Source organism: Oribacterium sp. oral taxon 078 str. F0262 (assembly GCF_000160135.1).
Taxonomy (GTDB): Bacteria; Bacillota; Clostridia; order Lachnospirales; family Lachnospiraceae; genus Oribacterium.
On the sequence record NZ_GG729935.1, the window covers coordinates 476,829 to 564,392 of the forward strand.

An 87,564-nucleotide genomic window follows, 5' to 3' on the forward strand; every position below is an offset into this window, starting at 1 on the left:
CGACGAGAAAGGCCATGCTCGCCTGGAGAAGATTTCTTTCACCCCCTATCATGAAGGCTCCGTTCTGAAAGACGCCGTCGAGCGGTATCGGAAACGCACGGGACACTATCCGGAAAGGATTCTGGCGGACCGAATCTATCGCACGAGGGCGAATCTTCAGTATAGCAAGGAACACGGCATCCGAATGTCCGGGCCGAAGCTTGGGAGGCCGAAGCGAACAGACGCCCGAGCCACGAAAGAAGGATATCGGGACAATATTGACCGGATCGAGGTGGAGCGGTTTTTCAGCTTGGACAAGCGCTGCAATGGCGCGGGGCTTATCATGACCAGGCTGGAAGAGACGACCCTCTCCTCCATCGCACTATCCGTGTTTGTCACGAATCTTTTTGCGATCCCCATCCGTCCTTATTTTTTGCTTTATTTTGGGGAAAACGGAATCAACGCTGAAAGCTTCCACCTCCTCCTGTTTGAAGATGAGGAATGAATCGGGATTCGCGATTGATGGAACGGGGCTGAGGGATGGCCTTTCTATGGCCCCCTTTACTTAGCAGACACTAACTAAATTTCAACTATAATTGCTAGCAAATCCCGGATTTCGGACCTGTTCCTATAGTCCGGAATTTTGAGAAAGTATTATTCTATTGTCTATAAGTCCTCAAGTTTTGTGCCTACAGTGACGAGTTCTATTGCTATGACCACCCGGACATACTTTTCGAGGCGTTTACCGCGCATCGACCAGTCAGTCTCTCCGAAGGTGAAATGCTCGTAAAAGTGCTTAAAATCAAGGATTTCTACGAGTTCAACTTTTGTAGCAACACTATAGTTTCCACATGCTCTTCATTGTCCAAACCATTTCCCACTGGTAATTTCATATCATGATCAATAATTGGCAACCGAAAGGTAATGGACTTCAGCCACTGTCCATTGGGCTGACGATCCTCATAGATCTGCATCTCCTCGATCAGTGTTTCCATGGGCTTACGTTTTTCTTCTTCACCCATCAAAGCATACAGTTTATCAAAATACATCAGAATCTTATAGATATTGTCCCCGCTTACTTTCTAGGACTCGATTGCCTGCCGTTTTGCCTTTGCATCAATCAGGCTCTGTTCCTGCTCATCAATCTTATCATACATACGGTATAACCGATCGTCCAGGTCTGCCTCGCGGCGCTTATAATGCTTTTCGTCCGGGTACAGCATCTCGATCTCTTCCAAGGTTTTACGTTTCACAGCATAGGACTGTTTTAGCTGTTTCTCCAGAGCTTTTATCTCCTGATCAATGGCCTCGGTATCCACCTTCATATTTATCTTTTCCTGCATCAGTGAGGCAAATCTCGGATTAGCTACCAGCTTCGTGATCACCTCAACAACCGCCGCATCAAGCGTCTCTTCACGGATCTGCTTTTTATAATCACATTTGTGGCCCCTGGTCATCGATCTGTGCTTTGGTGCTGGGAACCAATCCTACTGGACAATTTTCTCTTCTTAGTATAATTGTCCAGTAGTATTGGACGGAATCAGCTTCATGCGCTAAAATGTCCAGTAGGTCCAGTAGGATCGAGGACAGCGGTATTCTGCCAAGTCCAAACGCGAACTGGAATACTATCTCAAAGTGTATGATGAAGATGTGGCCTTAAACTCCATCCGCATCATGAATAATCGTTACGATCTCACCCACAACTTCGAGAATGTCGTTTATAACGAACTCCTCTATATGGGCTATCATCTCCAGGTATATCACTGTGGTTCTCAGGAAATTGATTTCGTGGCGAATAAGGGTAATAAGCAATACTATATTCAGGTTGCCTATTCTGTGGCTGAAGAGAAAGCCTACGAAAGGGAATTTGGGGCTTTTGCAAAACTGGACAATTCTTGTCAGAAAATCGTGATCACAAATGATGATATTGATTTCATCACCAGTACTGTACGTCATATTCGCTTTCGGGATTTCGTGCAGATGGATGAAATATGATATGAGGCCATGATCGCCGGTGATCTTCTCCACGACAGGGAAGATACTGCCGCACATTTTCACTTGAGCAATAGCCGCGCAAAAGGTATCAAAAAAACCGCTTTCCACAGTGTCCGCAAGGAGCTTCATTGGTAAAAATCTCATTGTTTGATTTTTGTATACCTCTATCCTCAAGCAGCACGGAATCGGCGACGTGATCGTTGTCACTTCGCCGATTCCTTTCGTGCCGTTCAAACGTCTACTTCCACTAGGAAGCGACCTTTTCCCGTAACAATGCAAAACAGCAGCCTGTACATCTAAGGGGCACACGCTGCTGTTTTGCTGCCGACTTTCGGATAAAGGTATAACACATTAGACTTTCGGTGAAAGTCGTGTGTCAAAAGGAACGCTGTCCCCTTTGAAATCCTCTTCCACGAAACCTATGGTTTCTTTGGATTCTTCCTTTTCTTCTCCGGCAGTTCTTCCCACATGCTCTCTACCAGCTCACACAGGAATTCCCGGTTATCAACATCATCCACCAGGATCATCTCTTTCGCCCCATCATAAGGAAACTCCATTGATGCGTCCGGCATCAGCTTCACCGCCACCGGAACAGGCTTAACCAGAAGCCTGTCATCATAAATGCCGCCGAACACTCTGTCGCGATAATAAAGGATATATTCACCCATCATCGCCCGAAAGCTAACTTCATCAAGTTCTGACAGCTGCTCTAAGACGAAATCCAGATACTCTTTCGTTGATGCCATACCGTTTTCCTCCTATCCGTTGACAAGTTTCAGGAACTTCTTATCACTCATCTGCTCATTCGTAACATATTCCCCATCATGAAACAAAGCATAATTCGTAATCGGAGTCGGAGCATTTTGCGCCTCATCTCTGTTTTCTATATGAATCACCCGGAATAGGATACCATTCTCTTCAGCTGCCTGCTCCAAGATCGGAACATACTTTGCATTGAATGGACACTGGCTCGTGTAATATAGAACATATCCGCCTTCATCAATTTGCGGATGCTTTGCACACTCTCTGAATGACGGAATATCGGCACCATCCTCAAACGGCAGATACCAAAGCTGAATACCATTATCAGCTTCATCACCCACGATAAAACCCTTGTACTTAAGGAACTTCGGATCAGCCAAAAACGGCTTTTTCTTTGTAGCACATAGAATGCAAAGTCCCTTCTTCCCCTTTTCTTTACTATCCTCAATGCAGGCATTTAACAAATCTGTAGCGTATCCATGCCCCTTGAAAGAACCGGACACCCACAGACAGTCAATATACATATACCCATCCGCCTCTATCGGAATCCAAGCGTTTTCCGCCGGTATATATTCGATAAAGCACTTGCCGCGCTCCACACTCTTCAGAAAAACAAGTCCTTCATCAAACCGGTCAGCCAGCCAAGCCTTCTTTGAAGATACCTGCACATCCTTGTTGTTGGAAATCGCACAGCAAATGTGTTCCTTTTCCAAATTGTCCTTTGTTACCCTGATATACTCCATATAATCAGCCTCTCTCGCTTTATAGATCAAATATACTCATCTGCGGATACTTGTCAGGCAGTTCCTGCATAAATCTGAAACATTCATCCGGAGTTGACAGAATTCCATTATCCTTACAGATTCTCTGAAATATCCCTGTCAATTTTTTTTGCATTCGGGCTTGGCAGTTCATACGCATTCCCGTACCGTTTAATGTAGCATTCTTTCATTCCTGGAAAATACTTGTCAAGCGCTGCATAATAGTATTCCCTGTCTCCTTCCCGAAGTGTCAGCCCCATGCCGAAATCAATACTGCCCTTTACCCCGACTCTTACACACTCATTCAGAATTACTGTGATGTTATTCTCAGTATCATTGATAAAAGGCAGAATCGGCGTAAGCTAGACAATCGTTGGAATACCATTCTTACGCATTTCTTCAGCACTTCAATCCGTCGCTTTGTATTGCAGACATTCGGCTCCAATATTCGACACAGGCCATCATCGGAGGTTGTAAGCGTCATCTGCACCACGCATTTTGCAGACCTGTTAATCTCTGATAGCAAGTTGATATCCCGAAGTATACGGTCAAATTTTGTCTGAATTGCAACCCCAAAACCATTTTCCAGAATAATTTCCAGGCATCGCCTTGTCAGCCTTAAGTTCTCTTCACAGTGCATATACGGATCTGACATCGCGCCTGTTCCAATCATGCCCTTTTCCCTTTTCGACTTCAGCACCCTTTCCAGGAGCTCTGGTGCGTTCTGCTTCACCTCAATGTCTTCAAAAGGATGCATGAACTGATAACACCTGCTCCTACTGTCACAGTAAATACAACCGTGAGTACATCCGCGGTAAATATTCATTCCATAGTATCCGCCGCTGCCGGTCAAAATCCCTTTTGCATCAACGAAATGCATTTTATCAGCTCCTCTTTACCTTAATCGGATGCCTTATCACGGTCTTCAGCTTCTCGGGAGCAACCTTCCTTGCATCACTCAGATAAATTTCATGATGCAGCCGCTTGTCTGTGATATCCAGCTCATAACCTTGCTGTTCCATGAACTCATGCATCATGGCAACCGTAGCAGGCTCATCATCATAAGAACCAAAATGCATACACTGAACGCATAACCCTTCTTCTACCGTTAGGAACTCAACCTTAATGAAATCCTGCTTTTTCTTTTTCGTCGCTTCTTTCACAGCCCACCGAAAATCATCTTCTGTCACAAAGTCAGGAAGGCGGATCACAGAAATCCAATGGAAATCTTCCTTGTGTGCATAGTCAATTCCATCCACGCCATCCTGCCACCAGAATCCTTCCAGAGGTGGAACAACATAATCGAAGTATCCTTCAATCCGATGGTCGCCCTTCTTGCTCATCTTAATTGTAAAGGCAATTCCATATAACAATCCAATAGCCTGCTTATATTCACCATCCTCCTGATTCGGATCTCCGGTTCCGCGCACAGCGATATAATTTATACTTGATACAGTCACGATGCTAGGCTTATTCTTCGGCATGTAAAGTTCTTTATATTCCTTCTTGAAATCAAACGCCACCTTGTTCTACCTCCCTGCATCCTTCTCTTCAAAAAGCTTATTCCAGGAACCGATCTCGATAAGATTCCCTTCCGGATCAGCAATATAGCAGGTTCTCTGTCCCCATGGTTCCAATTCAGGTTCTAATACCGGTGTTGCCCCGTTCTCTACCGCATTTTTGAACGCAACATCCACTTCTTCAAAGGTATCTACATACAGAGCGATCTCGGAATGACCATTCAGCCCCTTGATATACTCATATCTTCGATTTGTCATTTTCTCAAAGTCCTTGCGTCCATACAGAAGGAACAAAGTCCCATCCTTCACAAGATACACATTGGAAGTATCCTCTGCTTCCTTGAATTCAAATCCAAGCACATCCCTATAGAAGCGAATCATCTTCGCCATATCCTCAACTAATAGTCCAAAACCGTCTAATCTCATAACGCCACGTCCTCCTTGTAGATTTTTGTCATTTTCTGCACCATACTTGCTATCTTTTCTCTTGCCTCCACCGGTTCAAGCAACTCAGCTTTATCTCCGAAAGTCATAATCCACGTAACCAAATTCTCGATGTCTGAATAATCCGCTATAAAGAGAAGCCTGCCATCATTGTTCTGTGTAAAGCTTGAAGGGCCAAACTCTTCTACCAGCCTCCATTTCTGATCTGCTTCAAACAATGCTTTAGCCTTTATCTCTCCCGGAAAGATTTTCTCGTTGGAAAGATCCGGTACCGATGCCTCTCTGCATTCAAACACCTTGTCTGTTCCGCGGACGTTATCCATGCGGTTCAGCTTGAATAGCCTGAAATCCTTCCTTTTCAGGCACCAGCCCCACAGATACCAACTCGACCATCGGAACACCAGATAATATGGTTCAAGCGTCCGCTCACTTTCACCTGAGGGGGCATAATACCGGAACTTGATCAAATGCCTGTCTCCGATCGCATCCTGTATGGCCTCTATCTTAGGAGCAAGCGAATCTCTGTACCACGATGACAGATCTATCAGAAGGGAATCCCTGCCGACGATAAACGCAGAGGATCTCGCCTGAATCTTTTCCATCAGCTGTCTGTAATAACTGCTTCCGCTTACGCTATCCAGACTACGTAGCCCGGCAAGAATCATCTGCATATCCTTTGATGTCAGGATTGTTCTGTCCATCCGGTATCCGTCCATAATGCTGATGCCACCACCGGTTCCTTGTGCTGTACGGATAGGAATGCCAGCCTTGCAAAGATCTTCGATATCACGATTTATTGTTCTCTTTGAAACCTCAAACCGTTCTGCCAGCTCCGGTGCCGTAGTTTTCTCTTCCTGTAACAGCACCGACAGTATTCCGATCAACCTGTCTATCTTCATTCTGCCCACGCTCCGTATATATCATATCGCGCCAAACATGACAACTGTATGTCATGTTAATTGTAATGCTTTCAAATAAATTCGCAACGAAAAAACAGCTGACAGAAACGAGAAATTCCATCAGCTGCAAAATTATCACTGTTTAAGTAATCGTCTTATTCAATCATCTGAAAATGCTTCAGAGCCTCTTCAATCGCCTTTTCTTTCTCTTCCGGGCATCTCGGATGCCTGCTGTCCTCGGACTTCGGCTTGTTGTGGTTCTCCCTCTCGATGATCCCATGCTTCCGCTTTACCTGTGCTATATTCAGGTTTGTTACACGGAATCCATAGTTTTCCTGCACCCAGTTCCGAATCTCTGCGTAGGTCGCTTTACTCTCCGCCGCCGTCAGATCCATTTCATCCATTTCGACCTTCACACTGATGTGAGACTTCGCTCCAGAAAATTTGGACAAAAGACACACCGTCTCTATGTGCACCGTCTCCGGGAAGTTGTCAAAGGGGCGGATGCGCCTCAGCTCATAGCCATGCTCCCGGAGATATTTTATATCCCGGGCGAGGGTCGCCGGATCGCAGCTGACATAAATGAGGCGCTCCGGAGACATAGAGATGATAGTTTCCAGGCATCTTTCGTCGCAGCCCTTTCTGGGAGGGTCCACGCAGACAAGGTCGATCCGCTCCCCCGGGTGCTCCGCATGCCAGCGCGGCAGGAGCTCTTCCGCTGCCCCGGTGAAAAAATATGCATTTTCAATGCCGTTCCGCTCTGCATTTTCCCTGGCATCCCGGACGGCATCCGGAATGATTTCAATCCCGTAGACCCTTCCCGCGGCGGCTGAGAGGAGGAGGGAGATCGTTCCGATCCCGCAATATAGGTCAAAGACATTCTCTGTCCCGCTGAGCGCGGAAAACTCCAGTACGGTTTCGTAGATCCGCTCCGTCTGTACCGGGTTCACCTGATAAAAGGAAAGGGGAGAGATGCGGAAACGGATCCCCTGAATCCGGTCCTCGATGAAGCCGGGCCCGTAGAGATTCACGATCTCCCGCCCCATGATGACATTGTCTCTTCCCGTGTGGATACTGAAGGAGAAGCTTCTCAGTCGGATCTTGCTCCGCGTTCTCTTTCCTCTATTCTCCCGGCCTTCCTCCTTACCTGCGGAAGGGAATTCCGCTCCGAAGCTTTCTCCCTCCGAGCCTTCCGGATCAGGAGCCTCCGCCCCTTTTAATTCTGAGAGAAGACTCTCCCAATGCGGGAGACTTCGTCCGTTTATGACAAGGCAGAGCATCCATTCTCCGCTGTAATAGCCCTTCCGGATCAGCGCGTGCCTTATAAGCCCCTTCCCGCTCCCTTCGTCATAGGGCGGGATATCAAAGCGCTCCATCCAGCGAAGGAGGATGGAGAGAATATCCCGGTTCTCCTCCGCCCCGATCAGGCAGTCCTCACAGGGAATGAGCCGGTGGCTCCTTCCCGCATAGAATCCGGCGGAAGGCCTTCCCATCCGATCCCGCGCGATCGGATACTGGGCTTTGTTTCGATAGCGGAGCGGATTCTCCATCCCGACGATCGGATCCGAAATTTCTCTCAGGAACGCCTCCTCCACGCCCCCGATCCGGCAAAGATCTGTGAAAAGCTTTCGCGTTTTGAACTTAAGCTGCGCGGAATATTTAAGGCTCTGAAGCTGGCAGCCGCCACACTGTCCCGCGATCCGGCAGGGGGCCTCCACCCGATCCGGGGAGGGGGTGAGGAGCTCTATAAGCCGCGCAAAGCCGTAGTGCTTCTTCAGCTTCAGAGCCTGGGCCAAAATCCTGTCTCCGATGAGAGCTCCCTTTACCAGCCAGACAAATCCGTCCTTTTTTCCGATCCCGAGCCCCTCCTCGGAAAGGTCCGTGATCGTGAGTTCCAATCGTTCATTCTTTTGCATCTTTACCCCATCGCTATACGGAAAGAATCTCCCTGCCCCTTCCTTCACGTCGTCTGTCGTCCGCTGTCCAAAGCCCAGAACCGCTCTCCCATGCTCTCTGAAACACAGTCTATCAGTCGCTTTGCTGCCGGGGAGGCATCCCGAAGGGAGGGGAGGGAGATCCCGAGCGTGACATACTGCGGGGGAGAGAAGGGGAGCTCCGCGACCTCTCCCTTCCATCTTTTCGAGATCAGACGCTGATTAAAGCTGATGCCAAGCCCCGCTTCGACCATATTGTAGGTTGCAAAGCCGTCCCTCGTCGAGAAGGGGCTGTGCGGCCGGATCCCATATCGACTGAGGAGGCGATCCTGATCGGTGTCCTGATCCGGTGCGGTATGAATGAAGTCCTCCTCCGCCAGTCTCTCCAGAGGAAAGGAGGCCTCTCCCGCAAGAGGATGCTTCTTCGGAAGCCATACGACAAGCTCATCCCGAAAAATCGGAAGCCAGTCACAGTCCCTTCTCCTCGGCTCTGCCCCGAGACAGCAGTCGACGGAGCGCTCTCCGAGCCAGTGCGACATCTCTTCGTTTCCTCCCTCCCTGAGACGAATGATGATCTTCGGATAGCGCTTCTTAAATCTCTTCAGGATCTCCGGCATCCACATCGCGGAAATACTGTAGTAGCAGCCGATCGTGAGGGAGCCGCTCACAATGCCTCGGATCTCGGCCGCGGATTGCTCTGCCCTCTGCTGCGCCCTCCGCAGCTCCCGGAACAAGGGCAGCATCTCCTTCCCGTTTTCCGTGAGACGGACACCGCGTCTGCTCCGGATAAAGAGGGGAAAGCCGAGCTCCTCCTCCAGCGAGCTTATCATCCTGGTGATCCCGGACTGCGTATAGTCCAGGCGCTCCGCGGCCGCGGTCAGGCTTCCCTGTTCCGCGGCAAGAAGGACGGCTTCGCATTGCAGGGCTTCCACGGCGTCTCTCCTTCCGCTTCATGACAGAATGTCATGACTTTCATGATACTTCTCCGTTTGCGTCATAGTTGCTTTTATTCTACAATTCAGTTAGGAAAAGAGCAAGGAAAAGCAGGCTCAGGCCGGGCACAGAGCTCAGGCGGAAAGGAAATTCTATGGACGGTCGCTTACCTTTTTCGTGTGATTATCTGCAGGGCGCTCATCCCAGGATCCTGAAGAGGCTTTCGGAGAGCAATTTCGAGAGCGAAGCGGGCTATGGGGAGGATTCCTTTTCCGAGACGGCGAGGGAGAGGATCCGCCTGGCCTGCGCCTCCCCGGACGCGGAGATCTATTTTCTCCTCGGCGGCACCCAGAGCAATGCGACGGTGATCGATGCTCTCCTTCGGATGTATCAGGGCGTGATCGCGGCGGACAGCGGCCATATCAATGTCCATGAAACCGGCGCGATCGAGGCGGACGGACACAAGGTTCTGACGCTGAAAAACCACGAGGGAAAGATCTCCGCATCGCAGATCGAGACCCTCCTCCTCGCCTATCAAAATGACGAAAACCAAAAGCATATGGTCATGCCCGGCATGGTCTATCTCTCCCATCCGACCGAATACGGAAGCCTCTACTCGAAGGCGGAGCTTCGCGAGATCAGTGAGCTCTGCCGCTCATATCACATCCCCCTCTATCTGGACGGCGCAAGGCTCGCCTATGCCCTGGCCTGCCCGGAAAATGATCTGAGTCTTTCGGATATCGCAAAGCTCTGCGATGTCTTCTATATCGGAGGGACAAAGTGCGGTGCTTTACTCGGAGAGGCCGTCGTCATACCAAAAAGGGGCCTGATCCCTCATATGACTTCTATCATAAAGCAGCACGGCGCCCTCCTCGAAAAGGGGCGAATCCTCGGAATCCAGTTTGACGAGCTCTTCCGGGATCGGCTCTATGAAAGGATCGGTGTCCCGGCCATACGGGAGGCCGGGAGAATCCGGAGCGCCCTGCTCGCGATGAACATTCCGCTCTGCTTTGATTCCCCGAGCAACCAGATTTTCTGTCTCCTGGAAAACCGCTTTCTGCGGACTCTCTCGGAGAAAGTGGACTTCAGCCTCTGGGAAAGATATGACGAAGCGCATTCCATCATCCGCCTCGCGACAAGCTGGGCAAGCCGCCCCGAGGACAGTGAGGCGCTCATCGCCTGCTTCGCGGAAAAGAGCGGGAGAAAGGCGGGCTGAAGCGGGAAGGAGGGGGGCGGCTGAGGCTTCAGAGCAGCTGTTCCTGCTCAAGCCGAAGTCCGCTCCGAAGCATCTCTTCGATCAAGCTGTGAAAAATCCGGTACTCCGGATCTCCGAGCAGAGCCTCCAGTTTCCTCCGATAGCTCTCCCCGCAAAGCGGAAGAGCTCTGTCCCTATAGCTTCTCAGGGTCTCGGTGTCCATTCGGTACGGTTTTAGCTCCGGGACGATATTTCGCTTAAGCCTTGCGAAGATCCGAAAGCCTCCGAGGTCGATATCACTCCAGTGGAAATAGGAAATGGCGCTCCCCGCCCTTTTTCCCGCCTCATAGATTTTCCGAAACCAGCGTCCCCTCAGAGGACTGTAGAAGCCTCCGTGCCAGATCACGAGCTCTGAGGGAGAGCGTTTTTTCAGATACCAGAGATAATTTGCGAGATTTTCGATAAAGAGCACCCGCTCCACCCCGGAAAGCTCCAGTCTTTTGATATGCCGAAATGTCTCGGAATTCAGGTAGGCTCCGTAACATTCTCCATGGAAGCGGATGGGCTCCTCTTCTTCCAGCCAGACGGAGATTCCGCCGCAAAATTGCAGTACCTCCGGCCAGCGGCAAAGACCATAATTCTCAAAAAGAGTCTCATCTCCCTGTCCTTCATACGGAGAATTCCGATCAATCTCTCGAAGAATCGAGAGAAGGGGAGCCTTCAGTATTTTCTCGAAATATTTGCTGTCCCCATAATTTCTTGCGCTGAATACCCGCTCTGTCTCCTCAGTTTTGTTTTTATAGAGAAAGAGAAGGGCCTGTAAAAGCTCTCCATTGATTCTCTCTCCTCTTCGGAAAAAGCGCGGAATCCTCTGCCTCTTTTCTATACTCTCCAGCATATCGAGGAGAAAACGACGGATTCTAAGCTGCTGCTCCGCCTCCCCCGTTCTCCCCTCCCGGGCGGAAGGGGCCCCGGACTCTTCCTGACTTTCGGAAGCCCTGTCCTCTACCTCTATCGCAGAGAGCGTCTCCTCGATATTGATTCGAAGCCTCGCAAGCTGGGAGGAAAGAGGCGTCCTGTCAAGAAGATAATAAGCCCTTTCTCTTGCCTTTTCCCCGGAGAGAAGCCAGACGGACTCTACGAGATTTCCCCTCTCATAGCGGAGCCAGCTGTAGTCGAGGATGCCCTCCTCCTTCAGCCGGTCCAGCTCTGAGAGAAAGCTTTTTTTCTCATCGATATTTTCCATTGCCTGCGAGAGCGCGGCCTCCTTCATGGGATGAAGCAGTCTGCGCCGCCCTCCCTCATCCCCCTTTCGAAAGCCCGCGCTCCTTTCATAGCGGTCCAAAAGTGTCCCGAGAAGATATTCTCTATAGTTCATCGCGACTCTCCGCCCGGCTCATAGCCCGACTCCGGCTCTGTCTCCTCCTCGATCTCTCTTGGGTCAAAATACCGGGTAAAGGAATGGTGATGCTCCCGATAAACCGCGATGTTTCGGTCTACAATGGGCGCAATGTCCGGTATCTTATCCGGCGGCGCGGAAAAAATCGCCTGCAGCCCGAATCTTCGGAGAAGGACAATGCTCTCCCGGATCCTCTCCCCGTCCATTTTACTGAAGGCCTCGTCCAGTATGATGAGCCGGATGGTATTGGCCGCCGCGCTTCCCTTCATCCGGATCCGGCAAACCTGAGAGAAGGACGCAAGGAGTGAGATATAAAAGGGGAGCTGGGTCTCTCCTCCTGATTTTTTAAGGAGCGTCTTTGAGAGGCGCTGCTCCTCCCCCTGCTCATTGCTCACAATAAGGTCAAAGCTCAGATAGGTCTTATAATCCGTAAATTTCGCAATATTCTTTTCGTACTCCCGCTGCCTCTCCGCGGAAGGCTGCTCCTCGCTGATGACGAGGAGCTGAAAGAGCTCATCGATCTGCTTTTGATATTTTTTGTTAAAGGATTCTGAGGCGATATTCCAGCCGCCCGTATCCATGAGGAGAGGGTCTGTGATCATATTGTAATAATCCCTGTACTCCGATCTCGGACTCAGCACAAAATGATAGCGGTCCGTTCCGAAAACGCTGCGGCGGAGGGATTCATTCAGCTCCTGGATCTGTTCCCGGACCGATTCCACATTGGACTTCAGCTTCGCGATGAAATCATCCCGGAACTGGGCATAGGCCTTCTCCTTCGCGTCTCGGATCTTCCCGATATATTCGGGGAGCAGAATCTCCTTCTTCTCCCGAAGCTCCCTGTCGTAATCCTCATTGGAGTCCCGGTTCACGTCAAAGGGCATCCTGTAGAGAGAATTATAGCGCATCCTGAGACGCCCTCTCTCATCGAATTTTTTCTTGATCTCATTTTCCGTCAGATTAGCCGCTCTCTGAAAGCTTTCCCGAAGGGAAAGGCTCGTCCTCGCGCCCTTCCGGGCCTGCTCTTTTAAAAAGCGCGCTTCCCCCGTATTCTCAATCCAGTCCGGGGAGAAGTTCTCGGAGATCGCCTCTTTTATCCTCTCGACTTCCTTCCGGAGTCTCGGAAGCTGTTCCTCCGACAGGAGCCTTCTCCTCTCCTGATAACTGCCAAGCTGCTTCTGGAGTCTCTCCCGTTCGTCCTCCCGTCTCTTCTGCTCCGCTCTCTTTTTCTGAATCTCCTCCCGGAGCCGATCGGCATAGCTTAGGTCCAGCTTCTCAAGCTCCGCGGAAAGAATCTTCACCCTCTCTTTGAGTTTGGGAAGCTCCCTGTAGGCACGGAGTGACTCCGCATGACTTTCCGCCTCATAGCTGGACAGAGCCTCCGCACGGCTCAGCTCCTCCATAAGCGCATGGTTTTTCGCCAAAATCCTCTCTTCTCTTTGGAGCTCCTCCTGCTCCTCCTTCAGCTTTTTTAGCAGGATCTTCGTGGATTTCCGCCCGATAAAGGGATCCTGATATCGCCTGGGATCGATTTTTCTCGCCACAAAATTCTTATAGAGCATAACGGAACGCGTAATGGAGGTCCGATGCTCCTTCAACTCCTCCACTCTCTCACACTTCATGACCTGTCCGAGGAGGTAGTCGATGAAAATGCGCGCGTCCTCATTTTCGGCCTCCAGCTCTTCCGCAAGGGAGCCGTCCCGCGCCTTAAAGCTCCCGCTCCGCTTAAGCTTTCCGATGTCGACAAGGCCCGCATCATAGAGTCCCCGCTCTCTCCGCACTTCATCGTAGATTTTCAGAGCCTCTTCGTAATACTCCTCCGGGAGAAGGAGATAGAATTTCTGCCGGTCCAGATAGGCCTCAACCGCATTTCTCCACTCCGGATTCCGGACCTCCAAAAGCTCTGCGAGGATGGATACCGTGACCGTGTGAGCAGTCCTCTCAAAAAGAGTCTTCTCAAGGACCGCCTTAAGGCCGGTGACATAGGAAGGATAGGGCTTAAATCCCTTCTCAAGATCCCGGATCTTTGCCTCAAGCTCCGAAAGACGGGAGGAGAGCTGCCTCCTCCTTGCGCGAAGCTCCTCCCGATAGAGAAGAAAATCCTCCTTGAGCGCTGTGAGCTTCTCCGCCGCCAAGCGGAAGGGGAAGTCCGAGCTCTCCTCCGGCTCCCCTCCCTCCTCTCCGGGAAGACGAAGGCGGGAGAGCCGATCGAGCAGGGGGCGCTGCTCCTCCCCTCCCCGAAAGCCGCATTCCTCCGCCCTTTTCAGCCGGAGGCTCCAGTTCTCCCCGAAGCTTCGAAGCTTTTTCAGAGCTTCCTCCGCGGAGCCATGAAGCGCCCGGATCTCCTCCTCCGCCTCAGATATCCTTCCCTCCAGCTCCCTCGCCTTCTTTACAAGGTCGGAGCCGTGATACTCCTCCTCCAGCTTTTCCAGCTCCAGGAAGAGCTCTTCCCCTTCTCTCCGCAGAGACTGAATCCTCTCTTCCGTCTCCCGAAAAAGTCGCTCTGTCTCCAGAAGCTGTGCCTTTAAGCCCTCTTCCTCCCGGAGATACCCCTCCTTTTCCGCACGGACCACGATATAGCGCTGCTGCTTCAGCTTCTCCTTTTCCGCCTCATATCTCTCACTGAGAACCTGAATCTCCGTCAGCGCCTCCACCTTTTCCGTCGTCCGCTTCGCCTCATCCTCCAGGCTCTTGTACTGGCGGATACCGCTCTGCATCTCCTCCACGCGGATCTCATGCTTCACATCGCAGATCGACTCCGTGATGAATTTTTCGATATCCGTGATCGGCGTAAAGGGCACCGCTTTTTTAAAAAGGAGCCGGTACTTCCTCTTGATCTGGCCGAACTTTCCCTCCGTGACCTCCTGATAGCGGCGATTCGTATCATAGAATTCAAAGCCCTTCTTCCCCGCATAGCGATTCAGAAAAAGCTTCAGCCCGTTCAGGTCATAGGGTATGTCCGTCCTCTCGTCGATGAAGCAGTTCTCCGGAATTCCCTTCTACGGGATGAGAAACCAGCGGTAATTCACCGAAAGCTCCCTCCCGCAGTCCGCGGCAAATCCCACCGTAAAGTATTTCCCCTTCTCCGTATCATAAAATTCCAGTGCGACATAGCTCGTGAACGGCCCCGTGCGAAGATACTCATAGCCCGCATCCCCATCATCCCCCGTCTCCCCGTAGAGATACCCCTTGAGAGAGCGGACGGATTTCTGATTGGCCGCTTTATTAAAATAGGACCCGCTGCTGTCTCCGAGAATTACCAGCTGCAGGGCGTCGATAATAGTGGACTTTCCGGCCGCCGTCTTCCCCGTCAGGAAATTGATCATATCAAAGTCGATCAGTTCCTTCTCATAGCTGTACCAGCGGATCATGAGCATTCTCGTCAGCTTCTTCATTTCCCTTCATCCTCCGCGGAAAGCTCTTCTCCCCCCTCCGAATAGGACTCTCCTTCCTCCCCCGCCAAATCCCCGTCCCCCTCCTCGAGAAGTCTGTGCATCCCCGTGATCTGCTCATTGGAGACCACAAAGAGGATCGTGGGCAGGATCAAAAGCCTCGTATCCGCGTCCTCCCACCTGCCTCCCGCCTTTTCCAGCAGGCGAAAATGCGAGAGTATGCGGAGAGAGGAGGAGAGCGCCAGGTTTGAGGGCTTCTTCCGGATCGCACCGACCGATATCATCTTGTGTACGAGGTCCGCGACACTGACGAAGATCTCCCGCGAGAGGGAGATCTTCTCTCTCTCCTCCTCGTAGATCAGGCGAAGCGTATAGAGGATCAGCGTGCTCTGCTTGTCGAGTCTCAGCCGGTTTTCATCATACTCGCTCTGAAGGCTGATCACGCCGTAATTATTGTCCCTCTCAAGATGAAAGGCGCTGTAGGAAAAATATTCCTGAAAAAGCTCGAAGTTCCGCTCCACAAAGAGATACTCCGGGTTTGTCCTTGCGATATGATCTGTGAAGTCATAGCTTCGGGAGAGAAGATAGCTGTGGGAAAGAAGTTTATTCACCATTCTCCGGAACTGCTCCTTCTCCGTCATATTCAGCTTTTCAAACTGCTCCTCCAGCATTCCCCTCTCCTTCTCCCTCTCCTTCCCCTCTGTCCGCTCTTTTCCTTCCCTTTTCCCGGAAGCAAAGCCGCGGCAGACTGCAGTCATTTCGCTCTACATTTCCCTGAAAGAACTCTACACTGAAGGGAGCCCTCCTTTCTCCCCCTCGAAGCGTGCCGAGGAGAAAGAGGATGAAGTCCTCCGGGGAACGGATCGAAGCCTCTTCGCTGTAAAGCTCTCCCCTCTCCCCCATAATCGAGAGGATGTAGCGATCGATCTTCGCATCGCTGTACTGTCGGCGAAGCTCCGTGAGAAAGCCATCCACCGCGGCGGGGCTCTCCACTCTCCTTTCGAGAGGCTTCGCCTTTTCCCCCTCCCTTCTCTCCCCTTTGATCCGGCGGTAGAGAGACTGGCTGTCCAGGAAGCTGTGCCGACTGAGGAGGAACTTCCCCCTCATCTCATTGAGAATATCCTCTCTCCCGGCGTTTTTCAGAAGATCCACCAGATTTCCTCTCGCGCTCCGGTCCGCATTTACGATATAGCGAATCCTGTCAATGGAGGCATTCACATACTCGTTGTGCTTCGCATCTACTCCGGCAATCAGTTCCTCGATGTTCTCGTAGGTATTGATGACGGCATTCAGCATGGCATAGCTCTCTTCTCTGCCCTGCTCCTCCGAGGAGAAGAGCCTTCTCCGGATCCCCTGTCCGACGATGCGGTCCATGACCTCCCGATCCATGCTCCAGGCATTCAGAATGCGGAGGATCTCCCCCTTAAAGCGCGGCACGGAATCGATCGTCTTGAGGGGATAGTAGATCTGATCAAAGAGCTTCTCCTTGTATTGATCCAAATGCTCTCTCAGAAGGATATTGATGTCCTGCTGCCCGGCGAGACGCTGATAATAGCGCTTGATGCCATTAAAAAGGCTCTTCAGCTCATCCACGAGCTTTTCCGTGTTCTGATGGGCGCTCAGAAGAGCCTGAAGCTGAAAGTCCGGATTCTCCCTTGCATTTTTGAGCGCCGCATAGCTCGCATATACGTAGCTGTTGTACTCCCGGATCCTCTCATGGGAAAATCATAGAGGAGATCCATGAAGGCCACCGCATAGTCCGGTACCGTCACGATCTCCTCAAAAGAGCCAGGCTCATACTCGATCTCAATCCAGCCGCAGTCCCGGAGCTTACGGAGCAGGAGGTGAACCTTGCCGGAGAGATCCTGGCTCTCCCCCTCCTCTCCGATCTCCATGGCCTCCTCGGAGAAATCCGCCGAGAGAAAGCTGTCCTCCAAAGAGTCCAGCATCATGGAGAAAAGCTCCGGACGGCGGATCAGAAGCTCCGTCTTAAAGGCGGTCCGGAGCACCATGAGCGCATCCACATAAAGCTCCTTTTTCTGCGCGCTGAGGATGCTGAAAAAGCGCTCCGGAATGATTTCAAAAATCCTCATAGAGGGAAGCTTCCTCCCCGGCGAAGCCCTGCATGCGGTTTTTCGGCATTCTATGCCGCCGCAGTAGTCTCTGCCTCACTGCTGCCTGCCGCTTCACTCTCTCCTCCCTCTCCGGACTCGGCTGCGGAAGTCGACTCCTGAGCGCTCTCACCGGAGCCTCCCTCGTTGATATGCTCCTCCACGGTATAGGAATCCACGCCCCGCGTGACCGCCTCCGTCTTTAATTCCTCCAGCGTCTGGAAGCCGTTGAAGTCGAGAATCCTCGAGATGCCCAGGAATTTGACGCCGGTATCAAACTGCACATAGTTTGTGGGGGTGCTGAAATAGCTGTCTATGCTGTAGCTTCCGTCCGGCTTCAAGAGGATCTGTGAAAAGCTCCCGTAATAGTAGTAGTTAAAATTCTGGTCGAAGCCGGCCTCCGGGAACTTCACATTTGCCGTCACCTTATAGACAAGCACCATGCGGTTTCCGCTTCTTCCCTCCTTTTTCGCATTGAGGAAATAGTTCCCGATATATTCCGCCCCGCTGTAGCTGACACCGGAATTGGACTGCCATGCGAGCTCCGCCTGGAGCTTATCCACCGTGTCCTTCTTCATCTTTTCGAGAAGCTCCTCAGGAACCTCACTGTCCTTTTCCGCGTAGGCCGCGAGATTCTCAATCTTATATTCCTTTTTGAGGGGGGAGGGGGCTATCCCATGCTTCTGAATGAAATAAGAGACTCTCTCCTCATCGATGCTGGCCGTGACGCTGTCCCCATTCTTCAGATCATCCCTCTTGTCCAGCTCGATCGTGAGCTCCCGGATAAAATTGCTGTCGTCCCGAATCTCAAGGCTCGCCCTTCCGTTCGGAGAGGTCCCATCCAGCCTCAGCTCAATCTGCGCAAACGGATCAAAGGTCCTGATCTCCTCCAGTCCCTCCACCGTAAAGCTCTGATCCTCATGCTTCAGCTTGACCCCGAAGGTTTTCTGGATATCGCGGTCATCGTCCTTGTCCAAAGACCAGTGGAGCTGCACGGCGTCTCCGTTTTTCAGATCCGCCCTCTCTTTCGTATCGAGATCAGCGCTCACTTCGAGAAAGCGCTCGTAGAGGAAATCCGCCGGATCGTCACCTCGGGCAGCTCTCTTATAGGATCTCGCAAGCCTTCCCCGGCCAAAGCGGATCTTTTTCCTCCAGTCAGAGAGGAAGCGCTCCCGATCAAATTGGAGTTCCGCCTTTCCATATCCGTTATAGCCCTCATAACTCACGCTGGTATAGGTACTCAGATCGATGGTCTTCGTTTTACCCGTGAGCATAAGGGCGATCCCGACGACAAGGACGAGAAGAAGCACCGCTCCGATTCCGATTCCGAGGAAAAGAGCGGTTCTTTTTTTCTTCCCGGGTTCTCCGCTCTCTCCGCTCTTTACCGTCTGGTAACTCGTTCCCCCTTCTTCCTGAGCGGCCTTCGCTGCATTCTCCTTCTGCTGCCTCTCCGGCTTTTCCGAATTCTCCTTCTGCTGCACCTCCGGCTTTTCCGCGTCCTTCCCTTCCCCTGCTTTCTGCCCCTCTGCCTCAGTATTCTCCGGCTCCTGCTTTTCCTCCGCCGCGCTGTCCTTCTCCACGCTCTCTCCGGAGCCCTGCCCCTCCTTCTTTTCCATCTCTTCCGGAGCCTGAGCCTCGCTGCGAAGAGCCGCATCTTCTTCCTTCCCCTCAGAGGGTTCCGGCGGCAGAGCTGCACCGCAATTTTGACAAAATCTCGCGTTTTCCTGTATCTCTTCCCCGCAATTCTTACATTTCATACGTACTCTTCTCCTTCCGCAGATGCCATTCTCCCATCGCTGTCTCACCGGATAAGCGTCTGTCCCTCCCGATCAGGGATCCTTCCGGACAAAATCAGCATAATTCAGGCGCCCGGCACTGTCAAGTAAATCTCCGCAGCGAAGTCAGAGGCAGGAGGCAAAAAGCCATGCCTCACTCCTTCACAGTCGAAAATTCGGAAGAACCATTCCTCCGGCGCAGTTTTCGGCTCCCTTCTTTTTCTTTCGATTCCGGAAGGTTTTTTGGAAGGGATTGCCAAATGGCCTCAAATTTTTCTGTCGTTAACGCGGATAGGCAAAGATGCCTTTTTTCTCTATACTTTTATCGAGAGGTCCGCTTCTTCTGCCGGCCCCCTGATTCGGCCATACCGCTTCTATTGGTCTTTCATTGGCCTTCTATGGTTTTTTTCTCTTCCCCGCCGGGGATTTCTCCCTTTCCGCTTTCTGAGCACGGATTTTCGTAAAATTCATTTCTTTTTCCCCTTCGGAGGTCTTCCATGGACAGAATTCTTGCGCTCTATGGGAAGGACCGCCTCTATATGGAGCGTCTTTTCCTCTATTTCTCCCACTGCGATTCCCCCTTTCGTCTCCAGCAGTTTCAAAGTGTCGAGGCCATCGAGGATTTCTCTGAGAAGAGAGAAATCCATGTCCTTCTCTCGACAGAGAGGCTTCTTCTGTCCGGGGTGAAGCATCCGGTCTATCTCTCGGAAACGCCTCCGGAGAAGGACTCCTCCGGGCCGCACGAGATCTATCGCTACCGCTCCGGCTCTGAAATACTCCGGGAGCTCTGCCGGCTCTACGGAGAGGAGCGTCGAGCCCCCATAGAAAAAGACGGGAGAGCGAAGCTCTATACGGTCTTTAGTCCGATCGGACGCTCCGGGAAGACCAGTCTTTCGCTGAGCCTCGCAAAGACGCTCTCCGCTTCCATGCATACGCTTCTTCTGAGCTTTGAGGAAACAGCGGGTCCCGCTTCCTTCTATCGCGGAAAAGAGGGGAGCCTCACAGAGGCGCTCTATTACTTTAAAGAGGGAAAGCTGAACGCGCTCAGGCTTAACTCTCTCTGCTATCCTCTGGAACACGCGGGCTTCTCTGTCCTCCCTCCGGTCCGAAATCCGGAGGATCTTTCGGCCCTTTCCGCTTCGGAGCTCGCCGATTTTACGGAGCTTCTGCTTTCCTCCTCCGGCTTTGATGCGGTCGTTCTCGACACGGACCCTCTGGTCTCCCGCATTGCCCCCATCTTTCCTCTCTCCGAACGGGTCCTGATCCCGGTCCGGGAGGATGCGTGCAGCAGAAGAAAGCTCTCGCAGTTCATTCATTATCTGGAATACTCCTCCCTCCTGGGCCGCCCGGAGCGCTTTGTGAAGCTCCTTCTCCCTCTCACGGAGGGAGAAGACCCGGCGTCCATCGCTGCTCTCCCGGAGAGCCTGCTCTCGGATTTTACCCTCTCCCTCGCAAAGCGCTGCCTGCTCTCCCCTGAGGAGGAGCTCCTGTTTCAGGAGGCGGAGGAAGAGGAGACAGAGGAATATGAAGCTTCGGAGAGAGAGGATGAGGAGATTTCCCTCCCTCTTTCAGAGAAGCTTTCCGAGAGCCCGGAGGAGGTCTCGGAGATCGACCTCTGCCGGGGACTTTAAAAGGATTTTCGCGCTTCCCCCGCTCTTCACAGGGGAAAAGCAGATGGAAGGAGAAAGAGATCCTTCGGATAAGAAGCGGACACGGGCAGAAGCGCGGAAGATAGCGGAGAAAGCAACGGAAAATTAACGGAGAGATCCGAAAGGAGTCCCTTATGGAGTCACTGGAAGCGCTACGCCTGGAGCTTAAGTCTGAGCTTCTCTCTCTTCTCTCCAAAAGCTCCTTTACGGACAGAGAGCTTTTGGATCAGATTGACGGCGCCCTCCTTCCTCTGGAGGAGCTTAAGCTAAGGGATAAGCTTTGGCTTCGGAACAGGCTTTTTAACAGTCTCCGAAAGCTGGATATCCTCTCGGAGCCCCTGGAGGATCCCTCCGTCACAGAGATCATGATCAACGGCTATCGAGAGATTTTCATCGAGCGAAACGGAGAATACGAGCGCTGGGATCAGTGCTTCGAGAGCCCGGAGCAGCTGGAGGAGCTCATCCAGCAGATCGTATCCCGCATTGACAGAAGCGTGAACACACTTCATCCCATCGCGGATGCCAGACTTCCGGACGGCTCCAGGGTGCACATCGTGCTTCCTCCGATCTCTCTTCGGGGGGCGATCGTCAATATCCGAAAATTCCCGGAGCCGATCACGATGGAGAAGCTGATCCGCTTTCGCTCCATCACGGAGGAGGCCGCGGATTTTTTAAAGCAACTCGTCATCAGCGCCTACAGCATCTTTATCTCCGGAGGCACCAGCAGCGGAAAAACCACCTTCCTGAACGCACTCTCCCAGTTCATCCCGGAGAGGGAGAGAGTGATCACGATCGAGGACTCCGCGGAGCTTCAGCTCAAGCATATTCCCAATCTCGTGAGTCTGGAGACCCGAAATAAAAATTCCGAGGGCGAGGGGGAGGTCACGATCGCAGAGCTCATCCGCTCAAGTCTTCGCATGAGTCCCAACCGGATCATCGTCGGGGAGGTGCGCGGCGCGGAATGTCTCGATATGCTGAATGCGATGAATACCGGGCACGATGGCAGTCTCTCCACGGGGCATGGAAACTCCGGCCGCGATATGCTGAGGCGCATGGAGACCATGGTGCTGCAGGGAGCGGAGCTTCCGCTTCCCGCGATCCGAAACATGATCGCCTCCGCAATACAGATCCTTGTGCATCTCGGACGGGGCGGAGATCAAAAGCGGCGCGTCCTCGAGATCTCGGAAATACTGGGGGTTGAGAATGGAGAAATCAAGACGAAAAAGCTTTTCGAATATGACGGAAAGACTCTCCGAAGGATTGCGGAGCTTACGGATCAGAAAAGACTCCGGGAACGACTACCGGCGCTATGAGCTCAGTCTTTCGGACTATCTCAGGCAGCTCTTCCGCGCTCTTCTCTTCTCCGGACTCCTGGCCTATTGCTTTTATCAAAGTCTCCTCTTCTTCTTTCTCAGTATCCCCCCGGCACTTCTCTACCCCTTCTATCTCAGAGCTTCTCTCAGAAAGCAAAGGCAGCGGAAGCTCCTCCTGGAATTTCGGGAGGCTCTCTCTGTGCTGAGTTCCTTCCTTGGCGCCGGCTATTCCCTGGAAAATGCCTTCCGCCTCTCCGGACGGGAGCTCAGCTCTCTTCTCGGAGAAAATGCGATGATTTCCCGGGAATTTCAAAAAATTTCGGAGGGACTTGAGCAAAAGCTCCCGATCGAGGATCTGCTTTTCGATTTCTCCACCCGTTCCGGCCTGGATGAAATCCGAAATTTTTCCGAGCTTTTCTCCGTGGCCAGAAAGTCCGGAGGAGAACTCGAGACGATCATCCGCCGTTCCAGTGAGCTCATCCACGATAAAATCGGAATCTCGGAGGAAATCCTGACGCTGAGTGCCGCAAGAAGATATGAGCAGAGGATCATGAATCTGATCCCCTTCCTGCTCCTCCTCTATATGAAGCTGAGCAGTCCCGATTTCCTCCGCATCCTCTATGAGACGGCGGCGGGAAGAATCCTGATGAGTTTCTGCCTTTTTCTCTATCTCCTCGCCGTCCGTCTCTCCGAACGCATCCTGGATATCGAGGTCTGAAGCTCCATGATCCGCAGCTTGCCCTCCGCTCTCCGCCTGGATGGAGGCGGGGAGGCCGACAGCTTTTGAGCGAGGCCAACTATGAATCTCCTTTCAAAAATCCCCCTTTCTTCGCTTCCGCGCCGTCTCCTTGCGCATACGCCCCGGAGAGTACTGAAACTCCAGGCCGCGGTACTCCTTCTCTCCCTCTTTCTCTCTCTCCTTCTCTTTCTGTCCGATGGGCTTCAGTCCTCCATCCTGCCCGGCGGCTTCCTTTCGAGGGGGAAGCACGGCTCGGGAGGGGAAGACTTCTCTCTGGAGGTGCTTGGCCTTTCCGGGAAGGGCCCCATCCCCGTCAAGGTCCATGTCTCTGCCTCCCGCTATACAAAGGAAGAGGCGGAACAGGTTTTCGCGGGAATCCTCTCTGAGATAGAGGGACAGCTCACAAAGACGACGGAAAGCCTCGATGCGGTAAAGACGGATCTCTTCCTTCCCCGGAACTTTCCAAAGCTCGGTGTAAAGGCAAACTGGAATTTTGTCCCTGTCTTAAATAGCCTGGGGGAAGAAAACGGGTATGAGGAAGGAGAAGGGGAGCGTGAGAGCCCCGGCAGAAGGAGTGCCGAAAAGCGGCTGGCGGAGCTTGAATATATCCGAAAGTACCGGGATCTCATAAGCTCCGACGGCCGGGTCCACAATGAGATCCTCTCGGAAGGAGAGGAGGTGCACGGCTATCTGGAGCTTCGGATGAGTACGGAAATCGCCGGAGAATCGGGGCAAAATTCCGCTGCTCCTCTTCGCTGGCACTCCGAGCCCGCAAGATTCTATGTCTGCATCCTTCCTCGGGAGAGAAGCGAGCTGGAAAAGCTGGAAAAGGCTCTGAGCGATCGGCTCTTAGAGGAGGATCGCTCCAGCCTCACAAAAGGCCGCTTCCGCCTCCCGGACTCCATCGAGGGACACAAGCTTCATTTTCGGGAGAAAAGGGATCAAAGCTATCTGCTCCTCCCCCTCCTCGGCCTTTTTTCCGCTGTGCTTCTCTATCTCAGGGAAAGCCTCCGCCTTAGAGAAAGGGCAAAAAAACGGGAACTCTCCCTCCTTCTCGACTACTCTGACCTGGTCTCCAAGCTTCTCCTCTATCTCGGGGCGGGACTTTCACTGCGAAACGCCTTTGAAAAAATCAGTGAGCACTACGAGGCGCTCCCCCGGGAAGGACCCGGAGAAGAGAGAGCTCTTAGCGGAGAGCTCCGCACCATGCTTTTACAGCTTAAGAGCAATGTATCCGAGTCCGAAGCCTATCGGAGCTTCGCCCGGAGAATCTCTCTGAAGCCCTATGCGAGGCTGATCGCTCTCATCGAGCAGAAGAGGCGAAACGGAAGCCGGAATCTCCGGGAGGCTCTGAAGCTGGAGATGGAGGACGCCTTTGAGTGCCGAAAAAATACCGCAAAAAGGCTCGGCGAGGAGGCCTCCACCAAGCTTCTCCTCCCCCTCCTGCTTCAGCTTGGAATCATTCTCCTTTTAATTCTCTTTCCGGCGATGAGCGCGCTCTCCGGGCTCTGATCTCCCCGAGGGAAAAGAGCTGAAATCATCCCCTTGATATCCTGGCACTCTGACTGGCACTCTGAAAGGAGGAAACTTATGAAGCTCTATAAAGAATATCTCCTGAAAAACGGAATTCTGCTTCTCCGCGCTCTCTCCCATAGACTGGGGGCATTCCGGGACAAAGAATCGGGCTTTGGGACGATTGAGCTTGTGCTGATCCTGGTCGTTCTGATCGCCCTCGTCATCATTTTCAGAGACCGGGTCCGCTCCCTCCTCATCACGATCATGGATCAGATCCAGGGCTCCGCCGGCTCCGTCTGGGAGTAGAAGGGAGTATCCATGCGGATAAAGACAGAAAAAAGGGGGACTTGGGAGAGCGCTTCCATCACCGTCTTTCTCTCGATCTGCTTTGTCCTCACAGCGGCTCTCCTCCTGACAGTGACGGAGGCCTCCCGCACTGCCGCGGAGCGCCTGTATCTACAGCTCGCTCTGGACAGTGCGATGGAATCTCTCTTTTCCCAGTACCACAGACCTCTTTGGGAAAACTATCGCCTTCTGGGACTCGAGTATCGGGACAAAGAGGGTCTGAAGGAGGAGCTATCGGACTTTCTCCGCCCTTATATGGAGTCGGAGAATCTCTTCCCTTTGGAGCTCTCCGAGGAGAAGCTCCGCCTTTCGGAAGAGCTTCTCCTCACAGAGGGAATCTCCTTTGAGGAAGAGGTCCTGGAATATATGAAAAGCTCCCTCCCCGGATCTCCCTTTTCTTATCTTGAAGAAAGCGCCGAAGAAGAGGAGGTCCTGGAATCACTGGAGGACTTCTCACGCCTCATAGAGGAGAGCATCCATCTCTCTCCGCTTCAGAGGGAGTATCAGCTCTGCGGCAGCGACTTCTTCGCACTGGAGACCGCATTCTCTGATTTCTCCCACCTCTGTGAAAACGCGGAGAAAAGGAAAAAGGCCGCGGACTCCGAACTGGACTCCGGCTATCTTCAGGGCTTTCTCTGGGAGGCCGCAGAGCTTCAGGACCTTCTCTCCGAACTCCCCGATGCAGCCGGACTCTGCCGGGAAAAGGCGGAGCTCCTTTCGGAAGCTCTCCAAAAGACAGAGGCCGATTTTGAAGCCGGGATGGCGGAACTTTCGGAAGAGGGGCAGGCGATCCTCCAAGAGGAGTTCCGCGCCTATGGGGGCTATCTGGAAGAAAGCGGAAGGATCCTTAGCGAAATAGAACGGCTCTCCGAGTTCTCCGCCTCCCTCTCGGAAAGCGTGCAGGAGATCATGGAGGAGGCAGAAAGCTTTCTAAATGAGCTGGAGGAAGAGGAAGAGGGAGAACATGAGGCGGAGGAAGCAAAGGAGCGCCGGATCTCCGCCTTCTGCCGGGAGAAGCTCGGGGAATGGCGCGCGCTTTCGGAGCTTTCCTTCCGGGAGGGCGGGAGGCGCATCCGAGCGGAAAACATGAAAAGGCTCGAGAAGATTCCGTCTCTCCCGGAGGAGAGACTTCTTTTCCTCTCACTCCCGGAGGGAGAGCTTCTTCCGGGGGAAGAAAAGCTTTATCCTAAGGACCCTCCCTTTCGGGCCGCTTCCTCTGATTCCCCCTGGGAGCTCCCTCTTCTCGGGGAATACTCCCTTTGCTATTTTCACTTCTGGCAAAGCGAGGCCTCGGATCAGCGCCCTCCGAGCGGAAGCCGGGAATGTGAGATCGAGTATCTTCTCAGCGGCGCTACGGACGGTAAAAGCGCTCTCTCCGAGAGCTTAAAAAAGCTCCTTGCGCTGCGGGAGAGCAGGAATCTCTTCTTCCTCTTTCAGAGCAGCAAAAAAAGAGAGGAGGCGAGAGACTTCGCAAGATCCTCTCTCTGCCTCGGGGAAGGCGGGGAAAATCCCGCCCTCCTCTCTCTTCTTACGATCCAGGTTCTCTCCCTCTGGGCTCTCACACAGGCATTTTCTGATCTTCAAACACTCCTCCTGGGCGGAAGAGTGGCTCTCCTTCCCGCGGAGGAGAGCTGGGGATCTTCCCCGGAGATCCTGCTCCGGGCCGGAAGCAGGGAAAGGAATCCGAATCCCCGCGAAGAGGCATCCGCCCCCTCCTACCGGGATTATCTCAGGGCCCTTCTCTTTCACGCCGGTCTTCGCGATCAATCCGGCATCAATACACGGATGCTGCTTTGCATCGAGAGGAATCTCCGGAGCGGAGTCTCTGAATCCGAGGAGGATTTCTGCATCACGGACTGCCTCTATGCCCTGCAGCTTGATGCGGACAGCCGGTCCCGGCATTTCTTCCTCGACCTAAGCTCCGTCCGGGCCGTGAGCGGGAGAGAGACGGAAACTCTGTTTCGTCCGCAGGCGAGGAGTTACTATAAATATAAAAACGACAGTCAGTAGCGATCCCCGCCAAAAGGCAGGGAAAACGCGGAAGCTATAAGAAAAGGCAGAGAAGAAAGGAGTGAAAGAAAGTGAAAACAATCCGGTCCTTCCTCCCTCCGGATCCGACGGACTTAGGGATATTAAAGTCAGAAAACGCCTCTCTCACCATGGAGGCCGCGCTTTCCATGACGCTCTTTCTCCTCTGCGGCTTTCTCCTCATGACACCTCTTCTGATCCTCTCCCGAAATCTGCGGGGCTCGGTTCTCATGGAGGAAAAGCTGCGAAAGCTCTCCATCCTGAAATACGGGGAGCGCTTCCCGTCACTCCTTCGCCCGGGCTCCCTCTCCCCCCTCCTTCTGGATCTTCCGGAGGATGAAGAGCTCCTCTCCTCCTTTTCCGACCGGGGAATGAAGGAGGCCGTCCTCCGCACAGAGAGCGAGGGGGATATGATCCGCTGCAGTCTCCGCTACGATGCCGCTCTCCCCTTCCCCTTTCTTCTTCAGCGTTCCATCCCCCAGGAGCTAATCGCAGGCCGCCGGGCCTTTGTCGGAGCGGATCCCGCGCGCTGGAAAAAGACAGCAGGAAACGAAGCTGAGGAAAGCCTCGTCTATATCAGCGTCCTCCGCCCCGACGTCTACCACCTCTCCCGGGACTGCAGCTACATCTCCAATGCCTTCCTCTCCTGCCCCGCAAGGCAGATCGACGGGCGTCCTGCCCGCTACGGCGGACGCTTCTCCCCCTGCAGGAGCTGCCGTCCATCCCCGGACAGCCCCCTGGTCTACTACACAGAGGCCGGAAGGCGCTATCACAGCAGTCCGGACTGCCCCGCCATGCAAAGCTATGTCAGCACAACCACTCTCGAACGGGCCATCGCCGCCGGGAGACACCCCTGCATCCGCTGCGGGAGATAAGGACTGAAAATGAAACTTTCAAATCTCTCCCCCTCCTTTTGCTGTTTTCTCCTCTTTTTCTCCATCTCCGCTCTCTCTGACCTTCTTAGAAAAAGGATTCCCCGATGGATCTTCTGGCTTTTTCTGCCGCCGGGGCTCATCTCCTTCCTGCTTCCCCTCCTCCCTCCGGAAAAGGGAGGAGCCCTCTCCCTCCTTCTTCTCCCGCTTTCCCTTCTGCCCGGATTTCTTTTACTCCTTCTGAGTCATTTCAGCTGCTCCGCACTGGGAAGAGGAGACGCTGTCTTCTTCCTGATCTCCGCTCTCTACCTCCCTCTCCGAAGCCTTCTCTTTCTTCTCTTTTCCGCAGTATTTGTAAGCGGTCTGGTCGGGGCTTTTCTCCTGATCCGGCTCCGCTTTCAAAGAAGAAGCGCCCGCTCCCTGCGCTTTCCCTTCCTTCCCTGTCTCCTCCCCGGTCTCCTTCTCCTCACCGCGATATCCCTCTTCCCCTCCGCTTTTTGAGAAAGGAATTCCATGTACACTATCGAAGCGAGCTATCTCACCGCGCTCACCTTCCTGATCATCCTCTCCCTGATCGGCGGAGCGCTCCGAATTCACCGTAAAATCTATCATTTTTCGAAGAAGAAATGGAGAACAGAGTATCGAAGCCATGAGATGGGAGGAGAAAAGGAGCTTTTCCGCCCGGAGCGCTTCCTCCGGGAGCATACATTGCGAGAGCGCAAAGAAAGCGAGGTTTTTGATGAACAAGAAGATCCCTGAGCTTAAGACCCGCACAGAGAAAAGTCCCTCCGGCAGCCGTCTTTTGATCGAGGGAGGCTCCTTCCGGGAGGATAACTACGAAAATAAGGTCCTTCAGAACGGCAGAATCCCGGGATCACTCCCCTTCCGCCCTCTGCTCCGGGATGAAGAGGTCCTCTTCTCCTACGATATCAGCTCCCTGGAAAGTCTGGACAGCCGCTGCCGAGAAAAAAAGCTGGATTATCGGGAGCTGTCTGTCCTCATGGAGAGCCTGAACGGACTCCTTCTCTCCCTGGAGGAATATCTGCTCCCGGAAAAGCTGATCCTCCTGGATCCCTCCCTGATCTATTACCATCCGGAGGAAAAGCGATATCTTTTCCCGCTGCTTCCGGAGAGGGAAAATCACTTCCCCCTCTCCCTCCGCGCCCTTCTCCGCCGGGTACTGGAGGAGATCGACTATCGCTCTGAGCGGAGCATCATCCTCGCCTATTCTCTCTTTCGCGAAAGCTGCAGGGAGGATTTTCGGATGGAGGAGCTCATGCGTATCGTTCGAAAGAACGGGAAGAAGGCCAGGGAAGAGAGACAGAAAGCGGAAGGCGGAGAGAGGGAGAAAAGGAGGAGGAAAGAGAAGGCAGAAGACTCCGATCTTCGGGCATCTCTCGAAAAGATTGCTGAAGAGGGGATCGAAACCGCCCGGCGGGAAGGTCCGGAGGAGGACAAGCTCATCCTGAAAAATGGAATACTCCGCCTCCGGGAGGAACGAGAGAGAGAAGAAGAGGAAAGCCCACTCCTTCTCCCGGCGGAAAGCAGCTCTCTTATGATAAAAGAGACAGAGCTGACTGAGATCGCAGAGGCTGAAAAAAAGAGACAGAAGCTTCGAAAAAAGCAGGTCTTCTGTCTCTTCCTCATGTTGCTTTTGCCGCTTTGCTTCTATCTCTTCCGGGGGCTCTCCTTCCTTCTCAGGATGCTCCCTCTCATCTTCCTCCTGGAATGCGCTCTCCTCTGCCTTCTTCTCTTCGACCTTCTTCTCGCAAAGCTTCCGGAGGAGAAAAGCAGGGAGGAGAGGAGCTTCCGTCCCGTCTCCTCTCAATCCCCAGAATATCCCGTATGACCTCTCCGCCGAGAATCATCCCCGCGACGGATGGGACAAAGGAGACAGAGCCGGGGAGCACTGCCGCATCCTCTCCCTCCTCCCTCTCCGGATCCACCGGCTTCTCCCTGGAATAAACCACCTTCAGGGAGGAGATCCCCCGCTTCCGAAGCTCCCGCCGCATCACCCTTGCGAGCGGGCAGACACTGGTCTCATAGATGTCCGCTACGGAAAAGGCCGTCGGATCCAGCTTATTGCCGGCGCCCATCGCACTGATAATCGAAACCCCCGCCCTTTTCGCCTCTTCGACGAGGGCGAGCTTCGCGCTCACCGTGTCCACGGCATCCACGATATAATCATAGTCCGAGAAGCGAAAGACCTTCTCTCCCTCTCCCGGAAGATAGAAGAGCTTATGGACCTTTAACTCACAGTCCGGATTGATATCCCGGACCCGCTCCGCCATGAGCTCCGCCTTCGCCCTTCCTATGGTGCTGTGCAAAGCGATCAGCTGCCGGTTCAGATTGCCAAGGCTCACCACGTCACTGTCCACGAGCTCCAGCCTGCCGATCCCGCCCCTTGCGAGAGCCTCCGCCGCGAAGCCTCCGACTCCTCCGATCCCGAACACAATGACCTTCGCCCTTCGGAGACGCTCCACCGCCTCGTCCCCGAGCAGGAGCCTCGTCCTCGAAAACTGATCCGACATCGCTCCTCCGCCTCACTTCAATTCCGCCACGTAGATCTTTCCCGTATACGGCTGCATATAGCTTCTAAGGCAGCCATTGCTCCCATAGCGCTTCGTTTCCCCCGCATTATAGTGAGCCTGGTCGGTCTTCAGAACCCTTCGGATCAGCATGGTATCGGTCAGCCCGGTCCTCCAGATCGGGATCTGGAGCGCATATTCCTCCGGACCCGAATTGATCGCGACGATCACAACCTGGTCTCCCAGAAGTCTCGCATAGACGATGTGCTCCTTTCCCGCCATGAGCGGCATCAGGGAGCCGCCCGAGAGCGCCTTATAATAGCGGTGCGTCCTGCTCAGGTACTGATGGTACTCCAAAAGCTCCAGATCCTCCTTCCCCCAGGGAAACGGTCTCCGGCTGTCCGGCTCTGTCCAGCCGCACATCCCGACCTCATCTCCGTAGTAAAGAGTCGGCGCACCGGGCCAGCTCATCTGTATCATCGCACCGAGGCGATAAATCTCCGGCCGTATGCCCTCGTCCGCGCTCCCCGGCTTCGATATCCCGATCCTCCCCGCCCGCTGATTCGTCCTCGTCATGAAGCGGGAATGGTCGTGATTTGAGAGCTGATTCATCGCAGAGAGCAAGGAATTCTCCGGAAGCTTTGCCATATTATAGCTCATCGTGAGGAAAAAGCTCTCCCCGTCTCCCCGAAGCTCGGGGTTTACCGTGTCGGAATGCTTCTCCACCCCCGTCAAAAACCAGCTGACCGGCTCCATAAAGGCGTCATAATTCATCACGGTGTCCCATTCCCTGCCGTTCAGCCAGTTCTGGGGATCCCCGTAATGTTCCGCCAGAATCACCGCCTCGGGATTTGCCTCCTTCACAACCCTTCGGAATTTCTGCCAGAAACGATGATTATAGTCCTCGGAATGCCCGAGATCCGCCGCAACATCCAGTCTCCAGCCATCGCAGGAGAAGGGGGGACTGACCCAGCGCTTTGCGATCTCTAAGATCCTGTTCTCCAGCGCCTCCGAATCCTCATAATTCAGCTTCGGGAGCGTGTCATTTCCCCACCACTTCTCATAGCTTTCATTGTTCGGCCAGGCCTCCGGGCGGTCGTCCGCGAAGGAAAAATAGCTGTGGTAGGGACTCTCCTTCGATTCGAAGGCGCCGGGCTCATAGCGGCCGCTCTCCTCAGAGCCCGCCTTTGTCGAGTAAAAGCCGCTCCGATTCATCCACTTGCTGAAAGAGCCGCAGTGATTAAAGACGCCGTCAATGATGACGCGGATCCCCCTCTCATGGCAGGCCGCGACAAAGGAGGCAAAGTACTCATCCGACGCCCGGAGATTCTCGGGATCCGTCGTCCGGATCCGATACTTTTCCGCAAGGTGGTTGTCGAGCTTTCCCTCCGGGAGCTCTGAGCCGCCGTCCCTCACAATGCAGGCGATGTGCGGATCGATATGCTCATAGTCCTGCGTGTCATACTTGTGATTAGAGGGAGAGACGAAGAGGGGGTTAAAATAGATCGCCCGGATCCCAAGAGCGCTGAGATAATCCAGCTTTTCTAAAACTCCCTGCAGATCTCCCCCGTAGAAACGATAGACATCGAGCTTCTCGATCGGGCTCTCCCAGCTCTTCGCCGCATGCGCGGGATGTCCGAGATAACTGTATTCCCGTTCCACCACATCGTTCTTCGGATCTCCATTTCGGAAGCGGTCGATGAAGATCTGGTACATGAGCGCGCCCTTCAGCCAGTCCGGGATATGAAAGTCGGGGATCAGGCGAAAGGCATAGCGGGGATCCCGGTCCTCCGTGACACCGAGACGATTATAGAGGAGGCGCTCCTCCCCTTTCTCGATGAGAAAGACATAGCGGCGCTCCTCCTCCCCCATCACGACCTCGGTCTCATAGTAGTCAAAATAATGATCGCTCACATGGGCCTCCATGGCGATCTTAGTTCCCTCCTCCGGAAAGGAAAGGTATACTCCGTCCACATCCTGCCGCCGCACCCGGAAACGAAGCCGCACGCGGTCTCCGGGCTTCGGCTCGTCGGGAGAACGATAGAAATCGATCCCTGCGGTGTAAAGCGCTTCCCTGTCGATAGGACTGTGATCCATGGCCTCTCCTCTCACGAATTTTCGGAGTCCGGGAACTCCACAACGCCGATATACGGCAGGTTCCGATAGCGCTGGTCATAGTCCAGCCCATACCCGACGACAAAGCGGTCCGGGATTGCAAAGCAGGAATAACGGACCGGGACATCCTGCAGCCGGCGGGAGGGCTTGTCGAGCAGCGTGCAGATCTCCAGGGAGCGGGGTCCCCTCTCAAGGAGAAGCTTCCTCAGGTGATTCAGCGTGGATCCCGTATCAATGATATCCTCCACGATCAATACCTCTCTCCCCATGAGAGGCTCATCCAGATCCTTCACGATCCGCACAATCCCCGAACTCTCCGTCCCGCTGCCATAGCTGGAAACCGACATGAAATCCATCGTGAGCCCTTCATTCTGAATTCGCTTTGCGAGCTCGCAGAGAAAGACCGCTCCCCCCTTTAAGATGCAGATCAAGTGAAGGGGTCTTCCCTTATAGTCACTGGAGATCTGAGCCGCCAGCTCCCGGATCCTTCTTTCGATGCTTTCCTCCGATATCAATTCCTTGATCCGCTCTCTCATCGCTTTTTTCTCCCTTTCATACTCAGAACCTCCGAATGCCGGAGAAGCCGAAGCTCCTTTCCCCGGATATCCGCCGTGATTTTCTCCGGAAGATCCAGATGCGCCCCGTTCCCGCTGAAAAGAAGGCGGTCCAGTGCGTCAAAATGTACCGCCCCCCAGTCCTTTCTTCCGGGAGAAAGACGCTCCGACATAAGAAGAAGAAGCGTCCTTCGGAGGATAGGCCGGAGCGGGCGGAGGGAAAGGACAGAGATCCGAAATCCCCAAAGCTCTCCGCCTTCAAGGAGCTCCTCCCCCTCTTTTCTGAAAATCTCCTCTGCCCTCTCCAAAAGAAGGTCCTCGGCCTCTCCGATGAGCTCCGCCGTCCGGAGTATATGAGGAAGCGCTCCGGCATTCAGCCTCTCCGCCTCCGGGAGGATCCGCTCCCGGATCCGGTTCCTGGCATAGGATAGATCCCGGTTCGTGGAATCCTCCCGGTGCGCGATGCCTTTCTCCGAAAGCTCCGATAGGATTTCCTCCTTCAGGATCGGGAGCAGGGGGCGGATGATGCCGTCCTTCTCCGCCTCCATGCCCCGGAGACCCCGGAGACCGCTCCCCCGGAAAAGATGATAGAGCACGGTCTCCGCCTGGTCATTTCCATGCTGCGCTACAGCGATCTTTCCCCTGCCGCCCGCTCTCTCGGGAGCCTTATCCATGATCTCACTGAGGCAGTCCCGAAGGCTTCGGTAGCGAAGCAGCCTCGCCCCCTCCTCAAGCCCCAGGTGATGCTTCCGGGAAAACTCCGGGACATTGACGAAAATCCCGTGAAAGGGGATCTTAAAGCGCTCTGCGATCTCCCGGCTGAATTCCAGATCCCGCTCCGCCTCCTTCCCCCGGATCCCGTGCTGCACATGGGCGGCATGGAGAGAGAAGGAAAGCTCTCCCCGCAGCTTTTCCAGGATAAGGAGAAGATAGACGGAGTCCGCACCGCCGGAGAGAGCGAGCAAAATCGTGTCTCCCGCTCCGATCAGTCTCCTCTCCCGGATAAAGCGCTCTACCTTCTCCCCTGTTTTCATCCGCTGTCCTTCACCGCATGGCCCGGATCTTCACCTAGAGCAGAGAAAGAGGAAGGTTAGATTCGCCTTCCTCTTTCTGTCCCGTCTATGCTTTTCTCAATTCTCAGGCTTGACGATAATTTCATCCGGCATCTTCAGGCCGAAGATTTCTCTCGCCTTCTCGATGATATATTCCCGGGTTTTCACATAATCCTTTTTTTTACTCAGCTCTGCGGCGCGAAGCTCCTCTTCCTTCAGTTCCGCATCGAGACTCTCTTCCAGCTGCTGATAATCCCTGCATTTTTCCCGGAGACCGGAGCTTCGGTAAGAGACGATCAGCGCCAGAGAAGCAACAACCGCAAGGATCCCGATCATAGCGATCCGACTCGCAGGTCTCTCTTCTCTTTTCGCAGACTTTCTCATAGATAGCGAAACAGCTCCGACGCCTCCTCCTTCCGAATACTATCCGCCACCGATAAAACCTCCGCGCGCACGGATTTTTCTCCGAAACGGATCTCCAGGATATCCCCGGCCTTGACCTCATAGGATGCTCTCTGGGCTTTTCCATTTACGGAAACCCTTCCCGCATCACAGGCCTCGTTCGCCACAGTGCGGCGCTTGATAAGCCTCGATACCTTCAGGTATTTATCCAATCTCATGAATCAGTTGATCCTATCCTTCAGCGCCTTTCCGGCCTTGAACCTCGGTGCCTTGGATTCCGCGATCTTCATGGTCTCACCGGTCCTCGGGTTCCTTCCCTCTCTTGCGGCCCTCTTGGAAACCTCAAAGGTTCCAAAGCCAATCAGCTGAACCTTCTCGTCCTTCTCCAGGGACTCGGAAATCGAATCGAAGACAGCCTTCACTGCAGCCTCCGCATCCTTCTTGGAAAGCTCGGCTTTCTTAGCGACTGCTGCTACCAAATCCATTCTATTCATTATCATTTCCTCCATGGGTACCGCGGAACTGCTGCTTCTTCTGAAATCTCCGTCGGCATTTTCTTTCCTTGGGGACAGAGCTTCCCCTCTCCCTGCACGTTTGCATTATAGCTTTGGAGAGGCGGTCTGTCAACAAAGACAGGGGCTTTTATTCCCCTCCATGGAGAAGCGGAGAGAGCTGCTTATAGATCAGGAAGGTGATGAGCACATCGACCATCCCCTTCGCAAAGGTAAAGGGCAGATTGAAGATAAGAAGAGATTGGAAGATGCTCTTTACGGACGGAAGAATCGCCTGATAGGCGGCCAGAATCGTCTCCTTCGGCATGAAGTTATAGTAGACCGGATAGACCACATAGAGATTCGACGGCAGAGAGAAGAGCGCCATCGCCGCGGCTCCGCTGACGGAAGCGAAAATCGCCCCCCGCTTCGTCTTATTCCGCTGATACAAAAATCCCGATACTCCCACAAAAACCGCCCCGAGCAAAAAGTTCGAGAGCTCTCCCACACCGAAGCTCCCGGAGCTTATGCCATGCAAAGCATTCTTGATGAACTCGATGAGGATCCCGTAGAGCGGCCCGAGGGCGAAAGCCCCGATGAGCGCCGGGAGATCCGAGAAGTCGAACTTGATAAAGCTTGGAATGAGAAGCGGGAGCGGAATTTCGATCAGCATGAGAAGATAGGCGATCGCGGACAAAATCCCCGCCGCTGTGACCCTCCTCGCGCTTTCCCTGCCTCTCATAAAATACTCGCTCTTTCGAATGCTGCTCTCTTCCTTCATAGGACCTTCTCCTTTCCGTTCCCGGCCGGAGGCCGGGAAATCCCCGCGCCCCGAGGCAGTCTCATCAGCGGACTGCCCTACAGGCGCATTTCACTTCGAGAAGCCTCTCCTTTCCGCAGAAAAGGTTCCGCAGAAAACGATACTCCGCTCCCCATTCTTCAGATCCTCGAAAAGGTCCTGTCCCAAAAAGGCAAACGCCCCGGGATTTCCCGGGGCGAAGACTTTAAAAAACATGAACTCTTCTTCCGTCCAGACTATACTGTTGGTACCGGAGTCGCACCGGTTCAGCTGCTCTCGCAGGTCGCGGACTTTACCGCCAGTGGGGAATCGCACCCCGCCCTGAAGATGATTTTATTGTAACGCAAAAGGCCGGAAAATGCAATTTGGCTTTTCTTTCTTTCCGACGGCATTGCTGAGAGAAGCGGCCGCGCGCAATGCCCCCGCCCTCCCGCCGGCTGAAGCCGAGACGTCTATAGCGCCATGTGATCGTCTCCCCGCCGGCTATATCCAAGGCGTCTTTGCCGCCGGGCGATTGTCCTCTCGCTGAGCGGAGCCGCATCATCCGCGCCGCCGGGCGATTGTCCTCCCGCTGAGCGGAGCCGCATCATCCGCGCCGCCGGGCGCTCGTTCTCCCGCCGCTTGAATCCAGGGCCGCTCAGTCCTCTTCTCCCAGCCCGCAGTCCAGGGAGAAGTACCAGGCGCCGTCCCAGTGAAAGCGAAGGTCCCGGAGAGAGAGCTTCTTCCCCTTCAGCATCCCTGACAGCTTCTCCATGAGGAGAGCCCGAAGCCTTTCCAGAAAATACTCTCTCGCCTCCGCCGCATTTTCCCCAAGATGATAGGGATCCACCCGCTCTCCCTCGCTCCGACACTTTTCCACGAAATCTCTCAGCACATTGGCCTGGCAGAGCCAGTCCGCCGTGAGGGCTCTCCCGAGAAAACAGTCCGACACCTCCTTTTGCCGTTTCATGCCGGAGAAGTCTCGATAATAGGCCGCGATGAGGAGCTGGGCGATCACCGTCCCATTGCTGTTCTCCGCCGTGTTCCAGCCCGCAAAGGCGCTGATCCTGTCCTGAAGTCCCATCTTCACCATGAGATCCATGAAAAGATTGTCGGCTCCGTTCGCCATCGCGACATCAGAAAGCCCCACGGCCCTTTGATATCTTTTCTTATAATATTCAATATAGCGGAGAAGCTCCAGCGGGTTCATGCTGTTTCGGAAGCGAAGATCCGCCTTCTCCTGCTCCATGGCCTCGAGCTGTCCCACCCCGGAGGCGTGAACGGCGAGCATACAGTCCGAATCCGAGGCCGCGTCGGCTGTAAGCGCTCCCGCAGACAGAAGCTGCCATCGGATGCTCTCCCCGAGAGCCCGGTCCTCATATTTCGGAATCATGGCCGCAGCGCTGAGGGAGGAGAAGCGCAGATAGACAGACGGCGTCCAGCCGACCTCCAGATTAAAGATCCTCGCAAAGAGAACAGAGCCCGCTTCATCCGCACCCGGATAGATATAGGCCCGGTCAAAAAGCCTCTCCTCCCGGAGCTTCTCCTGAATCAGCTTCTGGTCCGATGCCGCATAGCCGTACTCCGCCGTATCATCCTTCGGAATCGTGAGCGTATCGAAGACCCCGTCCCGGAGAAGGCATATGCTCCTCAGGTTCATCGAAAGATCCAGCTTCCTCCGGCGGAGGAAATCCTCCAGATATCGCTCCGGAATCTTCCCCTTCAGTAAGGGAAGCTCTGCCCTCTCCTCCTCCGCCGCCTCTCCTCTCTCCAGCTTATCCAGGAGATATCCATATCTCCAGATCAAATAGCCGTAGTCCGCCCAGTAATCCGGGTCCTCCTGGGCGCTGTTGTAGGCGGCGGCTCTTGCGACGAGATGAAGCGCATGGATCTTAAGACCCGGTGCCCTCCTTCTAAGCTCCGAAAAGCGCCGCATCCTCTCCTCACAGCTCTCCATCCCCTCCTCATGGATCCGGGAGCCGATCAGATTTCCGTAGAGGAGAGTGTCCACAGAGAGGATCGCATAGCTGCATTCCTCCGCGTGGAGGAAGATCCAGTCCCAGATCTTCTCCCGCTCCGCCGCCCTTTTCAAGCTGCCCATCAGAGCCCGCTCCGGGCGGAGGATGCTGAGACAGTCCGTCATCAGACTCAGCTGATAGGGAAAATCATAATTGCAGTCCCGATCGTCGAGGGGAACATATAATACTTTTTTCATCGCGCGCCTCTCCTTAGGCCCTGCTCCTTAAAGCTCCCTTTCCGAAATCCTCCTCAGCCCTTTAAACCGGAGGTGGAAATCCCATCCATCAGATATCTTTGGCAGAAAAGGAAGACCAGCAGAATCGGCAGCATAAAAAGCGCCGTCGCCGCCATCATTCCCGCCCAGTCCACTGTGTGCTCATTCATATAGGAATAAAGTCCCAGGGAAAGTGTGTAGTGATCGCTCCTGTTCGCATAGAGCAAGGGCCCCATAAAGTCGGAAAAGGTATACATGAAGCTGAAGATGGTGATGGTGGCAAGCCCCGGGCGGGAGAGCGGAAGGATCACGGAGCGAAAGATCCTGAGCCGCCCCGCGCCGTCGATCTCCGCGGCCTCCATCAGCTCATCGGGTATGGTCAGCATGAACTGGCGGAGGAGCACGATATAAAAGGGATAGCCGCAGAAGGCGGGGATGATGAGCGGCCAGAAGCTCCCGGTCAGATGCAGAAGCGTCCAGAGCCGATAGAGCGGGACCATCGTCACCGTATAGGGAATCATCATGCTGGAGAGAATGATGCCGAAGAAAAGCTCCCTTCCTCTCCAGCGGATCTTTGAGAGGGAAAAGGCGACCAGCGGTGTGCTGAATAAGGTCCCGAGCACATTCATTCCGCTGACCCAGATCGTATTCGCGAAATATCTCCAGTAGGGGATCTGCGCGAAGACCTTCCGGAAATTTTCAAATGCAAAGTGCTCCGGCCAGAGTCCGCGCGAGCTGTCAAAGATCCTCTCATTCGTCTGAAAAGCGGAGGAGAGCATGATGAGAAGCGGGAAAAGAAAAATCACGGCCGCAAGCAGCACAAGAATCGTCGGAAGCAGCCGGGAAAATCCCGCAGCAGACTTTTTAAGCATTCTGATCTCCTCCCCTATTTTTCGTCCACAAAGCGGCCGCCGATCCGGGTAAAGGCGACGCTGAACAAAAGCACAGCCAGAAAGAGAATCCAGGCCATCGCCGAGGCGGTCCCCATTTTCAGCCTGGAAAAGGCATTCTGAAAGAGATAGAGCGGATACATGAGAAGGCTGTTCCCTCTCCCGGCTTCCGCGCCGCTGCTCAGATTGCCGGACTGCGCACTGCACAGGATATAGACCTGGGTGAAATACTGCGTGGCATTGATGATCGAAAGCACGATCTGGTAGAGAAGGACATGCGCGATCCCGGGGATTGTGACATAGCAAAACTGCCTCCACATTCCCGCCCCGTCCAAAGAGGCCGCCTCGTAGAGCTCCGCCGGAATATCCCCCATCGCCGCAAGGAGGATGACGATGGTCGCGCCGATCCCCCAGCTGCTCATAAGGACAAGAGCCGGAATCGCGGCCTTCGGATCCCCGAGCCAGTTCACACCCGGAATCCCAAACAGCTTCAGAAAACGGTTCAGATAACCGCTCAGGGGATCCAGTATGATGATCCAGACCATGGTGGAGGCCACGGCCGGAAAGATCGAGGGGAGGAAAAATACAGAGCGGAAGAAGCCCTTTCCGATCCTGAGAGGCTTTAAAAGAAGAGCGAGAAGCAGAGAAAGCGAGATGGAGACCGGCACAAAAAGCGCGGTATAGTAGAGCGTATTCTGTATGCTCTTCCAAAAAAGCTTATCGTGGAAAAGGGAAGTATAATTCCTCATGCCGACAAATACCGGGGCCTTCACGGCGCTGAAATCCGTAAGGCTGTAGTAGGCCGACATCAGAATCGGATAGAGGCTGAAGCAGGCGAACCCGATCAGCCACGGAAGCAAAAAGAGGAGTCCCTCCCGCTCCGCTCTCTTCTCCCTTTTCCTCATAGCTCCCTCCTTCTCTCTTTCCTTTATCAAAGCAAAGACTCCCTCAAAGAAACAGCAGACAAATCCCCCGCATCCCTTCGCCGCACAATATCGGTATCCCCTGCCGCTGACAAAATCCACGGCGGGCTTTGCAAATCCTGCAAAGGTTTCGAAATGCGGCGAAAGAGGATGCATCAGATCCGGTCAGCGGGAGATCGCGTCCACGCTCTTCTTCATCTCCGAGAGAGCCTCCTCCGGGCTCCCTCCCAGGAGAACGGAGTCCACCGCGCTGTTGATCGCTGCACTGTACTCCTTTAAGAAGGGGGCGTTCGGCATCGTCACAAGCTCCGCATCGGAGAGAACCTCGCGGTAGACCTCATTCGTCCCCTCCATAAGATCCGGGTCCGTGAGAAGATCCCGCCTTGCGGGAAGCTGGACATTTTTTACGGCAAAGTCCTTCGCGCCCTCTCCAAGCGTCATGTATTTCAGGAAATCCCAGGCCCCGTCCTTGTTCTTCGCCGTGGACGGGATATAGAGATTCGAGGTCTCGAGATAGCTGTAATGCTTCTCCCCCTGGGAGGCATAGGACGGAATCATCGTGACTCCGAAGTCCAGTCCGGCGTCCTTTGCCATATCATAAAACCAGGGGCCGTCGATCCGAAGCGCCTGTTCTCCGGAGAGGAAAGGATCCTGCGCGGTGTTGAGCTTCGAATTTCCGGAGCTGATATAGCTGTTCACAGAGGATGCTCCGAATTCCTTCACATAATCCGAGAGGTAGTCCAGTGTCTTTCGGAAGCCTTCGTTATCCGGCGTGAGCTTCTCTGGGGTTCCGAAATTCGTCCCGGCCGCATAGCTGAGACAAGGCCAGGCATAGCCTCCGGGGACAAAGGGTGCGCCGAGCTCCTTCAGCGTTCCGTTCTCGACCTTCGTGAGCTTTTTACTCATCTCCCGGAGCTCCTCCATGGTCTTTGGCGGCTCGGTATAGCCTCCCTCCTGGAGCAGCTTCTTATTATAATAGAGCGCCATGACATTCGAGCTGATCGGAAGAGCGTAGAGCTTCCCGTCGACCTCCTGCTGCGCGATCGCGCTGTCCAGGAAGAGCTTCCGGTCAAGCTTCTCCTTCTCGATATACTCCTCCAGCGGGAGCGCGATATTCTGCGCGGCATAGTTTGAGATATTGCTTCCGAAATCATCGGTGATATCCGGCCCGCTGCCCCCGGAGATCCCGGCGATCACCTTCTGCTGATCCGGGGTACTGAGTCCGACAACCTTGTAGCGGTCCTGACTCTTATTATAGCTGTCGATGATTTCCTCTATGCGCTTCCCCTCTTCTCCGCCCCAGAGATACCAGAAGTTCACGACCTCCTGTCCGTCTCCCTTCCCGGCGTCCGCTGTCTTCTCCTCTCCGCTCTCCTTCTCGGAAAGCTCTGTCTCCGCGCTCTTCGAAGCGCCGCAGGCCGAAAGAAGCGCCGCCGCCATGATTGCCGTCACCGATAAAAACAAGCCTTTTTTCATAAATCCCTCCTTAATGCGAGCCTGAAGCTCTTTTCCCTAGGCCGCTCCGCATCATTCTTCTTTCCCCTGACTATAAAACGATGAGATTCTATTTTCAAGATTCCCCGCATTTTCTGAACTTTCTTTCTAAGCCTCCTCCTATTTTGCATAATTATATCCTGTTTACAGCTCGGATATTTGTATATTAGGCATGGATTTAGAAAATATTTTCCGAGCCATCCCCCACCGCTTTTGACACTTTCTCTCTCATGAAGTAAGATCCCGATGTCAGACCGTGCCCCGCAGCCGGGCCTTGGAAAGGAGTTCACATGCAAAAGAAGATCGCTGTAGTGACGGGAGCATCATCCGGAATCGGGGAGGCCGCGGCAGAGCGGATCTCAAGGCTTGGCTTTCGGGTAATCGGAATCGGGCGGAGCTTTTCGGAGAAGGAACGAGGCTTCGAAGCGCTGTCCATGGATTTACTGGATTTTGGCCCGCTTCGGGAATTTCTGCGCTCTCTCCGAAGAGAGGGGGAAATTTCTCTTCTTGTGAATAGCGCCGGAGTCGCGTATTATGGTCTTCAGGAGGAGCTTGGGGAGAAGGCGCTTCGGGAGCTCATCCGAACGGATCTCGAGCTTCCCATCCTGCTCACAGCGCTCTGCCTCCGCGAGCTCAAGAAAAATCGCGGGCAGCTCATCAATATCTCCTCCGTGACGGCGCGCTGCCCCGCTCCTCGGGCAGCGGCCTACGGAGCGGCGAAGGCCGGTCTCCTCCGCTTTGGAGAGAGCATCTTTGAGGAGGGAAGGAAGGCCGGACTCCGGGTGAGCACCATACTCCCGGACATGACGGAAAGCGGACTCTACCGAAATGCGGACTTTACGGTATCGGAAGAGCCTCTCGCCCGTTTGCTCCCGGAGGATGTCGCGGATGCCCTGGAATTCATCCTGACAAGGCGGGAGGGGGTCTGTATCTCAGAGCTTGTACTGAAGCCGCAGCTCAAGGGGATTCGAAAAAAGACAGGCTGATCTCCGCCGCACTGCCGCTTCACGGCTCCTGGCAGCTGCATTCCCCGGACAGCGGCGCTTCACAGTACTTGTTACTCACCTTCCCCGGGCAGCGACGCTTCACAGCACTTGTTGCTCGCCTTCCCCGGGCAGCGGCGCTTCACAGCACTTGTTGCTCGCCTTCCCCGGGCAGCCGCGTCCCACACGCTTAGGACGGCAGGCCCATCGGTGCGGGCTTTTCCCGGCCGCATCAGCATTTCCGCAACAATATCATTGACACCGTGACAGAATAGTGTTATCCTATCTGCGATGTTAGCACTCGATGGTGTATATTGCTAACAGATTGTGGGGAGGACGAAGGTGAAGGAAGGCAGCAGAGCTTCCGGCACTTACAGAGCCCGGCGGCAGTCGGGTGATAGAGGGGATTTTCATATGAATATAAAGGATGCCGTAGACTGGCTGCAAAAACAGATTCAGAGAGACAGAAAGCTCGCAGCAAAGGAAAAGGCGCGTGTGGAAAAAAAGCGCGCGGCCTCAGCGGAGCGGAGCGGGGCCGACGAGGCCCCTGTTTCATCCCCCCGGACCGATCCCACAGATCCTACGAGGTCTCTCCGCCCTGAGGGCGGGGCCCTCCCTTCCGCAGAAGCCGGAGAGGCTCTGCCGGAGGAGGAAAAGAAAGAAGGAGCAGGAGGATATCAAATGACAGCGATACCGATCTATAATGTAATGGTCCTGCCGCATTCCTATATCTATTTTCAGACCCAGAACTTCCGGAGTCTGGCGGGAAACGAGGTCCAGCAGGGGGACCATATTTTACTTTTAATTTTGAAGGAGGAGACCGGGAGGGATCAGATCCGTCCCGACAGCTTCTATCCGATCGCCGTGGAGGGAAGTGTCACGGAGATCAACGCGGAAGGCTATCTCGTCGTCCGCACCGGAAACCGGGCCAGGGTCGAGGAGGTTCATGTGGACGAGGAGGCCCGCATTACGGTTCGGACCTCCAGCCTATACGATGTCGACGATCTGGACAAGGAGGGCTCCCGCAAAAGGCTTCTGGAGATCAAGGCGGAGCTGAAGGAGCTCGCGTCCCGCTTCCGCGGCGGAAATGTGATGCAGACCATGATCGATCAGTATTCCACGATCCAGGAGGTGGCGGCGATCCTCTCCCCCTGGCTCAGCATCTCGAATGAGGAGCGCTATGCGGTGCTCCGGGAGGACCGACTCTCCGTCCGCTTCCAGATGCTGGAAAAGATCATCTACGAATACGCGGAGGTGACAAAGGTCACGACGGATGCCAGAGAGCAGCAGCAGGAGGACTACCAGAAGGTCTACCGCGAGCAGGCCCTTCAGAAGCAGATCGACTATCTTCAGAAGGAGCTGGATGAGATGCACCCGGAGAAGGTCTCCGATCTTAGGAAGCTGGAGCTGAAGATCGGAGAGTCGGGCATGAACGAGACCGCAAGGCGGGAGTGCGAGAAGGTCTTAAACCGCCTGAAGCAGGAGGGCATGAACGGACAGGAGGCCGGGATGCTCTATGACTATCTCGACTTCATGACAAGCCTCTCCTGGAAGAAGGAGGAGCCGAAGGAAATCGCCCTCGATCAGGCGGAAAAGGTCCTGGATGAGGACCACTTCGGCCTGAAAAAGGTCAAGGAGAGAATCATACAGCAGATCGCCGTGATGAATCTGAAGAAGCAGCAGTCCGGCTCCATCCTCCTCTTTGTGGGCGCACCCGGAACCGGGAAGACCAGCATCGGAAAGTCCATCGCGAAGGCTCTGGGGCGGAAGTATGCCCGCGTCAGCCTGGGCGGAGTGAGAGACGAGGCGGATATCCGGGGGCACCGCAGGACCTATATCGGTGCCATGGCGGGGAGGATCATGGACGGCATCCAGAAGGCGGCCGTCTCCAATCCCGTGATGGTTCTGGACGAGGTGGACAAGCTCTCCAGCTCCTACAACGGAGACCCCGCTTCCGCCCTTTTGGAGGTCCTGGACCCGGAGCAGAACAACAGCTTCACCGATCACTATATGAATGTCCCCTATGACCTCTCCGACGTGCTCTTCATCTGCACGGCGAACAGCGTGGACACCATCCCGTCTCCGCTCCTAAACCGCATGGAGCTGATCCAGTTCCAGGGCTATACGCCCACGGAGAAGTTTGAAATCGCAAAGCGGCACCTCCTGCCGAAGGCGCTCTCCTCGGTCGGTCTTACGGGGGAGAATGTGGAGCTCACGGAGGATGCCCTTCGGACCATCATATCCGACTACACCAGAGAGGGCGGTGTCCGAGGACTCAAAAAGAGGATGGACACACTCTGCCGCATCGCCGCGGTCCGCTCCGTGCGGGGACAGGGCGAAAAGATCCGGGTGGAGAAATCCGAGCTCCGGGACTTTCTGGACATGCATCCTCTGAACCACCGCGAGGTAAAGGACGAGGGAAAGCCCGGCGTCGTGACCGGACTCGCCTGGACCGCCGTCGGCGGAGAGATCCTCTACGTCGAAACGCTCCCCACAAAGGGAGACGGCAAGATCACCATCACCGGGCAGCTCGGCGATGTCATGAAGGAGTCCGCGCAGATCGCGGTGAGCCTCGTAAAATCCATGTTTCCGGACAGGATCTCCGTCTTTAAGGAGAATGATATCCATATCCATGTGCCGGACGGCTCCACGCCGAAGGACGGCCCTTCCGCCGGCATCACACTGACGACCGCGATTGCGAGCCTCGTGACCGGGCACGCCGTCACACCCAGAATCGCGATGACCGGAGAGGTCTCCCTCGAGGGGAATGTGAATCCGATCGGAGGACTGCCGGAGAAGCTCATGGCCGCCCAGCGCGCCGGTGTCCGGAAGGTCCTGCTCCCAAAGGATAATGTGGACGACCTCCGGGATGTTCCGGAGGAGGTAAGGGAGAAGCTCGAGATCGTCCCTGTCGAGACCGTAGAGGAGGTTTTAAAGCTCACGGGAATTAAGAGCGCGGCCGCGGTGCAGGTTTGATGAACGCGAAAAAGCCGGGCCGGAGATCTCTCCGGCCCGGCTTTTTCGGACTGCCGTTTGAAATTGCAGCTTAAGATCAGGATTCCGGAAAAGTTTTCACTTCATTTCCGAAAAAAAAACGTTTCCACTGTTCCCCCTTCCTCCTTCCTATGTTATACTTATAGTGTTTTGCTATAGATTGAACCGGCTCCCTCGTGCTCTCACAGCTTCTGTGCGGATACGATGCGCTGCCGGATCTTTAAACAGGAATCGCCGCAGGATTTACAGAGCTCAGTGCATCGGAAGACGGGACGTAAGAGAGAGGAGACGGAGAATCCCAAAGGAAGGCGGCGCGAGGGGAAGCGTTATGGAAAAAAAGGGAAACAGTCTTCTGGAGACCAGGCGAAAAAACCGTGTTCTGATTAAAAATTCCATCTTCAGAAACCGGAATATCACAAGGACAGAGATCGCGGAGAGGCTCTGCCTCACCAAGGCCACCATCACGACAAGCGTCAATGAGCTTCTGAGGGAGGGGATCCTGGAGGAGCTCCCCCTATCCCGGGAGGCCCTCGTCGGCTCCTATGGGAGAAAGCCCGTTTCCCTCGCCTTTCGCGCGGAAGCGGGGACTGCGGTCGGCATTGAGCTCGGGGCCTATCAATCCCGGGGTGTTCTCATGGATATGAAGGGCAGAGTCCTGAAGGAGCGCTCCGCGGGTCCCGCAAATCCCTCCTATGAGCACATGTTCCGCGAGCTGAGGGAAATGATCCAATACCTCCTCCCCGAGGAGAGGCAGCGTTTCCTGGGAATCGGCGTCGGCCTCCCCGGCTTTATCGACAATGAGAAGGGCGTGATTCTCCGCTCACCGAAGGCCCGCTGGAGCGGGCGGGCACTCGCGAGAGAGCTCTATAAGGTCTTCCGCGAGCCGGTCCATATCGATAACCACGTCCGGCTCCGCGCCATCGGGCAGGATATGATCATGCGGGACAGGGGCATCGCCTCCTTCGCCTACTTCTTTCTGTCCAGAGATGTCTCCTGTCCAATGATCGTACAGAATGAGAGTCTGTCCGGCTCCAGCTGCGGCGCCGGAGCGCTCGGAAAGGTCCTGCTCTCCGTCGACCATGAGAGCGGTGTCTGCCGCTCCGTCGATGAGCTTGCGAGCGAGCGGGCACTCTTCGAGCGCTGCCAAAAGCTCCTGCTGGAGGGAAGGGCGCCGGAGCTGCAAAAGGTTCTCGATCAGGAGGGAAAGCTCTCCATTGATCTCCTTCTCGCCATGGAGGAGGCGGGGGATGAAATCATCCGTGGCTGCTTCCGGGAGACTCTGAGATATGCCGGGGCCGCCCTCGCAAATGTAGTGAATCTCTTAAATCCCGAGCTCGTGGTCGTGGACGCGAGCATTCTGCAAAATGCGATGAACCGGGGAATCCTCCTGGAGGAGTCCAAAAAGTATTTCTACAGCCTGAACAAGGGAGTCCGCCTGCTCTTTGTCCCCTTCCATAAAAACCGCGGCGCGGTCGGCGCGGCCTACAGCGTGATCCAGAGAAACTTCCTGGACCGCTGAGGAGGAGCCCGCAAAGCTCTTTTCGTAATGTAATCTGCCGCCGGGCGCAGGCATTTCTCGAGGAAAAGAGCCTCCCGGCCCCGCCGAATGTATGATAATTTTATAAAAAAGGAGGGGAGAGACGCTTTCGCGCCTCTCCCCTCTTTTGAGGATAGTCCGGGACCGGCCGAGACCGGCCCCAGGAGCAGCCACAGAGCACGGCACTCAGCTCTTCAGCGGCCGTTTCCTGCTGTGCCTGTCGATAATCGCCTGCTGCTCCTTTGTGAGCTTAATTTCATGGTCCTCCCCGTCCAGCTCCTTGTGTCCGACGTGATCACAGTGCCCCGCATGGGCGTAGCTGCAATAGGCACAGGAGCCGTACTTCTTATGCTCCCGCCGAAGACTCAGAATGACATAAAGCACAATGAGCAGTATGATCGCTCCCACAATGAAATTTCCCATGAAATGCTCCTTTCTCTCCGGTCAGAGGCCGGAGTTTTTGCATCCTCCGCCTAGGCCCTGGCGGCGGTCGCTCTCTCTACCGCGGTCTCCGCCGAGCCGCTGAGCGCTGTCGCTTCCTTGTAGGGCCGGAAGAGCCCCCAGATGCCGAGCCCGATCAGTGCGAGCGCGACGATCGTGAAGACATTAAAGCTCACGACTCCTGCGATCAGGCCGCCGATCTGGTAGATGACAAGGGATACGCAATAGGCCAGACTGCATTCCCAGGCGATGGCAAAGAGCGTCCACTTTCCGTTGTTCATCTCTCTCCGAATCGCTCCGATCGCTGCAAAGCAGGGAGCGCAGAGAAGGTTAAAGGCAAGGAAGCTGTAGCCCGCGATGCCGTTTCCAAAGTACTCATGCACCTGCTGCCAGATCTGGTCTCCGTTTTCCGCAAGCTCCTCCGCGCCGCTGTAATGGAAGAGGGTGCCGAAGGTGCCGACGATATTCTCCTTCGCAATGAGGCCGGTGACAGCCGCGACGACGGCCTTCCACTTCCCCCAGCCAAGAGGAGCAAAGAGCCAGGCGATGCCGTTTCCGATCACAGCGAGGATGCTGTTGTCCATATCATCCTCTCCCAGAAGCTGAAGCTGGAAATTGAAGCGGGAGAGGAACCAGACGAGGATCGTCGCGAGCAGGATGACGGTACCCGCCTTCTTGACGAAGGACATGGCGCGCTCCCAGACGCTCTTTAAGACATCGATCACTCTCGGAAGATGATAGGCGGGGAGCTCCATGACAAAGGGGGCCGGCTCCCCGGCGAACATCTTCGTCTTCTTTAAGACGATCCCGGAAAAGACGATCGCGGCAATTCCGAGGAAGTAGGCCGACCAGCCGATCCAGGCGGAATTGTTGAAGATCGCTCCCGCTATGATGCCGATGATCGGGAGCTTCGCGGAGCAGGGGATGAAGGTCGTCGTCATGATCGTCATCCTCCGGTCTCTCTCATTTTCCACCGTGCGGGAGGCCATGACACCCGGGACGCCGCAGCCGGAGCCGATCAGCATCGGGATAAAGGACTTCCCGGAGAGACCGAACTTCCGAAAGATCCTGTCCATGATGAAGGCGATGCGGGCCATATAGCCGCAGCCCTCCAAAAAGGCGAGGAAGAGGAAGAAGGTGATCATCTGCGGCAGGAAGCCGATGACGGCGCCAAGACCCGCGACGATACCATCCAATACCAGACCCGAGAGGACCTCTCCCGTTCCGAGTGCCTCCAGTCCCGCGGAGACAAGCCCCGGGATGGAGGGAAGGTCTATGAGTCCGAAGAAGCTCCAGGGATCCGAGCCGAAGAGCACATCGTTCACCCAGTCCGTCATCGCCGTACCGACGGTCTGGATGGAGACATAGTAGACGACGAACATGATGAGCGCAAAGATCGGAATCGCGAGGAAACGGTTCGTGACGATCTCATCGATCTTGTCGGAGGTGCTCAGTCCGTTCCTTTTCTTCTTTTTATAGGCGGCGGAGATGATGCTCTGAATGTAGCTGTAGCGCTCATTCGTGATGATGGACTCCGCATCATCATCCTCCTTCTTCTCGACCTCTGCGATCAGGGACTCGATATTGACGCTCTTTCCGGGCTCCTTCATCTCGTTTCGGATCTTGTCATCCCGTTCAAAGAGCTTCACCGCGAAGAAGCGCTGCTGCTTCTCCGGAACGGAGGAGCTGATCTTGTCCTCGATCTCCTGGATCGCCTCCGCGACATCGGGCTTGAATTTGTGCACGACCTCGGTGCCCTCACCGCTCTTCGCCACCCGGACAGCGAGCTCCGCCGCCTCCTTCACGCCCTTTCCGCGGAGCGCGGAGATGCTCACGACCTTGCAGCCCATCGCCTTCTCGAGCTCCTTCAGGTTGATGACATCGCCGCTCTTTTCGACGACATCCATCATATTGATCGCCATGACGACGGGGATCCCGAGCTCCTTTAACTGCGTGGAAAGATAGAGATTTCTCTCGAGATTGGTTCCGTCAACGATATTCAGGATCGCATCCGGCCTTGTGTTGATGAGGTAGTTTCTCGCCACCACCTCCTCCAGTGTATAGGGAGAGAGGGAATAGATGCCGGGGAGATCCGCGATGGTCACGTCACTGTGCCCCTTGAGCTTCCCCTCCTTCTTCTCCACGGTGACGCCCGGCCAGTTTCCGACGTATTGATTGGATCCGGTCAGCTGATTGAAAAGTGTCGTCTTGCCGGCGTTGGGATTCCCCGCCAGCGCGATCGTGATTGCCATAACTATGCCTCCTTACTTCAACTCTATCTGTACCATCTCCGCGTCGGTCTTCCGGACGGAAAGCTCATAGCCTCTGACCGTGATCTCCACGGGGTCGCCGAGCGGCGCGACCTTCCGGACGTAGAGCTCCGCCCCCTTCGTGATCCCCATATCCATGATCCTTCTCTTCACGGCGCCCTCTCCCGTGATCTTCGTCACTACCGCCGTCTGCCCCGGGCGCATCTCCCTCAATGTCATATTCCCCTCCTTCACTCACCACTCCTAAACCATAATTCGGTTCGCCATTTCCTTGCTGATCGCAACACGCGCTTCCTTTACCTTGACGATCACATTGCCCGCCGAGGTGGAAATGACAGTCACCTCCCCGCCGACCACGAAGCCCAGATCGCTCAGATGCTGTCTCACCTCGCTGCTTCCGCCGATCTTCTGGATCGTCTGGGCCGTCCCTGTCCCTGCCAATGTCAATGGCACCATCTCCGCCTCCTTACCGCCAGCCGTCAATTCGACCAGCATAATTGTAGCCTTGCCTAACTGCCAGAATAAATTAGCATCGTCTAACCTAAAAGTCAATGATTTAATTGCATTTCTCCAAAAAAATAGTAAACTATCTTTAATCCCCGGAGAGGACAAGATCTGCCGCCCCGGTATTTATTGTGAGCATGGATCCTGCGCGCGGCCCGGAGTTTCGTCGAAGCGGAAAGAAAAGGATGAGGCGGCGGAGACAAAAGAGAAAAGCGGGGAAAAGGACAGCGGAGAGAAAAAGAGGATGGGAAATGAAAGCATACGAAACACATGAGTCGGAGGAAAATTATCTGGAGAGCATCCTGATGCTCTCCATCGATCATCGAAATGTGAGGGCGATCGATATCGCGAATATGCTGGGCTTTTCGAAGCCCAGCGTGAGCGTCGCCCTGAAGCGCCTCCGGGAGGAGGGAAAGGTGGAGGTCGATGAGAGAGGCTTCCTGAGCCTGACCGAGACGGGCCTTAAGATCGCGCAGTCTACCTATGAGAAGCATCTCGTTCTGACCGATGTTCTGGTGGCGCTCGGGGTCAATGCCTACACGGCCTCCCAGGACGCCTGCCGGATCGAACACGTGCTGAGCCCGGAATCCTTCTCAAAGATCAAGGAATACTATCACGCCCACTGCAAGGTGGAGCCGAAGGTCTGAGAAAATTTGTCCCCACCCGCATAGCGGGTGGTTTTTTGCTTCGCAATGCTTCCCTCGCTTTGCAAGCGAAGCAGGCTAAAACAAAATAAAGAAGCTCCTCCATCGGCCCGAAAGCGGGCGGATGGAGGAGCTCTTTCATTTCGCCGAAAGGTCCTGCTGACACAAAGTACTTTCTCGAAAATCTTAGCAGGACCTTCCGATATACCTTCTGTCCCGCAGCGCGCGAGACTTATCTTCCCAAACGCGTCGTAAGACGGGCTATGCACAAACAGACAAAGCGGCTCTCCGGAAGGGGAGCTCCGTCAGCGATACCGGAGTCAGGCGGCGGTTCCCGCTTTCAGCAGTCTCCCCTTCTCCTCTCTCTTCTCCCGCTCCAGCTCCTCCTCGGGGAGAAGCTTCGTCATGCTCTTCATCCCGATCGCTATCGTAGAGACATTGTGGAAGAGCGCGGAGCTTGCGGGCGGAAGGATGCTTGCTACGCCAAGTCCGATGAGGAGCGCGTTGAAGCCGATGATGAAGTGATAATTCTCCTGAATTCTCTCCATCAGGCGCATGCTCAGCTTCCGGAGAACGACGAGCTCATAGAGATCCCCCTCGGAGATCGTGATGTCCGCGACCTCCTTTGCGATGGCCGCCCCGGCGCTGATCGCGACCCCCGCGTCCGCCTCGGAGAGGGCCGGTGAATCATTGATTCCGTCTCCCGTCATGATGACCTTCCGTCCGGCCTCGTGCTCCCTCCGGATAAAGGCCGCCTTTTCCTCCGGAAGAACCTCCGCAAAATACTCGTCGACTCCGACCAGCTTCGCGACAGCCGCCGCGGTCCGCCGGCTGTCTCCGGTCATCATCACCACCTTGTCGATGCCGAGCTTCCTCAGCTCCCGTATCACCGCGGGACCCTCCTCGCGGAGCGGATCGGAGATCAGGATGACGGCGGCCAGCTTCCCCTCCACCGCGAGATAAAGATGGGAGAAGTGCTCCGGGAGATTCCGGAATTTCTCCTCCTCCCCCTCCGGGATCAGGCAATGCTCATCCTCGAAGATGAAGTGATAGCTTCCGATAAAGACGCGCTTTCCCTCATAGATACTGGAAATGCCGTGCGCGACCACATACTCCACCTTCGAGTGGCGCTCCTCGTGGCGGAGCTTCCGCTTCTTTGCCTCCTTCACGACGGCGTTCGCCATGGAGTGCGGGTAGTGCTCCTCCAGGCAGGCCGCCATCCGGAGCATCTCGTTCGGATCCTCTCCTCCGAAGGTGATGATATCTACCACCTGGGGGGAGGCGTGGGTCAGAGTCCCGGTCTTATCGAAGACGATGGTCTTCGCGTCGGAGACGGCCTCCATGAACTTCCCTCCCTTGATGGAGATCCGGTATTTCCCGGCCTCCCGCATTGCGGAGAGGACGGCGACCGGCATGGAAAGCTTCAGGGCGCAGGAGAAGTCCACCATCAAAAAGGCGAGGGCCTTTACCGGGTTCCGGGTGAGGAGATAGGTGAGCACCGCCCCTCCCAGGCTGTAGGGTACGAGCTTATCCGCAAGATGGGAGGCTCTGTCCTCCGTCTCCGACTTTAGCTTCTCGGACTCCTCAATCATGCGGACGATCCGGTCATAGCGCCCGGAGCCGGCCTCCTGCTCCACCAGAATCCGGCATTCCCCCTCTTCGACGACTGTGCCCGCGTAGACCATGCCGCCGACCGTCTTCCGGACCGGCATGGACTCCCCTGTCATGGAGGCCTGATTTACCATCGCCTCCCCCGCGGAGAGCTTCCCGTCGAGCGGGATCATATTTCCCGTGCGGACCACGATTTCCGATCCGGTCTTCACCTCGTTGATCGGAAGGAGGAGCTCCTGCCCGTTCACGACGACCCAGACCTTGTCCACATTTAAAGACATGGTGCGGGCCAGATCATCCACGGATTTTTTGTGCGTCCACTCCTCCAGCGTCTCTCCGATCGAGAGCAGGAACATGACGGAGGAGGCGGTGCCGAAATCCCCCCGGAGCATGGAGCTTGTGATCGCGACGGCATCCAGGAGCGGAACCTCGATCTTTCCCCGGAGAAGACAGCCTATGCCCCGGAGGAGGAAGGGGACGGACTTAATAAGTGAGAGCGCGATCTTAAGGGGCGCAGGATAAAAGAGGACATTGATGACCCGCTCCGCAATAGCCCGGGCAAGCCTGTCCTCATAGCCTCGATTTAAGGCCCGCCCCGTGCGCTCCGGGACGAGGGACTCATTCCCCTCATAGCGAAACCGTGCCAGAGCGCGGACGATCCCGCTCCGCTCTCCGCGGTACAAAATGACGGCATCCCCGGTCCTGTCATAGACCTTCACCTCTCTGACATCTTGAAGTCTACGGAGATAGTACTCCAAAATGTCGGCTTCCCGGAGGCTCATACGGGGGCGCATCACATGGATGCGGAGCCGCCCGGGGGATTCATGTAAAATCTGACATTTCATGCTCTTCCTTTTCTCTCCTTTTCTCTCTCGAAAGCCCTCTTCCTTCTAAGCGGCAGAGGGCGGACTCATCGGGCATTTCTCGGGACAAAGGAAGAGGGAGGCGAAATGCTCCGCCCCCCTGTCCCCTTGAAGTCCCGTCAGACTTCCTTCGCATCGTCCTCGATCGCCTTCTCATCCTCGATGACAGCGGCGGCCTTTTCCTCTGCGCGCTTCTCATTGATGCGCTTTGCATCTTCCAGGATATCGCTGGCATTTTCCCGGACGCAGCTATGGACCTTCATGACACAGTCCTGCGCCCTCAGAGCGGCGGCAGTCGCCTCTGTATAGACCTTCTTTGCGTCATCGCTGGAGAGAATCTTCAGCCCGGCGGTTCCAAAGAGGACACCGCCCGCGAACAGACCAAGCTTTTTCCAATCACAGAAAAACATATTTTGCCTCCCTTATTACTATCCTATCCTCTGCGTTTTCTCCGCAGTTGTCTCTTTCCTATCCTCAACGTAGGTCATTGTAAACGCTGTCAGCCCGCAAAGTCAATACTAACAGTCCGATAGAAGCTTCTAATCTTTTCTCCGCTCTCTCCTTCCGAGGAGGCGCATGGAGTTCAGGATGCAGATGACCGCGACCCCGACATCCGAGAAGACGGCGGCCCACATATTGGCGAAGCCCAGGGCACTGAGAAGCAGGATGCAGATCTTTACGATCAGGGCGAAGGCGATATTCTGCACGGCAATCCGAATGACGCGCCTTGCGATCCGGATGACCTCCGGGAGCCTCCCGATATCATCATCCATGATGACGACATCCGCGGCCTCGATCGCGGCGTCCGAGCCCATGGCCCCCATGGCGATCCCGACATCGGCACGGGAGAGTACCGGAGCATCGTTGATGCCGTCCCCGATGAAGGCGAGCACCCCCTTCCTGCCCTTTTCCCTCTCCTCCGAGAGCAAAAGCTCCAGCTTCTCGACCTTTCCCTCCGGGAGAAGCTCCGCGTAGACCTTGTCGGCCCCGAGCTCCCCCGCGACGGCCTCCCCGACGCTCTCTTTGTCCCCGGTGAGCAGGACAAAGCGCTCGACGCCCTCCTTCTTCAGCGCGGCAACGGCCTCCTTCGCCCCCTTCTTCAGCCTGTCCCTTATGAGGATCGCGCCGAGACAGCGCCCGTCCAGGGCGACATAGCTGATCGTAGCGGCCCGGTCCTCCGCCCTTTGATACGAAATCCCACAGCTCTCCATCAGCTTCTCATTTCCGAGCAGGATGACTCTCCCGTTCACCCGGCTTCGTATCCCAAGTCCGGACAGATTCTCTGTCTCCGAAATTCCGCCCTCCGAAGGATCCTGTCCCCCGAAGAGCCTTCGGTACTCCTCCCGGATGGACTTCGCGATCGGATGCGTGGAGAGCCCCTCGGCGAGGGCCGCCTGAAAAAGGAGCTCTCTTTCCTCTGTTCCGGGCGAGGGAAGCAGCTCCGAGACCTCGAAATTCCCCTCGGTGAGAGTCCCCGTCTTGTCTGAGACCACGACCTTCAGCTTCGCGAGAAGCTCCAGATAGTTCGATCCCTTGACGAGGACGCCGGAAGAGGAGGCAGCGCCGATCCCGCCGAAGAAGGCGAGGGGCACGGAGATCACAAGCGCACAGGGACAGGATACGACAAGGAAGGTACAGGCCCGATAGAGGAAGGAAAGCGGCGGGTGCAGGGCAAAGACCGTCGGTTCCGTAAGCCCCAGCCTTACGGCAAGAAGGAGGAAAAGCGGAGGGAGGACAGCGAGCATAAGTGCGAGGCAGACGACGATCGGCGTATAGACTCTCGCAAATCTCGTGATGAAATTCTCCGTCCGGGACTTCTTCTCCGAGGCCTCCTCCACGAGAGAGAGAATGCGGGAGACCGTCGAATCCTCAAAGACCTTCACCGCCTCGATGCGGAGCGATCCCTCCCCGTTGATGCAGCCGGAAATAATGGGATCTCCGCTTCGGACAGAGCGGGGCACGGATTCCCCGGTGAGCGCCGCCGTATTGATCCGGCTCTCCCCGGATATCACGAGGCCGTCGACCGGCACCTTCTCCCCGGGCCGGATCAGAAGGATATCTCCGATCGAGACCTCCTCGGGATCGACGGTCTCGACGCTTCCGTCGGGGCGCTCCACATTGGCGGATTCCGGGGCGATCTCCATGAGCGCGGAGATTGAGCGCCGGGTCCTCCCGAGCGCATAGCTCTGAAACCACTCTCCGACCTGGTAAAAGAGCATGACGGCGACTGCCTCGGCATTTTCTCCGGAGAGAAAGGCTCCGATCGTCGCGAGCGTCATCAGAAAGCACTCGTCAAAAGGGCGGCGGTTTCTGATGCCGGATACCGCGTCCCGCAGGACAGAAAATCCGCAGAAAAGATAGGGGATCAGGAAGCAGAGAAAGCTCAGAAGGCGATTCTCAAAGACCGCGGGAAGCGCCCCGCTTTTATCCAGCAGCAGCATAATGAAAAATACCGCGAGGGAGAACAAGATCCTCCTCCCCCTCTTCTTCAGCTTCTCATCCATCCGATCCTTACCTCCGCCCTGTTCCGATCTTCTGCCTGATTTTATAAAAGCACCGAAAAGCCCGCTTCGATCCTTCTTCCGGTCTCGATGGCCTTCCCGAGAAGCTCCTCAAAGCGCTCATCCTCCGTCTCCAAAGTGAACTTCTGCATCAGGAAATTGACCTTCACATCCTTCACTCCATCCAGCTTCCGGATCGCATCCTCGACTTTCCTTGCGCAGTTTGCGCAGTCGATCTCACAGCGAAATTTCTTTCTCATCTCTCCCTCCTCATTCCTCAATGTGCTCAATTCCCATGGCGATGATGGTCTTCACATGCTCATCCGCGAGGGAATAGATCATGGCCTTCCCGCTTCGCCTCGCATTGATAAGCTTCGAAACCCTAAGGATCTTCAGCTGGTGGGAGACCGCGGACTGGTTCATCTCAAGGTCCTCGCAGATCTCCGTCACATTTTTCTCTCCGTTGATAAGATCATAGAGAATCCGGACTCTCGTGGAATCCCCGAAGACCTTGAAAAGCTCCGCAAGATCAGAGAGCTCCTCCTCCGGAATGTCTCGGATAATATGCTCAATACTTCTTCCGCTTCTCATCAGCATCTCTCCTCCCCACTGTACCGGCCTCTCCTTATCGGAGTCCTCCTTGATCATCGTATCAACATATGATTATATTATCACATGTTTTAGAAAAGTCAAGCCGAACCGGAGCGAGAGCGTCCTGGGCCGGACGGAAAAAGGGTAGAAAAGGCGGCAGCTCCTCACCTCTGTCCATATTCTCTTCGAGAAGACTCAAGTGCGCTCCAAACTGCCGCCCTGCCATTTTGTCTGTCCGCGCACAGGCCGTCTGCCGCCCCGGAGACTCGGCTTCGCCCGGGAGGCTTCAGCCGATCTCCCTCCGGGAGACACTTCTCTTCGAGAAGTGGTCAAGGACGCTCCGAGTCTGCCTGATGGCAGACTTCTACGCTTATGCGCCGCTGGCCGCGCCAGCCGGAGCGAGAGCGTCCTGGGCCGGGCGGACAAAGGGCAGAAAAGGCGGAGAAAGCATTTTTTATGCTCTCTCCGCCCCTTCACAGTCTTCTCTCTTTTCTGTTTTCTCTTTCCCCGGTCCTCTCCCGCCCTACAGCAGGGACGCGATGCAGCTCTCAACATCCTTCATATCCGCGGTCGGCTCGAAGCGGGCGACGACATTTCCCTTCCTGTCCACGATAAACTTCGTGAAATTCCACTTGATCTCCGGATTATGCTCATAGTCCTTGTCGATCCCCGAGAGAATCTCCTTCAGCTTATCCGTGATGGGACCATCCTGAAAGCCCCGGAAGCCCTGCTGCGACTTCAGATAGCCATAGAGCGGAAGTGCATCTTTCCCGTTGACATCGGACTTCTTCATCTGCGGAAACTGCGTGTTGAAGTGAAGCGTGCAAAACTCGTGAATCTCCTCATCCGTTCCGGGCGCCTGGCCGTAGAACTGATTGCACGGAATATCGATGATCTCGAGTCCCCGCTCGTGATATTTCTCATAGAGCGCCTCGATATCCTTATACTGCGGCGTAAAGCCGCAGCCGGTCGCCGTATTCACGACCATGACGACCTTTCCCTCGTAATTCCTGAGCGGAAGCTCCTCATTCTTCGCATTCCTGATCGTATAGTCATAAAATCCCATCTTATCCTCGCTTTCCTTCGGAAACTGTCCCGGCCTCTCTCTGTCCGGATGCGGAGGGGAGAGGCCCCGTCAGTCAGATTATTTGATTGCTTGCAATTTTATTTTATCAAATATTTTTCCGCTGTCAAGCGCTTTCGAAGAAAGAGGGGAGAGAGCTAGAGCCCGAAATACTGCTTAAGCCCCAGTACCACGCCGTCCATGAGCTTTCCCTGCACCGCCGGAGAATGGTCCGATGCGCGGTCTCCGATCTCCAGATCAATGGAGGGGATCGTGGAATAGGAGGTCTGGGTCAGGTCCATATTCATATTGCCCGCTCCGAAGATCTTGCCCCCGGCCTGCCGGATCCCCCCGATGACGGCCTTTCCCAGGGCATTGTGCTCCTGCCAATGAGAGGCGACCGGTTCCATCCTCCGATAGGTCCCCACCTCCGGGACGCTCATAAAGAAGGCGCCCTTGTCGGAATCCGTGGAATCATAGTGGATCGCGATATGCACATTCGCATACTGGTTTGCGAGGCAGGTGCGGGCGATGTTGTCGAGCTGGATATCGTCACCCTCCCGGATCATGAGGACATTAAAGCCCGCGGCGAGGAGCTTATCCCGGAGGAGAAGGGCGGCCGTCAGATTCGCCTTGGCCTCCGTCGTGCCGTCCTTCAGCGTCGTCCCGTAGGAGACCGCCGTCGCAGTGGTGGATCCCGCCGAGGTCGAGCCCCCTGTCACCTTGGCCGTCCCGTCCGGATGGCAGAGTGTCCGCACATCGGAGCCGCCCTTTGTGCCGTGACCCGCGTTGACACAGATCGTCTTGCCGTTCGATACGGAGGCATCCGCCTTATAGAGAAGCGCGCTCCCGCTGTGGATCTTGGAGTTTGCGGCGAGAGGCCAGGACGGATCGAAGGAGAGGCTCTGCGCGGCCTGTCCCGCGCTTCCGGCCGCATCGGCCGCGGAAGCGGAGCTCTCCGACTGCTTTGCGCTAAGGTAACGGCTTGCGATATAGCTCTCCTTTCCATCTACGAGGATGCGGCTCCATTCCTTGCTGTAGCCGGTCCGCCGGAAGCTCTGCCCCTTTTGTGCAGTCCCCTGCAGTGCGCCCCCCTTTCCCGGACTCTTTCGGATATTGATATTGCTCCCCGTGACATAGACGGTTTCATCCACATTCTGAAACTCAATCTTCGAAGAGAGCGTCTCCGCGGCGGCCTGTGTCTCCCCGACCGTAATCAGCTTCGCGCCGTTTGAGAGGACGCCGCTCTCCGTCTCCTCCGATCCGACACTCCCCCCCGCGCTTTCAGAAGCCGCGCTCTCCGCCGAAGCGGCGTCCGAGCTGAGCTCCGCCCTCTCCTGGCCCCGGCACGCCGAAAGCGACAGCGCAAAAAGCAGGAGCAACATCCATTTCTTTCTCTTCATCTTCCCTTCTCTCCTCCCCGGTCAGCCGCCGTCTGTCAATCTTCCTCTCCCTGCTCCTTCCCGCAGAATCCGGAAAAGAGCCGTTTTTCTTTCCTTACTTACTTTGAGGACCGGCTCTCTCCCCTCTCTCAGCCTCCGAGCTGCTCCTCCCGTGCCTTGATGAGGTCCCGGTTTTTCTTCTCAAAGTCATTCAGCTGATCATCACTGAATCGGCCCGCTTCGATGCTGCCGTGATACCAGTCCTTCCCTTCAAAATAAGTCCGAAGTCCGCTGTCACTGAAGATCCGCCCTCTCCTGGCATAGATCTCGTTCCTCGCGATCCGAAGCTCTTCCTTCGTGAGCCCCGAAATCTCCTCCGCGCTGTAATAGCGGCTGTCGCTGTCCGGGAGGATAAAGCCCCCGCTGTCCGAAGGCGGCTCCGATTCCGTCAAGGCGGGAGAAGCCGACTCCGAATCGGACTCATTCTCCGGCTTCGGAGATTCTCCCTCTCCTCCGGAAGACTCCACGGTCGGAAGCATCCGCTCCCAGCCCTTCTTTCCCTCAGATGTCTTCCGCTCCGCTTTCCGCTTCTTTTCCCCGCTCTTTCTCTCCTTCCCGCCGCTGCTGTCTTCCTCTTCTTCGTCCCGCTCTGTTTTCCGCTTCCTTCTTTTGTCTCTTTCCTGATCCCCTTCTCTGTCCTTCTTTCCTTCCCCCTTTCCTCTCTCAGAGCTTTCCTCAGAGAGAAGGGAGTCCTCTGTGAAATAACGGAACATAAAGAAACTCCCCGCGCCAAGAAGTGCCGAAAGCAAGAGGGCGAGAGCCAGGATCAGGGCCCCTTTGCCATTGAATCCCCTTTTCGGAGGTCTCTGCTTTGGAGCCGGGTAGAAGGCGCTTCCCTGTCCCCCTGCCCGGCGGTCTCCGTTCCCCGCCTGCTCCGTTCCCTTGCCCTCAGATGGGGAAGCACTCCCCTCTCCCCTCGGACGCGGCGCTCCGCAGTGCGGGCAGAAGCTTGCTCTCTCCGAAATCTCGCCTCCGCATCTCTCACATTTCATACTCATCCCCCCGTTCACTTGCTCTGTGCCGATTGGACATTCTCCTGAATCAATGTCTCTCTCTTCTCCTCTACCTCGTAGAGATCAAAGCAGTCCTTCTTCTTTTTATAATTCTTTCCGAGTACGATCCTCCCCGCTCCGTAGACATTCCAGTCCACGACCTCCTCGGAAATCTCATGAATTCTCTCCCCCTCCAGGACAGAAAAGGTGCTGCTGCTCCGTGTGCCCTCCCTCTCAATCCCGCTGTTGATATAGGTTTTCCCCCTGTAAAACCCGATATTGTCGACATGCTCCGCGATCCGCTCTCCGTTTCGGCAGAGCGTCCCCATCCCCTTCTCATCCAGGTCCCGGATGTAGTAGAAATCCTTTCCGGAGAGGAAGACCCCCCGGATCTGCGATGCCCCTCTCTCGATTCGCTCCGCATCTCCGATATGTCCGCCCCGGATCTGAAAGAGGGAGAGGTTTGTCTTTCCCTCCGCGCTGCTCATCTCAAAGAGACGCTTATTGTCCGGGTCCAGAATGTACTCTGCCTTCGGGCGGTAGTCCAGGCTTCCGAGCGCCCTTCCGTCGTAGTAGAGCTGTGCCTTGATCGTGAGAGAGGCGTCCTCCTGAAAGCTGTCATTTAATGCCTTCCCCCAGTTAGTAGAGGAAGGGAGCTCCGCAAGGCGGATCTTCTGCATCTTGATCTCGCTGAGCGGAATGGCAAGGAGCGCCTTTCCCGTCTTTTCCGTCCCGCTCTCGAGCTCTGCCTCGTCCAATATGACGGAGGATGCGAGAAGGCTCTCTTTTCTTCCATCACTTCGGAAGAGATCTCCAAAGCCGTTCTCTCCCCCGCCCCCCTCCTTCATTTCTCTCCGAAGCTCCCGCTCCTGCTCCTCTGTGAGGCCGCTGAAATCAAAGAAACGGCTGTAGTCGAAATCGCCGGAGCGAAGAAAGAGAATCCCCTCTCCGCCGCTTTGGCCGCGGGCCTCCTTCGCATCCACCTCGATTTTCACCGTCCGCTCCCCCTCAAGGAAATAAAGGGCGCCCTTCCCGTCCGCATAGAAAAAGCGGTCCAGGCTTCCGTTATAGGACAGGGCCTCCGCGAAATTCTCTCCGACCTTTCTTCTCTCCGCCCCGCTCTCTGTGGAAAGGCGGTAGAGCTTTCCCTCCGAATCGGCATAGATCAGCTCGCTCCCATCCTCGGAAAAAAACTGCTCCGCCGCATCCTCGCAGAGCTTCTCCATCTCGCCCCGGTATGAACCGAAGAAGAGCTCCTTTCCGCTTCGATACCAAAGCTTCTCTCCCTTCAGTATCCCGAAGTCGCTGACGGAATCCGCGATGCGCCTCGTCTCCTCCTTCCCTTCCGAAGGAGAAAGACCCTTCACACAGAGCCTCCCGCCCTTTCCGTCGAATTCCTCATAGAAGAGGATCGCCTTTCCATCCTCTGTATATTCGGCCCTGTAGAGCGGTGTATAATACTCATTATAATCTGTAATCGTCCGATGATTAAGTGCTTTTTCCGTCAAAATCACGGGCTTTCCCCCGCTGTAATAATAAAGCCCTCCATCCGCGATATATAAAATTCCTCTTCTCTCTCTCTCTGCTCCCTCCTCCCGTTTTTCCGGGGAGAGGAGGCGGCTTAGGAAAAAGAGAGCGGCGAAAAGAAGGAAAAGCGCGAAGAGGGGAAGGAAAAGCTTTTTCCCCGAAAAAGGGCGGAGAAAAGCATTTTGCCGCTTCCCTTCTCCGCCCTGTTCCCGCTTCTCGGAGGGCGCAGGATCAGCTTTTTCTTCGGGCTTCCCCCCGCTTTTTTTCAAAAAACTCATCTTTTCCCCTCCGCCGCGGATCGCTCCCGCTTTCCCTCATTCCTCCGATGGATTCCTCGATCGGCTCCGCTGTCCCGGGGATCGGGGATTCTCGCTGCCTTCCGGAATGCGGCATGGATCTTTTCTTTATGGATGGAATCCGTCTCTTCGTCTCTTCCTAGCCCAGGAAATTCTGAACCCAGTAACTCTGCCCGCCCTGTACGCTGTAGCCGATGCCGATGGAGCTGTATTTCGGATCCAGGATATTCCGGCGGTGCCCCTCGCTGTGCATCCAGCTGTCCATGACCGATTCCGCACTTTTCTGTCCGCTCGCAATATTCTCCCCCACGGCATGGTACTCCGTGATGCCCATCGGGGCGTAGAGCGAAGACCATTCCTGTCCGTTGGGTCTTGTATGGCTGAAGAGAGTCCCCAGCTCCTGCGCCCTCTGCTCCGCGACCCGGTCAAGTGCGGAATTATCGGAGAGCGGCTGCAGTCCGGCCCTGCTCCTCTCCTGATTTACCAGGCGGAGAAGCTCCGCCCGCTCGCTCGCCGCGCTGAGCGCGCTCCCGTTCGACCCTCCTGAGACCGCTCTTCTCTGTACGACGCCGTTTACCGTCCACGCGCCGTTTCCGTCCACGGTAAAGCCGTCCGGAGTCGTCGTCCCCGTGAGAAGCCAGCCGTCCGGTTTAAAATAATAGCACTCTTCGATCCTGTCACCGTTTCCGTCGATCCAAAGCCAGCCGCCCGCCGGATAATTCCCTCCTCCAAGATCATACCACCAGCCCCCTCTGCTGCTCTGCCAGCCGCCCGCATAAACCGCATTCGAAGCGAGCAAAGCGAGAATTGCCGCCGCCGCTGTCAGCTTTCTGATTTTCATTCCATTCCTCCTGTAAAGTCTGTCATACTCTTCCCGCTTCTTTCCGACGGGAAATCCGCCGCGCTCTCCGCGCGCCGGTATTTCTATCCTAGGAAAAAGCTCCCCTAAAGTCAATCTCTGCTTCTTTTCCATTTTCTTTCAAATTCGGAATTCCGGGGGCCTTTCCGGAGCTTCCGGCCGGATTCCAGCGGAAAATCCGCTCCTCCGGAATCCACTTTCCGAGCTCTTTCAGCAGAAAGTCCTCCATCCGCTCTCCGAGTCCTCTCCCGTAATGACAGACTCCGCCGTCATTCTCATAGGGAAACTGCGCGATCACGGAGCGGGGAAGAGCGCGGCGAAGCTCCCGGAGATAGGCTCCGGAGATCCGGAAGCTCCCGACGCTCACATCCCGGATCTCCTCCGGGGAGAATGTCCGAAAGACCTGATGCAAAAGCTCCAGATAGGCCTGCTCCCAGTCCGCGCAGTAGATCATGGGATCAAAGCAAAGACGGATCGGGAAGCCGAGGGCATGCGCTTCCTCTGCGCTCTCAAGCCTCGCGCGAAGACTCCCCGTCCGCTTTTCAAAGGAGCGGATGATCCTCTCCGGAGAGAGCGTGAAGGCGAAAATCATCCGCTCCCTATCCTCCTTCGAAAGCCTCCCGGCGAAGTCCTTGAAAAAGTTTCGATTTCCCGACTTCGTCCGGACCTCGATCCGAAGCCCCGGCTCCTCCCTGAGAAAGTCCGTGAAGCGGAGAAGGAGGTGAAAGAGTCCCTCCAGCGCGAGGAGATCCGTATCATAGGAGACGCAAAGATACACCGTTCCCTTTCGCAAAAGCTCTCGAAGTTCGGAGAAAAGCTCCGGAAGATTCCAAAAGAGCAGCAGATTTCCCGAGGGATACATCCCCTTCAGATAACAGTATTCGCAGTCGTAAATGCAGTTCATCACGAGAGAGCTGTAGAAAAAGTTTTCCTCCCCAAAGCTCTGGCAGACCGGCGCGCCGGGATAGATCAGCCTCCCCCTCTTCCTGGCGAGGATCAGCTTCTGAGAGCGCTGCTGCATCTCCCGGTTCTGCCTCCTCCGATTAAATACATCCTTATAATGGGAGATCTCCACAAGCTTCGCGTCCGGAAAACGGCGGAGCAGCGGATCGAGCTCCGGATCCCCGATGAGCTCCTTCTCGATATAAATATGGGAAAATCCTCTCAAAGCTCCATGCCCTCCCGAAAATCCCGCGCAAAAGCCCCCGGCGAAAAGCCACCGCAGCCTTTAAAACGAAAGGGCGCGCTCCAGAATGCGCTTCCCCTCCTTTTTATCCCGGCACGGGAGCTCCCCCAGCCGATAGAGCGCGTTCCAATATTCCCTCCAGTCCTCCCCGGAAAGCTTTTGGTAGAGAAGAAGCTGCCGAAGCCTCCCGTCCATAGAGAGGGAGCAGTGGAGCGCCGCAGAAAGCTTCCCGATCTCGGCCTCCTCCTCTTCGGAGAAGAGCGCTGCACGGCTTCGAAGCTCCTCCGAAAGACCCTGCAGCTGTCCGATCAGGGAGGAGAGCGCCGGCTCCTGCTCCGTAAAAAGCGCATTCCGCTGCTCCTCCCCCGCATCCTCCTGCAAAAGTCTCAGAAAAAGCATCCGATCCGGCGACAGGTAGTAGGAACCCGCCTCATAGATCGCCGCGGATTCTCTGTCAAAAAGCGCATCCTCCGAAATTCCGCTCTCTTCCCCCGCATAGAACCTCTCTCCCGAAAATCCCGTGCACTCCGGAAAGGGAAGGTCATAGAGCATATCCGGATAGAAGCTTCTCCCGCTGTCCAGATTCACAAGCTTATTCAGGAGGAAAAAACCGCTCTCCCTTTTTCGCTCCGGGCTCCGAAAGCTCCCCCGCATCCCTTCTCCCCGAAAAGAGCCAAGGCGCCGCGCGCTCCCGAAGGAAAGCAAGAAGTCCCCGCAGGAGACTCCCTCCGAGGAGAGCACGGAGGAGACGGCGGAGGCCGCCGCGATCTGCCCGCTCCCACTCAGGCTCAGAAGCAGCTTTCCCTCCCTGTCCTGAAACTGCAAGAAGGCGCTCCTCCCGCTCCGTTTCCTCCATCCTCCCCTCCGGATCAGAGGAGCTGCCTCCGGATAGGAGGCTGCGAAAAGATAGAGCACTGTCAGTCCCCCCTCCCGGAGGAAGAATCGGAGTCCTGTTCCGTTTTTCCCCCTGACTTCGCTCCGCTCTCCCTCCCCGGAGGAAGCGTCGCCGGAAGCGGAAGAAGCTCTTCGAAGCGGCGCTTTTCGGGAAGCAGGAGGGGAGAGCTTCTCTCCCTCTCCTTTCCGCCTCCCGCCTCCCGGAGGGCTCCCCGGCCCCGGCCCGCATTCTCCGTCTCCCCCGCCGCGAGATAGGCCTCCCGATAGAAGAGCTCCTGAGAATTCAGCCTCTCCCCGAGCGGATGAAGCTCCCGGTCATGATACTTTCCGTCGGAGAGGAGCTCCTTTCCCTTCTCATCGTCCTGCATCCCCGTGTCAAAGATGTGGCGGATCCTCTCCTTCAGTGCCTCATCGTAAATCGGGGAGGCGACCTCGACTCTCCGAAGCGTATTCCTTGTCATAAAGTCCGCGGAGGAGAGATAGATTTTCTCCTCCTCTCCGAGACCGAAGCGATAGATCCTCGAGTGCTCAAGGAAGCGCCCCACGATGCTCACGATGCGGATATTCTCCGTCTCTCCCGATATCCCGGGGATGAGGCAGGAGATCCCTCGGATCAGCATCTCGATCCTGACTCCGGCCTTTGAGGCCTCCACCAGCTTTTCGATGATATCTTTGTCTGTGAGGGAATTGATCTTGATCCCGATATAGGCCGGTCTTCCCTCCGCGGCTTTTGCGATCTCCCGGTCCATATCGCAAAGGATCCGGTTTTGCAGGCAGTTCGGAGCGACCAGCAGCTTCCCGCTCTCCCGGACCGTCTCCCCCTGCAAAAGGCAGCGGAAGACCTCCAGGGCATTCCTTCCGATCTCGGGATCTGCGGTCATGAGGCAAAGATCCGTATAGAGCGCAGCAGTCTTCTCATTGTAATTCCCGGTCCCGATCTGCGTGATAAAGCTAAAGCCCGACTCCTCCTTCCTCGTGATGAGACAGAGCTTCGAATGAACCTTGTAGTTCCCAAGCCCGTAGATAATCTGGCAGCCCGCTTCCTCCAGCCTCCGGGACATCTCGATATTGTTCGCCTCGTCAAAGCGGGCGCGGAGCTCCACCAGAGCAAGGACCTCCTTCCCGTTCTCCGCCGCCTCGCACAGAGCGTCCACGATCTGGCTGTGATCCGCCACGCGGTAGAGCGTGATCCGGATGGAAACGACATTCTCGTCCCTGGAAGCGTCCTGCAGGATGCTGAGAAAGCCCTTCATGCTCTCATAGGGATAGGAGAGCAGAATGTCCTTCCGCGCAACCTGAGAGAGCACCGACTCCGCGCGGGAGATCGAGGCGGAGGGGCGGGGACTCAGCTTCTGGTAAAAGAGCGATGGGTTCTGCCGGAGCGCATTCTGAAGCTGGAAGACATAGGAGAGGTCGAGCGGCGTCGCGGAGCGGATGATATGGGACGCCGGTATCCTGAGATAATGCGCGATTTTCTTCTTCGCGCTGTGATTCAGATCCCTCGTGAGCTCCACCCGCACCGGATTCAGACGGCTCCGCTTCTTCAGAAGCTGCTCCATCATGCCGCGGTAATCCATGTCCTCGTCATAGACATCGTTGGCATCGATATCCGCGTTTCTCGTCACCCGGAGGATGGATTTCCCCTCCAGCTGATAATTCTGGTAAAGCTTCGAGACAAAGTGGAGGATCAGTTCCTCGGAGAGCATATGATAACCCTTCCGCCCGGGGATCTCGATGAGACGGCGAAATACAGGATTGGAGCAGGGGACGATGCCGATTCTCCTCCTCCCGTTCCGCGTGCTGAGAAGCACCACGGCGTAGAGCTCCCGGTTTTGGAGGAAGGGAAAGGGCTGCTGCTTCCCGACGATCATCGGGGAGAGGTAGGGCCGGATCGCCTGGTCAAAATACTTCTCGAGGCGCGTCTGTTCCTCATCGGAGAGCTTTTGAAAGTTGATGATGTGGATGCCCTCCGGCTCGAGCTCCCCCATGAGCTGTTCATAGATGAGCTGCTTTTTCCGCTCGAGGTGCTTCACCCGGCGGATGATCCTCCTCACCTGCTCCTTACAGCTTAAATTCGTCTTATTGTCCCGGACCTTCTTCCCGGACTGCATCTGCACCATGAGGGTGCCGACCCGGACCATGAAAAATTCATCCAGATTGGTCTGGTAGATCGAGGCAAAGCTCAGCCGCTCCGCAAGCGGAACCCGCGGATTTCCCGCTTCGTTCAGGACTCTCTCATTAAATTGCAGCCAGGACAGTTCCCTGTTCTGAAAATAGACCGCTGCCTTCTTCTTCATCTCTTCCTCCCTGCGATATCTCCGCCGCCCTTTCCATGGCCTCTGATATCCCCGTGGACCTGTTTTTCGCGGTTTTCCGCCGCTTCTTCTGCCGTAAGGCAGAGCTTTTCTTTATTGCCGTGCCCGCTTCGCCTTCTGAAATCCGGATATCTTTCCGCCTCGGAAGCGCCGTGAGAAGACGAAGCTCTGCCGCCAAAATGCGGCATTGCTCTATTGATTGTAGCAGAGTGAGAGAAGGGATTCAAGAATCCGGAAAAAGACAGCGGGATGCGGGGCCGGGACTTTGTTATAAGTCTTCCCATTTCGAGACTTTTTTGTTAAACTGAAAAAACAGCTGCTGTCCTACGACAGCTCTTCGCACGAAAACCGATCGCTCCCCGCTTCCCTTCGGGAGAGGCAGAGCACGCATCCGGATCCAAAGCGATCCGTTCCGGCATGCAGGCTCCCCTCCGGGAGGAGTGAAATCCGCATCCGAATCCCCCGCTCAGACCATGTCGGGCCGGGAAGCTGCGGCAGAGAGTGATCCACAGGATATTTAGGAGGAAGTAAGATGATCAGCGCAAGGAATAAAATCAAGGGAACGATCCGCGAGGTAAAGGAAGGCGCGGTGAACGGCATCGTAAAGCTGGAGACCCCGAAGGGGCATAAGGTTTCCGCGACGATCTCCATGGAGGCAATCCGGGAGCTCTCTCTCAAGGCAGGAAAGGAGGCGACCGCTGTCATCAAAGCGACCGAGGTCATGATGGCCAACGATTTCCTGAAAATTTCCGCGAGAAATCAGTTCCGGGGAAAGATCACCGAGATCCTTCCCGGTGCGGTGAACGCGATCGTAAAGCTCGATGTGGACGCCGAGTTCGGTCTAAGCTCCACCATCAGTCTCGAGGCCGTGAAGGAGCTCTCTCTTAAGGCGGGAGAGGAGGCTGTCGCCGTCATCAAGGCGACCTCCGTCATGATCAGTGTCGACTGAGCACTGCTTCCTAACGTAAAGTATCATCCCGGGATCCGTACCCTCCTTCCGCTTCTCCTTCGATCACTTTCGAGGATGGGATTGGGAAGGAGAGGATTACGCCCTCCGGGAAAGGGAAAGCCGGGGCTCAGCTCCCCGGCTTTTTTCGTGCCGCCCTCCAGTATCCGGGATCCCCATCCCGGCTCGGACAAAGATCCTTCAGATAGCAGCTTTCACATTTTGGCTTTAATGAGCTGCATCGTGTCCTCCCAAGCGCCATGACCCTGGTATTCCAGCGGGTCCAGAACTCCCTCGGGATAGAGTCCTGAAGCTGCAGCTCCGTCTTAAGGGGATCGGAGGATTTCGCGAGCCCGAGCCGATTCGACACTCTTCTCACATGGGTATCCACCACGATGGCGGCCTTCCCGTAGACCCGCCCCAGGATCAGATTGGCGGTCTTTCTCCCCACACCGGGAAGAGCCGTCAGCTCCTCCAGCTGATCCGGCACCCTCCCCCCGTACTTTTCGAGAAGCACCGCCGCGCAGGCCTTCAGATTTCTCGCCTTGCTGTGATAAAAGCCGATGGAATGGATGTCCCGCTCCAGCTCCCGGAGATCACAATCTGCAAAGTCCTGCACCGAACGATACTTCCGGTAGAGAAGGTCCGTCACCTTGTTGACTCTCGCATCGGTGCACTGCGCGCTGAGTATCGTCGCAAAGAGAAGCTGCCAGGGAGTGGACGCCTCGAGAAAGCTCATCGGGACCTCCCGGTAATGCTCCTCTAAGCGCTTCATGATCTCCCGGACCCTTTTTTCTCTCTCCTCTCTCTTCTCCGTCTCAAATTCCATCGCCGCTGTCCCCCAAACTCTAAAAAACAGTGCGGGAAAGCACTCTGCCGCCCGGTCTTCTCTCCGTAAAAGACCACTCCCTCCTCATAGCTCTCGGCGTCTTGGCCTCTGTCCGGCCCCTCTGCGCTCTCCTACAGCTTAAGATGAATTTCCCTCCCGGTCTCCTGATATTGATAATAGCGGACCCCCGCCGCGTCCAGCATCCTGCGGGAGGCCCGAAGCTCCGGAGTATCTGCATACTTATCCTCCCGGTAGACAAGCGTCTTGATCCCGGCCTGAATCAGGGCCTTTGCACACTCATTGCAGGGAAAAAGCGTGACATAGAGCTTCGCCCCCTCCAAAGAACCGCCGCGGTAATTCAGGATCGCATTGAGCTCCGCATGGGTCGAATAAAAATACTTCGCATTATAGGGATCATCGCTCACATGGATCTTCGTCCAGGGGAAAAGGTCGTCCGAGCAGCCCCTCGGAAAGCCGTTATAGCCCATGGACAGGATCTTATTGTCCCGGGAGACGATGCAGGCTCCCACCTGTGTGCTGGGGTCCTTGGAGCGCCGCGCAGACATCTCCGCGACCCCCATGAAATACTCCTCCCAGCTGATATAATCCTCTCTCTTCCCGCTCTCCGACATCACGGCTCTCCTCTCCGCATCCTGCGATGAAGCATCGATTCCTCGCTTCTTGAATAGCTATGGTCCCTCTCCCCGCCCCGAAGGGGGCAGAGCCTAGAGGATGATCTCCCGCATCCCGGCCGCCTTCCGCATTCTGTTCATAAGGGCGAAGCCGACGCCCCGGTCCGAGCAGCTCTCCGCGTAAATCCTGTCCTTTTTCTCCTCATCGAATTCCCGGAGGAGCCGAAAGAGCGATCTCGTCATCGTGAGCATCTCCTCCCTGCTCCCGAGAACCTTTACCGAGAGAGTCCCGTCCGGACTGTCCGGGGGATAGAAAGGCCTTGTCTCCTTTACGCAGAGGATCCCGACCCTCTTTCCCTCCGAAAGCTCTCTTTCCGCCCTCTCCCGGATCCAGCGGGCGGTCCTTCGGTCGGAGAGCTCCCTCTCCTCTCTTCCGATCGCCTCTCCCCTATCCCGAAAGAGCCTCGTCGTCACAAGATACATCTCGGCCTCCGGGGCATAATGCCGGTACTTCATGCCGGGCGCCCTGGGATGCATGGTCTCCGAGACAGTGCCGGACAGGATTGCGGGGTCGATCCCCACCTTCTGTCCGAGAAAGGCCGAGAGCTCCTCCGCCGTGACCGCCCCCGGGCGGAGCAGAATGGGTGTCCCCGTGCTCAGATCGAGAATGCTGGACTCCACGCCGATCCCGACCGGTCCCCCGTCCAGGATCATATCGATCCTTCCTCCGAGATCCTTCGCCACATGCCCGGCCTCTGTCGGCGAGGGCTTCCCGGAGAGATTTGCCGAGGGGGCCGCGATCGGGACGCCGCTCTCCGAAATCAGACGGAGTGCGCACGCATTTTCCGGGCAACGGAGCGCCACTGTGTCGAGTCCTCCGCTGGTCTCCCTCGGGATTCGCTCTGTCTTTCTCAAAATGAGGGTCAGAGGACCGGGCCAGAAGCGCGCCATGAGCCGTCTGGCATCCTCCGTGATTTCCGTGACCAGAGGCTCTGCATCCTTAATGCCGCTCACGTGGACGATCAGAGGATTGTCCGAGGGGCGCCCCTTCGCTGCATAGATTTTCCGGGCCGCCTCCGGACTCAGCGCATTTCCCCCAAGCCCGTAGACCGTCTCCGTCGGAAAGGCCACAAGGCCTCCCCTTCGGATAATTTCCGCCGCCTCTTCGATTCCCTCGATTCCCCGTATGATCGTCTCCATCTTTTATCTTTTTCCCCTGACTCTCCGACCCCTCCGCCGCGCCGGGCCTCTCACAGCGCTGAAAGGAGAAGCGCAAAGCAAGTCCTCTAGCCGTTCATGCGGAGATTTTCCCAAAAGCCGTCCGGCTCCTGCCCCAGCTTCCACGCAGCGACTCCCACGACGCCGGCCTCCCGGATATGCTTCATCTTAAGCTGCATGGACTTCTGATCCTCCATCCAGATCTCCTTTCGGCCGTCGCTGTCCTCTACCGAGCCGTAATTCTGCCCCAGCTCCTCGTCCCAGCTCAGATTGACGCCCTTTTGCTTGACCCATTCCTGGGCCCTCCGGATCCCCATCGCCTCCGAGCTCAGCTTCCCGTCGCTCTTTGTGATCCAGACCCTGGTATAGAAGGGAACGGCGATGATGACCTGCTCCTTCGGGATCTCCGCGATAGCCTCCTGGATCCCGCGGTCCACATAGGAGATCGAGGAGACAGAGCCGGCCTCCTTGGAGCCCGCGTAGTGCTCATCATAGCACATAATGATGACATAGTCGCAGTAGGCTCCGAGCTCCTCGATATCGTAGTAGCGGTTGTAGTCATAGGGCACATAGCAGTCCACGGAGAGGATGATCCCCTCATTTCGGCAGCGGACGGAGAGCTCCCGCATGAACTGAACATAATCCTTCCCCACCGACTCCGGAACCAGCTCAAAGTCGATGTTCAGCCCGTCGATGCCGCTGTCCTTCGCCGCCTGCACCAGGGCCTCGATCAGCTTCTCCCGGATCGACGTATCCCGAAAGAGCTTCTTCTCATCCACATCGCCCTGATCGAAGTTATTGACGGTCGCAAAGATCTGATAGCCCTTCGCGTGCGCCATCGCGACATAGTCCGCATCCGCATAGCTCACGAAATTCCCCTCGCTGTCGCTGAGAGAAAACCAGGTCGGTGCGATGACATTCATCCCCGAATTGCTCTGTGTGAGAGCATCCAGGCCCGCGTTGGCCTGAGGAGAGGTAATCTGGTGGAAGCCAAGCTCGATCTTGGATCCGTCCTCCCTCGTAATATGGGTGTAGTCCGGCGCCTGGAAGCCGCTTTTTGCGGTCTCCTTTCGGATATCCGTGAGCTTACTGTTTCTGAGAAAGCCGATAAAGCCGTCACCGGTCCTTACCTTGGACCACTTCTCCATGCTCTCCAAAACCGTGACCGTATCCCCCTTGGAGAGCATCGTCAAGACCTCGCTCTTCACGCCTCCCTTCAGGCGCACGGCCTCCCTCCCGGAAAGCGTCGCTTCGGTGTACTGCCCCCTGCTGTTATCGAGAAAGATCCTCTTTTGCTCCGTATCCACAAACTGCTGGCAGCGAAGATCCGTGTACTGCATGATCCAGTCCGTATTCAGATAAAGCTGCTTCCCATCCTGAAAGAAGGCCGGACTTCCGTCCGAAAGCGTCTCATCCGCATTGGTCTTCACGATCTCCTTCGGGAGGCAGTAGAGGAACTCCGAGACATCGGAGGCCCAGTAAAAGCGCTTATTCAAAGAGGCATAGACAAAATCATAGGGCAGATAGACATGGCCGTCCTTATAACGGCCGACCACGAGATAATCCTTCTCCGTCTTCTCCTTCTCATCGTTCAGATAGACCTGTACATTATCTCCCGCAACATCGAAATATTCGGAAAGATCCGCCCTTTTCGATGTCGGCATATACTTCTTCACATAAAGCATGGCAGCGCCGAGAAAGCCCAGAATGAAAAGGAAAAGGAATGCCGTCAGCACAGGGACGGGACTCCTCTTCCCGGCGCGGCGCTTCTCTCCTCCGTTCCGGCTCCGGGATCTCCCAAGCTCCCTCTTCTCCTCCTGCTCCATGAAATTCCCTCCCTCCGGCGCGATCCTTTAATAAAAGCGCTGCTCCCGTCTAAGCTCGCAGGCAAACTCCAAAGCGGAAAGCTTCCGCCGCCCTGCCGATCCGACCCGGGCCGTCCTCCGCCCGGATCTTTTGCGATTCCATCCTCTATCGCCAAAGCCCCGGTCGGATTGAACCGTCGGCTCCAAAGCTCCGCCTCTTTATCGCTCCCCCGCGCTTCTTCGAAGCTTAACGATACACCTATACAGTATAGCAAAGGAAAGAGAGCATAACAAATTAAGAAAAAATACCATCGCCCGGGCCGGACGACGGTAAAATGAAAGATTTCGATACCGGGATCAAGGCCTGAAGGCAGGGCGATCCGGGCGAAGGCAGACTCTTCTTTGGAAGAAAAGGAATCCAAGACGCTGTCCGGTCTCAGATCCTTTCCTCCATCCGGCTCAGCTTCTCCGCCTGCTCCGCCGTGATGAGCGGATCGATCAGCGGATCCAGATCGCCGCCGAGAATTTCCTCCAGGCAGTAGAGGCTCAGCTTAATGCGGTGATCCGTGACTCTGCCCTGCGGGAAATTGTAGGTCCGGATCTTCTCCGAGCGCTCCCCCGTCCCAAGCTGGGAGCGCTTCTCCGCCGCGCTCTCCTCATGGCGCTTCCTGGACTCAATCTCATAGAGCCTCGCACGGAGAAGCCGCATCGCCTTTTCCCGGTTCTGAAGCTGGGAGCGCTCCTCCTGGCACTCCGCCACCATCCCGCTCGGGATATGGATGAGGCGCACCGCGGAGGAGGTCTTGTTGATATGCTGTCCGCCGGCCCCGGAGGAGCGAAAGACCTCCATCCTGACATCGGACGGCTTGATCTCCACCTCCACCTCTCCGGCCTCCGGCATGACGGCGACCGTCGCCGTAGAGGTATGGATTCTGCCCCCGGATTCCGTCTCCGGCACCCTCTGCACGCGGTGGACTCCGGATTCATACTTCAGCCTGGAGTAGGCGCCCTGCCCGTCCACAATGAATATAACCTCCTTCAGGCCGCCGAGCCCGGTCTCATGGAAGGAGACGAGCTCCGTCCGAAAGCCTCTCCGCTCCGCGTAGCTCATATACATGCGGTAGAGCTCCGCCGCAAAAAGCGCGGCCTCCTCCCCTCCCGCGCCGCCGCGGATCTCCATCACGATATTCTTATCGTCATTTTCATCCTTTGGGAGGAGGAGAAGGCGAAGCTTCTCCCCGAGGAGGCTCTGCTCCTCCTTCGCATTCTGGAGCTCCTCCTTCGCCATCTCAAGAAGCTCGGGATCCTTCTCCTTCTGCAAAAGCTCCAGCGCGTCCCTCTCACTCTCCTCCGCCTTCCGAAAAGCGAGGTAGGTCTTATAGAGCGGCTCCAGCTCGCTCTGCTCCCGGATCAGCTTCCGATAGCGCGCGATGTCATTGCTCAGCTCCGGCCTCGTGAGAGAGAGCATCAGCTCCTCGTAATGGCGGCGGACCTCCTCCAGATTCTCAAACATTCTCATCCCCTCTTTTCTCTATTCTCACTCAATTCTCCGGCTTTCGGAAGCTCAGCCCCGGAAAATGCCGCTGAGCACGCGGTCCTTTCCGGAGAGATCCCTCCGCAGGGAAAGCTCCGAAAAGCCGGCGGAGAGGAGAAGCGCCGATACCTCCTCTGCTTCATCGAAGCCGATCTCCAGACAGATCCTCCCCCCGGGCCTCAGATGCTTCGGCGCCTCCCTCGCGATCTCCCGGTAGAAGAAAAGCCCGTCCTCGCCTCCGTCCAGCGCCATGCGGGGCTCATGCTCCGAGACCTCCGGCTCCAGACTTTCGATCTCCCCCCTCCGAATATAGGGCGGATTCGAGAGAATCAGGTCAAAACCCTGTATCCCCTTCTCCCTCTCATACTCTGAGATCCTCTGAAAAAGGTCCGATCGAAGCAGAAAGAGCCTCGCCCTTTTCTCCGGCGGAAGTAGTCTTTCCGCATTCTCCTCCGCTTTTCTCAGGGCAGGCGCGGAGAGGTCTGTGAGCAGCATGCTCTCAAACTCCCCGTAGTAGAGAAGGCTGATTCCCACACAGCCGCTCCCCGTACAAAGATCCAGTGCATGCTTTCCGGTGCTCTCCGCGAGCGCCTCCTCGACGAGGATCTCTGTATCCTGCCGCGGGGAGAGCACCGCTTCACTCACCCGGAAGCGAAGGCCGAAGAAATCCGTATAGCCGAGAAGCTGCTGCAGCGGGATGCGGGACGCTCTCTCCGAGAGAAGACGCCGGAAATCCGCTGTCCGCTCCTCCCTCTCTCTTTCGTCGGGAAAGAGCGAAGAGAGCTCCGCAGAGCTTTTCATGAGGTAGGCAGGGGCATCCAGAGAAAAGCTATGAAACAAAAGCTGCCTCGCGTCATAGTCCGGATCCGGAACGAGAGCCTCCCGGAGACGAAAAGCTCCCTCCCGAAGAAGCTCCCGGAGCGTCACAGCGCTCCCCCGCTCTCCTCCGGGAACTTCTCTCTCTCCCATTTCCGCCAGTCAAAGACCGCCTCCACAGCGGCTATCGCCACCTCGATCTCCGATCGGTCCGGCTCCTTCGTGGTGAGCCCCTGCATCCACATGCCGGGGACAAAGAGCAGCCTTGTCAGCGCGTTGTCCCAGAGTCCGACCAGGCGGAGAAGCTCATAGCTGATCCCGGCGATCAGCGGAATCAGGAGGATTCTGGACAAAAACTTTAAAAGGATGCTGTCGAAGCGGAGCAGCATGAAGAGCAGGATCGAGATCAGCATCACATAGACGAGGAAGCTCGTCCCGCAGCGCTTGTGCTCCTTCGAGGAGAGGGCCACATTGTCCACCGTGAGCGGAAGGCCGTGCTCGATGCAGTTGATGCATTTATGCTCCGCCCCGTGGTATTCGAAGGTCCTCCGGACATCCCGCGAGCGGGAGACCAGCTTTAAATAGGCGATGAAGATCAGGACCCGCAGCAGCCCCTCCAGGAAAGCGAGCAGGCTCTCCGAGGGGAGAAAGCGCTTCAGCTGTCCGATCAGAAGGGTCGGGAGGAGCACAAAGAGAAGGAGGGCCGCGAGAAAGGAGAAGGCGATGACGATCGAAGAGAGCACAGAGGCCGCGCGCTCCCCGAAGGTCCTGTCCATCCACTTCTCAAAGGCCGAGGCCTCTGTCCCCTCGTCGTCCTCAAAAAAGGAGGCGCTGAAGCTGAGGCAGCGCATCCCGAGACGGAGAGAGTCCCAGAAGGAGAAGACGCCTCGGATCAGCGGGAGCCTCAGGAAGCGATACCGATCCGTCAGGGAGACATAGCGCTCCTTTTTCACAGTGATCTCCCCGTCCGGCTTCCGCACGCCGACCGCGTAGTCCTCGCCGTTTTTCATCATGATCCCCTCGATCACCGCCTGCCCGCCGATCCCGCAATAGATCTGTGTCTTCTTCCCCTCCCGCATAGAACTCCTTTCTGCTTCCGGTGACTGCCGGGCCGTTTCTCCATGTCCCCCTTTTGTATGGAAACGGGGAGCAGAGCCGAACAGGCTCTGCTCCCCCGCGAGATATCCCCTGGCTACTGGATACCGAACTTCTTATTGAACTTGTCGATACGTCCCTTTGCCGCCGCGGTCTTCTGCGCTCCGGTGTAGAACGAATGGCATTTGGAGCAGACCTCGACATGGATCTCCGGCTTCGTAGAGCCGGTCACAAAGCTGTTTCCGCAGTTGCAGGTGACGGTCGCCTGATAATAGCTGGGGTGAATTCCTTCCTTCATCTTCTCCTCTTTCCGCATGGTTTCCGACCATGCTCTTTCTCTCTCGGGACTTTCCCCGATCCCTCTATCCTCTCGTCCAGCATAAAGCTGTAACCCGGATACCGTACCATAAATTCAGCGGAATGGCAAGTTTCTATTTGGGAGAAAAGCCGCCGAGTCCCGAGGGCATCAGAAAGCGGCACTCCCCCATGTACATCGGTGCGATCTCCCCCTCCGGAAAGCTCAGAATCAGCTCTCCCTTCTCATTCAGATAAAAGGCCTGATCCTCCCGGATTCCCCGGAAATTGTTCTCCTGCATCTCCGGATCGTCGAGCCAGTATTTCTTCCCGGGATCCCTCTCCATCTCCTCCTGCATCTGTCGCCGGAGCTCCGCGTTGATCTCCGACTCATAATCCGTGCCGGGGAGGAAGAGGTCCTTCAGGGACAGAAGCTTCCCGTCACTCTTTCGGATGGTATAGTACCTGTTCTCCTCATAGCTGTCCGCCGCCGTGCTGAGCGCCGTGAGGCGGAGACAGTAAAAGCTATCATCATCGAGAAGGAGCTTCGAGGAAATCTCCAGGCTGGAATAGCCCTCCTCCTTCGCCTCCTCCTTAAATTCCGAGATCAGCCTGTCGCTGATCTCCGTAATCTTACGGTTTACCTCCTCCGCCGCCTCAGAATTGACCGAGGACGACGCTTCGAGCTTCGGGATACTCACCTCGGCGCTGTGCCCCTTCCCCTGAAAAGAGTATTTCCGGAAGGTCACAAGCTGAAAATAAGAGCCGATGAGCGGTATATTCTGAAGTGCGTAGGCCTGCTCCCCCCCGCTGTTTGGCAGGACGATGCTGAAGAGCAGTACACAGGCCGCCGCCGTAAGGATCCCCCGAAGCAAAGCGGATCCTCCGAAAAGCGCTGCCGGCCTTCTCCTGTCCGCTTCTCCCAGAGGCTCTCCGTCTGAATCCGCGATCATCCTCTCGTCGAGATTTGCGATCGCCTCCATCAGATCTATCCCTTTCATAAAAAACCCTCTTTCTCGAGGACCTCCCGGAGCGCCTTCCTCGTCCGGTGAAGGCTCACCTTCACCGCGCTCTCCCCGGCGTGGAAGCGCTCTGCAATCTCGGCGATACTCTCTGTGTAGAAGTAGCGCCGGATGAAATAGCGCCTCGCACTCGCGGACTCGCCCCGCAGAAAGTTCTCGATACACTCTGTCAGCGCCTCACGGTTCAGCTGCTCCGAGACATTGTCCCGGGAGAGGGAGACCATATCCGTGAGCTCGTCCAGGGCCGCCGTGAACTCTCCCGTTCCCCGCTTCTCCGCGCGCTGCTTCTTAAAGAGATTGATCGCGAGATTTTTCGTCACGCGGGCGAGCCAGGCCCGGAGAACCCGCGGACGCTCCGGCGGAATCGCGTTCCAGGCACGGAGCCAGGTATCATTCAGGCACTCCTCGATATCCTCCGAAGAGGACAGGACATTGGCGGCGGTTTTTCTGCAATACGCTCCGTAGCGCTCCTGACTTGCGAGGATCGCGGCTTCATCCCGCGAAAAATACAGCCTGATGATTTCTTCGTCTGACATTCGTGCCCTTCCCGCCTGCCCCGGCGAATTCCGGGGACTTACTTCTTTACTGCACTGACGGAATAGACCTTCCCCGTGAAGCTGTCCACCTCGGAGAGCGTCCCGGAATAGCTGACCTCGACCTCATCTCCCACCTTGACCTTGTCAAGCCCCGCCGGCGCTTCCTTCTCATCGAAGCTGAGCGCGTAGCTCTTGCCGTCCGCGGTATCGATCGTGATCATAAAGTCCTTCTTGTCGGAGAGCTTTCCCTTGAGCGTCTCCTTCTTTTCCGCCTTCTCTTCTCCTCCGGCCTCATCCTTCTTGGTATCGGCCTTTTCGCTCTCCGCCCCCTCGGAGACGGTGATCTCCTTGCTTTCCTTCTTCTCTTCCGTTGCTGCCGTCTCCGTCTCCGCCTTCACAGACTGAGAGGCTGTCTGCTGCCCGCAGGCAGAGAAAGCCAGAGCAGAAAGCAGTGCCGCCATTAAAACGATGCCTTTTTTCATAAAAACCTCCATTTCCGGGGCATGTCCCCGATCCCGTCCTTTGCCGTCTCAGCGGGCAGTCCCCGAAAAAGCACGGAGAAGTGCCTGCACCTTATAAGGGACAGGAAGCGCGGGGCGGAGGTTACAGGACAGGCCTCAGCGCTGATTGATTTTTATGACCTTCCGGGAGAGGATGGGCTTATTCTCGACCAGAGCCCGGCAGAGCTCCTCATTATTCTCTGTCCGCTCGAAAAGGCTCAAAACCTCCTCGACGGAGCCCTTCTTTTCCTCACTGGTCTGCTGGTGGATGATGTCGAGCGCCTTTCTCTCCAGCTCCGTGAGCAAAAGATCGTCTCTTCTCGTCCCGGACTTCAGGATATCGATCGCGGGGAAGATCCTCCGCTCCTGGAGCTCGCGGTTCAGAACCAGCTCCATATTTCCGGTCCCCTTGAATTCCTCATAGACCACATCGTCCATGCGGGAGCCGGTGTCCACGAGCGCGGTGGCGAGAATCGTGAGGCTTCCCCCCTCCCTCATATTTCTGGCCGCGCCGAAAAAGCTCTTTGGCATATGAAGCGCCGCGGGATCCAGTCCGCCGGACAGCGTCCTCCCGGACGGCGGCTCCAAAAGATTATAGGCCCGGGCGAGTCTTGTGATGGAATCGAGGAGAATCGTGACATCCTTCCCGCTCTCCACGAGGCGCCTGGCCCGCTCGATCGTCATCTCCGCGACCCTCTTATGATGCTCCGGGAGCTCATCAAAGGTGGAGTAGAGAACCTGCGCGTTCTCCCCGACGACCTCCTCCCTCATATCCGTGACCTCCTCGGGCCGCTCATCAATGAGAAGGATCATAAGATGCATATCCGGTTCATTCCGGAGGATGGCCTTTGCGACCTGCTTTAAAAGCGTCGTCTTCCCCGCCTTCGGAGGGGATACGATCATGCCTCTCTGCCCCTTCCCTATGGGGGCGAGGAGATCCAGGACGCGGAGGGAAAGCGAGCTCGGAATGCCCGCTGTCTCGAGGCGGATCCTCTCATTGGGGAAGATCGGGGTCATCCGGTCGAAGCTCTGCCTCCTCGCGGGGAGCTCACTGACCCGGATCCCGTTGACCTTCTTCAGGAAAATGAGAGCCCGGTAGCGGTCCTGCGGGCTTCTGAGCCTGGAGTCTCCCATCAGGAGATCCCCGGTCCGAAGATTGTAGCGGTGAATCATCTGCCCGCTGACATAGACATCATTCTCCCCGGACAGAAAATTATTGGAGCGGATGAAGCCGTAATTATTGTCCGGGACCAGCTCCAGTATGCCCTCCGCCGGTCTGGATTCCGCCCCGCGGATCGGAGGAAGCTCCGGGCCCCTCAGCTCCAGGTCCGGACGCGTCTCCCGCTCCGCCCTTCCCTCTGCGGCGGGCTCCCTCGCGGCAGCGAGAAGCTCCGTCAGGGCTTCCACCGCGGATTTCGTGTCCGTTCTCTCTATTTTTTCCATGCTCTCTGCGGAGAAGGAGCGAGGCGGGCGTCCATTCTCTCCGCTTTCTCCTCTTCTTCTCGCCGGAGCTCTCTCCCCCGTCCTGATTCCCGCGGGAGAACGCGGAATCCTCGGCCTCGGGAGCTCCTCCATCGGCGCGGCCACAACCTCTATGGCGTCCACAATGTCCCGAGGAGAAGCATCCTTCTCCCCGGCGCTATGGGTTCTGCGGGAGGAGGGGCTGCTCCTCTCCTCCGAAAGCGCCTCCTCCTTCGCCGCTCTCTCCTCAGAAGGCTTTTCCTCTTTTTTCACCGGGGCCAAAGCTTCCTCCTCGGAGGAGGGCGGCTTCTTCTCCTGCGTCTTCTCCTCCGTCTCCGGGGCCTTCTTCCGCGGACGGCCGCGCTTTGCGGGCTTCTTCTCCGTCTCCGCCGTCTCTTCGGGAAGGGACTCGGCCTCCGTCTCCGCCTTCTTCTTCGGCGGACGGCCGCGGCGCTTCTTCGGAGCCTCCGCCGTGCTCTCCTTCGCTGTCTCCGAGACGCTCTTTCTTCTTCCTCTTCGCTTCGGGCTCTCCGCCTCTTTCTCTGTCTCCGCCTCTTCCTCCAGGCGCTTCTTCTCCTCTTCTTCTGTCATATCGCATTCCTCCTTGCGCTGAGGGTTTCCTCCCTCTTTTTTCCGGCGACAAAAACCGGGGACTCCGGCGGAAAAGACAGCGCACAGTCCCGGCTCCTGTCTATAGTGACTAAGCCTTGGGGATTCATTTTCTCATTTTATGTTTTCACTGGGATCCGTCGGCCTCAAAGCGCCGACGTATTATAGAAAAGCCCCTGAAGGGCGGCCCATCCGCGCGCCTCCCAAAATGAAACCCGGGCGCCGATGAAAGACGTAAAGCATAGATATACCTCTTGAGTATAGCAAGGGAATGCTTGTAAGGCAAGGGAATTTTTGCTATACTAACAGGCTGAAAAAGCGGGATCCGCCCGCGTCTTCCTTGCGTTTTGCGCAGAAAGGTTTCTGAAATTTATGAAAGCAAAAAAAGAAAGCTCCGCCGGCCGTGTACCCATGCGCTATGATGCCTACGGCAGGCCGCTTCGCGAAAAGAAAAAGGGAAGGGGAAAAGCCGTCTTCCGCTTCTTTTTCTTCTTTCTCTTTCCCTATCTCATCATAAACGGCGCGATCCTCTATCTGGCCATCTCCCGGCCGACGGTATCGACCGATGACCCGGACACCTCGGACTATAAGAGCGCTTCGATCCGGATCCGCCTCCATTCCCTCCTCCCCATAAAGAATGTCAAGGCGACACTCGAGGGGGAGCCCGTAGAATTAAAGCAGGACGGAGAGGATTACATCGCGTCTCTCTCGGACAACGGGAATCTCAATATCCGCGCGGAATCCATAAACTGGATGTCGGACAGTGTCAATGTGCAGGTGAGCCTCCTGGACAGAACCGGCCCGGTGATCGACAAGGACTCCGTGGACATCGGATCCGGCTATGTGGAGTTTCAGGTCAGTGACACGCAGAGCGGCGTGAGCTTCGATTCCATCTACGGCGTGGACAGCGACGGGGACAATGTAAAGCCCATCGATGTCAATAAAGAGAGCGGCGTCGTGACCATGCCCATGAAGGCGGAGAGCATCACGGTATATCTGAGCGATCAGGCCGGAAATCAGAGCACCGGAAAATTCTCCTTAAGCTAGGAAGCTGCGCGGTGCGGATTCTATCTAAGACCGCCGCCCGAGCATTCTCCGAAGAAAGCGCCGGCAGATCGTATAGATGTCCGTCTCCGGGTGGGAGATGCCGACCCGGTCCATAGCGCGGCACTGCTTGCAGGTCGGATGGACATAGGGGTAGATCCCGTACATAAAGGGAAAGAAAGCATAGATAAAGTCCCGTATCTCCTCCTCCGAGAGGGGAGGCTTCGTCCGGCGCAGGCAGCGCCGTATCTCCTCCACTGCGGAGAGATACACCCTCTTATAGTCCTCGAGCCGCTCCTCTCTGCTGTGCTCCTCGATCTCATAGAGATTCATCGCCTGAATCCGAAGGAGCAGCTCCCGCTCCGAAAGACTCCGGGATATCCCCTCCGAGAGCTCCTCTCTGCTGAGCTCTTCTTCGCCGCAGATCCTGCGGAGGCCTTCCGTCCAGCTCTCGTACTCCCTTTGCAAAAGCGCGAGAAAGATCTCCTCCCTCGTCTCAAAATAATTGTAAATGCTGGGGCGGGAGAAGCTCGTCTCCTTGCTGATCTCCTTGATCGTCACTTCCTTAAAGGACCGCTCCCGGTACAGCCTCTCGCAGGCCCCGAGAATCTCTCCCCTCCGCTCCCGAATTCTCTCCTCCGATGCTCTCGCCATCCCGCGCACTCACTTCCCTCTTCCTGCTCCGCCTCATGCACCGCCCTGTCCCAGCCTGTCAAAAGCGGCGCTGAGAGAGCGCCGAAGGGCCCGGGAGCGCGGATTCTGTCCGCCCCTTCTCCCGCTGATGGACGCGGAGCAGAAGTCTCGCGCTCTGAACGATAAAGAAAAGCAGCAGCGCGATGAATAATAAGGCGATGATCTTTCGAAGCATTGCTCCCTCCTCCCCTCCGTCATAAAAAGAAGTACCGGGGCGGCCGTTTCGACAGCCGCTCCGGTACCTTCCCTGGATCATAATTCCGATGCTATTTTTTCAGATTCGGCTTCGCGATCTTGAGGCTCTCATCTTCTGTCTTGGTCTCCTCCTTCAGAAGATGCCCGATCCAGTGCTTCTGCCGCGTCTCGAAGCGATAGGACTTTCCGTCGATGATATGCTCTCCCACATACATGCGGCCCTGCTGTCCATCGGACTCCGGCTGCAGGTAGTAGGTCCCGGAATTATCTGTCAGCCAGCCGGTCTGCATCCATCCCTTCTCATCGAAATAATACCAGTCCCCTCTTCCCTTATAATCCAGGAAGCACCAGTTCGCCGCCCAGGTTCCGTTCGGATACTGATAGGCCCACTTTCCGTTGGAATACTTCCTCCACTCGCCCTTCCTCGGGGCCTCCGGGCCGTCGATATTATCATAGCCGGAGCCGCCGTTTACCGGATAGACAGAAAAGGCATCGCTGCTGCCGGCAAAAGCCGCCGCCGTCATCCCCATCGTCATTACCGCCGCAAGTGCACAAACAACAAGTCCCTTCTTGAACATCCTCTTTTCCTCCCAGTTTCCCTTCCATGGCAATTCTCTTTTAATGACAAAATCATATATTGGTTTTGTCTTAAAAATCGTTTAATTTTATCGCAATGATACCGTTCCGGGAAGAAAATGTCAAGTCCTTCTTTTCCGGGGGCAGTCTCTGCCCCTGATCCCGGGAGGATGCCGCAAAAAGGCGGCGCGGCCTTCTCCTCTCCCTTAGCTCCCGGTCCTTCCCCAGGCTATTCCGAAAAGACCTTCCGGAGATTCTGAAGCTCCGGCTGAGCGGCCGCATCGTCGAAATTCTGATAGTCGAAGATGCCAAAGCCCTGGACCTCCCCGCTCTCCCGCGCGGCCCTGACCTCTCTTGCGAGAATGTCCTGGAAGCGGAGCCACTCCGGCGTGCTGTTTCCGTCCCAGCTCTTCGTCCCCGCCTTATAGAGAGCCAGTCCCACCATGAGCTTGACCGGACTCTTCTTCTCCCTCTTCAGCTTTACCCAGCTCGCAAGGCACTCGGCATAGGCATGCTTCGCCGGCGTTCCCTTCCCGGTTTTCGCCTCAAAGCCGTGGTAGATCTGCGGCATGATATAGTCCACATAATCGGCGGAGGACATCCAGCGGTCGATATCCACAAAGTAGGCCTTCTCACTCCGGAGGCTGGAGAGAAGGGGGACCGGGCTCACGCCGAAGACCGCATCCTTCTTCACTTCATGCACCGTCCTGTGCACCGCGAGGACGAGCTTTGAGACATTGTCCCTCCTCCAGTCGGAGAGGGAGAGCGTGGAGCCGGAGCTCTCATAATCCGCCTTATCAAAGCTCTTCTCCGGATCGCTGTCATCGAGCGCGGGATAGAAGTAGTCGTCAAACTGAACGCCGTCGATATCGTAATTCGCGCAGAGCTCCCGGATCGCCCCCGTGAGATAATTCCGCACCTCCTCACTGGACGGATTCAGATAATACTCTCCCCCGTGAAGGAGGACATTTCTCTTTTTCGCCGGGTCCGCCGCCCATTTCTTCACGATCGAGCTCTCCGGGATGTCGGCCCATTTCACGAGATAGCCGCTCACCCGATAGGGATTGACCCAGGCGTGAAAGCGAAGGCCGTGCCGATGCGCGCTCTCGATCATATACGCGAGCGGATCGAAGGAAGGGCTCTTCTCCTTTGTCACCATAAAGCGGGAGGCCGGAAAGCTCTGGAGCTTCTGTCCGTAGCTGTCCGAATGGCTGTGGACATGGCAGAAAATCGCATTCATCCCCTCTGCCTGGATCTCCGTCATTACCCTGTCCGCCCGCTCCTTGAATTCCGCCTCCGACTTCGGCATCTCATTCCAGTCGAGGTAGGAAAACCATACGCCGCGAAGCTCCTTCTCCGAGGATGCCGAATCCGCGGCATAGGAGAAGAAGCCAAGAGCGGGCTCCAGAAAGACCATAAAAAAGATCAGAAAGAGGAAAAACAGCAGCACGCCCCCGAAGGCGCAGTTCTCAAAGCCCCGTCTCTCCCTCCGATCATCATCCTGTCTGACCATATTCCATCCTTTCCGCCTCATTCCGGGATAAGCCTCCCCGCAGGGCGCTCAGGAGAGCCCCGCAAAAAGAAGGCTCTGCGCCGAAGCCGAAGCCTCCGACATTCCCGTCCTCATGGGCTCCTCCCGCCTTCCGCGGATTGGAGCAAAGGTATTGGGATCATAATACTACAAGGCGGAAAGGAATACTTTAAACTTTTCCTGACACTTCGCTTTCGAAATCTGTCAGAGAGGAAAAATCAGACTGCCGTATCCCCTCAATTTTTCTTTGCATCCGACTTCTCCTGTATGGAGATGGATTTCAAAATCTCAAGCTCTGTCTCGTTGAGCGGTGAGAGCTCTGCCTCCGGAATGGAAAAGTCAACTTCCACGATGACTCCGTCGGCATAGGTGATGGCCGTCTTCCGAAGCATCGTATAGGCGGGCAGTGTGCTCTCATCCAGCTGGAGCAAAACGAGAAAGCCGCGGTCCCCGACGACCTGAACTCCTGCCTCCTCCTCCCGGATGAAGTGCCCCACCACAAAATTGGAGGCAAAGCTCTTTCGCTCCGGCTCTCTCCCGGCGGACACGGAGACCTCGATCCCGTATTCCGGATTATAGTCTATCGTATTCCTATGGAAGTGGTAGAGAGGACCCGTTTTCCCGGAGTTATAGATCTCCGGGATCTTCATGCTGACTTCCTTATCCTTTTCCTTATGGGACAGCGTGACGACGCCGCCCGAGAAGGAGGAGACATCCTCCAGGCTCTTTGGATCCACCTTCTTAAGATCCGAAAGATATCCATCCAGCAGAGAAACTATATCCGGATGATCCTTCAGCTTCCACTTCTTCTGATCCACATCAGGATCCAGCTTGATCTTCTCCATCCGCTCCGTATATCCCGGATTTTTGTCCGCCTTCACCGCCTTTTTATCCACGATGGAGAGGGAATCCAGGCGCACGGCGTCCGGCACCTCCACCGGCACCGTGTGCACGGATTTCACGATCTCCTCCATCCCCTCCTCCGTGAAGGGCTCACCCGTAAAGCCCTTGTACTGATCCGCGGTCAGCATATGCTCGAAGCAAAGCTCTACCAATCTGTTCTGCAAAAAGCTTTGAAAAATCACAAAGTCGTTCTCAACATCTTTTGAGCTGTCACCATCCTTGCTCCTGGAGATTTTTTTGTAGGAGACTCTGAGCCATTTCGTCCCATCCAGATCGATCAGTTTTTCCTGCAAATCTTCTGAGTCCTCCGGACCAAAATAAGTATCCTCCAAACTATAGAAGCGGTTCTTATAATTCCGGACGAATGGACTGCTGCCCTCCTCGGTCTTGAGCGTCACATTGGCATAGCGCCGCTCGTCGGATACCGTGACACAAGCCTGGATTTTCTCCGGATCGTCATAGATATAATATCCCTCCTTTGGAATATAGACCGCGATGGGACCCGCGCTTTTGAGGACCGCATTTTCATCCTTCAAAGAGGAGGTGTTCTCCTTTTTCTCATAATTCACCTTGCTGATCTCTTCCAGCGCGGAGAGGAGCTCGGGGGGCTGTTCCTCCTTCTTGCTTCCCTCTCCCTTTTTTGCTCCTTCCTCCTTTTTCTCACCCGCTGCCGCACCGGAAGGCGCCTCTGTGCTCTTTTCCGTGCTTTTTTCTGTGCTCTCTTTCTCCTTTCCCCGCTCCTCTCCCTTTTTCTGAGGAGAGCAAGCTGTCAAGGCCAAAAAAGAAAGCAGAACACAAAGCCCCGCTCTCCCGATTCTCTTCCCGTTTTTTACTCTCATACTGATTTCCTCTCCCTTTCCGAATCTCTTCTGCCATAGCCCCCGGGGAGAGTGCTCCATCCCCTAGCCCACTCTCATCCGGAATTTCTGCGCCTCTCTCTCGTCCTCCACAAGCTGGATCTCCGCGCCAAGAGCCTGGAGCTTTCGCTCAAAGTGCTCATAGCCCCTCTGGATATAGCCGATCTCTCGCACCGTGGTAATGCCCTCTGCACAGAGTCCCGCGATGACGAGAGCCGCCCCGGCCCGAAGATCCAGCGCATTGACCGAAGCCCCCGTATAGGACCGGATGCCGTCTATGATGGAGACATTCCCCTCCACCTTGATCGCTCCCCCCATCCTCGCGAGCTCATCGACATACTTAAAGCGGCTCTCAAAGATCGATTCCGTCACGACGGAAATCCCCCTCGCAAGGCCGAGTGTCACCGAGATCTGCGGCTGCATATCGGTGGGGAAGCCCGGGTAGGGCAGGGTCTTTACATCCGTCGGACGCTGTACGGCGCTTCCGATCACGCGGATGGATTCATCGTATTCCACGACCGTATTCCCCATCTCGACGAGCTTTGCGGAGATGGACTCCAGGTGCTTGGGGATGACATTTTTGATGAGGATATCCCCGCGGCTTGCCGCAGCGGCACACATGAAGGTCCCCGCCTCGATCTGATCCGGAATCACGGCATAGCTCGTACCGTGGAGCCGCTTTACCCCGCGGATGCGGATCGTGTCGGTCCCCGCCCCGCGGATATTCGCCCCCATACTGTTCAGGAAATTCGCGACATCCACGATATGCGGCTCCTTCGCGACATTTTCGATCGTCGTCTTCCTCTCCGAAAGCACAGCCGCCAGCATGATATTGATCGTCGCGCCGACCGATACGACATCCAGGTAAATGTGCGTACCCTTAAGGCCGTCCTTCGCCTCCGCGACGACGCAGCCGTTCTGAATCCGGATATCCGTGCCGAGCGCGCGAAAGCCCTTCAAATGCTGATCGATAGGGCGGGAACCGATCGCGCAGCCCCCCGGGAGCGGTACGACCGCGCTGTGATACTTCCCAAGCAGTGCCCCGATAAAGTAATAGGAGGCGCGGATCCTCCGGATAAACTCATCGTTGATGCTGAGCTCCCGGATCCCCGCCGCACAGATGGAAACCGTATGGCTCCCCGTGCGCTCCACCGCCGCCCCCAGCTCTCTCAGGACATCCAGCATAACATTGACATCGCGGACGTCCGGGAGATTCTCGATCACCACGGTATCATCTGTAAGGATTGCCGCCGCTATCAGGCCAAGGGCCGCGTTCTTTGCGCCCCCGATCACCACTTCTCCGCGGAGCGGATGTCCGCCCCTCATGATAAATTGCTGTTCCATCTCTCCCCTATGCCGGGCAAAAAACAAAGCGTTCCCGACGAACGCTGTCTCTCTGTCTCCCACTCTCCGCCCCCGGTATGGGGACGGAAATTCCCCTATTTCGCGCCTAATTATAATGCCTGCTCCCGCAATTTGCAAGACATAGCCTGGGCGGATGCGATTTCCGCGGCAGGTTTTGGCGCAGGTGTTAATTGCTATTCGAAGTTCCACCTGGAAATCTGAAAGGTGGAACTTAATTCTTCCGAAGAATGGGATGGAAGTTAATTCTTCTGAAAAAGTATTATAATGGAGGTCTTGGTCCACCACCTGTTGCTCCGACCAGAACAGGAGGATCCATGACTAAATATAAGCAGCTTACCCTTGATGATCGGCTCTTGATCGAGGCTGGTCTCAAGGAGGGGAATTCCTTCAAGGGCATCGGCGAGAGGATCGGTAAGGACTGCTCCACCGTCTCGAAAGAGGTCCGCTCTCACCTGGTATTTAAGAAAAGCGGAGCCTACGGCAGGCCGTTCAATGACTGCATCAACCGCAAGGGATGCCGGATTTCCAGCGTCTGCAAGGCATGTTCACCGGAAAAAGCGCGGGTTCGTT

At 55.8% G+C, this 87,564-nt stretch carries 82 protein-coding genes, 3 pseudogenes and 1 riboswitch; of the genes and pseudogenes, 19 read left to right on the forward strand and 66 right to left on the reverse strand.

Features of this window, described 5'->3' with window-relative positions:
* A partial coding sequence (locus GCWU000341_RS13210; RefSeq protein WP_009215796.1) for an IS5 family transposase occupies positions 1-484 on the forward strand: 484 nt, incomplete at its 5' end.
* A 307-nt stretch (positions 485-791) separates the two neighbouring features.
* Here the strand turns inward: GCWU000341_RS13210 and GCWU000341_RS14230 are convergent.
* The 11 genes and pseudogenes from GCWU000341_RS14230 to GCWU000341_RS09730 form a co-directional block, all read right to left on the reverse strand.
* Positions 792-1,028, reverse strand: a complete 237-nt coding sequence (locus GCWU000341_RS14230) for a hypothetical protein (protein ID WP_009215797.1) — start codon at positions 1,026-1,028, stop codon at positions 792-794.
* 33 nt (positions 1,029-1,061) lie between these two features.
* Positions 1,062-1,436: a hypothetical protein gene (locus GCWU000341_RS14235; protein ID WP_009215798.1), complete on the reverse strand. Its 375-nt coding sequence runs from the start codon at positions 1,434-1,436 to the stop codon at positions 1,062-1,064.
* 199 nt (positions 1,437-1,635) lie between these two features.
* Entirely contained in the window at positions 1,636-2,208 is a 573-nt protein-coding gene (locus GCWU000341_RS13785; protein ID WP_040653970.1) for a hypothetical protein, read from the reverse strand.
* Between the two features lie 185 nt (positions 2,209-2,393).
* A complete protein-coding gene (locus GCWU000341_RS09695) occupies positions 2,394-2,720 on the reverse strand; it encodes a TfoX/Sxy family protein (protein ID WP_009215800.1) in 327 nt (108 codons plus the stop codon).
* Positions 2,721-2,732: 12 nt separating this feature from the next.
* Entirely contained in the window at positions 2,733-3,479 is a 747-nt protein-coding gene (locus GCWU000341_RS09700; RefSeq protein ID WP_009215801.1) for an N-acetyltransferase, read from the reverse strand.
* Positions 3,480-3,498: 19 nt separating this feature from the next.
* Positions 3,499-4,377: pseudogene (locus tag GCWU000341_RS14360) on the reverse strand (SPL family radical SAM protein).
* A 4-nt stretch (positions 4,378-4,381) separates the two neighbouring features.
* The gene (locus tag GCWU000341_RS09710) at positions 4,382-5,020 is read right to left on the reverse strand and encodes a GyrI-like domain-containing protein (protein WP_009215804.1); all 639 of its coding nucleotides are present in this window, start codon (positions 5,018-5,020) and stop codon (positions 4,382-4,384) included.
* A gap of 6 nt (positions 5,021-5,026) precedes the next feature.
* Positions 5,027-5,443, reverse strand: coding sequence for a VOC family protein (locus tag GCWU000341_RS09715; protein ID WP_009215805.1), 417 nt, complete (start codon positions 5,441-5,443; stop codon positions 5,027-5,029).
* Positions 5,440-6,360 (reverse strand): helix-turn-helix transcriptional regulator, encoded by a 921-nt coding sequence (locus tag GCWU000341_RS09720; RefSeq protein ID WP_009215806.1) that lies wholly within the window; start codon positions 6,358-6,360, stop codon positions 5,440-5,442. The genes GCWU000341_RS09715 and GCWU000341_RS09720 overlap by 4 nt, the downstream gene beginning before the upstream one ends.
* Positions 6,361-6,515: 155 nt before the next feature.
* Entirely contained in the window at positions 6,516-8,276 is a 1,761-nt protein-coding gene (gene rlmD, locus GCWU000341_RS09725; RefSeq protein WP_040653972.1) for a 23S rRNA (uracil(1939)-C(5))-methyltransferase RlmD, read from the reverse strand.
* A 44-nt stretch (positions 8,277-8,320) separates the two neighbouring features.
* Positions 8,321-9,226 (reverse strand): LysR family transcriptional regulator, encoded by a 906-nt coding sequence (locus tag GCWU000341_RS09730; protein ID WP_009215808.1) that lies wholly within the window; start codon positions 9,224-9,226, stop codon positions 8,321-8,323.
* A gap of 155 nt (positions 9,227-9,381) precedes the next feature.
* Between GCWU000341_RS09730 and GCWU000341_RS09735 the strand changes: the two genes are divergently transcribed.
* Positions 9,382-10,443 carry a threonine aldolase family protein gene (locus GCWU000341_RS09735; protein ID WP_009215809.1) on the forward strand — a complete coding sequence of 354 codons (1,062 nt, stop codon included), beginning with the start codon at positions 9,382-9,384 and terminating at the stop codon, positions 10,441-10,443.
* A 28-nt stretch (positions 10,444-10,471) separates the two neighbouring features.
* Here the strand turns inward: GCWU000341_RS09735 and GCWU000341_RS09740 are convergent, their stop codons facing one another.
* From GCWU000341_RS09740 to GCWU000341_RS09770, 7 genes are all read right to left on the reverse strand, one after another.
* Positions 10,472-11,800, reverse strand: coding sequence for a Wadjet anti-phage system protein JetD domain-containing protein (locus GCWU000341_RS09740; protein WP_009215810.1), 1,329 nt, complete (start codon positions 11,798-11,800; stop codon positions 10,472-10,474).
* Entirely contained in the window at positions 11,797-14,622 is a 2,826-nt protein-coding gene (locus GCWU000341_RS09745; protein ID WP_009215811.1) for an SbcC/MukB-like Walker B domain-containing protein, read from the reverse strand. The genes GCWU000341_RS09740 and GCWU000341_RS09745 overlap by 4 nt, the downstream gene beginning before the upstream one ends.
* Before the next feature lie 198 nt (positions 14,623-14,820).
* Entirely contained in the window at positions 14,821-15,216 is a 396-nt protein-coding gene (locus tag GCWU000341_RS09750; protein WP_009215812.1) for an ATP-binding protein, read from the reverse strand.
* Positions 15,213-15,884, reverse strand: a complete 672-nt coding sequence (locus GCWU000341_RS09755; protein ID WP_009215813.1) for a DUF4194 domain-containing protein — start codon at positions 15,882-15,884, stop codon at positions 15,213-15,215. The genes GCWU000341_RS09750 and GCWU000341_RS09755 overlap by 4 nt, the downstream gene beginning before the upstream one ends.
* Entirely contained in the window at positions 15,865-16,923 is a 1,059-nt protein-coding gene (locus GCWU000341_RS09760; RefSeq protein WP_256364648.1) for a Wadjet anti-phage system protein JetA family protein, read from the reverse strand. The genes GCWU000341_RS09755 and GCWU000341_RS09760 overlap by 20 nt, the downstream gene beginning before the upstream one ends.
* Positions 16,833-17,306 carry a Wadjet anti-phage system protein JetA family protein gene (locus tag GCWU000341_RS14100; RefSeq protein WP_009215815.1) on the reverse strand — a complete coding sequence of 158 codons (474 nt, stop codon included), beginning with the start codon at positions 17,304-17,306 and terminating at the stop codon, positions 16,833-16,835. The genes GCWU000341_RS09760 and GCWU000341_RS14100 overlap by 91 nt, the downstream gene beginning before the upstream one ends.
* 50 nt (positions 17,307-17,356) lie before the next feature.
* Positions 17,357-19,081, reverse strand: a complete 1,725-nt coding sequence (locus GCWU000341_RS09770; RefSeq protein WP_009215816.1) for a zinc ribbon domain-containing protein — start codon at positions 19,079-19,081, stop codon at positions 17,357-17,359.
* Between the two features lie 515 nt (positions 19,082-19,596).
* On the opposite strand from GCWU000341_RS09770, the gene GCWU000341_RS09775 reads away from it, so the two are divergent.
* The 10 genes and pseudogenes from GCWU000341_RS09775 to GCWU000341_RS14365 all read left to right on the forward strand — a co-directional run.
* Positions 19,597-20,730 (forward strand): hypothetical protein, encoded by a 1,134-nt coding sequence (locus GCWU000341_RS09775; RefSeq protein WP_009215818.1) that lies wholly within the window; start codon positions 19,597-19,599, stop codon positions 20,728-20,730.
* Positions 20,731-20,882: 152 nt separating this feature from the next.
* The gene (locus GCWU000341_RS09780; protein WP_009215819.1) at positions 20,883-22,061 is read left to right on the forward strand and encodes a CpaF family protein; all 1,179 of its coding nucleotides are present in this window, start codon (positions 20,883-20,885) and stop codon (positions 22,059-22,061) included.
* Positions 22,009-22,779: a type II secretion system F family protein gene (locus GCWU000341_RS09785; RefSeq protein ID WP_009215820.1), complete on the forward strand. Its 771-nt coding sequence runs from the start codon at positions 22,009-22,011 to the stop codon at positions 22,777-22,779. The genes GCWU000341_RS09780 and GCWU000341_RS09785 overlap by 53 nt, the downstream gene beginning before the upstream one ends.
* Positions 22,780-22,860: 81 nt before the next feature.
* The gene (locus GCWU000341_RS09790) at positions 22,861-24,312 is read left to right on the forward strand and encodes a type II secretion system F family protein (RefSeq protein ID WP_009215821.1); all 1,452 of its coding nucleotides are present in this window, start codon (positions 22,861-22,863) and stop codon (positions 24,310-24,312) included.
* Positions 24,313-24,390: 78 nt separating this feature from the next.
* The gene (locus GCWU000341_RS09795; protein WP_009215822.1) at positions 24,391-24,621 is read left to right on the forward strand and encodes a Flp1 family type IVb pilin; all 231 of its coding nucleotides are present in this window, start codon (positions 24,391-24,393) and stop codon (positions 24,619-24,621) included.
* Positions 24,622-24,633: 12 nt separating this feature from the next.
* Complete coding sequence (locus GCWU000341_RS09800) at positions 24,634-26,670, forward strand: DUF5702 domain-containing protein (RefSeq protein WP_009215823.1); 2,037 nt, start codon at positions 24,634-24,636, stop codon at positions 26,668-26,670.
* A 71-nt stretch (positions 26,671-26,741) separates the two neighbouring features.
* Positions 26,742-27,563, forward strand: a complete 822-nt coding sequence (locus GCWU000341_RS09805) for a hypothetical protein (protein WP_155812775.1) — start codon at positions 26,742-26,744, stop codon at positions 27,561-27,563.
* 9 nt (positions 27,564-27,572) lie between these two features.
* Positions 27,573-28,061, forward strand: a complete 489-nt coding sequence (locus tag GCWU000341_RS12755; protein ID WP_050761979.1) for a hypothetical protein — start codon at positions 27,573-27,575, stop codon at positions 28,059-28,061.
* A gap of 12 nt (positions 28,062-28,073) precedes the next feature.
* Positions 28,074-28,319: a hypothetical protein gene (locus GCWU000341_RS09815; protein ID WP_021774703.1), complete on the forward strand. Its 246-nt coding sequence runs from the start codon at positions 28,074-28,076 to the stop codon at positions 28,317-28,319.
* Positions 28,300-28,809: pseudogene (locus tag GCWU000341_RS14365) on the forward strand (DUF6382 domain-containing protein); the annotation flags it as partial. The gene GCWU000341_RS09815 and the pseudogene GCWU000341_RS14365, both read left to right, overlap by 20 nt.
* A gap of 463 nt (positions 28,810-29,272) precedes the next feature.
* Here the strand turns inward: GCWU000341_RS14365 and GCWU000341_RS09825 are convergent.
* The 13 genes from GCWU000341_RS09825 to GCWU000341_RS13625 form a co-directional block, all read right to left on the reverse strand.
* On the reverse strand, positions 29,273-30,091 hold the full coding sequence (locus tag GCWU000341_RS09825; RefSeq protein WP_009215828.1) for a tRNA threonylcarbamoyladenosine dehydratase: 819 nt from the start codon (positions 30,089-30,091) through the stop codon (positions 29,273-29,275).
* Positions 30,092-30,103: 12 nt separating this feature from the next.
* On the reverse strand, positions 30,104-32,185 hold the full coding sequence (locus GCWU000341_RS09830; protein ID WP_009215829.1) for a glycoside hydrolase family 13 protein: 2,082 nt from the start codon (positions 32,183-32,185) through the stop codon (positions 30,104-30,106).
* An 11-nt stretch (positions 32,186-32,196) separates the two neighbouring features.
* Positions 32,197-32,739: a hypoxanthine phosphoribosyltransferase gene (gene hpt / locus GCWU000341_RS09835; protein WP_009215830.1), complete on the reverse strand. Its 543-nt coding sequence runs from the start codon at positions 32,737-32,739 to the stop codon at positions 32,197-32,199.
* Positions 32,736-33,791, reverse strand: a complete 1,056-nt coding sequence (tilS, locus tag GCWU000341_RS09840; RefSeq protein ID WP_009215831.1) for a tRNA lysidine(34) synthetase TilS — start codon at positions 33,789-33,791, stop codon at positions 32,736-32,738. Before tilS ends, hpt begins: the two co-directional genes overlap by 4 nt.
* Positions 33,792-33,887: 96 nt before the next feature.
* Positions 33,888-34,193 (reverse strand): cell-division initiation protein, encoded by a 306-nt coding sequence (locus GCWU000341_RS09845; protein WP_009215832.1) that lies wholly within the window; start codon positions 34,191-34,193, stop codon positions 33,888-33,890.
* A complete protein-coding gene (locus tag GCWU000341_RS09850) occupies positions 34,190-34,429 on the reverse strand; it encodes an RNA-binding S4 domain-containing protein (protein WP_009215833.1) in 240 nt (79 codons plus the stop codon). Before GCWU000341_RS09850 ends, GCWU000341_RS09845 begins: the two co-directional genes overlap by 4 nt.
* Before the next feature lie 3 nt (positions 34,430-34,432).
* Positions 34,433-34,783: an HU family DNA-binding protein gene (locus tag GCWU000341_RS09855; protein ID WP_256364649.1), complete on the reverse strand. Its 351-nt coding sequence runs from the start codon at positions 34,781-34,783 to the stop codon at positions 34,433-34,435.
* Between the two features lie 70 nt (positions 34,784-34,853).
* Positions 34,854-35,483 (reverse strand): ECF transporter S component, encoded by a 630-nt coding sequence (locus GCWU000341_RS09860; protein ID WP_009215835.1) that lies wholly within the window; start codon positions 35,481-35,483, stop codon positions 34,854-34,856.
* Between the two features lie 233 nt (positions 35,484-35,716).
* Positions 35,717-35,834: riboswitch (FMN riboswitch) on the reverse strand.
* Positions 35,835-36,138: 304 nt separating this feature from the next.
* Entirely contained in the window at positions 36,139-37,695 is a 1,557-nt protein-coding gene (locus GCWU000341_RS09865; protein WP_009215837.1) for a DUF4127 family protein, read from the reverse strand.
* Positions 37,696-37,748: 53 nt separating this feature from the next.
* Positions 37,749-38,585: a carbohydrate ABC transporter permease gene (locus tag GCWU000341_RS09870; protein ID WP_009215838.1), complete on the reverse strand. Its 837-nt coding sequence runs from the start codon at positions 38,583-38,585 to the stop codon at positions 37,749-37,751.
* A 14-nt stretch (positions 38,586-38,599) separates the two neighbouring features.
* Complete coding sequence (locus GCWU000341_RS09875; RefSeq protein WP_040654164.1) at positions 38,600-39,508, reverse strand: carbohydrate ABC transporter permease; 909 nt, start codon at positions 39,506-39,508, stop codon at positions 38,600-38,602.
* A gap of 183 nt (positions 39,509-39,691) precedes the next feature.
* Positions 39,692-41,002: an ABC transporter substrate-binding protein gene (locus GCWU000341_RS09880; protein ID WP_009215840.1), complete on the reverse strand. Its 1,311-nt coding sequence runs from the start codon at positions 41,000-41,002 to the stop codon at positions 39,692-39,694.
* On the reverse strand, positions 40,999-41,151 hold the full coding sequence (locus tag GCWU000341_RS13625; protein WP_009215841.1) for a hypothetical protein: 153 nt from the start codon (positions 41,149-41,151) through the stop codon (positions 40,999-41,001). Before GCWU000341_RS13625 ends, GCWU000341_RS09880 begins: the two co-directional genes overlap by 4 nt.
* 159 nt (positions 41,152-41,310) lie before the next feature.
* Between GCWU000341_RS13625 and GCWU000341_RS09885 the strand changes: the two genes are divergently transcribed.
* The 3 genes from GCWU000341_RS09885 (at position 41,311) to GCWU000341_RS09895 (ending at position 46,516) form a co-directional block, all read left to right on the forward strand.
* Positions 41,311-42,006, forward strand: a complete 696-nt coding sequence (locus GCWU000341_RS09885; RefSeq protein WP_009215842.1) for an SDR family oxidoreductase — start codon at positions 41,311-41,313, stop codon at positions 42,004-42,006.
* A 678-nt stretch (positions 42,007-42,684) separates the two neighbouring features.
* Positions 42,685-44,979 carry an endopeptidase La gene (gene lon / locus GCWU000341_RS09890; RefSeq protein ID WP_242651661.1) on the forward strand — a complete coding sequence of 765 codons (2,295 nt, stop codon included), beginning with the start codon at positions 42,685-42,687 and terminating at the stop codon, positions 44,977-44,979.
* A gap of 346 nt (positions 44,980-45,325) precedes the next feature.
* Positions 45,326-46,516: an ROK family transcriptional regulator gene (locus GCWU000341_RS09895; RefSeq protein ID WP_009215845.1), complete on the forward strand. Its 1,191-nt coding sequence runs from the start codon at positions 45,326-45,328 to the stop codon at positions 46,514-46,516.
* Between the two features lie 204 nt (positions 46,517-46,720).
* Here the strand turns inward: GCWU000341_RS09895 and GCWU000341_RS09900 are convergent, their stop codons facing one another.
* The 4 genes from GCWU000341_RS09900 to GCWU000341_RS09915 are packed head-to-tail and all read right to left on the reverse strand — an operon-like array spanning position 46,721 to position 49,701.
* Positions 46,721-46,957 (reverse strand): FeoB-associated Cys-rich membrane protein, encoded by a 237-nt coding sequence (locus tag GCWU000341_RS09900; RefSeq protein ID WP_040653979.1) that lies wholly within the window; start codon positions 46,955-46,957, stop codon positions 46,721-46,723.
* 50 nt (positions 46,958-47,007) lie between these two features.
* On the reverse strand, positions 47,008-49,227 hold the full coding sequence (gene feoB / locus GCWU000341_RS09905) for a ferrous iron transport protein B (protein WP_009215847.1): 2,220 nt from the start codon (positions 49,225-49,227) through the stop codon (positions 47,008-47,010).
* Positions 49,228-49,239: 12 nt separating this feature from the next.
* Positions 49,240-49,464, reverse strand: a complete 225-nt coding sequence (locus GCWU000341_RS09910; protein ID WP_040654165.1) for a FeoA family protein — start codon at positions 49,462-49,464, stop codon at positions 49,240-49,242.
* 24 nt (positions 49,465-49,488) lie between these two features.
* The gene (locus GCWU000341_RS09915) at positions 49,489-49,701 is read right to left on the reverse strand and encodes a FeoA family protein (RefSeq protein WP_036600271.1); all 213 of its coding nucleotides are present in this window, start codon (positions 49,699-49,701) and stop codon (positions 49,489-49,491) included.
* 299 nt (positions 49,702-50,000) lie between these two features.
* Here GCWU000341_RS09915 and GCWU000341_RS09920 point away from each other — a divergent pair, with 299 nt between their 5' ends.
* Positions 50,001-50,396 carry a metal-dependent transcriptional regulator gene (locus GCWU000341_RS09920; protein ID WP_036600274.1) on the forward strand — a complete coding sequence of 132 codons (396 nt, stop codon included), beginning with the start codon at positions 50,001-50,003 and terminating at the stop codon, positions 50,394-50,396.
* A gap of 317 nt (positions 50,397-50,713) precedes the next feature.
* Here GCWU000341_RS09920 and GCWU000341_RS09925 read toward each other — a convergent pair whose 3' ends face one another.
* The 13 genes and pseudogenes from GCWU000341_RS09925 to ppk1 all read right to left on the reverse strand — a co-directional run.
* Positions 50,714-52,849: a heavy metal translocating P-type ATPase gene (locus tag GCWU000341_RS09925; protein ID WP_040653981.1), complete on the reverse strand. Its 2,136-nt coding sequence runs from the start codon at positions 52,847-52,849 to the stop codon at positions 50,714-50,716.
* A 137-nt stretch (positions 52,850-52,986) separates the two neighbouring features.
* Complete coding sequence (locus GCWU000341_RS09930; protein WP_009215852.1) at positions 52,987-53,277, reverse strand: DUF6110 family protein; 291 nt, start codon at positions 53,275-53,277, stop codon at positions 52,987-52,989.
* Positions 53,278-53,406: 129 nt separating this feature from the next.
* The gene (locus GCWU000341_RS09935) at positions 53,407-55,371 is read right to left on the reverse strand and encodes a heavy metal translocating P-type ATPase (protein ID WP_009215853.1); all 1,965 of its coding nucleotides are present in this window, start codon (positions 55,369-55,371) and stop codon (positions 53,407-53,409) included.
* Between the two features lie 41 nt (positions 55,372-55,412).
* Positions 55,413-55,628 (reverse strand): heavy-metal-associated domain-containing protein, encoded by a 216-nt coding sequence (locus GCWU000341_RS09940; RefSeq protein ID WP_036600232.1) that lies wholly within the window; start codon positions 55,626-55,628, stop codon positions 55,413-55,415.
* Between the two features lie 10 nt (positions 55,629-55,638).
* On the reverse strand, positions 55,639-55,959 hold the full coding sequence (locus GCWU000341_RS09945) for an ArsR/SmtB family transcription factor (RefSeq protein ID WP_155812779.1): 321 nt from the start codon (positions 55,957-55,959) through the stop codon (positions 55,639-55,641).
* Positions 55,960-56,482: 523 nt separating this feature from the next.
* Positions 56,483-57,025, reverse strand: coding sequence for a glutathione peroxidase (locus GCWU000341_RS09950; protein ID WP_009215857.1), 543 nt, complete (start codon positions 57,023-57,025; stop codon positions 56,483-56,485).
* Positions 57,026-57,180: 155 nt separating this feature from the next.
* Positions 57,181-58,425: an N-acetylmuramoyl-L-alanine amidase gene (locus tag GCWU000341_RS09955; RefSeq protein WP_009215858.1), complete on the reverse strand. Its 1,245-nt coding sequence runs from the start codon at positions 58,423-58,425 to the stop codon at positions 57,181-57,183.
* A 128-nt stretch (positions 58,426-58,553) separates the two neighbouring features.
* On the reverse strand, positions 58,554-59,456 hold the full coding sequence (locus tag GCWU000341_RS09960) for a YARHG domain-containing protein (RefSeq protein ID WP_196794838.1): 903 nt from the start codon (positions 59,454-59,456) through the stop codon (positions 58,554-58,556).
* A 14-nt stretch (positions 59,457-59,470) separates the two neighbouring features.
* Positions 59,471-61,261 carry a hypothetical protein gene (locus GCWU000341_RS09965; protein WP_009215860.1) on the reverse strand — a complete coding sequence of 597 codons (1,791 nt, stop codon included), beginning with the start codon at positions 61,259-61,261 and terminating at the stop codon, positions 59,471-59,473.
* A gap of 157 nt (positions 61,262-61,418) precedes the next feature.
* Positions 61,419-62,120, reverse strand: coding sequence for a CAP domain-containing protein (locus tag GCWU000341_RS09970; protein ID WP_021774733.1), 702 nt, complete (start codon positions 62,118-62,120; stop codon positions 61,419-61,421).
* An 88-nt stretch (positions 62,121-62,208) separates the two neighbouring features.
* Positions 62,209-63,306 (reverse strand): SPL family radical SAM protein, encoded by a 1,098-nt coding sequence (locus tag GCWU000341_RS09975; RefSeq protein WP_009215862.1) that lies wholly within the window; start codon positions 63,304-63,306, stop codon positions 62,209-62,211.
* Between the two features lie 60 nt (positions 63,307-63,366).
* Entirely contained in the window at positions 63,367-64,239 is an 873-nt protein-coding gene (locus GCWU000341_RS09980; RefSeq protein ID WP_009215863.1) for a hypothetical protein, read from the reverse strand.
* Between the two features lie 2 nt (positions 64,240-64,241).
* Positions 64,242-66,527, reverse strand: a pseudogene (gene ppk1, locus GCWU000341_RS09985) (polyphosphate kinase 1); the annotation flags it as partial.
* A 538-nt stretch (positions 66,528-67,065) separates the two neighbouring features.
* Here ppk1 and GCWU000341_RS09995 point away from each other — a divergent pair.
* The gene (locus GCWU000341_RS09995) at positions 67,066-67,482 is read left to right on the forward strand and encodes a TOBE domain-containing protein (RefSeq protein ID WP_009215867.1); all 417 of its coding nucleotides are present in this window, start codon (positions 67,066-67,068) and stop codon (positions 67,480-67,482) included.
* A gap of 127 nt (positions 67,483-67,609) precedes the next feature.
* On the opposite strand, the gene nth is transcribed toward GCWU000341_RS09995, so the two are convergent.
* The 12 genes from nth to rho form a co-directional block, all read right to left on the reverse strand.
* Positions 67,610-68,308 carry an endonuclease III gene (nth, locus tag GCWU000341_RS10000; RefSeq protein WP_009215868.1) on the reverse strand — a complete coding sequence of 233 codons (699 nt, stop codon included), beginning with the start codon at positions 68,306-68,308 and terminating at the stop codon, positions 67,610-67,612.
* A 131-nt stretch (positions 68,309-68,439) separates the two neighbouring features.
* Complete coding sequence (locus GCWU000341_RS10005; RefSeq protein WP_009215869.1) at positions 68,440-68,940, reverse strand: deoxycytidylate deaminase; 501 nt, start codon at positions 68,938-68,940, stop codon at positions 68,440-68,442.
* A 93-nt stretch (positions 68,941-69,033) separates the two neighbouring features.
* Positions 69,034-70,140: an L-threonylcarbamoyladenylate synthase gene (locus GCWU000341_RS10010; protein WP_009215870.1), complete on the reverse strand. Its 1,107-nt coding sequence runs from the start codon at positions 70,138-70,140 to the stop codon at positions 69,034-69,036.
* Between the two features lie 86 nt (positions 70,141-70,226).
* Complete coding sequence (locus GCWU000341_RS10015) at positions 70,227-71,984, reverse strand: glycosyl hydrolase family 18 protein (RefSeq protein ID WP_009215871.1); 1,758 nt, start codon at positions 71,982-71,984, stop codon at positions 70,227-70,229.
* Positions 71,985-72,399: 415 nt separating this feature from the next.
* Positions 72,400-73,476: a peptide chain release factor 1 gene (gene prfA, locus GCWU000341_RS10020; RefSeq protein WP_036600239.1), complete on the reverse strand. Its 1,077-nt coding sequence runs from the start codon at positions 73,474-73,476 to the stop codon at positions 72,400-72,402.
* 51 nt (positions 73,477-73,527) lie between these two features.
* On the reverse strand, positions 73,528-74,466 hold the full coding sequence (gene prmC, locus GCWU000341_RS10025) for a peptide chain release factor N(5)-glutamine methyltransferase (protein ID WP_050761980.1): 939 nt from the start codon (positions 74,464-74,466) through the stop codon (positions 73,528-73,530).
* Complete coding sequence (locus tag GCWU000341_RS10030) at positions 74,421-75,392, reverse strand: DUF1385 domain-containing protein (RefSeq protein ID WP_009215875.1); 972 nt, start codon at positions 75,390-75,392, stop codon at positions 74,421-74,423. Before GCWU000341_RS10030 ends, prmC begins: the two co-directional genes overlap by 46 nt.
* Positions 75,393-75,505: 113 nt before the next feature.
* Complete coding sequence (rpmE, locus tag GCWU000341_RS10035) at positions 75,506-75,706, reverse strand: 50S ribosomal protein L31 (RefSeq protein ID WP_036600279.1); 201 nt, start codon at positions 75,704-75,706, stop codon at positions 75,506-75,508.
* A gap of 133 nt (positions 75,707-75,839) precedes the next feature.
* Positions 75,840-76,703 carry an RsiV family protein gene (locus GCWU000341_RS10040; protein ID WP_009215877.1) on the reverse strand — a complete coding sequence of 288 codons (864 nt, stop codon included), beginning with the start codon at positions 76,701-76,703 and terminating at the stop codon, positions 75,840-75,842.
* Positions 76,700-77,260 (reverse strand): RNA polymerase sigma factor, encoded by a 561-nt coding sequence (locus tag GCWU000341_RS10045; RefSeq protein WP_009215878.1) that lies wholly within the window; start codon positions 77,258-77,260, stop codon positions 76,700-76,702. Before GCWU000341_RS10045 ends, GCWU000341_RS10040 begins: the two co-directional genes overlap by 4 nt.
* Before the next feature lie 38 nt (positions 77,261-77,298).
* Positions 77,299-77,742, reverse strand: a complete 444-nt coding sequence (locus tag GCWU000341_RS10050; RefSeq protein ID WP_050761981.1) for a hypothetical protein — start codon at positions 77,740-77,742, stop codon at positions 77,299-77,301.
* 135 nt (positions 77,743-77,877) lie between these two features.
* Positions 77,878-79,812, reverse strand: coding sequence for a transcription termination factor Rho (gene rho / locus GCWU000341_RS12760; RefSeq protein ID WP_009215880.1), 1,935 nt, complete (start codon positions 79,810-79,812; stop codon positions 77,878-77,880).
* Positions 79,813-80,202: 390 nt separating this feature from the next.
* Between rho and GCWU000341_RS10065 the strand changes: the two genes are divergently transcribed.
* Positions 80,203-80,877, forward strand: a complete 675-nt coding sequence (locus GCWU000341_RS10065) for a hypothetical protein (RefSeq protein WP_009215882.1) — start codon at positions 80,203-80,205, stop codon at positions 80,875-80,877.
* Positions 80,878-80,901: 24 nt separating this feature from the next.
* Here the strand turns inward: GCWU000341_RS10065 and GCWU000341_RS10070 are convergent, their stop codons facing one another.
* From GCWU000341_RS10070 to GCWU000341_RS10095, 6 genes are all read right to left on the reverse strand, one after another.
* A complete protein-coding gene (locus tag GCWU000341_RS10070) occupies positions 80,902-81,528 on the reverse strand; it encodes a TetR family transcriptional regulator (RefSeq protein ID WP_009215883.1) in 627 nt (208 codons plus the stop codon).
* A gap of 58 nt (positions 81,529-81,586) precedes the next feature.
* On the reverse strand, positions 81,587-81,742 hold the full coding sequence (locus GCWU000341_RS13630) for a hypothetical protein (RefSeq protein ID WP_155812781.1): 156 nt from the start codon (positions 81,740-81,742) through the stop codon (positions 81,587-81,589).
* A 91-nt stretch (positions 81,743-81,833) separates the two neighbouring features.
* Positions 81,834-82,340, reverse strand: a complete 507-nt coding sequence (locus GCWU000341_RS12765) for a hypothetical protein (RefSeq protein ID WP_009215885.1) — start codon at positions 82,338-82,340, stop codon at positions 81,834-81,836.
* 227 nt (positions 82,341-82,567) lie between these two features.
* Entirely contained in the window at positions 82,568-83,851 is a 1,284-nt protein-coding gene (locus tag GCWU000341_RS10085) for a glycoside hydrolase family 10 protein (protein WP_040654171.1), read from the reverse strand.
* Between the two features lie 254 nt (positions 83,852-84,105).
* Positions 84,106-85,611, reverse strand: coding sequence for a hypothetical protein (locus GCWU000341_RS10090; RefSeq protein ID WP_155812783.1), 1,506 nt, complete (start codon positions 85,609-85,611; stop codon positions 84,106-84,108).
* A gap of 63 nt (positions 85,612-85,674) precedes the next feature.
* The gene (locus GCWU000341_RS10095) at positions 85,675-86,973 is read right to left on the reverse strand and encodes a UDP-N-acetylglucosamine 1-carboxyvinyltransferase (RefSeq protein WP_040654173.1); all 1,299 of its coding nucleotides are present in this window, start codon (positions 86,971-86,973) and stop codon (positions 85,675-85,677) included.
* 335 nt (positions 86,974-87,308) lie between these two features.
* Between GCWU000341_RS10095 and GCWU000341_RS10100 the strand changes: the two genes are divergently transcribed.
* On the forward strand, positions 87,309-87,564 hold a 256-nt coding region (locus GCWU000341_RS10100), incomplete at its 3' end, for a helix-turn-helix domain-containing protein (RefSeq protein ID WP_009215889.1).

Bases quoted from the DNA above. Each gene is read 5' to 3' on its own strand.
- GCWU000341_RS14230 (WP_009215797.1), bottom strand. From the start codon at position 1,028: ATGTATTTTGATAAACTGTATGCTTTGATGGGTGAAGAAGAAAAACGT.
- GCWU000341_RS14235 (WP_009215798.1), bottom strand. From the start codon at position 1,436: ATGACCAGGGGCCACAAATGTGATTATAAAAAGCAGATCCGTGAAGAG.
- GCWU000341_RS09695 (WP_009215800.1), bottom strand. From the start codon at position 2,720: ATGGCATCAACGAAAGAGTATCTGGATTTCGTCTTAGAGCAGCTGTCA.
- GCWU000341_RS09700 (WP_009215801.1), bottom strand. From the start codon at position 3,479: ATGGAGTATATCAGGGTAACAAAGGACAATTTGGAAAAGGAACACATT.
- GCWU000341_RS09715 (WP_009215805.1), bottom strand. From the start codon at position 5,443: ATGAGATTAGACGGTTTTGGACTATTAGTTGAGGATATGGCGAAGATG.
- GCWU000341_RS09720 (WP_009215806.1), bottom strand. From the start codon at position 6,360: ATGAAGATAGACAGGTTGATCGGAATACTGTCGGTGCTGTTACAGGAA.
- rlmD (WP_040653972.1), bottom strand. From the start codon at position 8,276: ATGCAAAAGAATGAACGATTGGAACTCACGATCACGGACCTTTCCGAG.
- GCWU000341_RS09735 (WP_009215809.1), top strand. From the start codon at position 9,382: ATGGACGGTCGCTTACCTTTTTCGTGTGATTATCTGCAGGGCGCTCAT.
- GCWU000341_RS09740 (WP_009215810.1), bottom strand. From the start codon at position 11,800: ATGAACTATAGAGAATATCTTCTCGGGACACTTTTGGACCGCTATGAA.
- GCWU000341_RS09750 (WP_009215812.1), bottom strand. From the start codon at position 15,216: ATGAAGAAGCTGACGAGAATGCTCATGATCCGCTGGTACAGCTATGAG.
- GCWU000341_RS09755 (WP_009215813.1), bottom strand. From the start codon at position 15,884: ATGCTGGAGGAGCAGTTTGAAAAGCTGAATATGACGGAGAAGGAGCAG.
- GCWU000341_RS14100 (WP_009215815.1), bottom strand. From the start codon at position 17,306: ATGAGGATTTTTGAAATCATTCCGGAGCGCTTTTTCAGCATCCTCAGC.
- GCWU000341_RS09770 (WP_009215816.1), bottom strand. From the start codon at position 19,081: ATGAAATGTAAGAATTGCGGGGAAGAGATACAGGAAAACGCGAGATTT.
- GCWU000341_RS09775 (WP_009215818.1), top strand. From the start codon at position 19,597: ATGGACAGAATTCTTGCGCTCTATGGGAAGGACCGCCTCTATATGGAG.
- GCWU000341_RS09780 (WP_009215819.1), top strand. From the start codon at position 20,883: ATGGAGTCACTGGAAGCGCTACGCCTGGAGCTTAAGTCTGAGCTTCTC.
- GCWU000341_RS09790 (WP_009215821.1), top strand. From the start codon at position 22,861: ATGAATCTCCTTTCAAAAATCCCCCTTTCTTCGCTTCCGCGCCGTCTC.
- GCWU000341_RS09795 (WP_009215822.1), top strand. From the start codon at position 24,391: ATGAAGCTCTATAAAGAATATCTCCTGAAAAACGGAATTCTGCTTCTC.
- GCWU000341_RS09800 (WP_009215823.1), top strand. From the start codon at position 24,634: ATGCGGATAAAGACAGAAAAAAGGGGGACTTGGGAGAGCGCTTCCATC.
- GCWU000341_RS12755 (WP_050761979.1), top strand. From the start codon at position 27,573: ATGAAACTTTCAAATCTCTCCCCCTCCTTTTGCTGTTTTCTCCTCTTT.
- GCWU000341_RS09815 (WP_021774703.1), top strand. From the start codon at position 28,074: ATGTACACTATCGAAGCGAGCTATCTCACCGCGCTCACCTTCCTGATC.
- GCWU000341_RS09825 (WP_009215828.1), bottom strand. From the start codon at position 30,091: ATGTCGGATCAGTTTTCGAGGACGAGGCTCCTGCTCGGGGACGAGGCG.
- GCWU000341_RS09830 (WP_009215829.1), bottom strand. From the start codon at position 32,185: ATGGATCACAGTCCTATCGACAGGGAAGCGCTTTACACCGCAGGGATC.
- hpt (WP_009215830.1), bottom strand. From the start codon at position 32,739: ATGAGAGAGCGGATCAAGGAATTGATATCGGAGGAAAGCATCGAAAGA.
- tilS (WP_009215831.1), bottom strand. From the start codon at position 33,791: ATGAAAACAGGGGAGAAGGTAGAGCGCTTTATCCGGGAGAGGAGACTG.
- GCWU000341_RS09845 (WP_009215832.1), bottom strand. From the start codon at position 34,193: ATGAGAAAGTCTGCGAAAAGAGAAGAGAGACCTGCGAGTCGGATCGCT.
- GCWU000341_RS09850 (WP_009215833.1), bottom strand. From the start codon at position 34,429: ATGAGATTGGATAAATACCTGAAGGTATCGAGGCTTATCAAGCGCCGC.
- GCWU000341_RS09860 (WP_009215835.1), bottom strand. From the start codon at position 35,483: ATGAAGGAAGAGAGCAGCATTCGAAAGAGCGAGTATTTTATGAGAGGC.
- GCWU000341_RS09865 (WP_009215837.1), bottom strand. From the start codon at position 37,695: ATGAAAAAAGTATTATATGTTCCCCTCGACGATCGGGACTGCAATTAT.
- GCWU000341_RS09870 (WP_009215838.1), bottom strand. From the start codon at position 38,585: ATGCTTAAAAAGTCTGCTGCGGGATTTTCCCGGCTGCTTCCGACGATT.
- GCWU000341_RS09875 (WP_040654164.1), bottom strand. From the start codon at position 39,508: ATGAGGAAAAGGGAGAAGAGAGCGGAGCGGGAGGGACTCCTCTTTTTG.
- GCWU000341_RS09880 (WP_009215840.1), bottom strand. From the start codon at position 41,002: ATGAAAAAAGGCTTGTTTTTATCGGTGACGGCAATCATGGCGGCGGCG.
- GCWU000341_RS13625 (WP_009215841.1), bottom strand. From the start codon at position 41,151: ATGCAAAATAGGAGGAGGCTTAGAAAGAAAGTTCAGAAAATGCGGGGA.
- GCWU000341_RS09885 (WP_009215842.1), top strand. From the start codon at position 41,311: ATGCAAAAGAAGATCGCTGTAGTGACGGGAGCATCATCCGGAATCGGG.
- lon (WP_242651661.1), top strand. From the start codon at position 42,685: ATGACAGCGATACCGATCTATAATGTAATGGTCCTGCCGCATTCCTAT.
- GCWU000341_RS09895 (WP_009215845.1), top strand. From the start codon at position 45,326: ATGGAAAAAAAGGGAAACAGTCTTCTGGAGACCAGGCGAAAAAACCGT.
- GCWU000341_RS09900 (WP_040653979.1), bottom strand. From the start codon at position 46,957: ATGGGAAATTTCATTGTGGGAGCGATCATACTGCTCATTGTGCTTTAT.
- feoB (WP_009215847.1), bottom strand. From the start codon at position 49,227: ATGGCAATCACGATCGCGCTGGCGGGGAATCCCAACGCCGGCAAGACG.
- GCWU000341_RS09910 (WP_040654165.1), bottom strand. From the start codon at position 49,464: ATGACATTGAGGGAGATGCGCCCGGGGCAGACGGCGGTAGTGACGAAG.
- GCWU000341_RS09915 (WP_036600271.1), bottom strand. From the start codon at position 49,701: ATGGTGCCATTGACATTGGCAGGGACAGGGACGGCCCAGACGATCCAG.
- GCWU000341_RS09920 (WP_036600274.1), top strand. From the start codon at position 50,001: ATGAAAGCATACGAAACACATGAGTCGGAGGAAAATTATCTGGAGAGC.
- GCWU000341_RS09925 (WP_040653981.1), bottom strand. From the start codon at position 52,849: ATGAAATGTCAGATTTTACATGAATCCCCCGGGCGGCTCCGCATCCAT.
- GCWU000341_RS09930 (WP_009215852.1), bottom strand. From the start codon at position 53,277: ATGTTTTTCTGTGATTGGAAAAAGCTTGGTCTGTTCGCGGGCGGTGTC.
- GCWU000341_RS09935 (WP_009215853.1), bottom strand. From the start codon at position 55,371: ATGGATGAGAAGCTGAAGAAGAGGGGGAGGAGGATCTTGTTCTCCCTC.
- GCWU000341_RS09940 (WP_036600232.1), bottom strand. From the start codon at position 55,628: ATGAGAAAGAAATTTCGCTGTGAGATCGACTGCGCAAACTGCGCAAGG.
- GCWU000341_RS09945 (WP_155812779.1), bottom strand. From the start codon at position 55,959: ATGAGAAGCGGAAGAAGTATTGAGCATATTATCCGAGACATTCCGGAG.
- GCWU000341_RS09950 (WP_009215857.1), bottom strand. From the start codon at position 57,025: ATGGGATTTTATGACTATACGATCAGGAATGCGAAGAATGAGGAGCTT.
- GCWU000341_RS09955 (WP_009215858.1), bottom strand. From the start codon at position 58,425: ATGAAGAGAAAGAAATGGATGTTGCTCCTGCTTTTTGCGCTGTCGCTT.
- GCWU000341_RS09960 (WP_196794838.1), bottom strand. From the start codon at position 59,456: ATGAAATGTGAGAGATGCGGAGGCGAGATTTCGGAGAGAGCAAGCTTC.
- GCWU000341_RS09965 (WP_009215860.1), bottom strand. From the start codon at position 61,261: ATGAGTTTTTTGAAAAAAAGCGGGGGGAAGCCCGAAGAAAAAGCTGAT.
- GCWU000341_RS09970 (WP_021774733.1), bottom strand. From the start codon at position 62,120: ATGAAAATCAGAAAGCTGACAGCGGCGGCGGCAATTCTCGCTTTGCTC.
- GCWU000341_RS09995 (WP_009215867.1), top strand. From the start codon at position 67,066: ATGATCAGCGCAAGGAATAAAATCAAGGGAACGATCCGCGAGGTAAAG.
- nth (WP_009215868.1), bottom strand. From the start codon at position 68,308: ATGGAATTTGAGACGGAGAAGAGAGAGGAGAGAGAAAAAAGGGTCCGG.
- GCWU000341_RS10005 (WP_009215869.1), bottom strand. From the start codon at position 68,940: ATGTCGGAGAGCGGGAAGAGAGAGGATTATATCAGCTGGGAGGAGTAT.
- GCWU000341_RS10010 (WP_009215870.1), bottom strand. From the start codon at position 70,140: ATGGAGACGATCATACGGGGAATCGAGGGAATCGAAGAGGCGGCGGAA.
- GCWU000341_RS10015 (WP_009215871.1), bottom strand. From the start codon at position 71,984: ATGGAGCAGGAGGAGAAGAGGGAGCTTGGGAGATCCCGGAGCCGGAAC.
- prfA (WP_036600239.1), bottom strand. From the start codon at position 73,476: ATGTTTGAGAATCTGGAGGAGGTCCGCCGCCATTACGAGGAGCTGATG.
- prmC (WP_050761980.1), bottom strand. From the start codon at position 74,466: ATGGGAGAGAGAGAAGTTCCCGGAGGAGAGCGGGGGAGCGCTGTGACG.
- GCWU000341_RS10030 (WP_009215875.1), bottom strand. From the start codon at position 75,392: ATGCGGGAGGGGAAGAAGACACAGATCTATTGCGGGATCGGCGGGCAG.
- rpmE (WP_036600279.1), bottom strand. From the start codon at position 75,706: ATGAAGGAAGGAATTCACCCCAGCTATTATCAGGCGACCGTCACCTGC.
- GCWU000341_RS10040 (WP_009215877.1), bottom strand. From the start codon at position 76,703: ATGAAAGGGATAGATCTGATGGAGGCGATCGCAAATCTCGACGAGAGG.
- GCWU000341_RS10045 (WP_009215878.1), bottom strand. From the start codon at position 77,260: ATGTCAGACGAAGAAATCATCAGGCTGTATTTTTCGCGGGATGAAGCC.
- GCWU000341_RS10050 (WP_050761981.1), bottom strand. From the start codon at position 77,742: ATGAAAAAAGGCATCGTTTTAATGGCGGCACTGCTTTCTGCTCTGGCT.
- rho (WP_009215880.1), bottom strand. From the start codon at position 79,812: ATGACAGAAGAAGAGGAGAAGAAGCGCCTGGAGGAAGAGGCGGAGACA.
- GCWU000341_RS10065 (WP_009215882.1), top strand. From the start codon at position 80,203: ATGAAAGCAAAAAAAGAAAGCTCCGCCGGCCGTGTACCCATGCGCTAT.
- GCWU000341_RS10070 (WP_009215883.1), bottom strand. From the start codon at position 81,528: ATGGCGAGAGCATCGGAGGAGAGAATTCGGGAGCGGAGGGGAGAGATT.
- GCWU000341_RS13630 (WP_155812781.1), bottom strand. From the start codon at position 81,742: ATGCTTCGAAAGATCATCGCCTTATTATTCATCGCGCTGCTGCTTTTC.
- GCWU000341_RS12765 (WP_009215885.1), bottom strand. From the start codon at position 82,340: ATGTTCAAGAAGGGACTTGTTGTTTGTGCACTTGCGGCGGTAATGACG.
- GCWU000341_RS10085 (WP_040654171.1), bottom strand. From the start codon at position 83,851: ATGGTCAGACAGGATGATGATCGGAGGGAGAGACGGGGCTTTGAGAAC.
- GCWU000341_RS10090 (WP_155812783.1), bottom strand. From the start codon at position 85,611: ATGAGAGTAAAAAACGGGAAGAGAATCGGGAGAGCGGGGCTTTGTGTT.
- GCWU000341_RS10095 (WP_040654173.1), bottom strand. From the start codon at position 86,973: ATGGAACAGCAATTTATCATGAGGGGCGGACATCCGCTCCGCGGAGAA.